Annotated in this window: 109 protein-coding genes, 1 pseudogene and 4 riboswitches (2 of these 114 only partly in view); of the genes and pseudogenes, 85 read left to right on the top strand and 25 right to left on the bottom strand. The window is 38.3% G+C overall.

Features of this window, described 5'->3' with window-relative positions; genetic code table 11:
• Positions 1-419: the 3' portion of a DUF6985 domain-containing protein gene (locus ACFX40_RS04515; RefSeq protein WP_013055615.1), read on the top strand. 67 nt of this gene lie to the left of the window's left edge; the window shows 419 of its 486 coding nt (coding positions 68-486); the start codon falls outside the window, past its left edge; its stop codon occupies positions 417-419.
• Positions 420-460: 41 nt separating this feature from the next.
• Here ACFX40_RS04515 and ACFX40_RS04510 read toward each other — a convergent pair whose 3' ends face one another.
• Positions 461-2011, bottom strand: coding sequence for a solute symporter family protein (locus ACFX40_RS04510; RefSeq protein ID WP_208756051.1), 1551 nt, complete (start codon positions 2009-2011; stop codon positions 461-463).
• 16 nt (positions 2012-2027) lie between these two features.
• Positions 2028-2363 carry a DUF485 domain-containing protein gene (locus ACFX40_RS04505; protein WP_377254454.1) on the bottom strand — a complete coding sequence of 112 codons (336 nt, stop codon included), beginning with the start codon at positions 2361-2363 and terminating at the stop codon, positions 2028-2030.
• A gap of 498 nt (positions 2364-2861) precedes the next feature.
• Between ACFX40_RS04505 and ACFX40_RS04500 the strand changes: the two genes are divergently transcribed.
• From ACFX40_RS04500 to ACFX40_RS04485, 4 genes are all read left to right on the top strand, one after another.
• Complete coding sequence (locus ACFX40_RS04500) at positions 2862-3170, top strand: hypothetical protein (RefSeq protein WP_377254280.1); 309 nt, start codon at positions 2862-2864, stop codon at positions 3168-3170.
• Between the two features lie 216 nt (positions 3171-3386).
• Positions 3387-4142, top strand: a complete 756-nt coding sequence (locus ACFX40_RS04495) for an IclR family transcriptional regulator (protein ID WP_013081930.1) — start codon at positions 3387-3389, stop codon at positions 4140-4142.
• A gap of 32 nt (positions 4143-4174) precedes the next feature.
• Complete coding sequence (locus tag ACFX40_RS04490; protein ID WP_075421316.1) at positions 4175-5002, top strand: aldo/keto reductase; 828 nt, start codon at positions 4175-4177, stop codon at positions 5000-5002.
• 121 nt (positions 5003-5123) lie between these two features.
• Positions 5124-5885: an SDR family oxidoreductase gene (locus ACFX40_RS04485; RefSeq protein WP_377254277.1), complete on the top strand. Its 762-nt coding sequence runs from the start codon at positions 5124-5126 to the stop codon at positions 5883-5885.
• 93 nt (positions 5886-5978) lie between these two features.
• Here the strand turns inward: ACFX40_RS04485 and ACFX40_RS04480 are convergent, their stop codons facing one another.
• The gene (locus ACFX40_RS04480; RefSeq protein WP_102813440.1) at positions 5979-6434 is read right to left on the bottom strand and encodes a MarR family winged helix-turn-helix transcriptional regulator; all 456 of its coding nucleotides are present in this window, start codon (positions 6432-6434) and stop codon (positions 5979-5981) included.
• A 352-nt stretch (positions 6435-6786) separates the two neighbouring features.
• Here ACFX40_RS04480 and ACFX40_RS04475 point away from each other — a divergent pair, with 352 nt between their 5' ends.
• The 17 genes from ACFX40_RS04475 (at position 6787) to ACFX40_RS04395 (ending at position 23368) form a co-directional block, all read left to right on the top strand.
• Positions 6787-7425: a biotin/lipoyl-containing protein gene (locus ACFX40_RS04475; RefSeq protein ID WP_013055624.1), complete on the top strand. Its 639-nt coding sequence runs from the start codon at positions 6787-6789 to the stop codon at positions 7423-7425.
• A 42-nt stretch (positions 7426-7467) separates the two neighbouring features.
• Positions 7468-9093 carry a DHA2 family efflux MFS transporter permease subunit gene (locus tag ACFX40_RS04470; protein ID WP_028407633.1) on the top strand — a complete coding sequence of 542 codons (1626 nt, stop codon included), beginning with the start codon at positions 7468-7470 and terminating at the stop codon, positions 9091-9093.
• A gap of 18 nt (positions 9094-9111) precedes the next feature.
• Complete coding sequence (locus tag ACFX40_RS04465; protein WP_014461382.1) at positions 9112-9642, top strand: NAD(P)H-dependent oxidoreductase; 531 nt, start codon at positions 9112-9114, stop codon at positions 9640-9642.
• Positions 9643-9650: 8 nt separating this feature from the next.
• The gene (locus ACFX40_RS04460; RefSeq protein ID WP_060744913.1) at positions 9651-10073 is read left to right on the top strand and encodes a hypothetical protein; all 423 of its coding nucleotides are present in this window, start codon (positions 9651-9653) and stop codon (positions 10071-10073) included.
• A 163-nt stretch (positions 10074-10236) separates the two neighbouring features.
• Positions 10237-10662: a MarR family winged helix-turn-helix transcriptional regulator gene (locus tag ACFX40_RS04455; RefSeq protein WP_013055628.1), complete on the top strand. Its 426-nt coding sequence runs from the start codon at positions 10237-10239 to the stop codon at positions 10660-10662.
• Between the two features lie 116 nt (positions 10663-10778).
• On the top strand, positions 10779-11768 hold the full coding sequence (locus tag ACFX40_RS04450) for a LacI family DNA-binding transcriptional regulator (RefSeq protein ID WP_208756053.1): 990 nt from the start codon (positions 10779-10781) through the stop codon (positions 11766-11768).
• Positions 11761-12639 carry a ribokinase gene (gene rbsK / locus ACFX40_RS04445; protein WP_028407636.1) on the top strand — a complete coding sequence of 293 codons (879 nt, stop codon included), beginning with the start codon at positions 11761-11763 and terminating at the stop codon, positions 12637-12639. Before ACFX40_RS04450 ends, rbsK begins: the two co-directional genes overlap by 8 nt.
• Positions 12640-13029 (top strand): D-ribose pyranase, encoded by a 390-nt coding sequence (gene rbsD / locus ACFX40_RS04440; RefSeq protein ID WP_013055631.1) that lies wholly within the window; start codon positions 12640-12642, stop codon positions 13027-13029.
• A gap of 14 nt (positions 13030-13043) precedes the next feature.
• A complete protein-coding gene (locus tag ACFX40_RS04435) occupies positions 13044-14525 on the top strand; it encodes a sugar ABC transporter ATP-binding protein (protein ID WP_050689236.1) in 1482 nt (493 codons plus the stop codon).
• A 1-nt stretch (position 14526) separates the two neighbouring features.
• Complete coding sequence (gene rbsC, locus ACFX40_RS04430) at positions 14527-15486, top strand: ribose ABC transporter permease RbsC (RefSeq protein ID WP_025749709.1); 960 nt, start codon at positions 14527-14529, stop codon at positions 15484-15486.
• An 11-nt stretch (positions 15487-15497) separates the two neighbouring features.
• A complete protein-coding gene (gene rbsB / locus ACFX40_RS04425) occupies positions 15498-16418 on the top strand; it encodes a ribose ABC transporter substrate-binding protein RbsB (RefSeq protein ID WP_013055634.1) in 921 nt (306 codons plus the stop codon).
• A gap of 439 nt (positions 16419-16857) precedes the next feature.
• A complete protein-coding gene (locus tag ACFX40_RS04420) occupies positions 16858-18126 on the top strand; it encodes a 3D domain-containing protein (protein WP_025749708.1) in 1269 nt (422 codons plus the stop codon).
• Positions 18127-18539: 413 nt separating this feature from the next.
• The gene (locus tag ACFX40_RS04415) at positions 18540-19151 is read left to right on the top strand and encodes a flavin reductase family protein (protein ID WP_025749707.1); all 612 of its coding nucleotides are present in this window, start codon (positions 18540-18542) and stop codon (positions 19149-19151) included.
• A 351-nt stretch (positions 19152-19502) separates the two neighbouring features.
• Complete coding sequence (locus ACFX40_RS04410) at positions 19503-20780, top strand: ABC transporter substrate-binding protein (protein ID WP_028407641.1); 1278 nt, start codon at positions 19503-19505, stop codon at positions 20778-20780.
• A gap of 72 nt (positions 20781-20852) precedes the next feature.
• Positions 20853-21707, top strand: coding sequence for a carbohydrate ABC transporter permease (locus ACFX40_RS04405; protein WP_014461372.1), 855 nt, complete (start codon positions 20853-20855; stop codon positions 21705-21707).
• Between the two features lie 68 nt (positions 21708-21775).
• Entirely contained in the window at positions 21776-22582 is an 807-nt protein-coding gene (locus ACFX40_RS04400; protein ID WP_013055640.1) for a carbohydrate ABC transporter permease, read from the top strand.
• A 51-nt stretch (positions 22583-22633) separates the two neighbouring features.
• Positions 22634-23368, top strand: a complete 735-nt coding sequence (locus tag ACFX40_RS04395) for a sugar phosphate isomerase/epimerase family protein (protein WP_208756056.1) — start codon at positions 22634-22636, stop codon at positions 23366-23368.
• A gap of 31 nt (positions 23369-23399) precedes the next feature.
• On the opposite strand, the gene ACFX40_RS04390 is transcribed toward ACFX40_RS04395, so the two are convergent.
• Positions 23400-23915, bottom strand: a complete 516-nt coding sequence (locus tag ACFX40_RS04390; protein WP_013055642.1) for a GNAT family protein — start codon at positions 23913-23915, stop codon at positions 23400-23402.
• Between the two features lie 486 nt (positions 23916-24401).
• Between ACFX40_RS04390 and ACFX40_RS04385 the strand changes: the two genes are divergently transcribed.
• From ACFX40_RS04385 to ACFX40_RS04340, 10 genes are all read left to right on the top strand, one after another.
• A complete protein-coding gene (locus ACFX40_RS04385; RefSeq protein WP_377237374.1) occupies positions 24402-26009 on the top strand; it encodes a GGDEF domain-containing response regulator in 1608 nt (535 codons plus the stop codon).
• The gene (locus ACFX40_RS04380; RefSeq protein ID WP_098332429.1) at positions 26010-27059 is read left to right on the top strand and encodes a HEAT repeat domain-containing protein; all 1050 of its coding nucleotides are present in this window, start codon (positions 26010-26012) and stop codon (positions 27057-27059) included.
• Positions 27049-28458: a glycosyltransferase family 2 protein gene (locus ACFX40_RS04375; protein WP_098248600.1), complete on the top strand. Its 1410-nt coding sequence runs from the start codon at positions 27049-27051 to the stop codon at positions 28456-28458. The genes ACFX40_RS04380 and ACFX40_RS04375 overlap by 11 nt, the downstream gene beginning before the upstream one ends.
• Positions 28455-31703, top strand: coding sequence for a hypothetical protein (locus ACFX40_RS04370; RefSeq protein ID WP_377237376.1), 3249 nt, complete (start codon positions 28455-28457; stop codon positions 31701-31703). Before ACFX40_RS04375 ends, ACFX40_RS04370 begins: the two co-directional genes overlap by 4 nt.
• Positions 31704-31705: 2 nt before the next feature.
• Positions 31706-32074, top strand: coding sequence for a response regulator transcription factor (locus ACFX40_RS04365; RefSeq protein ID WP_025749698.1), 369 nt, complete (start codon positions 31706-31708; stop codon positions 32072-32074).
• Positions 32064-34937 carry an ATP-binding protein gene (locus ACFX40_RS04360; protein ID WP_132018464.1) on the top strand — a complete coding sequence of 958 codons (2874 nt, stop codon included), beginning with the start codon at positions 32064-32066 and terminating at the stop codon, positions 34935-34937. Before ACFX40_RS04365 ends, ACFX40_RS04360 begins: the two co-directional genes overlap by 11 nt.
• Positions 34938-35391: 454 nt before the next feature.
• On the top strand, positions 35392-35766 hold the full coding sequence (locus ACFX40_RS04355; protein WP_028407648.1) for a DnaJ family domain-containing protein: 375 nt from the start codon (positions 35392-35394) through the stop codon (positions 35764-35766).
• Positions 35767-35802: 36 nt separating this feature from the next.
• Positions 35803-36609 (top strand): alpha/beta fold hydrolase, encoded by an 807-nt coding sequence (locus ACFX40_RS04350; protein WP_013081956.1) that lies wholly within the window; start codon positions 35803-35805, stop codon positions 36607-36609.
• A 12-nt stretch (positions 36610-36621) separates the two neighbouring features.
• Positions 36622-37209 carry a histidine phosphatase family protein gene (locus ACFX40_RS04345; protein ID WP_028407650.1) on the top strand — a complete coding sequence of 196 codons (588 nt, stop codon included), beginning with the start codon at positions 36622-36624 and terminating at the stop codon, positions 37207-37209.
• A gap of 360 nt (positions 37210-37569) precedes the next feature.
• Positions 37570-38889 (top strand): aspartate aminotransferase family protein, encoded by a 1320-nt coding sequence (locus ACFX40_RS04340; protein WP_028407651.1) that lies wholly within the window; start codon positions 37570-37572, stop codon positions 38887-38889.
• Positions 38890-39058: 169 nt separating this feature from the next.
• A riboswitch (SAM riboswitch) is annotated at positions 39059-39158 on the top strand.
• 243 nt (positions 39159-39401) lie between these two features.
• Here ACFX40_RS04340 and ACFX40_RS04335 read toward each other — a convergent pair.
• Positions 39402-40031 carry a hypothetical protein gene (locus ACFX40_RS04335; protein WP_060746024.1) on the bottom strand — a complete coding sequence of 210 codons (630 nt, stop codon included), beginning with the start codon at positions 40029-40031 and terminating at the stop codon, positions 39402-39404.
• Positions 40032-40084: 53 nt separating this feature from the next.
• Entirely contained in the window at positions 40085-40663 is a 579-nt protein-coding gene (locus ACFX40_RS04330) for a YkoF family thiamine/hydroxymethylpyrimidine-binding protein (protein WP_321191429.1), read from the bottom strand.
• A 511-nt stretch (positions 40664-41174) separates the two neighbouring features.
• Here ACFX40_RS04330 and ACFX40_RS04325 point away from each other — a divergent pair.
• The 3 genes from ACFX40_RS04325 (at position 41175) to ACFX40_RS04315 (ending at position 45455) form a co-directional block, all read left to right on the top strand.
• Positions 41175-42518 carry a 5'-deoxyadenosine deaminase gene (locus ACFX40_RS04325; RefSeq protein ID WP_028407654.1) on the top strand — a complete coding sequence of 448 codons (1344 nt, stop codon included), beginning with the start codon at positions 41175-41177 and terminating at the stop codon, positions 42516-42518.
• Positions 42519-42951: 433 nt separating this feature from the next.
• Positions 42952-44277 carry an NCS2 family permease gene (locus ACFX40_RS04320; RefSeq protein ID WP_377254273.1) on the top strand — a complete coding sequence of 442 codons (1326 nt, stop codon included), beginning with the start codon at positions 42952-42954 and terminating at the stop codon, positions 44275-44277.
• 146 nt (positions 44278-44423) lie between these two features.
• Positions 44424-45455 carry a LacI family DNA-binding transcriptional regulator gene (locus ACFX40_RS04315; protein ID WP_098332423.1) on the top strand — a complete coding sequence of 344 codons (1032 nt, stop codon included), beginning with the start codon at positions 44424-44426 and terminating at the stop codon, positions 45453-45455.
• A gap of 24 nt (positions 45456-45479) precedes the next feature.
• On the opposite strand, the gene ACFX40_RS04310 is transcribed toward ACFX40_RS04315, so the two are convergent.
• Positions 45480-46037, bottom strand: coding sequence for a shikimate kinase (locus tag ACFX40_RS04310; protein ID WP_013055659.1), 558 nt, complete (start codon positions 46035-46037; stop codon positions 45480-45482).
• 547 nt (positions 46038-46584) lie between these two features.
• On the opposite strand from ACFX40_RS04310, the gene ACFX40_RS04305 reads away from it, so the two are divergent.
• From ACFX40_RS04305 to aroD, 3 genes are all read left to right on the top strand, one after another.
• Positions 46585-48015 carry an aldehyde dehydrogenase family protein gene (locus ACFX40_RS04305; RefSeq protein ID WP_098332422.1) on the top strand — a complete coding sequence of 477 codons (1431 nt, stop codon included), beginning with the start codon at positions 46585-46587 and terminating at the stop codon, positions 48013-48015.
• Positions 48016-48066: 51 nt separating this feature from the next.
• Entirely contained in the window at positions 48067-49824 is a 1758-nt protein-coding gene (locus tag ACFX40_RS04300) for a thiamine pyrophosphate-binding protein (RefSeq protein WP_028407658.1), read from the top strand.
• A 66-nt stretch (positions 49825-49890) separates the two neighbouring features.
• Positions 49891-50676 carry a type I 3-dehydroquinate dehydratase gene (gene aroD, locus ACFX40_RS04295; RefSeq protein ID WP_377237382.1) on the top strand — a complete coding sequence of 262 codons (786 nt, stop codon included), beginning with the start codon at positions 49891-49893 and terminating at the stop codon, positions 50674-50676.
• 38 nt (positions 50677-50714) lie between these two features.
• Here aroD and ACFX40_RS04290 read toward each other — a convergent pair whose 3' ends face one another.
• Entirely contained in the window at positions 50715-50891 is a 177-nt protein-coding gene (locus tag ACFX40_RS04290) for a YvzF family protein (protein WP_013081969.1), read from the bottom strand.
• A gap of 199 nt (positions 50892-51090) precedes the next feature.
• Between ACFX40_RS04290 and treP the strand changes: the two genes are divergently transcribed.
• The 7 genes from treP to ACFX40_RS04255 all read left to right on the top strand — a co-directional run bounded on the left by treP (position 51091) and on the right by ACFX40_RS04255 (position 59093).
• On the top strand, positions 51091-52554 hold the full coding sequence (gene treP, locus ACFX40_RS04285) for a PTS system trehalose-specific EIIBC component (RefSeq protein ID WP_028407660.1): 1464 nt from the start codon (positions 51091-51093) through the stop codon (positions 52552-52554).
• 15 nt (positions 52555-52569) lie between these two features.
• Positions 52570-54255 (top strand): alpha,alpha-phosphotrehalase, encoded by a 1686-nt coding sequence (gene treC / locus ACFX40_RS04280; protein WP_098966157.1) that lies wholly within the window; start codon positions 52570-52572, stop codon positions 54253-54255.
• 88 nt (positions 54256-54343) lie between these two features.
• A complete protein-coding gene (treR, locus tag ACFX40_RS04275; protein ID WP_013055666.1) occupies positions 54344-55060 on the top strand; it encodes a trehalose operon repressor in 717 nt (238 codons plus the stop codon).
• Between the two features lie 357 nt (positions 55061-55417).
• Positions 55418-56140 carry a 5-oxoprolinase subunit PxpB gene (gene pxpB, locus ACFX40_RS04270; protein WP_028407662.1) on the top strand — a complete coding sequence of 241 codons (723 nt, stop codon included), beginning with the start codon at positions 55418-55420 and terminating at the stop codon, positions 56138-56140.
• Positions 56130-57128 carry a 5-oxoprolinase subunit C family protein gene (locus ACFX40_RS04265; RefSeq protein WP_208756062.1) on the top strand — a complete coding sequence of 333 codons (999 nt, stop codon included), beginning with the start codon at positions 56130-56132 and terminating at the stop codon, positions 57126-57128. The genes pxpB and ACFX40_RS04265 overlap by 11 nt, the downstream gene beginning before the upstream one ends.
• A gap of 12 nt (positions 57129-57140) precedes the next feature.
• Positions 57141-57896: a LamB/YcsF family protein gene (locus tag ACFX40_RS04260; protein ID WP_195695220.1), complete on the top strand. Its 756-nt coding sequence runs from the start codon at positions 57141-57143 to the stop codon at positions 57894-57896.
• A 9-nt stretch (positions 57897-57905) separates the two neighbouring features.
• Positions 57906-59093, top strand: a complete 1188-nt coding sequence (locus ACFX40_RS04255) for an NRAMP family divalent metal transporter (protein WP_028407665.1) — start codon at positions 57906-57908, stop codon at positions 59091-59093.
• A gap of 42 nt (positions 59094-59135) precedes the next feature.
• Here ACFX40_RS04255 and trhA read toward each other — a convergent pair whose 3' ends face one another.
• The gene (trhA, locus tag ACFX40_RS04250; protein WP_013055671.1) at positions 59136-59786 is read right to left on the bottom strand and encodes a PAQR family membrane homeostasis protein TrhA; all 651 of its coding nucleotides are present in this window, start codon (positions 59784-59786) and stop codon (positions 59136-59138) included.
• A gap of 382 nt (positions 59787-60168) precedes the next feature.
• On the opposite strand from trhA, the gene ACFX40_RS04245 reads away from it, so the two are divergent.
• From ACFX40_RS04245 to ACFX40_RS04230, 4 genes are all read left to right on the top strand, one after another.
• A complete protein-coding gene (locus tag ACFX40_RS04245; RefSeq protein WP_225049547.1) occupies positions 60169-60807 on the top strand; it encodes a DUF1643 domain-containing protein in 639 nt (212 codons plus the stop codon).
• Positions 60808-60908: 101 nt separating this feature from the next.
• Positions 60909-61328: a hypothetical protein gene (locus ACFX40_RS04240; protein WP_028407667.1), complete on the top strand. Its 420-nt coding sequence runs from the start codon at positions 60909-60911 to the stop codon at positions 61326-61328.
• Positions 61329-61792: 464 nt separating this feature from the next.
• A complete protein-coding gene (gene bluB, locus ACFX40_RS04235) occupies positions 61793-62446 on the top strand; it encodes a 5,6-dimethylbenzimidazole synthase (protein WP_013055676.1) in 654 nt (217 codons plus the stop codon).
• 168 nt (positions 62447-62614) lie between these two features.
• Positions 62615-63646 (top strand): AI-2E family transporter, encoded by a 1032-nt coding sequence (locus ACFX40_RS04230; protein ID WP_208756063.1) that lies wholly within the window; start codon positions 62615-62617, stop codon positions 63644-63646.
• On the opposite strand, the gene ACFX40_RS04225 is transcribed toward ACFX40_RS04230, so the two are convergent.
• Positions 63643-64521 (bottom strand): LysR family transcriptional regulator, encoded by an 879-nt coding sequence (locus tag ACFX40_RS04225; RefSeq protein WP_050691266.1) that lies wholly within the window; start codon positions 64519-64521, stop codon positions 63643-63645. The two genes, ACFX40_RS04230 and ACFX40_RS04225, sit on opposite strands and share 4 nt — an antisense overlap.
• Before the next feature lie 161 nt (positions 64522-64682).
• On the opposite strand from ACFX40_RS04225, the gene ACFX40_RS04220 reads away from it, so the two are divergent.
• From ACFX40_RS04220 to ACFX40_RS04185, 8 genes and pseudogenes are all read left to right on the top strand, one after another.
• Positions 64683-65663 (top strand): zinc-binding dehydrogenase, encoded by a 981-nt coding sequence (locus ACFX40_RS04220; protein ID WP_028407670.1) that lies wholly within the window; start codon positions 64683-64685, stop codon positions 65661-65663.
• Between the two features lie 231 nt (positions 65664-65894).
• Positions 65895-66473 carry a DedA family protein gene (locus tag ACFX40_RS04215; protein WP_244299990.1) on the top strand — a complete coding sequence of 193 codons (579 nt, stop codon included), beginning with the start codon at positions 65895-65897 and terminating at the stop codon, positions 66471-66473.
• Positions 66474-66989: 516 nt separating this feature from the next.
• Positions 66990-67886, top strand: a complete 897-nt coding sequence (locus ACFX40_RS04210; protein WP_028407672.1) for a shikimate dehydrogenase — start codon at positions 66990-66992, stop codon at positions 67884-67886.
• Between the two features lie 640 nt (positions 67887-68526).
• Positions 68527-69831 carry an MFS transporter gene (locus ACFX40_RS04205; RefSeq protein ID WP_208756064.1) on the top strand — a complete coding sequence of 435 codons (1305 nt, stop codon included), beginning with the start codon at positions 68527-68529 and terminating at the stop codon, positions 69829-69831.
• A 111-nt stretch (positions 69832-69942) separates the two neighbouring features.
• Positions 69943-71151 (top strand): CaiB/BaiF CoA transferase family protein, encoded by a 1209-nt coding sequence (locus ACFX40_RS04200; RefSeq protein ID WP_098332413.1) that lies wholly within the window; start codon positions 69943-69945, stop codon positions 71149-71151.
• Positions 71151-72107, top strand: a complete 957-nt coding sequence (locus ACFX40_RS04195) for a hydroxymethylglutaryl-CoA lyase (protein ID WP_028407674.1) — start codon at positions 71151-71153, stop codon at positions 72105-72107. The genes ACFX40_RS04200 and ACFX40_RS04195 overlap by 1 nt, the downstream gene beginning before the upstream one ends.
• A 151-nt stretch (positions 72108-72258) precedes the next feature.
• Positions 72259-73721 (top strand): annotated as a pseudogene (locus ACFX40_RS04190) (aldehyde dehydrogenase family protein).
• A gap of 91 nt (positions 73722-73812) precedes the next feature.
• The gene (locus ACFX40_RS04185) at positions 73813-74676 is read left to right on the top strand and encodes a sugar phosphate isomerase/epimerase family protein (RefSeq protein ID WP_028407676.1); all 864 of its coding nucleotides are present in this window, start codon (positions 73813-73815) and stop codon (positions 74674-74676) included.
• Positions 74677-74925: 249 nt separating this feature from the next.
• Here ACFX40_RS04185 and atzF read toward each other — a convergent pair whose 3' ends face one another.
• From atzF to ACFX40_RS04160, 5 genes are all read right to left on the bottom strand, one after another.
• The gene (gene atzF / locus ACFX40_RS04180; protein ID WP_377254270.1) at positions 74926-76680 is read right to left on the bottom strand and encodes an allophanate hydrolase; all 1755 of its coding nucleotides are present in this window, start codon (positions 76678-76680) and stop codon (positions 74926-74928) included.
• A gap of 14 nt (positions 76681-76694) precedes the next feature.
• Positions 76695-80306: an urea carboxylase gene (gene uca, locus ACFX40_RS04175; RefSeq protein WP_377254267.1), complete on the bottom strand. Its 3612-nt coding sequence runs from the start codon at positions 80304-80306 to the stop codon at positions 76695-76697.
• A gap of 16 nt (positions 80307-80322) precedes the next feature.
• Positions 80323-80976: an urea amidolyase associated protein UAAP2 gene (locus ACFX40_RS04170; protein ID WP_060746596.1), complete on the bottom strand. Its 654-nt coding sequence runs from the start codon at positions 80974-80976 to the stop codon at positions 80323-80325.
• A 19-nt stretch (positions 80977-80995) separates the two neighbouring features.
• A complete protein-coding gene (locus tag ACFX40_RS04165) occupies positions 80996-81733 on the bottom strand; it encodes an urea amidolyase associated protein UAAP1 (protein WP_060746595.1) in 738 nt (245 codons plus the stop codon).
• Between the two features lie 47 nt (positions 81734-81780).
• A riboswitch (guanidine-I (ykkC/yxkD leader) is annotated at positions 81781-81885 on the bottom strand.
• A 124-nt stretch (positions 81886-82009) separates the two neighbouring features.
• The gene (locus ACFX40_RS04160; RefSeq protein WP_098525465.1) at positions 82010-83359 is read right to left on the bottom strand and encodes an APC family permease; all 1350 of its coding nucleotides are present in this window, start codon (positions 83357-83359) and stop codon (positions 82010-82012) included.
• Between the two features lie 69 nt (positions 83360-83428).
• Positions 83429-83530: riboswitch (guanidine-I (ykkC/yxkD leader) on the bottom strand.
• 212 nt (positions 83531-83742) lie between these two features.
• Positions 83743-83844, top strand: a riboswitch (purine riboswitch).
• A gap of 507 nt (positions 83845-84351) precedes the next feature.
• Here ACFX40_RS04160 and ACFX40_RS04155 point away from each other — a divergent pair.
• Positions 84352-85680, top strand: coding sequence for an amidohydrolase family protein (locus ACFX40_RS04155; protein ID WP_377254264.1), 1329 nt, complete (start codon positions 84352-84354; stop codon positions 85678-85680).
• A 47-nt stretch (positions 85681-85727) separates the two neighbouring features.
• On the opposite strand, the gene ACFX40_RS04150 is transcribed toward ACFX40_RS04155, so the two are convergent.
• Positions 85728-85925 carry a cold-shock protein gene (locus ACFX40_RS04150; protein ID WP_013055689.1) on the bottom strand — a complete coding sequence of 66 codons (198 nt, stop codon included), beginning with the start codon at positions 85923-85925 and terminating at the stop codon, positions 85728-85730.
• A gap of 422 nt (positions 85926-86347) precedes the next feature.
• Between ACFX40_RS04150 and ACFX40_RS04145 the strand changes: the two genes are divergently transcribed.
• The 9 genes from ACFX40_RS04145 (at position 86348) to ACFX40_RS04105 (ending at position 93275) form a co-directional block, all read left to right on the top strand.
• Positions 86348-86980, top strand: coding sequence for an NAD(P)-dependent oxidoreductase (locus tag ACFX40_RS04145; protein ID WP_028407683.1), 633 nt, complete (start codon positions 86348-86350; stop codon positions 86978-86980).
• 171 nt (positions 86981-87151) lie between these two features.
• Entirely contained in the window at positions 87152-88138 is a 987-nt protein-coding gene (locus ACFX40_RS04140; protein ID WP_028407684.1) for a Gfo/Idh/MocA family protein, read from the top strand.
• Between the two features lie 143 nt (positions 88139-88281).
• Complete coding sequence (locus ACFX40_RS04135; protein ID WP_377254460.1) at positions 88282-88440, top strand: hypothetical protein; 159 nt, start codon at positions 88282-88284, stop codon at positions 88438-88440.
• Between the two features lie 399 nt (positions 88441-88839).
• On the top strand, positions 88840-89382 hold the full coding sequence (locus ACFX40_RS04130) for a peroxiredoxin (protein ID WP_014461319.1): 543 nt from the start codon (positions 88840-88842) through the stop codon (positions 89380-89382).
• Positions 89383-89499: 117 nt separating this feature from the next.
• Complete coding sequence (locus tag ACFX40_RS04125; protein ID WP_013055693.1) at positions 89500-89943, top strand: TlpA family protein disulfide reductase; 444 nt, start codon at positions 89500-89502, stop codon at positions 89941-89943.
• A gap of 442 nt (positions 89944-90385) precedes the next feature.
• The gene (locus tag ACFX40_RS04120; protein ID WP_098332408.1) at positions 90386-90997 is read left to right on the top strand and encodes a sigma-70 family RNA polymerase sigma factor; all 612 of its coding nucleotides are present in this window, start codon (positions 90386-90388) and stop codon (positions 90995-90997) included.
• Positions 90990-91136: a YvrJ family protein gene (locus ACFX40_RS04115; protein WP_013055696.1), complete on the top strand. Its 147-nt coding sequence runs from the start codon at positions 90990-90992 to the stop codon at positions 91134-91136. The genes ACFX40_RS04120 and ACFX40_RS04115 overlap by 8 nt, the downstream gene beginning before the upstream one ends.
• Positions 91137-91140: 4 nt before the next feature.
• Complete coding sequence (locus ACFX40_RS04110) at positions 91141-91368, top strand: helix-turn-helix domain-containing protein (protein ID WP_025749662.1); 228 nt, start codon at positions 91141-91143, stop codon at positions 91366-91368.
• 374 nt (positions 91369-91742) lie between these two features.
• Positions 91743-93275 carry a diguanylate cyclase domain-containing protein gene (locus ACFX40_RS04105; protein WP_244299993.1) on the top strand — a complete coding sequence of 511 codons (1533 nt, stop codon included), beginning with the start codon at positions 91743-91745 and terminating at the stop codon, positions 93273-93275.
• A 28-nt stretch (positions 93276-93303) separates the two neighbouring features.
• Here ACFX40_RS04105 and ACFX40_RS04100 read toward each other — a convergent pair whose 3' ends face one another.
• The 5 genes from ACFX40_RS04100 to ACFX40_RS04080 form a co-directional block, all read right to left on the bottom strand.
• Positions 93304-93477 (bottom strand): twin-arginine translocase TatA/TatE family subunit, encoded by a 174-nt coding sequence (locus ACFX40_RS04100; RefSeq protein WP_013055701.1) that lies wholly within the window; start codon positions 93475-93477, stop codon positions 93304-93306.
• 73 nt (positions 93478-93550) lie between these two features.
• A complete protein-coding gene (locus ACFX40_RS04095; protein WP_028407687.1) occupies positions 93551-93865 on the bottom strand; it encodes a DMT family transporter in 315 nt (104 codons plus the stop codon).
• 1 nt (position 93866) lies between these two features.
• A complete protein-coding gene (gene sugE / locus ACFX40_RS04090) occupies positions 93867-94208 on the bottom strand; it encodes a quaternary ammonium compound efflux SMR transporter SugE (protein ID WP_014461313.1) in 342 nt (113 codons plus the stop codon).
• 42 nt (positions 94209-94250) lie between these two features.
• Positions 94251-94841: a TetR/AcrR family transcriptional regulator gene (locus ACFX40_RS04085; RefSeq protein ID WP_014461312.1), complete on the bottom strand. Its 591-nt coding sequence runs from the start codon at positions 94839-94841 to the stop codon at positions 94251-94253.
• An 84-nt stretch (positions 94842-94925) separates the two neighbouring features.
• Positions 94926-95579, bottom strand: a complete 654-nt coding sequence (locus ACFX40_RS04080) for a hypothetical protein (RefSeq protein ID WP_028407688.1) — start codon at positions 95577-95579, stop codon at positions 94926-94928.
• 908 nt (positions 95580-96487) lie between these two features.
• Between ACFX40_RS04080 and pgsB the strand changes: the two genes are divergently transcribed.
• The 6 genes from pgsB (at position 96488) to ACFX40_RS04050 (ending at position 102874) form a co-directional block, all read left to right on the top strand.
• Complete coding sequence (pgsB, locus tag ACFX40_RS04075) at positions 96488-97669, top strand: poly-gamma-glutamate synthase PgsB (protein ID WP_016763263.1); 1182 nt, start codon at positions 96488-96490, stop codon at positions 97667-97669.
• Between the two features lie 16 nt (positions 97670-97685).
• Entirely contained in the window at positions 97686-98135 is a 450-nt protein-coding gene (gene pgsC / locus ACFX40_RS04070; RefSeq protein WP_013055707.1) for a poly-gamma-glutamate biosynthesis protein PgsC, read from the top strand.
• 40 nt (positions 98136-98175) lie between these two features.
• Positions 98176-99372: a CapA family protein gene (locus tag ACFX40_RS04065; protein WP_013082012.1), complete on the top strand. Its 1197-nt coding sequence runs from the start codon at positions 98176-98178 to the stop codon at positions 99370-99372.
• Between the two features lie 29 nt (positions 99373-99401).
• Entirely contained in the window at positions 99402-100964 is a 1563-nt protein-coding gene (locus tag ACFX40_RS04060) for a gamma-glutamyltransferase family protein (protein WP_098525463.1), read from the top strand.
• Positions 100965-100984: 20 nt separating this feature from the next.
• Positions 100985-101188, top strand: a complete 204-nt coding sequence (locus ACFX40_RS04055) for a CapE family protein (protein ID WP_013082014.1) — start codon at positions 100985-100987, stop codon at positions 101186-101188.
• A 123-nt stretch (positions 101189-101311) separates the two neighbouring features.
• A complete protein-coding gene (locus ACFX40_RS04050) occupies positions 101312-102874 on the top strand; it encodes a gamma-glutamyltransferase family protein (protein WP_377254261.1) in 1563 nt (520 codons plus the stop codon).
• A 26-nt stretch (positions 102875-102900) separates the two neighbouring features.
• Here the strand turns inward: ACFX40_RS04050 and ACFX40_RS04045 are convergent, their stop codons facing one another.
• Positions 102901-103350 (bottom strand): staygreen family protein, encoded by a 450-nt coding sequence (locus ACFX40_RS04045; RefSeq protein WP_136790233.1) that lies wholly within the window; start codon positions 103348-103350, stop codon positions 102901-102903.
• 148 nt (positions 103351-103498) lie between these two features.
• Between ACFX40_RS04045 and ACFX40_RS04040 the strand changes: the two genes are divergently transcribed.
• The 3 genes from ACFX40_RS04040 to ACFX40_RS04030 all read left to right on the top strand — a co-directional run bounded on the left by ACFX40_RS04040 (position 103499) and on the right by ACFX40_RS04030 (position 105122).
• Positions 103499-103666: a hypothetical protein gene (locus ACFX40_RS04040; RefSeq protein ID WP_013055713.1), complete on the top strand. Its 168-nt coding sequence runs from the start codon at positions 103499-103501 to the stop codon at positions 103664-103666.
• A gap of 192 nt (positions 103667-103858) precedes the next feature.
• Positions 103859-104332, top strand: coding sequence for a hypothetical protein (locus ACFX40_RS04035; RefSeq protein ID WP_028407692.1), 474 nt, complete (start codon positions 103859-103861; stop codon positions 104330-104332).
• Between the two features lie 130 nt (positions 104333-104462).
• On the top strand, positions 104463-105122 hold the full coding sequence (locus ACFX40_RS04030) for a haloacid dehalogenase type II (RefSeq protein ID WP_013082018.1): 660 nt from the start codon (positions 104463-104465) through the stop codon (positions 105120-105122).
• 30 nt (positions 105123-105152) lie between these two features.
• Here ACFX40_RS04030 and ACFX40_RS04025 read toward each other — a convergent pair whose 3' ends face one another.
• The 3 genes from ACFX40_RS04025 to ACFX40_RS04015 form a co-directional block, all read right to left on the bottom strand.
• A complete protein-coding gene (locus ACFX40_RS04025) occupies positions 105153-105335 on the bottom strand; it encodes a CsbD family protein (protein ID WP_013082019.1) in 183 nt (60 codons plus the stop codon).
• A 140-nt stretch (positions 105336-105475) separates the two neighbouring features.
• Positions 105476-105970 (bottom strand): NUDIX hydrolase, encoded by a 495-nt coding sequence (locus tag ACFX40_RS04020; RefSeq protein ID WP_098248578.1) that lies wholly within the window; start codon positions 105968-105970, stop codon positions 105476-105478.
• An 88-nt stretch (positions 105971-106058) separates the two neighbouring features.
• Positions 106059-107609 carry a glycoside hydrolase family 10-like protein gene (locus ACFX40_RS04015; RefSeq protein WP_060746584.1) on the bottom strand — a complete coding sequence of 517 codons (1551 nt, stop codon included), beginning with the start codon at positions 107607-107609 and terminating at the stop codon, positions 106059-106061.
• Positions 107610-107824: 215 nt separating this feature from the next.
• Here ACFX40_RS04015 and ACFX40_RS04010 point away from each other — a divergent pair, with 215 nt between their 5' ends.
• From ACFX40_RS04010 to ACFX40_RS03970, 9 genes are all read left to right on the top strand, one after another.
• Complete coding sequence (locus ACFX40_RS04010; RefSeq protein ID WP_060746583.1) at positions 107825-108679, top strand: MurR/RpiR family transcriptional regulator; 855 nt, start codon at positions 107825-107827, stop codon at positions 108677-108679.
• 14 nt (positions 108680-108693) lie between these two features.
• Positions 108694-108999 carry a PTS sugar transporter subunit IIB gene (locus ACFX40_RS04005; RefSeq protein WP_013055720.1) on the top strand — a complete coding sequence of 102 codons (306 nt, stop codon included), beginning with the start codon at positions 108694-108696 and terminating at the stop codon, positions 108997-108999.
• 83 nt (positions 109000-109082) lie between these two features.
• Complete coding sequence (locus ACFX40_RS04000) at positions 109083-110384, top strand: PTS sugar transporter subunit IIC (protein WP_013082024.1); 1302 nt, start codon at positions 109083-109085, stop codon at positions 110382-110384.
• 54 nt (positions 110385-110438) lie between these two features.
• Positions 110439-110705 (top strand): hypothetical protein, encoded by a 267-nt coding sequence (locus ACFX40_RS03995; RefSeq protein WP_060746581.1) that lies wholly within the window; start codon positions 110439-110441, stop codon positions 110703-110705.
• Between the two features lie 16 nt (positions 110706-110721).
• Positions 110722-112038 (top strand): 6-phospho-beta-glucosidase, encoded by a 1317-nt coding sequence (locus ACFX40_RS03990; RefSeq protein ID WP_136790235.1) that lies wholly within the window; start codon positions 110722-110724, stop codon positions 112036-112038.
• Between the two features lies 1 nt (position 112039).
• Entirely contained in the window at positions 112040-113185 is a 1146-nt protein-coding gene (anmK, locus tag ACFX40_RS03985) for an anhydro-N-acetylmuramic acid kinase AnmK (protein WP_060746579.1), read from the top strand.
• 17 nt (positions 113186-113202) lie between these two features.
• A complete protein-coding gene (locus ACFX40_RS03980; RefSeq protein ID WP_136790237.1) occupies positions 113203-113538 on the top strand; it encodes a PTS lactose/cellobiose transporter subunit IIA in 336 nt (111 codons plus the stop codon).
• Positions 113535-114623, top strand: coding sequence for a DUF871 domain-containing protein (locus ACFX40_RS03975; protein ID WP_098525461.1), 1089 nt, complete (start codon positions 113535-113537; stop codon positions 114621-114623). Before ACFX40_RS03980 ends, ACFX40_RS03975 begins: the two co-directional genes overlap by 4 nt.
• Positions 114580-115343 carry the 5' portion of a BadF/BadG/BcrA/BcrD ATPase family protein gene (locus ACFX40_RS03970; RefSeq protein WP_336128321.1) on the top strand. The gene runs 178 nt beyond the window's last position, so the window shows 764 of its 942 coding nt (coding positions 1-764); the start codon lies at positions 114580-114582; its stop codon lies beyond the right edge, outside the window. The genes ACFX40_RS03975 and ACFX40_RS03970 overlap by 44 nt, the downstream gene beginning before the upstream one ends.

Here is a 115343-nt window from a genome sequence, read left to right as displayed (position 1 = left end):
GAGAAAAACAGGTCACTTTCTTTGGACAAAAACAACAGGTGTTGCTGACAATTGATGGAGATAAAGAGAAGCCATTTCAAAAACGACAAGAAGAGGCCTTTCAAGCATTTTGGCTTCAAGGTGAATTATTGTTAAAGAGGACGGAAAAAGCACTTTTTGATTATTATCAGCAGGTGCGAGATGAATACAGAACTCAAGTTGAAAAAGACGTAGTAGACTTATTAGTTCCGAATGTAAAAAAGCGAAAAGACATCGGTTTTTTAGTTGAGTGTATTCAAATCTTTGTTCCTGAAGCACCTCATGATACAAGAGAACTTGGTTTGTTTTTTGAATGTACGTGGGAAGAAGAGCATATGTTAGCTGTAAAGTTTAGAAATGAACAAATTTCCGCTATTGGTTTACAAGAAGATTTATTCTAGTAAAAAGCCTTGAAGCAACCTGCTTCAAGGCTTTTTTGGCATTAATGTTTGACAGGCTCTTCGATTCCCATACCTGTATTTGCTTTTACTAAAATTTCATCAAATTTCTTTCCGTCTGCTTTTTTAGACGAAAGAAGTGTTCCTACAAAAGCAGCTAAGAAGCCTAGAGGAATAGAGATAATACCAGGGTTTGTTAGCGTGATGAGCGGTTCGCCTACAAAGATAGCAGCTCCCGGCTCAGGTGCCCACACGTTTGGACTAATGGCAACTAAAAATAGTGAGCTGAATAGCCCAACCAGCATCCCCGTAACTGCTCCTGCTGTATTGAAGCGTTTCCAAAAAATAGTGAGAAGAATAATTGGCAAGTTAGCGCTCGCTGCTACGGCAAAGGCAAGTGCCACTAAAAATGCCACGTTCATGTTTTGAGCAAATAATGCAAGAATAATAGATAAAATGGATACCCCAATAGAAGCCCATCGTGCAGCCACTACCTGTTCTTTTTCAGTAGCAGCTCCTTTACGCAGAATATGACTATAGAAGTCATGCGCGAATGCTGAAGCTGCTGAGAGCACCAGTCCAGCTACAACAGCTAAAATTGTAGCAAATGCTACAGCTGAAACGAACGCAAAAAGAAAGTCTCCGCCAAGAACTTGAGCGAGCAGAGGAGCCGCCATATTTCCTGCTGCATTTGCTTTGATAATATCATCATATCCTACAAAAGCAGCAGCACCGAATCCTAAAAAGATTGTCATAATGTAAAAAACGCCAATGATCCACGTTGCATAAATAACAGACTTTCTTGCGGTGATGGCATCTTTTACTGTGAAGAAACGAATAAGGATATGAGGCAGGCCTGCTGTACCAAGAACAAGAGCTAAATTCAACGAAATCATGTCCAGCGGATTTTTGAATTTATTTCCTGGATTTAAAAAGCCGTCACCAAGAGGAGTTGCAGTTTTCATCTCGGAAAACATTTTAGCTAAGCTAAAATCAAATTTTGAAAATACGATAATGGAAATAATGAACGTACCAATCATCAGAAGCAAGGCTTTGACAATCTGAACCCAGCTAGTCGCTGTCATTCCTCCAAATACAACGTAAACCGTCATCAAGACGCCGACAATCAAGACAGAGTATACGTAATCTAGACCAAGTAATAAATGAATTAATGCTCCTGCTCCAACAAGCTGCGCAATCATGTAAAAAATGGAAATGGTGATCGTGTTTAACGCAGCAACTCCCCGCACTTTCTTTTCGTTAAAACGAGCTGCTATCATATCTGCCATCGTGTACTTTCCTAAGTTGCGAAGTGGTTCAGCTACAACGTATAACACAACCAGGTAAGCAACTAAAAAGCCGATGCTGTAAAAAAAACCGTCAAACCCAGAAAGCGCTACCATTCCAGCTATGCCTAAAAATGATGCAGCAGACATATAATCTCCGGCAATTGCCATACCGTTTTGCCAGCCGGTTAAACTTCCATCTGCTGTATAAAAGTCACTGGTCGTTTTTGTCCGCTTGGATGCCGCATACGTAATGATTAGCGTAAGACCTACAATGGCTAAAAAAAGTGAAAAAGCTAGTACGTTCATTCATTTAACCCCCTATTTAATTTGCAGCTTCTTTTTTAATCGTGTCAACAAGTTCATCGAATTTCGAGGCTCTTTTTGTGTATAGAATGCATAGGGTCCAGGTCATCACAAACTGTGCAAAAGCAAATACCCACGCCCAGGTCATAGAAGCAAAAGTTGGTTGGTTTAGGACGGTTGTGTAAGCTGTTAAGATAGGCAAGGTAAAATAAAAAGCAAGAAAAAACAGAGAGAGCGGTAAAATAAAATTGCGTTTTTGTTTTAAAAGCTTTTGAAATGAAGCAGACTGTACAATTTCTGTGTAATCAGGAGAGGAAGAAGCATTGTTTACCTTCTTTAAAGAATTTTCATTCATCGCCAAGCAGAATTCCCCCTTTAATAATAAATAGATGAAGCGAAAAGCTTCATATCACTTGAATTATATTATTTTCGGAATAAAAAGTAAATTCTGTCTTTTTGTGAGAATGGTATCTTTGTAGGTTTTTTAATATACTGAAGGTTCGTAATAAATGCATACTGACATAATAAAAAAAGAACAACATTTAATACAAAGGAAAAATCATTCGCAAAAGAAATGTTGAAATTAATCCTTAGTTTCTTATATATATAAGGCTTTTCTTTATTATTTAAACGTTATTTGTTTGTTTGATCTTTTGAAAAAGAAAAGAAGATGATGATAGAATCATAAGCACACAATAATGCTTAGAGAGGAAACAGGTTGAGAAAATAAGCTATTATTTAGAGATGGTTATAAATAGACAAGATATTATGAAAGATTTCTATATGAATGATATTTTTTCTTTATAGTAAACAAATAATGTAACTACTTATATAAAAGAGAAAAGGTGAAAGAATGGCATTTGGAATTAAACGCCCGGAACTAAACGCATGGAAAGCAGCTGTTAAGCGAGGAGAGATCGCGTTTTTAACTCATTATTGGCTTGATGAGCGTTTTCCACATGCAACTACCGTAACAAAAGTAGGTTGCAGTGACTTAAATAAGCTGATTAAGTGGGGAAAAAAGTATGGTATTCCCGCTAAGTATATTGATAATCGATCCAGCTATCCTCATTTCGATTTACTAGGTGAGCGTCAGAAAGAAATTATGAAAAAGGAAAATCAGCTGGAGCAGCTGAAGCGATTTGAAGAAGTTAACGAGTGAAAAGCAAAACTAATTTCAAAAAATGTAAAAAAATTCTATTGTTAAGACTTTTTTTATGTTTAAATAGAAAAAACAGTGGAATAGATTAAGAAGAACAATTACGTTATGTATTCTCTTATATAGGGAAAATAACTTAGTTTAGTTTCCTTATTTGATACGATAAAGAGCTTTGTTTTATAATAAAATTGTTGTTCGGATAAAAGGAGGAAGAAGGGCATGTCCGAGGTTGGAACTTTAAAAAAAGGATTAGATATCTTCTCTTTGCTTTTAAACCGTCCGAATATGACTATTCCAGAAATGATGGAAGCGCTCGGTTTTAATAAGAGTACGATGTATCGTCTTGTGAGCACGCTTGAGCAAAACGGATTTATTGTAAGAAACCCGTCTAATCGCTATACGGTTTCACCGCAACTGGTGCTGGCACTCGTGCAAAATACGATGCATACGAACTATGAAATGAATTGGCTCTCTGTTCCTGCTATGCAGAAGCTGAGTGAAGAGACCAAAGAGACCATTTATGCGGGAATTCTCCATCATAAACAAATGGTTACAACTCAGGTGGTTAACGGGCAATATAGCACTCGTACGCATTCTGAAGTAGGAAATAAAAAGCCGCTTCATGCAAATGCTATTGGAAAGTGTATTCTTGCTTATCAAGAGGACAGCGTACAAAAATCTATTCTTCATGAACTTTCGCTTGAAGCTTATACAGATCGAACGATCACCGAGCTGGACGAGCTTGAAGCTGATTTAGCTTTAAGTAAGGAAAGAGGATATGCTGTCGACGATGAAGAACGGGAGCCGGGCGTTCGCTGTATTGCAGCCCCTATTTTCAGAAAAGGAAAAATAATGGCGGCTATTGCTTTATCAGGTCCATCCTTTCGTATTTCACAAGAGAAAGACGAAGAACATGCTGCACTTGTTAAACAGTGCGCAGAACAAATTTCACAAGCAATTACTCTTTACGAATAATTCAATAGTAAAAAAAGGGGATGAACAGCAACATGGAAAACTTACAGTCAACTACGACCTTAGCAAACGGCGTTAAAATGCCTTGGTTAGGTTTAGGTGTTTATAAAGTAGAAGATGGTCAAGAAGTTGTAGATTCAGTTAAATATGCAATCAAAGCTGGATATAAAAGCATTGATACGGCTAAAATTTATGAAAATGAAGAAGGCGTGGGACAAGCGATCAAAGAATCAGGTGTTTCTCGCGAAGAACTGTTTGTTACATCAAAAGTGTGGAATGCAGATCAAGGATATGACACAACTATTCAAGCGTTTGAAACAAGCTTAAACAAGCTAGGGCTTGAATATTTAGATTTATACTTAATTCACTGGCCAGTTGAAGGCAAGTATAAAGATACGTGGAAAGCACTTGAAAAGCTTTATAAAGACGGGAAAATTCGTGCAATCGGCGTATCGAATTTCCAAGTACATCATTTGGAAGACTTGATTGCAGATGCAGAAGTCAAGCCGATGGTAAACCAAATCGAATTTCATCCACTTTTAACACAAACAGAAGTGCGTGAATACTGCAAAAAACAAGGAATCCAAGTGGAAGCATGGTCACCGCTTGCACAAGGTGAGCTGCTTGATAACGAAGTGTTAACTCAAATTGCTGAAAAGCACGGAAAATCAACTGCTCAAGTTATCTTACGTTGGGACTTGCAAAACGAAGTAGTAACTATTCCTAAGTCAACAAAAGAACATCGTATTATCCAAAATGCAGACGTATTTGATTTTGAATTAAATGCAGATGAAGTTGAAAAAATTAACGCATTAAATCAAAATCATCGCGTAGGTCCTGATCCGGATAACTTTGACTTTTAATTTTAAAGCAAGACTAAAACGTCTTGTAAGATAAATAATAAACAAAGCGCTATTGTCATTCATGCAGTAGCGCTTTGTTTATTAAAAAATAAATGTGATGGTTGAACGAGGAGGAAAAGTAATGAAGATGTCAGGAAACACTATTTTAATTACGGGCGGAGCGTCTGGAATTGGGTTGGCACTTGCAGAACGATTTTTAAATGAAGGAAATGAAGTTATTATTTGTGGAAGAAGGGAGTCAAAGCTGCAAGAAGCAAAAGAAAGATTCCCTTCAGTACATACAAAAGTGTGCGACGTATCAATAGAAGAAAGCAGAGTAGAGCTAGTAAAATGGGCGACTGAAAGATTCCCGAAATTAAATGTTATTGTGAATAATGCAGGCATTCAGCAGCGCGTAAATCTTTTACACATGCACAAAGAGTGGCAGTATTACGAAAAAGAACTAATGAGTAATGTAAGTGCTCCTATTCATTTAACGTCGTTATTGATTCCTCATTTCGTTCAGCAAGAAGGTGCTGCGGTTATTAACGTTACTTCCGGGCTGTCTTTAACACCTGGAGCATGGGTGCCAATCTACAGCGCAACAAAAGCGGCATTAAGGTCGTTTACGATTAGTCTAAGACATCAATTAGAAGAAACAAATACCGAAGTGATAGAAATTCTTCCTCCAGCCGTGAACACGGATTTGGGAGGACCGGGACTTCATACATTTGGAGCACCGCTTGATGACTTTGCCGATTCGATATTTGAAGAATTGAAAAAAGGTAAAATCGAAATTGGCTATGGAGACAGCGCTAAGAGGCTTCATGCTTCCAAAGAAGAAATTGAGAAAGCTACAGCACAGGCTTGGAGTGGATTTTTGAAAAATAATCCTGAATTTTAAAGACAGCAAACAAAAAGCTTCCTAAACTCGTCAATAGTAGCGGGTCATAAAAAGCGTGTGTCCATAAAATAAATGAACACACGTTTTTTAGCATTAACGATCTACAGTTTGTCTAATTCGTTTTTCCATTTTTTCAAGCATGCGGAGGTACTCATCCTGTTCTTCAGGAGTTAGAGCAAAAAGCATGTCTTGCCAAAATAAATTCCGCTGCTCAATTACATAGTTCACTAATGTTTCGCCAGCCTCTGTTAAGGATATCCATACAATTCGGCGGTCTTTTTGGTCACGTACGCGCTTAATGAGTGCATCAGCTTCTAATTGATTTAATAAAATGGTAGTAGCCCCGGAGGTTAGCTTTAGATTTGAAGAAATTTCGGCTACCATACGTTTAGAGCTGACTCCAATGAATTTTAGAATTAAAAATTTCGTAATGGTCAAACTATAGGGCTGCTCACTGATTTTATCTTCCAAGAGCTTTCGCTTGAGTTCAAATAATGAGGTTTTAACTTGGTCAAGTTTTTCTAGTTTATCTATTAACTGCTGATCCATTATAATCACCTTTTCTTTATCATTATAGGTGTTAAACAATTGCTGCTAGTTACCTATTGTGGTTTATGTATATAGGGAGTTTGTTCCAAAAAAAGAAGCTGTTTTTGTGTATAACCCTATGCTTATATATCTAACTTTAAAGTAAAGTAAAGTACTTGTAAAGAAACCAAAACTTTTAAGTTGTATTTCAGTTAAAGATGTAGTAAAGTATTCAGTCGGGAAAACTTTATGAAACATAAATGTTTAGTTTTAAAAATAAATTAAAATCAAAGTTATTTACAACTAAATATCTTTGTGATAAAGTTATCTAGCGTAATACTTAACTGAATGAAATATTAAGGAGGTAAAATAAATGTCAAGAGGGCGTTTAATTTTAATGAACTTTATCGGAATTATTGTAGTATTAGCTTTAATTATTGGTGGGGGATACTATTATATTCAAAAATCTAATTATGTATCCACAGACAATGCAAAAGTGTCCGGCGACCTTTATACAGTAGTAGCGCCAGCAGCAGGTAAAGTAGCAAGCTGGAACGTTGAAGAAGGTAAAGATGTTTCAAAAGATGATGAGGTAGCTAAAATCCAATCAGAAGATGGAGAAAAAACAGTTACAGTACCAGAAGACGGTAAAATCATTAAAACACAGGTAAAAGAAAATCAAATGGTTCAAGCTGGTCAACAAATTGCTAGCGAAGTAGATATGAATAACTTATTCATCATTGCAAACATTAAAGAAGACAAATTAAAAGATATTGAAGCTGGCGATGACGTTGATGTAACAGTTGACGGAGATACTAAAACAACAATCGATGGAAAAGTAGAAGAAATCGGTTATGCAACAAACTCAATTTTCTCATTAATGCCAAGTTCTAATTCAGACGGCAACTATACGAAAGTATCACAAACAGTTCCTGTTAAAATCTCTATTTCTAACTACTCTGAAAACGTACTACCAGGTATGAACGCAGAAGTTAAAATCTCTAAAAACTAAGAACGTACATGATTAAGAAGAGAAGAAAGGAGGAAGGAACTGATGTCAGCAAACACGATACAACCAGAGGAAAGCTCAGTTAAAAAGCATATTCCGCTGCTAGTCGTACTTATGCTTGGATTGTTCTTAGCAATTTTAAACCAAACGCTGCTAAATGTTGCGATCCCGCATCTGATTACAGAGTTTGGCGTTACAGCTAATACGGCACAGTGGTTGCTTACAGGATACATGCTTGTAAATGGTGCACTTATTCCATTATCAGCCTATTTAATTGAACGTTTTGGAGTTCGTCGCTTATTCTTATTTGCAATGGCCTGCTTTACAATAGGGGCACTTGTCTGCGGAATTGCGCCGACTTTCTCGATTATGCTAATCGGACGTCTTGTTCAAGCAGTCGGAGGCGGAGTGCTAGCACCTCTAGTTATGACCATTATCGTATTTATTTTCCCTCCTCATATGCGCGGAAAAGGAATGGGTATCTTTGGTTTAGCCATGATGTTCGCTCCGGCAATTGGACCGACGCTTTCAGGATGGGTTATTCAAAACTATGACTGGCACATTTTATTTACGGGAATGGTGCCACTAGGTGCGCTCGTATTTATTATTGCAGCTTTTAAATTAAAAGATATTAAACCACCTCAAAATGTAAAAGTAGATCTAATTTCTGTGTTTACATCTCTTGCAGGTATGGCTTTACTTCTATACGGCTTCAGTGAAGCTGGAAACGATGGCTGGACGGATTCAGTTGTATTGTCAACGATGATTGGCGGTATTGTCTTATTAATCATCTTTGTCGTGCAGCAGCTTCGACTTAAGAGTCCATTACTTGATGTGAGAGTATTTAAATACAGTATTTTCTCATTATCTAATATCATTAGTATTGCCATTACAATTAGTATGTATGCTGGTATGTTCTTATTGCCAATTTACTTGCAAAACATTCGTGGCTATTCAGCATTTGATTCAGGTTTATTAATCTTGCCCGGTGCACTTGTTATGTTAGTTATGTCACCAATTTCTGGTACGCTGTTTGATAAATTAGGACCGCGTCCACTAGGGATTGTCGGGATGTTGATTACGGTTGTAACAACATTTGAATTTACAAAATTAACGCTTGAAACACCGTTTAGTCATATTGTTATTATTTATATGATCCGTGCATTCGGTATGTCATTATTGATGATGCCAATTATGACGGCTGGTTTAAATCAGCTGCCGGCAAAATTAAGCAGCCATGGTACATCAATGGCGAACACGCTTCGTCAAGTGAGTGGTTCAATCGGTATCAGTTTAATGACTACAATCTTTACAAATCGCACAACATATCATGTGAATGAAATGAGCAGTTCCATGACTACATCCGATCCATTCTTTATGAATAACTTCCAGGCATTTGTGCAAAAAATTGCTCAAACGCTTCACCTTTCTCAAACAGAGGCGCAAAAACAAGCTTTAACAACATTAGCTGGAAAAGTTCAAGCGCAAGCAACTGTGCAAGGAATTAACGACGCGTTTTATTGGACAGTTATTATTGCCATTATTGGATTGATTTTAAGTTTCTTCCTACGTGATGTTCGTAAAGATGCAGTAGTAGAAGTAGAAGAGACAGAAAAAGAAACAACAGACGATATTCGTATGTTACCGGCACCAAAAGATATGAACTCATAAGCAACGGAGGGATAAAGGATGAAAATTTGTATCGTATATGATAGTGAAGGCGGACATACAGAGGCATTAGCAAAAGCGATTGCTTCTGGCGCCGAGCTGTCTGGAGAAGCAACTGTATATGTAAAGCATGTAGAAGAAGCAGATGTACGTGAACTGCCTGAAATGGATGCTATTATTTGGGGCTGCCCAGGGCATTTTGGAACAATCAGTTCAGGGTTAAAAACGTGGATTGATAAATTAGGTTATTTATGGGCAGAAGGTAAATTAATTGATAAAGTAGGTGCGGTGTTCTGTACAACAGCTACAACGCACGGTGGCTTAGAAGCAACGCTTTTAAATTTAATCACACCGATGCTTCATCAAGGAATGGTTATCGCTGGCTTACCAGGTAACATTCCAGAAAATGCGCTGTACGGTACTTATTACGGTGTGGGAATTACTTGTCCAATCGAAGGTGACGAATTATTAACAGAGAACGACCAAGCGCTAGGTAAAGCGTTAGGAGAACGTGTTGTTCAAGTGACTAAACGAATGACACAAGGACAGTAGGTGACAGTATGTTAGGTATTTTACTGATCGTTGTAGCTGTGATTCTGGTTGTACTAATTATTACAATGAATGCTAAAGCATCATCTTCTAAGCGCCAGCGTACAGTTCCACCTAAAAAAGAAGCGGCTGCTTCAAATGCTCCTAAAGAGCCAAAAGTAGAAGAGAAAAAAGTGGCAGAAAAAAAACCTGCAACACCAAAAGAAGCACCAAAAGAAGAGCCAAAAGAGCCACAGGCCAAGACGGAAACGAGAACATCTAGACATAAGAAAGAAAAAGATGTCATGAACGATGATATGTATCGTCAAGTGCTGCAAAAGTTTAGAGAAGGCGAAAAAGACGACACGGTTTTTACAAAAGAAGAACGTGACGTTATGAATGATGACGCTTTTCGTAAGGCTTTAAGATCGTTTAAGAAAAACGATAGTGAATGAGTTTCTTCTATTGTAATAGTACGGAATAAAATAGATAGAAAATAGGTTATAAGTATTCCGCGAAACCAGCCGCTCTCCCCAGGCTAGGTTTTGCTTGGAGTGCAGCAGGGGGCTGACATGTTAACCATCGACTCCCTGATTATAAGAAAGGGGACGTCAAAACATGGAACAGCTCACATTTATTGAAGAGGTCCAGAGAATTTCGATATCCCTTAACAAAAAGGTAATGACAGAGATAAAAGAAAGGTTACTTTCACAAGGGATTACACCTTTTCAATATCATATCTTATTAATTATCGGTAAGTGCAGTCACATTGGAGTAACCAAGCTGGCAGAAGAGATGCGCGTCAAGCCTAGTGCAATTACTCCTGTTATTAATCGTTTAATAGACTTAGAGTTAGTTTCACGCTATCACTCTAAAGAGGATCGCCGCAAAGTAAACATTGAGTTAACAGCTAAAGGTGAACAAGTGATTGAAGAAGCAAATGAAATTGTGCAAAAGATGATTGCTCATTTCTTTTCTTGCTATGAACCGAAAGATCAAGAGCAATTTTTGAAATTATTTAAGAAACTAGACGCTAATATCTAATGAAAGAAAAATCACTTCTTAATGAAGTGATTTTTTTTAATAAAAAGATTGTCAACTTCACTTTTCCATGTTATCATTTGTGTAAACGGTTACATATATGAAGGGAGGGAAATAAAGTGGTAACAATTCGCGATGTAGCAAAAGAAGCAGGCGTGTCCGTTGCTACCGTTTCGCGCGTTTTAAACAGTACAGGATATGTAAAAGAAGACACGCGTGTGCGAGTAATGAATACAATTCAAAAATTAAACTACAGCCCTAACGAGGTAGCCCGTTCGCTTTATACACGTGAATCTCGTTTGATTGGTCTCTTGCTTCCAGACATTACAAACCCTTTTTTCCCTCAGCTTGCACGAGGAATAGAAGATGAAGTACATAGCCATGGATTTCGTTTAATTCTTGGCAATAGTGATGAGCAGTTAGAGAAAGAATTAACTTATCTCCAAACGTTTACGCAAAACCATGTAGTAGGGATGATCACGGCAACAACAAGTCTAGCTCAGAAACTATATGAAGGTCTTACATTTCCCGTCGTGTTTTTAGATAGAAGTTCTGATCAGTATCCATCCGTTTATGCTGATGGTTTTGAAGGTGGAAAACTTGCTGCAGAAGAAATAATCAAAAGAGGAAGTAAAAGAATTACACTTATCAAAGGTCCAGTAAATGTAAAGCCTGCTCAGGAACGTTTTCAAGGCTCTCTGTCTGTTTTGAGTCAGTCTGATGTAGACTTTTACGTATTAAATACAAATTCTCTAGCGTTTGACGATGCGCAGAAATGGGCAAAGGAAATCTTTCAAAAGTACCCTGAAACGGACGGGATTATTGCAAGTAATGACATTGTAGCCACAGCCGTTTTACACGAGGCGTTTCGATTAGAAAAAAGCGTGCCTGATGATCTACAAGTAATTGGTTTTGATGATATTCCGCAAAGCCGCTTTTCGTTTCCAGCGCTGTCTACAATTCGTCAGCCTGCTTATGAAATGGGCAAGCAAGCAGCAGGTCTGTTAATAAAATGCATTAAGAAAGAACCTTTAATTCAAAAGCAAGTACAACTACCCGTTACGTTTATTGAACGAAATACGACACGAAAGGTTGAGGAACATGGCTAAAGTAACTGTGATTGGAAGTTCATCAATGGATTTAGTAGTAACATCAAATATTCGTCCTGGAGCTGGAGAAACAGTATTAGGAGAATCATTCAAAACCGTTCCGGGAGGAAAAGGAGCGAACCAAGCTGTTGCAGCAGCCCGTCTTGGAGCTGATGTGAGTATGATTGGGTGTGTGGGCGAAGATCATTACGGAAAAGCAATCCTGGAGAATTTCAAATCAAACGGTGTATCTGTGGAAAATGTGAAACCGGTTACAGATTCAGATAGCGGAACAGCGCACATTATACTCGCTGAAGGAGATAACAGCATTGTAGTCGTCAAAGGAGCAAACGATTATATTACTCCAGACTACGTGGAAAAAGCAAAAGAAAAAATTAAAGAAGCGGATATCGTACTTATTCAGCAAGAGATTCCAGAAGAAACGGTTGAATATGTTGCTGAGCTTTGTCAGGAACTTAAAGTACCGCTTTTGTTAAATCCGGCGCCTGCAAGACCATTAAAAGCAGAAGTGATTGAACAAGTTTCTTACATCACTCCAAATGAACATGAAGCAGAGCTTTTATTTGAAGGAAAAGAAAAAGAAGAAGTATTAAAACAGTATCCAAATAAATTGTTTATTACAGAAGGAAAACAAGGTGTGCGCTATTTTAACGGCAAGAAAGAAGTATTGGTTCCTTCTTATCAAGTAGAAACGATTGATACAACAGGAGCAGGAGATACATTTAACGCAGCGCTTGCTGTGGCACTTGCCGAAGGAATGGGTTTTGAAAAAGGAATTCAGTTTGCTAATCGCGCAGCTTCGCTATCCGTCACTAAATTTGGTGCACAAGGCGGTATGCCGACTCGCAAAGAAGTGGAGGAGAGTCTGTAAATGAAACGTCACGGAATGATTAACAGTCATATTACGAAAATACTAACAGATCTAGGTCATACAGACACTATTGTCATTGCAGATGCAGGGTTACCTGTTCCGAGTGATGTGCCTAAAATTGATTTATCTTTAAAGCTAGGAGTGCCTAGCTTCGAAGATGTAGTAGTAGCTGTGTTAGAAGATATGGCTACAGAAAAAATAGTGATTGCTTCTGAGATGAAAGAAAGAAATCAAAAGGCTTACGAGTTGATGGAAAAGCAAAACATCTTAGTAGAAGAAGTATCGCATGAACAATTAAAAATGCTGACAAGCAAAGCGAAAGTTGTGATTCGTACAGGAGAAGCAACTCCTTATGCAAACTGTATTTTACAAGCGGGAGTTATTTTTTAAAAGAGGTGAACAGCATGCATATTGCAATGAGAGGGATTCATAAAGCCTTTGGAGCAAACCGTGTACTAAGAGGCGTGGATTTTGAATTACATGAAGGTGAAGTTCACGCACTAATGGGGGAAAATGGAGCGGGGAAATCTACGCTGATGAATATTTTAACCGGCCTTCATAAAAAAGATGAAGGGCAGATTCTGATTGATGGCAAAGAGACGTATTTTCAAAATCCAAAAGAAGCAGAACAAAACGGAATTACCTTTATTCATCAAGAGCTGAACGTTTGGCCTGAAATGACGGTGCTTGAGAACTTATTTATCGGCAAAGAATTAAAAACGCCTTTAGGTTTTTTAAAAACAAAAGAAATGAAAGCGTTAGCAAAGAAGCAGTTTGAAAAATTAGCTGTGACCATTCCTCTTGATCAAGAAGCGGGACTTTGTTCTGTCGGACAGCAGCAAATGATTGAAATAGCCAAAGCGCTGATGACGAATGCAAAAGTCATTATCATGGATGAGCCAACCGCAGCGCTTACTGAGAGAGAAATTCAAAAGTTATTTGACGTAATTAATGCGCTGCGAAAACAAGGTGTATCGATTGTGTATATTTCACATCGTATGGAAGAGATTTTTGCTATTTGTGATTCCATTACGGTCATGCGTGACGGACAGACGGTAGACAAAAAGCCGATTCCAGAAACCAGCTTCGATGACGTGGTTCGCAAAATGGTAGGAAGAGAGCTAACCGATCGATTTCCTGCTAGGACATCTCCTAAAGGAGACGTTGTATTTGAAGCAAAAGGCTTGGAGAGAAAAGGTGTATTTCATGACGTTCATTTTTCAGTGCGATCAGGAGAAATTGTCGGTGTTGCGGGGCTAATGGGAGCTGGCAGAACCGAAATTATGCGCGCTATCTTCGGGCTTGATCCATTAGAAAAAGGCGAAATTATATTAAATGGCAAACGGGTCAGTATCACAAAGCCCGACCAAGCCATTAAATTAGGTCTCGGGTTCATTACAGAAGATCGTAAAACAGAAGGGCTCGTCCTGGATTTTTCTATTCGAGAAAATATTGCGCTTCCAAGTCTATTCAGCTTTTCGCCAAAAGGCTTTATTGAACAAAAAAGCGAGCAGCAATTTGTAGATTTACTTATTAAACGTTTAACGATCAAAACCGAGTCGTCTGAGACGAGTGCGGGTAACTTATCGGGAGGCAATCAGCAAAAAGTAGTGATTGCCAAGTGGATTGGCATTGGACCAAAAGTGCTGATTTTAGATGAACCAACTCGAGGAGTTGACGTCGGGGCAAAGCGTGAAATTTATCAGCTTATGAATGAACTGACAGACAGAGGCGTGGCTATTATCATGGTGTCTTCAGAGCTTCCGGAAGTGCTCGGCATGAGCGATCGCATTTTGGTTGTGCATGAAGGAAAAATAACGGGTGAACTGACAAGTGAAGAAGCAACTCAAGAAAAAATTATGACATTTGCAACAGGAGGTCAGTAAAATGAAAGCAAACACAGCGATAAAAGAAAATCGCGTTGATAACGTGATGCAAAAGCTAGGTCCGTTACTAGGTCTATTTATTCTTATTGTCATTGTATCGATTTTAAATCCAAGCTTTTTAGAACCTTTAAATATTTTAAACTTGCTGCGTCAAGTAGCCATTAATGCCTTAATTGCATTCGGTATGACGTTTGTCATTTTAACAGGCGGAATTGATTTATCGGTTGGCTCTATACTTGCTTTATCAAGTGCGTTAATGGCAGGTATGATTGTGTCAGGTGTAGATCCTATTTTAGCTATTTTAATAGGATGTGTGTTAGGAGCTGTAATGGGTATGATTAACGGCTTGCTTATTACAAAAGGAAAAATGGCGCCGTTTATTGCAACGCTAGCGACGATGACAATTTTTAGAGGGTTAACGCTTGTTTATACAGATGGAAATCCGATTACGGGCTTAGGCGAAAACTATTACTTCCAGTTATTTGGCCGCGGCTATTTTCTAGGTATTCCTGTTCCGGCAATTACGATGGTACTAGCGTTTGCTGTCCTATGGGTGATTTTGCATAAAACGCCGTTTGGCCGCAGAACATATGCAATCGGGGGAAATGAAAAAGCAGCATTTATTTCAGGAATTAAAGTACCAAAAGTTAAGGTTATGATCTACTCACTAGCAGGATTATTGGCAGCGCTATCAGGAGCGATTTTGACTTCTCGTTTGAACTCTGCTCAGCCAACGGCAGGTACGTCTTACGAGTTAGATGCTATCGCTGCAGTAGTACTGGGTGGAACAAGCCTTTCTGGAGGACGTGGACGCATTGTTGGAACGTTAATTGGTGCGCTGATTATCGGAACGTTAAACAACGGTTTGAACTTACTCGGCGTTTCGTCATTTTACCAGATGGTCGTAAAAGGAATTGTTATTTTAATCGCGGTATTAATTGATCGCAAAAAGTCAGCTTAGGAGGGAAAAGCATGAAGAAAATTTGGCTCGTGCTATTATCATTTTCATTATTACTGTTAGGGGCTTGTTCACTTCAGCCTCCTGAGTGGGCGAAACCATCTGAAAGTAAAAATTTAAAAGATATTAAAATTGGTTTATCCGTTTCTACATTAAACAATCCGTTCTTTGTTTCGCTAAAAGAAGGGGTACAAAAAGAAGCAAAAAAACTGGGCATGGAAGTAGTTGTAGTAGATGCTCAAAATGATTCAGCCAAACAAATTAACGATGTAGAAGATTTAATGCAGCAAGGTGTTAACATTCTGCTTATTAACCCAACGGATTCAGCTGCTATTTCAACAGCTGTACAATCGGCTAATAATGTAGGCATTCCAGTTATTACGCTAGATCGTTCAGCAGAAAAAGGAAAAGTAGAAACACTGGTAGCTTCAGATAATGTAAAAGGTGGTCAAATGGCTGCTGATTACATTGTGAAAAAAGTAGGGGAAAAAGCTCAAGTAGCAGAACTTGAAGGCGTGCCGGGAGCTTCAGCAACTCGTGAACGAGGAAAAGGGTTCCACAACGTTGCGGATCAAAAGCTAGATATTACGGCTAAACAGTCGGCTGATTTTGACCGTACAAAAGGCTTAAACGTTATGGAGAATGTTCTTCAAGGAAATCCTGGGATCAAAGCCGTATTTGCTCATAATGATGAAATGGCATTAGGAGCTATTCAAGCGATTAACAGCTCAGGAAAAGATGTGCTAGTAGTAGGGTTTGATGGAAACGACGATGCAATTAAAGCGGTAAAAGAAGGGAAGCTAGGAGCAACTGTAGCTCAGCAGCCTGTTTTAATCGGTAAACTTGCCGTAAAGTCTGCTAAAAATGTTCTTCAAGGCAAAAAGGTAGATAAGCAAATTCCAGTGCCTTTAAAACTAGTAACCTCTGACAAATAATGGTTTTATACATGTGTAGAAAAAAGACGCTCATTTGATTTATGGGCGTCTTTTTATGTATGTAAAGTGTAAAAAAGAAGTGAAAAAGTCACAACTTTATAAATAGTGTAGGAATTATGTAGGTGGAATTTATGTAATAAAAAGTAAAAAACACCGAAAAAAGACGGTAAAACACATAATTTTCTGTGAAAAATTTGTAATATACCTGTAATAATAAGCGTTTATTTCTATTTTTAAAGAGTAATTTTGCCCTGTTTATGACAAAAATATATCTTTTTTAATAAACAGTAAACCTCTCTATCAAGGGATTCTGGTGATGAATTCCCAGAAAGAGATTCTTGGTTATACAGATTATGGGAAACTTTTAACTGTATTGTAACATAAACAGATAGTTTTTTATGGTATAACTATGTCTATGAGGAAAGGGGACTATTACTTTATGAAAATTTTTAAGCGTATGACTCTTGCAGCAGTCACAGGAATTTTCTTCATGACCGGCATCACAGAGACTCACGCCCAATCGAATGAAGAAGCGCTCCAGAGTACTGAAAATAAAATTAAAGAAACAGAAAAGGCTGTTCAACAAAAAGAGAAAGAGAAACAGTCTATCAATTCAGATGTTCAAAACATTCAATCACAATTAAATTCATTACATACAGTAATCTCTAGCAATAAAAAAGAGTTAGCATCGACTGAAAAGCAGATTTCAGAAGCGAACAAAATGATTGAGAAAAAGAAAAAAGAAATTGTTTTGCTTCAGGAAAAAGTGTTAAGTCGTAAAGATATTATTGAAAATCGATTAGTTGCTTTGCAGCAAGACGATAAAACAAGTGTTGTTATTGATACATTAATGAATGCTGATAACTTTGGAGATTTTGTTGCACGTATGGGTGCTGTCACAACGTTATTGTCAGCAGATAATGATATTTTAAAGCAGCATCAAAATGATTTAGATCAAATTGAAAAAGATAAAAAAGAAATTGATAAGCAAGAAAAAGTATTAGAAGCAGCAAAAGGTAGCTTAGCGGCTAAACAAGCTGAATTAGATAAAAACGTTGCCAAACAAACAGCAACGTTAACAACTATGCAAGAAAAGTACAGCACGGTCGTAAATGAAATTGATGCAGCTTCTTCAGAAAAAGCAAACCTTCAGTCTGAATTAACAGGCATTCAAGATAAGATTGCAAAAGAAAAAGAAGCAGCTCAAAAGCAAGCTGAGCAAGTGGCAAAACAGCAGGCAGCTGAAAAGGCTGAGGCTGATGCAGAAGCAAAGCGTCAAGCTGAACTGGCAACGGCTAAAAAAGAAGTAAAAACAGAGCCAAAACAAGAAGTAAAAACAGCTGCTGCTACAGAGAAGAAAGCAGCCGTTTCTTCAGAAGCAAAAGAAACGAAAAAAGAAGAAAGCACACAAAAGCATTCTGGAAAAGAAATGTATGTAGAAGCAACAGCTTATACAGCTAATTGTGCAGGATGTAGCGGCGTAACAGCGACTGGACAAAATGTAAGTTCAGGCACTCATAAAATTATTGCGGTAGATCCATCCGTTATTCCATTAGGTTCAAAAGTATATGTAGAAGGATACGGAGTGGCAACAGCAGGTGATACGGGCGGTGCGATTAAAGGATATCGAATTGATGTATTAGTACCTTCTGAGTCAGCTGCAAAAGCATTCGGACGTCGTACAGTGAAAATCACGGTGTTAAATTAAAGAAAAAGGCTGAAAATATTTTAGTTGCAGGAAAATCCGAACGATGAATCGTTCGGATTTTTTCATTGTTGTAGTGAACGTAGGTTTCATCTAGTTAGTTGCTTCTAGCTGTTGATTGGAGAGGAAGGCGAAGACTCCTGAGGGAAAAACAGAAGTGATGAGACCCCGCAGGCCCGTAATCGACGAGGAGGCTCATCGGTCGCCCGCGGAAAGCGAAGCCTTCTATGGAAATCAACAGTGGTGTCACAAGTGATCGATACCAGCTCATTACTCCCATTTGTTTGTCTTCGGATTAGGTGGATGGAGGTATGTCTCAATCTCTTTTTTGCATATTTGGTGAGCAAGTTGCTAGCTAATCTATACTCTTTTCGTTACCATACAATAAAGTAAATGGAAGAAAAGGAGTGTGTAAAATGAAGATAGTCGATCCAGCGGTACAAAGTGCAAAAGACAATTATCATTTGTTAACAGGGGTCGTCATTCCCCGGCCGATTGCGTTTGTTACAAGTCAAAATGATGACGGTGTAGTGAATGCCGCACCGTTTAGTTTCTTTAATGTAGTTGCGGCAGAGCCTCCGCTGATTGCCGTTTCGGTTTCGAGAAGTGAAGGTCAAATGACGAAAGATACGGCAAAAAATATTAGTGCATCTAAAGAATTTGTAGTTCATCTTGTAGACGAAAACTTAGTGGAACAAGTGAATCAAGCGGCATCTTCTTATCCTTCTTCCGTGAGTGAAGTCGAAGAAACAGGGTTAACACTAGCACCGAGCAAAAAAGTGCAGGTTCCCGGAATTCAAGAAGCCAGCATTCGGATGGAGTGTAAGCTTCACCAAATTGTTCCATTAGGAACGGATGAGGCATACAGCTCAGATTTGTTTATCGGTGAAGTTGTGATGTTTCATATTAGTGAAAAAGTGATAGAAAACGATCGCGTTTCTGCAGAACGTGTGAAGCCAGTCAGCCGACTTGCGGGTTCTAACTATAGTAAATTGGGGCAATTATTTTCCTTAGAACGTCCCAAATAAGCAAGAAAGTGTTACTTATGTAGCAAAAAAATAGTATACATTGGATTTTTTTAAATAAGCGATTGTGTTCTGTTTCAACAACGACAGTACATTCGCTTTTTTTCATGAACGAAAAAGTTAATAGAAACCATAATAACAAAATCAATTTAGAAAAAGGCAAAAATGTAAGGTTTTTGCCTTTTATATTTACCATTGAGGAAAAGGGTATTCATTCATATAATTTAGATTAAGTAAATTGTATACGCTTTCAATATACAGAATTATTTTTCAATAATTCTCTTGAGAAAGAGTCATGAGCGTTTACAAAAAAACTTGCCACACTAGGAGACGAGATTATAGGAGGGGTATTCATTGAAACGTTGGTTTAGTTTAATCAGTTTTGCACTCATTTTAACCCTAGTACTTGCAGGATGCGGAGGAAAGTCCGCTAATGAAACAAGTGGTAGCGGTGGAAAAGAAGTTGTTGCATGGGCTTGGAATATTAACGTACCGGTATTAAAGAAAGCAGCAGCAGAATACCAAAAAGAGAATCCAGGATTTAAATTAAAAGTAGTGGATATGGGACGTGAAGACGTTTATTCAAAATTAACAACAGGATTGCAAGCTGGCGGAAAAGGCCTTCCTGATATTGTATTAGTAGAAGACGATCGTTTCCAAGGATACTTGGATGCATTTCCAAATGCATTTTTAAACCTATCTAAAAAAGGATTTGATAAGCAAGAAGATAAGTTTCCAGAGTTTAAGAAAACTCTTTTATCAAAGGATGGGGACATGTACGGCTTCCCGTTTGATGCAGGTCCAACAGGCGTTTTCTATCGCACAGATTATTTTGAAAAAGCAGGCGTAGATCCAAACAGTATCAAAACATGGGATGATTACATTGCGGCTGGTAAGAAAATTAAAGAAAAAGTTGGCGTTGATTTACTAGGTTTAGATTTTAATAATGACGATGGCTTATTCCGAATGACGCTGACACAGCAAGGTACGTTCTATTTTAATAACAAAGGAAAGTTGAATTTAACTTCTAAAGAAGCGAAAAAAGCAATGGAGTTAAATAAGAAGTTAAAAGAAGCAGGCATTGTTAAAAATACAGTGGGCTGGGATGCTTCAATCAGTGCTTTAGCAGAAGGTAAAGTAGCAAGTTCACCATCTGGTGCTTGGCTATCAGGTTCTATTACGCAGCAGGCTCCAGATTTAAAAGGAAAATGGGGAGTGTTTTTATTACCTTCGTTTGAAGAAGGAGGCAACCGTGCTTCTAACTTAGGCGGAAGCAACTATGTGATTTCAGCAACTAGTCAAAAAGCAGATGAAGCGTACAAATTTATGGAGTATTTCTCAACAACGGATAAAGTTCAAGAAGAAGCGATGAAGGGCGGATTATTCCCATCATTAAATACCGTATATTCTTCAAAATTATTCACTGCACAAGATGAGTACTTTAGCAATCAAACGATTTGGAAAACATTCGCAGATGAAATGAAAGATATTAAGCCGGTTAACTTTACGGGCAATTACTCAGTTGCAAACAGTGAAGCAGTCAAAGCTGTGTCAGAAGTAACAAATGGTAAAGGCGTTAAAGACTCGCTTGAAGCAGCTCAAAAACGCTTAGAAAACCGAATTCAAAAATAATCAAGAAGCATAGAAGGTGATTTTTAGAAAATTGCCTTCTATCTCTTCTTCTTGCGGTACTAGGAGGTCATCATGAAGACAAATAAATCGTTGCCTTACTTATTTATTGCTCCAGCACTTTTGCTGTTTGCGCTGTTTACCATCTACCCTATTTTTTCATCTTTTATTCTAAGCTTTCAGAGCATGGAAGGCGGAAAGTATGTATTTACCGGGTTATCAAACTATACACGATTGCTCGGAGATGATATTTTCTGGAAAGCGCTTGGAAATACCGGCATTATTTTAATCGTTCAAGTGCCCGTAATGATTTTATTAGCACTTGTACTAGCTAACGCGTTAAACAGTCAGCTTTTAAGACTAAAAGGTTTTTTCCGAGTTTCATTTTTCTTGCCTGCAGTAACGTCACTAGTTGCCTATTCTATTTTGTTTTCAATCATTCTTCAAGATGAAGGAATAATGAATACTATTTTAGGTTTTTTTGGTATTGATGCCATTCAGTGGCTGGGAGATCCATTCTGGGCTAAAGTCTCAATCATCGTTGCGATGACTTGGAGATGGACAGGTTATAACATGGTTATTTTTCTAGCAGCTCTTCAAAGTTTATCTCATGAAGTTTACGAAGCAGCTGATTTAGACGGGGCAAACCGAATTCAAAAGTTTTTCCACGTAACGGTTCCACAATTAAAACCCGTTATCTTATTTGCTACTATTTTATCAACAATTGGCACGCTTCAATTGTTTGACGAACCTTTTAACTTAACAAAAGGCGGCCCTGCTGATTCCACGATGACGCTAGGCTTATATATTTATCAAAATGGCTTTAAATACTTTGATTTTGGATATGCTTCAGCTATTGCGTACGTTGTTGTATTATTAGTTGGTATTTTAACGTTCTTCCAATTTAAATTTACGGGTGATAAATCATGAGTGTATTAGAGAGAGTAGAAGCAACTGCAGTAGCTACCGTGCCTAAAGTTAAAAAGAAAAGTAACATCATGCGCAAAATAGGATTATACAGCATGCTTGGGCTGTTCACGATTATTTCTATTTTTCCTTTTTACTGGATGATTATCGGCGCTACGAATGAATCAGGAAAAATGTTTACAAACCCTCCAACGCTGAAGCCTGGCGATCAATTTATGACAAATCTACAAAATTTAAATGCTTCAATTGATTTAGGGCGCGTCTTTTTTAACTCAGTATTTGTTTCAGTCGTGTATGTGATTGTAGCTTTAATGGTCTGCTCCACAGCCGCATATGCGCTGTCTAAATTTGAATTCAAAGGTCGAAACGCAATTTTCACTACGCTTTTATTGTCTATGATGATTCCATATCAAGCAACGCTCATTCCGCTTTTTCAGCTGATGTCGAATTTTAATTTGCTTGATACGTATTTTGCTCTTATTGTTCCGCAGCTGTGCTTTCCGTTTGCTATCTTTTTATTACGTCAGAACTTTTTAGCTTTTCCAACGGAACTTATTGAAGCAGCTCGTTTAGACGGAGCTGGAGAGATGAGAATCTTTTTAACTATTGTGCTTCCTTCTATGAAGCCTGCTATGGCTGCAGCAGCTATTTTCTTATTTATGACACAGTGGAATAACTTTATGTGGCCTCTAGTTGCGACTACATCTAACGAAATGGCTACATTGCCAGTTGCTCTTTCAAGCTTAATTGGGTTATCGATTATTGATTACGGTCAAGTAATGATGGGAGTAACGATTGCAACCATTCCAATCATTGTTTTCTTCCTGGCACTTCAGCGTCATTTTATTTCAGGAATGCTTGGAAGTGCAGTAAAATAAAAGCAGAAGCTCCTATTATAGGAGCTTTCTCAATGAACAGGGGGAGAGAAGATGGAAGAAATACCTGTAGGAGTTCAGCTTTATACGCTGCGTAAAGAAACGAAAAAAGATTTTAAAGGAACGCTTCAAAAAGTAGCTGCTTTAGGATATCAAGGGGTAGAATTTGCAGGGTACGAAGGATATACAGCAAAAGAAGTAAAAGCATGGTTAACGGATTTACAGCTGAAGCCGGCTTCTAGTCATGTGCCGCTTGAACAATTAGAATCTAATTTAGAGCAAGTGATTCACTTTGAACAGCAAGTTGGAAATTCACATATTGTTTGTCCTTATTTAATGCCTGAACGTCAAACGGAAAAAGGGTATTACGAACTTATTGATTCTTTAAATTCTATTTACGTGTATTGTAAAAAAGAAGGTATGTCGTTTAGCTATCATCATCATGATTTTGAGCTGAAGAAATTGTCAACTGGAAAGTCAGCTCTCCAAACAATCTTAGAAGAAACTGAGGTAAACGTAGAGCTGGACATTTATTGGCTGACTAAAGCAGGCGAAGATCCAGTGGAGTGGATGAAGCATTATCAAAATCGTACGCCTTTTATTCATTTAAAAGATATGACAACAGACGGCGAGCAATTTTTTGCTCCTCTTGGTACCGGAGGAGTAGATGTAAAGGCTGTAATGCAAGAAGGACATAGAGCAGGCGTAAAATGGTGGATCGTTGAACAAGATCACTGTATAGAAAGTCCTCTTAGCAGCATTAAAAAAAGCTTAGCATATATCAAATAAAAAACGAACAGACGCTGTCTGTTCGTTTTTTTTATTGATAAGCTGGAGTCCACTCAATTTCTCCGCACTTATTCGTATAATCGATATTCACCTCAAAGTTATGTTTTTCATAAAAATGAATCAATCTTTCGAGATGATCCCAGTCGCGCTCAGCGATATCGCCTTTAATGACATGAACATTTTGATCAACCGCTACTTCTTTTAAATAATTCATACATACAGAGCCATATCCTTTATTAGCAGGCCCTTTAATATCACCGATAAAAATCGTGTGATTATCTTCATATACGCCGTCGATAGCAAAATCCCAAGCCCCTCTATAAGCTTTTGTGCATTCGTTTAGCATAATTTTACATGCGTTTCCGTCATTTTGTGCCGATACAATAACTAACTGATTATCTTCAGGCTGATCGACGCCAATAACTTCATACTTTTTAGCAATTTCTTTTAAATTATCCTGCATGCGAAATAGCTGAAACTCTAAATCATCAAGTGTTTCTTTTAGTTCTTCTGCATTCTGGTTTTTTTCTGTAAGCTGAGTAAACATTTTATACTCCTTTCCGTCTGTTTTCGGTCTAAGTGCGCCTATGACAAAGAGGACACGGTGTATAAAGCGAAACTTTATTTAGCAAAGTATCTACCTTAGTAAAAATATAAAAAGGAAAGAACCTGATTTGATTGATCGTTCATCAAAACGGCTGCTTTCCTTAACATTCACTTTTAAATTTTTCACAACGTGTATAAGGGTAACAAAGACTCATTAATTTTGTCAATAAGGTTGTAGGTCTATTTATAAAGAAGATAACAGGTCATTTTGCTTATTGGGAAGAAAAAATAATGAGTGAAAAAAGAATCATTTTAAAGTAAAATCATTGGAGGAAAAGTATGGTTAAAAAGGAATTGCTTTTCATTTTAAAAAAACATACTTAAAATAAAATTAAGAAAATATTTCATTTACTTACAAAATATTATAGAAAAATGTATGGAGTAATATGGAGTAAGTGTTAACTATATCGAACAAAGGGTGTATAAGATGGATAAATATCAAATTGCATTATTAGCTAATGTCCGCAAGCAGCTGCAAGAGTGGACCGATCAAAATAAAGAAATACCTCATGAAGAGGTGTACCGCTTTTTGCATTCAATTTCTGGAACGGCTGCGACCATTGGACTGCATTATTTAGGAGACCGCTCCCGCGAGTTAATGGAAGCTGTGGAAAAAAATCAGAAAAAAACCTGGGATTACGCGGAGTTAAATGCTTTTTTATTAGATATTATTAAAATTTGTTATCAAGATGAAATTCAATCGGTAGAAGATATAAATAAACCGCTAGAAATCAGTGAAAAAACAGCTAATATTTTACTTGTTGACGACGACCTTTCAATGTTGATGTATTTAAAAGAACAGTTTGAAAAACAAGGCTGGTACGTATTAGCAACTGCCTCTAAAGAAAAAGCTATTACGGCTTTTTACGAATTAAAGCCGGATTGTTTTGTTGTAGATGTCCATATGAAAGACGGTACAGGCTTTGACATTCTTTCATTTTTACGCGATAAAACAAAGCAACTGTTCGTCCCGATTGTCATGATGAGCGTTGATAATCAAAGAGAGACGCGTTTGAAGGCCTTTAAATTAGGGGCCGATGATTTTTTTGTTAAACCTCTCGATATGGAAGAAAGTCTACTTCGAATTGGTCACCATATTGAACGAAAGCAGATGTTTAACTCCTATTTAATGTTTGATGAATTAACAGGAGCCTATAACCGAACGTATTTAAAAGAAATCTACAGTCAGCAGCTATCCAGCTACGACCGCTTAAAAGATCCTTTTTGTTTAGCGATTTTAGATTTAGATTTCTTTAAGAGAATAAATGATGGATATGGACATCTTATGGGAGACCGTGTGCTGCAAGCATTTGTAGAGTATATGAAGCATGAAATTCGTCCAACAGATCACATTTTTAGATATGGAGGCGAAGAATTTATTCTTTTACTGCCAAAAACCAATATAAAAGAGGCAGAAACAGTATTGAATAGACTGTTGGATTTCTTTGTGGAAAAAGTGTTCACACATCAAAGCAATTCGTTTTATTGCAGCTTTTCCGGCGGAGTTGTAGAAGTTCATAACACTGAATGGCCGTTAGAAAAAGCTCTTCATCAAGCTGATGAGGCATTATATATAGCGAAGGAATCAGGACGTCAAAAAATTGTAGCTTCTTCTCAAAGCAAGCTGGTTAAAAAGCGAACGCTTCGTATGGCTATTATTGATGATGATTCTATCATTCGAACGATGCTGAAAGAGCTTTTAAGCAAAATTGATGTAGGAGATCGCTATGAAGTGAAAATAGAAGTGTTTAAAGATGGGATCGAATTTTTTGAGTCTCAATGGATTCATTCTAGCGATCAGTACTTTGTTATTTTAGACGGAATGATGCCTAAAATGGATGGCTTAGAAGTACTGCAAAAATTAAGACATAATAAACGTCACGATCAGTATACGGTTATTATGCTTACATCAAGAAACAGCGAACAAGATATTCAAAGAGCATTAGAACTCGGGGCAGACGATTACATGACAAAGCCATTTAAGTTAATGGAGCTTGAAGCGCGCGTACGTCATTTAATGAAGAAGGTGAAATAAATGGCGATGTCCATTCAAGTGGTGTATGTCTTATTTAGCGGATTGCTATTGCTTTTAGTCTGTTTTCTGAGTTATTTACTTATTCAAAAAGCGCGTTTAAACGCTTTTCGAGCAAAAGTAGAATCCTATAAAGATAGTATAAAAGAATCTCTTTTTATTTATTTATACAGAAAAGATGAAGAGCATCGGGTAGAGCCTAAAAATAAAATAGAGCTGGCGGGTGTAGAGGAACTATTAAGCGGTTTTTCTGCAGCTGTGCAAGGCGATGAAATTTTAAATAACATTACGCTCTATGCGGAGAAGGTTTTTACTCCCAAATATAAAAAAGAGCTGCATCATTCTAGGTGGAGTGTCAGAATGAATGCCCTTTATGCTATTGAAGACTTTGGTCTAACTACGCTAACAGACCAATTAGTAGAAATGTATGAGAAAAAAAATAGTACAGCGGCTGAAAAAAATCAAATTTTAAAGATTTTGGTTAAGCTGAACCGCCCTGAGTTTGTTGTGTACATGACGAACGCTTCTAGACCGCTGTCTGAATTTATGTACCGCTCTTTGTTTGGAACTATGAACAGTGAACAGTTTCAGCAATTTATTAATAAATTTGAAGACCTGCAAGAAGAAATTCAGCTGCCTCTTATCGATATGATCGGTATCAATCATAAGTTAGAGTATATAGATTTCTTAAAAATGCACATGAAAAGTTCATCAGAAGAACTGCGAATTCGTTCGTTGAAATCACTTAATGCTTTATCTTTTCCATTAAGAATAGAGGAGCTCACGAACCATCTTCAGTCAGGTATTTGGCAAGAAAGAATGATGGCTACAAAACTAATAGGTAAAACGAGAGATGAGAAGGGGTTATCAATTCTCGAGCAGTCGCTAAAAGATTCTCATTTTCTTGTGCGTTCGAATGCTGCTCAGTCAATGATGAAAATCCCAACAGGTAAAGAATACTTAGTTCATGTATACAAAACGACTGATGACAAGTTTTCGAAAGATATGGCAGCAGAATGGCTTGAAAAAGGAGGAATTACGGTTGTGGAATAATGTTTGGCATCTTTTATTGTCCATTTGCGGATGGGCTGTATTTGCTTATATGATTTTTGTGCTTTGTTTTTATTTTATGATGTTTATCATCTCTGCTTTTCAACTGCGAAAGCAATATCAATTAAACGATGAAGAACCTTATGAAGATTTGCTTGCGGTTAGCTATACAACGCCGTTATCTATATTAGTTCCCGCTTATAACGAATCTGTCGGGATTATTGGGAGCGTACGTTCGCTGCTTGGAATTGAATATCCGGAATATGAAGTAATCGTAGTAAATGACGGATCTTCAGATGATACGTTAGAAAAGCTTATCGAAGAGTTTTCTCTTGTGAAAATGAATCGAGTTGTGAGAAAGCAAGTAGAGACGAAAGCAGTAAAAGCTGTATATCGTTCTAAATTATACGATTATTTATATGTAGTCGATAAACAAAATGGGGGAAAGTCAGATGCATTAAATGCAGGAATTAATTTATCCAACTATCCTTATTTTTGTTCGATCGATGGCGATTCAGTGTTAGAAAGAGATGCTTTTTTAAAAGTTATGAAGCCAATTATTGATTCAGACGGAGAAGTAATTGCTTCAGGGGGAAGTATTCGAATTGCAAACGGATGTAAAATCGAAAACGGTGCGGTCGTATCGATTGGACTTGATACGCAGCCGCTTGTTGTGATGCAGATTATTGAATATTTACGTGCCTTTCTTATGGGGCGCATTGGTCTCAGTCGCCATAATTTATTACTTATTGTGTCAGGAGCATTTGGCGTATTTTCTAAACGCTGGGTGATTGAAGCTGGCGGGTATTCTCATACAGTCGGCGAAGACATGGAGCTTGTCGTTCGCCTGCACCGGCTGATTAAACAGAAAAAAACCAACAATCAAATTGTTTATATTCCAGATCCCGTATGCTGGACAGAAGCACCCGATGAAATCAAATATTTGCGAAGACAGCGAAACCGCTGGCACCGCGGTTTATTTGATAGTCTTTGGAAGCATAAAGAGATGCTGTTTAATCCGAAATACGGAAGCATCGGAATGATTTCCATGCCTTATTTTGTGTTTATTGAACTAATCGGACCGGTCATGGAAATGTTAGGCTATTTGTTTATTGTTATTTCTCTAGTTGTAGGCGGAATTTATGTAGAATTTGCTTATTTGCTTTTTCTTTTAATGGTTGTATATGGTTCTCTTTATTCAATGGCGGCCGTTTTGCTAGAAGAGTGGAGCCTTCGTAAATATCCAAAAGTATCTGATATTGCTAAGCTGTTTGTTTTTTCGCTGACGGAATCCTTTTGGTATCGCCCTCTAACTGTTATATGGCGCTGTCATGGATTGTTGGATGTTATTCGCAATAAAAAAGGCTGGGGAGACATGCAGCGAAAAGGAGTTTCACAATGAAAAAATGGTTATTAATCGGCGGCATTATTTTGGTTATGGCGATAACGGCTTCTCCATTTCTTATTTGGCAGCTAAAGAAACCAACTGATTTGAATATGCTTGTCATTGATAAAACAGTGCCAGATCAAACGTTTCGAGAGCATCAAGGCTTAATGTGGATGCTGAATCAAGCGAAAGTACGCAAAGACGGGAAGCCTTATGAAATCTCAAAAGATTATGCAGGGTTTTACCCGAAAGGAGATAAAACATACAGCATTAAATCTCTGCCAAAAACAAACTCTGCAGATATGATTTATATCACGGACACGTATGGTGTATACAAAGAAGATTTAGGCGTAAAAGCTAAAAGAGGAGATCGCTCTCAATTGGTGTATGGCGGCATGACTTCTGAAGACGTGAGCTACGTTAAGAAAGCATTGAATGGACGTACAAAAACGCTGATTGGAGAGTTTAATACATTTGGAAGCCCTACTTCCTTAGACGTTCGCAAAGAACTGTATGAATTGTACAATGTGACGTGGTCCGGCTGGATTGGTCGCTATTTTGATGAATTCGGCAGTGAAGAAGTTCCTGCTTGGGTGAAGAGTGCTTATAAAAAGCAGTACAACAAAGAGTGGAGCCTTACAGGAAAAGGCTTATTATTCGTTAATGAATCCAATAAGCTCGTTATTATAACGGAAAAAGAATTAAAAGAAAATCCAGTATGGTTTCAATATACAAAACAAGGAAAGAAAACATCGAATTTACAGGATGAATCTGCTTATCAATATTGGTTTGACGTAATTACACCCCAGCAAAAAAGTGATGTGCAGGCTCAGTTTGTCTTTCACTTGGATTCTGAAGGAAAAAACAAGCTGAAGGAAAATGGTATCCCTTTGTCCATACCAGCAGTCGTTCATCATAACAAAGAGCGATATGATACTTATTACTTTGCAGGAGATTTTGCAGATCAAGGAGAAGTACCTTCCATTTATCAAACTTCTTTTTACCCGGTGTGGAAGAAATGGACAGAGAAAATCGGAAAAGAAGATGAGTCTTCTTTTTACTGGACTGTTTATCTTCCTCTTATGAATAAGATCATCGATCAACAGCAAAATGAATCGCAGCCTGCTTCTGTTACTTTTAATAAAAATATGGAAATCTATGAAGATGCTGACCTTAAAGTAGCAGGGAAAGTAGGAAAAGATTATTTGCAAGTTTATCAAAATGGTAAATGGAAAGATTTGCTTATTAAAGGAGTAAATATGGGCATTAGTAAGCCAGGCCATTTCCCTGGTGAGACTGCTATTTCAAAAGAAGAATATTTGCGCTGGTTTGAAGAAATTGGAAAGATGAATGCCAACTCAATCCGCGTATACACCATTCATCCTCCCGCCTTTTATGAAGCGCTTGCTGAGTATAACCAAAAAGCCGAAGAACCTATTTATCTTTTTCATGGGGTATGGGTGAATGAAGAAGTTTTCTATGATTCCCAAGATGCTTTTGCGAAGGAAAATACAAAAGAATTTGAAGCTGAAATGAAAAGGATTGTAAACGTTATTCACGGAAAGGCAACACTGCCAAAACGGACAGGACATGCAAGCGGAACGTATACAGCAGATGTGTCTCCTTATGTTTTAGGATGGATTATAGGAGTTGAATGGGATCCCACGGTAGCCCTTTCGACAAATGAAAAACATAAAGGCATGAAAGATTTTAAAGGGCAGTACATCTATACCGAAAAAGGCAACCCCTTTGAAATTTGGCTTGCCCAGCTTATGGAAAAAACAATTTCCTATGAGCAGGATAAATATGATTGGCAGCGGCCTATGAGCTTTACGAACTGGGTGACGACGGATTTGCTTACTCATCCATATGAGCCTTCTGAAGACGAAGATAAAGTGTCTGTTAATCCTAATTTAATTCACACAACTAAAAAATTTGAGCCGGGCTTATTTGCCTCTTATCATATTTATCCGTACTATCCTGACTTTTTAAACTATGAACCTCGTTATCTCGCTTATCGAGATCATCGAGGAGAGAAAAATAACTACGCAGGCTATTTGCAAAATATGAAAGAAGTTCATCATATGCCCGTTCTTGTTGCTGAATTTGGCATTCCGGCTTCGCGAGGACTCACCCATAGAAACGTATACGGATGGGATCAAGGTTTTCATACGGAACAAGAACAAGGAAAGATTCTGTCACGCTTATACGAAGATATTGCTGAAGAAAAAATGGCTGGCGGTATGGTCTTTACATGGCAAGATGAATGGTTTAAGCGAACGTGGAATACGATGGAGTACGACAATCCGAACCGCAGGCCATTTTGGACGAATTTGCAAACGGGAGAGCAGCATTTTGGACTGATGAGTTTTGATCCAGGAAAGAAGCTGAAAGTCAAAGTGGACGGTAAATCAGATGATTGGAAAAAGCTGAACAGCAAGTCGGTGTATAAGCCGTCTAAGAAGTTAAAAGCATTGAACATTACAAGTGATGAAGGTTATCTATATCTACACGTGAATGCAAAAGAATTGGAAAATCAAAAGCTTTATTTCTTGTTTAACACGATTAACAATCAGGGACAGTCAAAGATCCCTCAAATCCCTTCCTTAAAAACAAAAGGAATTGATTTTGTAGCAGAATTAAACGGGAAAGAAGACAGTCATTTATGGGTAGACAGCTATTACGATACGTATTATTTTTCATATGCTCATCAGCTTCAAATGATTCCGGCGGTAAAAGGAACCGATACAAAAGACAACGGCATGTTTAACCCAATCATGCTCGCCCTTAACAAAGAGTTAGCGATTGGAGAAGGGGAAAACAAGAGAACCATTCCTTTTGACGCCTATGAAACAGGGAAGCTCAAAGAAGGAAACAGCGATCCTAACTCTTCTTCATTTGATTCGCTAGCAGATTTTAAAGTGAATGAATCAAATGGAATTGCTGAACTTCGCATTCCTTGGGCGCTTTTAAATGTAAAAGACCCTAGTCAAAAAGAAATAATGGGAGATATTTGGTCCAAAAAAGGATTGGAATCCAGCGAGAAAATAAAAGGAATTCAAGTGGGAGTCGTAGCTGTTAATAAGAAGAGCAATGATGTGGAAGATACGTTTCCGACTCAGAAAAAAGGAGAACTTTTATTAAAAGATTTTTACTTATACAAGTGGAAAAATTGGGAGTATCCAACTTTTCACGAACGAATAAAGCCGTCCTACTTCATATTGCAAAAAACGTATGGACGACTACAAGCGGAGGGATAACAATGGCAAAAATTTTATTAGCGGAAGATGAAGAAGTGCTTCGTATGTTAGTGGTAGATACGCTTGAAGATGAAGGACATGATGTGACGGAAGCAGAAAATGGCGAAGAAGCTTTGGAATTTATTAAAGAACGTGATTTTGACTTGATTATTTTGGATTATATGATGCCCGTGTTCACCGGGCTTGAAGTCATTCAGCAGCTGAAAGAAATGAAAGATAAGCGCCATACAAAAGTATTGATGCTTTCAGCTAAGAATCAAGCTGCTGATCAAAGCCGAGTGTTAGAAGCAGGGGCTGCGTATTTTATGTCTAAGCCGTTTAGTCCCCTTTTACTAGCCGAACGTGTCGAGGAAATTTTAGATGAACAATAAACTAAAACGGAAAAGTATCTCAACCCAGTTCATCCTCTTAGCAAGTATCCTTTTACTTGCTTTTGCGGCGGGTTCAACTGTACTTGTTGTACGGCAAAAAGAAATTACAGCTGATTATGCCCAGTACAGGGCACAAGTACGGGAAAAGGCACAGCTGCTATCTACAATTGATAAATCAATGAACAAGGCTTTTTTGCAGGCTCGTGGGTTTATTGCATTTGATTCGGAGGATATGTATAACGAGGCTGCAAGTCAGCAAAAAATTATCGAAGAAAATCTTGATCGACTGTCAGGTCTAGCTGCAGATAGACGTGAACGTACGTTTGTAAATGAAGCGACGGTTATGCTAAACACGTATTTTAATCAAACGCTTCCTTATTTTAAAGATATTTACGACAAAAAAGGTATTGAAGGAGTCCGCTCTAGCCCTGAGCGGAAGGCTGCTTCTAAATCAATAGAACAAATGCAAAAAGAACTTGATGACTACCAAAATGAATTAACTAAAGACTTAAATACACAGTACGATGACACGTCGAGTGACATGCAGAAAAGTCAAACGTTCTTTATTTTATTTTTAGCGTTTACAGTGGTCATTTTATTATTGCTTACACGGGTATTGCTAAATAAGTTTGTAAAGCCACTGAGTCAGCTAGCATATACGGCAAGCGAAATTGCTGCCGGAAAAGAAATGCCTATAACATTTGATGAACATAGAAGAGATGAAATCGGTATGCTATCTCAAGCCTTTTACAAAATGGTATCGACTTTGCAAAATAATGAACAGGAGTTAACGGCTCAAAATGAGGAGCTGATTGCACAGCAAGATGAGTTGCACAGTCAGCAAGATGAACTTCAGCACGCATTAGAATTAACAAAGGAACGAGAAGGAGAGTTAGAACTGCGCAATTTATTTGTGCATGGACTAACAAATTCTCTTCACAAGCAAGAAGTTCTCACGAGTGCTGTCACAAACATGAGCCGGGTGATGAAAGCTGATCACGGTTTTATTATGCTAACCGATGAAAAGACACATGCTTCATTTGGTCTATCTTCAGCAAGTGTTCAACAGATGGTGGCAAATCTTCATAATAATTACGTTGATCATGTGCAAAAGACGAAAAAATGTATGGTAGTAAAAAGAGAGTGTATAGAACATGAGCGCCTATATCATCAGCAAACGTTTTATTTGTATGATGTTATCGTACCGGTGATGTCTTCGCAGGGAGATATGCTAGCCTATATGTTTTACAGCCGCTACGCGGATGAATACACAGAACATGAATTACAGACATTTGAAATACTGGCCAAACAAATCACGATTGCTCTTGAAAAAATTTATATTTACGAAGAGTCCGAGCATGACCGATTGCTATCTCAAGATATTTTAAATTCGATTCAAGAAGGAATGCAGCTTGTAGATACAAGCGGTACGATTCTACAAGTGAATACAAAGATTAGCGAATTGTTTCAATATGAGCATCAAAGCGGGCTTCTTCAGCTTTCTCTCGATCAATGGATAGATGCTCTCTCTCAAAAAGTCGAAAATATACAGCAGCTGAGACAATACGTTGAAGACATTTGTAAGGGAGAGCAAGTAGAAAAGTCTTTTGTTTATTACCTGCACACGGATGGTAAGCGAAAAGTTATAAAAGTTTATAGCGAATACGTGTATCGAAACCGTCAGATGTTTGGCATATTGTTCGTTCATCGTGATATTACGAAAGAATTTGAAGTTGATCAGATGAAGTCGGAATTTGTAAGCACTGTGAGTCATGAGCTGCGCACACCGCTAGCAAGCGTATTAGGGTTCACTGAGCTTATGCTAAACAAAACATTAAAAGAAGAAAGACAGAAGAAGTATTTAACTACTATTTATCAGGAAGCACAGCGGTTAACGTCTTTAATCAACGATTTTCTGGACGTCCAAAGGATGGAAGCGGGGAAACAAACCTACGATAAAAAGTATCAAGACGTTCTGCCGCTTATTAAGCAGGTGATTGAGGTCCAGAAAATACAAACAAGTAAGCATGAATTTGATATGATTTCTGATCAAGAGCATTTTACAGTAATGGGAGATAAAGATAAGCTGCTGCAATTGTTTAATAATGTAATTAGCAATGCAGTGAAATATTCGCCCGATGGAGGGAACGTTACAGTTAAAGTGTATCAAAAGGAACACGCTGTTTATATTGATATTCAAGATGAAGGAATTGGTATACCAAGTGAAGCGATAGGTCAATTGTTTACCAAATTCTACAGAGTAGATAATTCCGATATGCGCAAAATTGGCGGAACGGGTCTAGGATTAGCAATTGTAAAAGAAATTGTAAAAGCTCATGGCGGAGACATTACTGTACAATCGGAATGGAAAAAAGGAACAACATTCACGGTTGTTCTGCCTCTTCTATATGAAGTTCAGTACGATGAAGAGATGATAAATACAAATGATAACCGTAAAAGCGTAGTGATTGTAGAAGATGATAAAAGTTTAGCGACGCTTTTACAGGTAGAATTAAAAGAAAGCGGTTTTCATGTTCGGTATTTTAACAACGGAGAAGACGCATTAAACTCTATTCATCAGCAAAAGCCTGAAGTGGTTGTTCTAGATATTATGCTAGGGGAAAATAAGTTAGACGGATGGGATGTTTTAAGACACCTCAAAGAAAATACAGAGACAGAAAAAATCCCTATCTTAATCTCATCTGCTTTAGACGAAAGAAGCAAAGGGTTAGAGCTTGGAGTGTGTGAGTTTCTGATTAAACCTTATCAGCCTAGTAAATTATCCAAAACGATTCTCCAGCTGCTCTTAAAAAAACAAGAGCATGAAGGAGAAATTATGATTCCATCAGATAAAGAAGAGTAGAAATTTGGTGAGGCTTCGTTATATTTACGGAGCCTCATTAAACGAAAAGAAAATTAGTAAAGTAATAAAAAAATGTTGAAAACGCTATCAAATTGTGGTTTTATAGTAAGTAGGCATAACATGATGACCTTAGAATTATCTTTTTCCACCTCCTTACATGCGTAAGGAGGCTTTTTTGTATAAATATAGTAAGATAAGATAACAAAATCTTATGCAGAATCGTTTATTGAATTTCAGCTAGTTAAGAAACTGCTCAAGAAAGTTTGATAATGAAAGGAGTGAAGCTCTGGAAATCATTTCACAAAGGGAGGATAGTCTATCCCAGAAGTGAAGGTAGTTCAATTTTTATAATCATAGTATAATAAAAAATACGGTTATAAAAGCTGTGTTTTTTATACATCTTTTATATAGAAGGTAAGATTGAATTTTATATTTGCTTAAAGGAGGTCTTTCCTTGGATATTGCGTATATAATTGCTGAAGAAAGAATTAGACAAGCAATAAAAGACGGTGACTTTGATAAGCTGCCTGGGGAAGGCAAACCATTAAAGTTAGAAGATTTGTCACACATACCTGAAGAACTGCGCCAAGCGTATAGGATATTAAAAAATGCAAACATGATAACGGATGAACAAGAGCTGAAACGAGATATGGCTACAATAGAAGAATTGATTTCTATATGCACGGATGCTAATGAAGAACAAAGGCTAACAGAGATGCTTACGGAAAAGCGTTTGCGCTTTGAGCAGCTCGTTGGCAAGAAAAAGATGACAAGTTCTGCAGCTTACAGGACGTATCAGAATAAAATTTACTCCAAATTTTTTTATTAATGAGTGTAGTGGACCAGACGATCGGAGGGTGAGAACTTGCGGCTGTTAATTTTATTGATCAGTATCATACTATTTATTTCGCTTTGTTTTTATATTTTTGCCCCACAAATAAAACGAGGTGCCCAATCGAAAAATGTGCCGGTTTTATTTATTCATGGCTATTTAGGCAGTCAAAAAAGCTTAGGGAAAATGATTAAACGATTTGAACAAAACGGATGGGGAACTAAAGTAGGTTACTGCGTTGTTCAAAAAGATGGAGCTATTCAGTGGAAGCATATTATGAAAGCAAAAGAGGGAAAACTTCCGCTTATTCATATCGTTTTTAAAAAGCCAGATGCCAGTATTGCACAGCAGCAAAAATGGATTGAAGCTATTATGCAAGATGTACGTGATACATATAAAGCATCTTCTGTTGATTTAGTTGGACATAGTATGGGAGGAGTAACAGCAGCAGCTGTTAGTTTGTCTAATCCTCAATATATTCAAAAGTTAGTTACGTTAGGGTCGCCAATTCAAGGATTAGATTATCAGGAATTAATGGAAATGTACCCTCATGCACGCAATCATATTGAATCTATGGGTGCTCGTGATTTAGCTTTTCACTCTATAGCATTAAACAAGCTGTACGAAAGTCGTCAAGATTTCTCAAAAGAAATCGACGTTTTTTCAGGAGCAGGAGATGTGGGAGATAAGACAGATGGAGTGGTAACAGTAGAAAGTGCGTACGGACTGCAAGAGTTCACCGAACACATTCATCTCCAAACATTTCATGAAGCACATTCGGATTTACATGAAAGCTCAGAGGTTGATAAAGCTGTCTATCAATTTTTAAAACGGGATTAAAGGGGGATTACGATGCTTTACTTAATTAGACACGGCCAAACAGATTGGAATAAAAACAAACTTATTCAAGGGCATGCTGATATTCCGCTCAACGAAGCGGGAAAGCAACAAGCTAAACGCGTAGCGGAACGTTTTCGAGATATCCATATTGATGTAATCTATACAAGCGATTTGCTTCGTGCGCAGGAGACGGCTAGGGAAATTGCAGCAGCTGCTAAAGTAGAGAAAATCGAAGTTTGTGAGCAGCTGCGTGAGCGCTCTTTTGGAGAACTAGAATCAAAGAACGTAGAAGTTCTGCATGAGCTTGTGCCAAATTATGCGACAAATTGGGGAGAAGAGCCTTTATATAATATCGAAACACTCGAAGCGGCTCAAGAACGGATGGTTCGGCGGTTAACGGAAATTATGAAGAAGTCTATCGGAAAGAAAGTAGCAGTTGTTAGTCACGGAGCGGCAATTAATACATTCATTCATCATGTAACAAGCGGAGAACAAGGAACAGGGACTACTATTTTACAAAATACATCGATTACAACTTTTGCTTATGAAAGTGGAAAATGGCGTCTTGAAACGATCAATGATGCCAAACATCTTGAATAAATATACTTAAAGAGACTGTGGCAGTAGTATTTTAGTTGAGGGAAAATCCGAACGATTAATCGTTCGGATTTTTTTATGGTGATGGTGAACGTAGGTTTCATATATGTGGGTACTTCTAGCTGTTGATTGAAGGACAAGATGAAGACTCCTGCGGGAAAAGCGGAAGGGATGAGACCCCGCATATTAATTTTATATATAAATATTTATACAATTGATTTTAATAAAAATGCATAGTAAAATAAGTTTTATTACTATTCTATTAAAGCGTTTAGTATAACTGAATTTCCTAATATTGTTTAATAAGTAACTATATTTCGGAATAAGATTAATTGATTTGTATAATTTCAAGGAGGATGTAGTATGTCAAAAGATTGGAGTCACTTATTTGAAAGAATGCCTGAATTGCTAGCACCGACGATGGCTAAAGACCATCCAAATCTGCCCGTTGTGAAAGAAGAAGGATGCTATTATTATGGATTGGATGGTAAAGAATATCTCGATTTTACTTCCGGAATCGCTACGACAAATGTAGGACACAGACATCCGAAAGTAGTAAAAGCAATCAAAGACGGAGCAGATCAATTATTGCACGGTCCTTCAGGTGTTATTATGTACGAATCGATATTAAAGTTAGCCGATGAGTTAGGAAAAGTAACGCCGGGCAATTTAGACTGCTTTTTCTTTGGAAATAGTGGCACCGAAGCAATTGAAGGAGCCTTGAAATTAGCGAGACATGTCACAAAGCGTCCGTATGTTATTTCTTTTTTAGGGTGTTTTCATGGCCGCTCGATGGGAGCTTTAAGTGTTACAACCTCGAAAAGCAAATATAGACAATTTCAGCAGCCTTCGGGACTGACGTATCAGATTCCATATGCCAATCCAAAAGAGTGCCCTGCGGAGCTAGACAGCGATGTGTACTTTACTGAAAAGCTTGAAAAAGATTTTGAAATACTCTTTAAGCACCAAGTCACGCCTGAAGAAGTGGCGGCCGTTATTTTGGAACCAGTATTAGGAGAAGGCGGCTATATTATTCCTCCGAAAAGTTGGATGAAGAAATTAAGAGAGATTTGTGATCGTCACGGAATATTACTTATTTTCGATGAAGTGCAAACAGGGTTTGGCCGTACGGGCGAATGGTTTGCTGGACAAACGTTTGATGTCGTACCAGATATTATGGCTATAGCAAAAGGAATTGCTTCTGGAATTCCGCTTAGTGCAACGGTAGCTTCTCAAGAATTAATGAAGCAGTGGCCCCTTGGCACACATAGTACAACATTTGGAGGAAATCCTATTGGATGTTCAGCAGCCCTTGCAACTCTTGAGGTGATGAAAGAAGAACAACTGCTGGATAACACAAGAAAAATGGGCGCTTATGCGTTAGAAAAGCTGTATCTTTTAAAGGACAAACATTCAGTTATTGGGGATATCCGTGGTTTAGGACTTATGATTGGAATCGAAATTGTTAATCCGGATACGGGAGAAGGCGATGGAGACGCCTTATTTGAGATTCTGGACTTAGCTTTAGAAAAAGGCGTGTTATTTTATTTTTGCGGAAATGCAAGTGAAGTTATTCGCATGGTACCTCCGCTTACTGTAACGAAAGAACAGATAGATGCCGGCATTCGTATGCTAGATGAGGCTATTACTTCTTTTGAGAAAAAGTCAGTTGTAAAAGCGTAATAAAAAAATATAAAAAATTTATCTATTTGTAACCTAGTTGTCATAGTAATGGTAGCGATATCATAGTTTTAGAGGGAAAACAATTTTCTGAAAAGTAGTTGACATCTGTTTGTGCAGCATGTAACATAATATTTATCTTATCAACAATTATCAACAAAATTCGACAAACTTCTTATCAAGAGAGGTGGAGGGATAGGCCCTTTGAAACCTCGGCAACGGACTTTATAGAACCGTGCTAACTCCCACAAGCAGTGCTTGAAAGATAAGAAGAGACCAGGCTTACTAAAAATTGTGATCCCAACCTCTTCTTACAGGCACTTAGACACTGTAAGTGGAGGTTTTAATTTTATGACAAGAAGATGACATTTAGATAAAAAACAGCAGGTGAAATTACCTGCTGTTTTTATATGCTGTAAAATGATAAATAACCTACCAGAATTCCTAGTAAAAGTACTCCAATTGTAATACCAATAATCCACCACATCATTTTTTTCATTATTTATTCCTCTTTGTCAATTAACTATAGCTGTTGATCCGCCTGAAGCGCCGGAAGCTGTACCATAAACAGTTTGTCTTTTAATTCCGGCATTTTTAGCTGCAATTTTCCACTGCCAGTCAATTTGCCCGTACGCTCGATTATTTTGCACCCAAGATTTTGAACTCTTTTTTGAAATAGACACAAGGGGGTTTACATTTTTCGTGACGACGCCTCGTACACTTTTGACTGAAGTCACCGATGAGTTTTTCGTGTAATAGTCTACATACACCGTTAGTTTTGTTGTTGTAAATCCAGCCGCTTTATAAGAAGCCGTATAAGCTGCTGTTTTGAATAAAGGTGAAGCCGTTCTTGCTCCGTATGCTGCTGTGCTTGCAGCTTCGACCGTGCCGCTAGTCTCTTCAATATCCATTTTTAACGGAGATGAATCCTTTAGTGATTGTACAACTTTTTGTTTTTGCTGACGCGACAGTTTTGAAAATTCATACAGTGAACTTTTATCACTTTGCGCTTTCAAGAACTGCGTGTAAGAAGCAACCGTTAAATGTGCAGGGTTTTCACTAGCCATAACAGAGTTTGGCACGATTAATAGACATAATAATGAACTTATCAGGAAAAAAGAAAAAAACGTTCTATTTGTAGCCATATTTATATAAATCCTTTCTAGCATTCTATCTTTATAAACAGATAAGAAGTAATTTATCGTTTTGAAGAAGGACTGTGTGCTGACATATTAACTGTCATCACGACACGAGCTTGCTGTACAGATTTCATAAAACATTCGTATAGAGAAGCGAACACTTTGTCCACATCTCCTTCTAAACCTGTTGCAAAAGGCACGGTTTCGGCAAATACTCCCTGTTGTTTAACTGCGCCAATTCCGCTTTTGATGATGTCTACATAATGCGGCGTATCTAATGGATACAAAGAAAATTGAGTGGATACAGGAAACGAAGCACAAAGCTGTTGATTTGAAGACACGTTTTCTTTTGGTTTTATTTTTCTTTCTTCGAAATATTCTTCGTGCTGCCCTGTTGAAAACGTGGCATTCAGCACAATATGCTTTCCTGACTTTCCAGCACTTTTATAAACGGCTTGCACAACTTCAAATACGTCTTTGGCAGTTCCTTCAATAAACGTACTCACACGGTCCGTTTTTCGCTGAACTTTAGACATATCCACTTCGTTTAGTGCACCTAAAATAATATCGATGAAGTTATCACTCATAACGGAAAGCGTAAAACGACAGCCAACATTTATTTTTTCCAAGTTAATCACCCCTAAAATATAGATTTGTAGTTTTTTAATCATACAAATCATAAAATAACTTTTCTGTTTTGTATAGAAACAGAAGATAGATTCTTTATTTTTAGGAAATATTACATAGAAAAAACAAAAATAAATTGCATAACATGAAAAATAAGGGTGTTAAGAAAAGTCACATAATGAAAAAGAATAAAAAAACAATGTTAGAACTTCTGACAAAAAGCTGGTATATAGACTGAAAACACCATATTATAAATACAAGATCACATTATTCTCCTGCGATTTCGTATAACCTCTTGAAAAAGGGACTTGGGATTTTATCATAAATCCAACCTCCTAGCTGTATAATCAGCTAGGAATTTTTTTTACCCAAACTCTCTATCGCGCATGAGGTTACCTACACTTATTCAACTCAGAGCATACATCATATATATAAGATCAGTGTAAGAAAGATTGCTTGAAGATGTTAGTGTTCGGCTTGAGCTAGAAATAGATAGATGTTACGAAAGAGGGGAAAGAAGGTATGACGCACACATTAATTAAAAATGCAGAGATTATTACGATGAATGAGAAGAATGATATTATTTACGGTGACCTTTATATTGTTGGAAATCGTATTGCAGCCATCGGGAAAAACCTGCATCCGGAAAAGGTAGATAAAGTCATTGACGCAGCAAATAAAACGATTGTGCCGGGCTTTATACATACTCATATTCATTTATGTCAAACGCTTTTTAGAGGGCAAGCAGATGATTTAGAGCTGTTAGACTGGCTAAAGAAGAAAATATGGCCGCTTGAAGCTTCACATGATGAAGAATCTATCTATTATTCAGCCCTGTTAGGCATCGGCGAACTCATTCAAAGCGGGACTACAACAATTGTAGATATGGAAACTGTTCATCATACGGACTCTGCTTTTCAAGCTATATCTCAAAGTGGAATCCGAGCCCTTGCAGGAAAAGTAATGATGGATAAAAAAGGCGATGATCTGCCAAAAGCTCTGCAGGAGACAACGGCTGACTCGATCAAAGAAAGTGTAGAGCTGCTTGAAAAATGGCATAATTCAAATAACGGTCGTATTCGATACGCATTCTCCCCAAGATTTGTGCTGTCGTGTACGGAAGATTTGCTGCGTGAAGTGAGCCATTTATCAGCTGCATATAATGTTCATGTACATACTCATGCTTCTGAGAATCAAGAAGAAATTCGCATCGTAGAAGCTGAAACGGGTATGAGAAATATCATGTACTTAGATCATTTAGGATTAGCCAATGAACGCCTTATTTTAGCGCACTGTGTGTGGCTAAATGATCAAGAAAAGCAAATTATTAAGAATCAAGGAGTAAAAGTTAGTCATTGCCCAGGCTCAAACTTAAAACTTGCATCGGGAATCGCAGATGTGCCCGGTTTATTAGAGCAAGGTGTATTTTTAAGTCTTGGCGCTGACGGTGCTCCTTGTAATAATAATTTGGATATGTTCAACGAAATGAGGCTGGCCGCTACGATTCATAAACCCTCGCACGGACCAACGGCCATGAATGCAAAGCACGTGCTAGAAATGGCTACAATCGGCGGAGCGAAAGCAGTCGGGCTTGAAAAAGAAATTGGAAGTTTAGAGGTCGGGAAAAAAGCGGATCTTGCTATTTTAAATTTAAATCAGCTTCATACTTTTCCATCTTACGGCGTAGACCCTATTTCCAGAGTTGTGTATTCAGCAACGCGAGGAGATGTAGAATTAACGATGGTTGATGGAGAAATTGTGATGGAAAATCGCGTGTTAAAAACAATTGACCAAGGAATTGTATTGAAAGAAGCAAATCATTCGATTGATCGTCTTTTAAAAAGAATCCCGCTTTTGATTTCATAAGATGTAAAACAAAGAAGAGGCTGGAATAAAAGTATTTTAACAAAAGTAAAACTCGAATTATTAATCGGAGTTATTGATTAATAATTCGAGTTTTTTTGTTGTCAAGGTGAACGTAGGTTTCATCTGTTTATTTGTCTTGAGAATGGATTTATTTAGTTATGTCTTAATCTCTTTTTTGTATAAATGAGTAAAAAGAGTACTCTTGCAACAGACTAAAAAGATAAGAGAAATAAATTTTCAAAATTCCAAACTAACGGAAGATAAAAATTTTTATAATGATAGCGTTTTCTGCCTTTGCATATCTACAAATTAAGACTATAATAGGACAAAAGATTTTACTTTGCAACGTAAAATCCTCCTAAATCGTGTCTTTTTTAGGACATTTGAATAGGTAGGATTTTTTATTTTTTTTAGAAGTAGGGAGGCGCGCGTGTTGGAGCGTAACGGAATATTAGAGCGCTTGTTTAAACTATCAGAGCGCAACACAACACCAAAACAAGAAATACTAGCAGGACTTACAACTTTTATGACGGTCAGTTATATGGTAATTGTCAATCCCATTATCATGTCTGACGCGGGTATCCCCCGAGAAGCGGCTCTTGCAGCTACCATTTATGCCATTGTATTTAGTACGTTACTGATGGCCCTATGGGCAAATTTCCCGATTGTAACCGGTCCAGGGATGGGTTTAAATGCGTTTTTTACGTATTCAGTAGTATTAGGACAAGGATTGTCATGGCAAACGGCACTTGGAGCAGTTTTTATATCCGGGGTCTTATTTTTTGTTTTAACGGTAACAGGAATACGCGGAAAGATTATTGATGCCATTCCGAACGTATTAAAGTCTTCCATAGCAGTTGGAATTGGTCTTTTTGTTGCGTTTATCGGTTTGAAAAACGCTGGATTAGTTGTGGCAAACGAGTCTACTTTTGTAGGGCTTGGAAATGTCATGGATAAAGGTCCCTTACTGGCTATTTTTGGGCTGATATTAGCAGCTGTACTGATGGCTAAAAATGTAAAAGGTGCTCTCATTATAAGTATTTTTGCTACGACTATATTAGCGATGATTGTAGGAGTACAAGCAGTTCCTCATTCCTTGAAAGACGTCTTTTCAGCTACGCCGCCAAGCGTTGGAGAAACATTTTTTCAAATGGATTTAAAGGGTGCAGTTGCCTACGGCATTTTTTCAGTTGTATTTTCTTTCACCATCGTAGAATTATTTGATACACTAGCGACATTGATTGGATTATCTAAAAAAGCCAACTTGGTAGATAAAAACGGTAAAATTCCAGGTTTAAATCGCGCGCTTGCAGCGGATTCAATCGGTACAATGGCGAGTGCTGTTTTTGGAAGCACTGCGTTAAATACGTATATTGAAAATGCAACAGGTATTGCAGAAGGAGGGCGTACCGGCTTAAAGGCATTAACGGTTGCCATCTTATTTATATTTACCTTGTTTTTTGCACCGCTCATTCAATTTATCCCAAGCGTTGCTACTGCTCCAGCACTCATTATTATTGGTTCGCTTATGCTAAGTGACATTCGAAACGTTAACTTCGACGACTTTACCGAAGTTGTTCCCGCTTTCTTAACAATTGTCATGATGCCGTTAACCTACAGCATTGCAGAAGGTTTAGCATTCGGCTTCATTTCATACACAGCGATTAAACTGTTTACAGGACGCCGTCGCGAAATTCATTGGATGATGTATGTGATTACCATTGCCTTTTTTATCAATTTTTATATGAGTTCGCATTAGGAAGAAAAGACGTAGCCCCACGCTGCGTCTTTTTTTGTTACTGATTCCTTGTCAGAGAACATCGTGAAAGGATGAAGCTTTTCTTTTATTTTAGATAATTGTAAAATAATTATAAAAGGTGCGTTATAAAGGGTTGGTGGAATAAATTGAAACAAAGTAAACGCAAACGTGTAACCTTACAACAAGTGGCAGAACACGCGGGAGTATCTCGAGCTACCGCTTCGCTTATTGTGCGAAATAGTCCGAGTGTTTCTGAAAAAACAAGGGAAAAAGTTCTAGCTTCGATGAAAGAGTTAGGATATGTATATGACCGTATTGCAGCAAATTTAAGATCTCAAACTTCATCAACAATCGGAGTTATTATTACGGATATATCTAATACGTTTTTTACAGAATTGTTAATTGGAGTACATGAGGAGCTCGAGAAAGACGGATATACGGTGTTTTTAGGTACGACGTTTGATTCGGATAATCGACAGGATCAGCTGCTTTCTACGATGCTAGAGCATCGGGTAGGAGGCATTATTTTATGTCCTGTTGCGGGTACATCGGAAGACACGATAAAAAAAATTCAGCATTTAGATGTTCCTTCAGTACTAGCAGTAAGGGAATTGCCTGAAGTGGAGTCAGATTATGTAGGGGTAGATTATAGCTTAGGCGTTCAAAAAGCGGTTCAACACTTACTTGAACAGGGACACAAAAGAATCGCATTTTTAGGAGGAACAACCGGTTCTACAACGTGGAAAGAAAGAATGGAAGGTTACCGCTCGGCGCTAAAGAACGCAGGAATTTCTATTGATGAAGAGCTTGTTATTCCGAGCGGTCCGACAAGAAGCGGCGGTGTAGAAGCTGCACGTCAAGTGCTGGACATTTCTGAGCCTCCAACAGCAGTTTTTTGTTTTAGCGACTTAGTTGCATTTGGTGTTATGCAAGGTTTAAAAGAGAAAGGGATTGTTCCGGGAGAAGATATAGCGGTAGTGGGATTTGATAATGTCATGGAATCGTCCGTATGTCACCCTACTTTAACAACCGTCTCTTCTTTTGCAAGACAAATAGGAAAAGATGCTGCACGGTGTCTTCATAACCAAATTGTTGATAAAAAAGAACATCATCATCGCATTATTTTAACGCCTCAGTTAGTTGTTCGAGAATCGTCATCAAAAAAAAGAAGCAGTTAATGAACTGCTTCTTTTTTTGGTGAATTATTTAGACGGTTCGTAAATATCCCAAGCCATTTTCAAGGAATCAACAATATAATTTGCTACTTCTTCAATATCCAAATTGTCAGTTTCTACTTTGGAGTGGTGGTTGGAATAAATTGCTTGTCGCGTATAAAATAATTCTTCAATATCCTCGAGACTTCTTCCTTGTAAAACAGGGCGACTGTCAATAATGAGGCTGATACGCTCTTTCCATGAATCCCATGAAAGGTCTAAAAAGAATACAATACAATTTGATAAGCATATTTTTTGAATTTCTTCTTGAAGAAATGCGCCTCCGCCAACGGATATAATTTTTAAACGCTGTTGAGATAACTGGCTAATTACTTCTTTTTCTTTATTTCGGAAAAACTCTTCACCAAACTCTTTAAAGATTTGTGATGTAGGCATTTGAAACATTTTTTCGATTTCTTGGTCTATATCGACAAAATCTCTGTATAATTTCTTAGCGACTAGTTCGCCGATTGTTGTTTTACCTACGCCCATAAAGCCAATAAATACAATGCTTTTTTCTCTAAGAGACATCTCGCTGTAAGTCATTTTTCAAAGCCTCTTTCTGTTTTTAACAATAAAAAACTTATTATTTTGTATTTTAGTTATTAGAATTATAATACAAATTTTACTGTTTGTAAAAACAGTGAAAGGTATATTATGTCCTAAGAAGCAAGTATTAGCTCACGTTTATAGAATTTTTGTTAGTCAACAGATGGTGATACGCTGTAACCAAAATAAATAAGCAATAGTTAAGCTCGATCACAATCATAAATCTTCGTCATATTGACAGTACTGCTATCTTATACACTCCTATAGTGTATGTAAGAAAAAAGAGGAAGTGATTGTGAGACTACGTAAGCGAGTATAGGCAACCTGAACTCAGTATCAATAAATATTTTTAGAAAATTCTTTAATTTTCTATTGCTAGATTAAAATTTCTGTTGTAGGATTATGATAACGTTTACAAAACGAATTATTACTTTAAATCAATAGGATTTATAAAAAACTTTATTAAATTTTAGATCGATCTAAAAATAAAATTAGATCGATCTAAAAGAAGTAGTCAGGTCAATTTTTAAAAGGAGAGATCACAATGAGCTTTAGACGAGCAAGACCTTATGTAAATAAAGAATGGCTTGAAGGTAAACGATCAGCAGTAAGTATTAAAAGTCCGTATTCCCAGGAAGTAATTGGTGAGCAAATTATAGCAACGTCAGAAGATGTTGAACGAGCGCTATCAGCCGCTTATGAAGCTAAAAAAGCAATTGCGAGTCTGTCTTCTTATGAAAGGGCCAAAATTTTAAAAGAAGCAGCACGGCTTTTGGAAAAGCAAAAAGAAAAGTTTGCTTCTCTCATCTCAAATGAGTTAGGAAAACCGCTGAAGAATACGTTGGATGAAGTATCTCGATCTGTAGAAACATTAGAGCACTCTGCGGAAGAAGCAAAAAGGCTTATCGGCGAAACGATACCAGGAGATGCTTCCGAACGAGGGGGAAAAGCGATAGCTTCCACATTCCGTGTGCCTGTCGGGGTTGTTGCCGCTATTACTCCTTTTAATGCACCTTTGAATTTAGTATGCCACAAAATTGGACCAGCTTTTGCTGCTGGCAACAGTGTTATTTTAAAACCAGCTCCGCAAACAACCTTAGTTGCTACAGAGTTTATAGCTCTATTATTAGAAGCTGGAATGCCTGAATGCGCTATTAATATGGTTTTAGGGGGAGTAGAAACAGGACAGCAAATCGTAAAAGATGACCGTGTAAATATAATTTCTTTTACCGGTGGAACAGTGGCAAGCAGAAATATATGTGAACTGGCTGGAATGAAAAAAGTGCTTCTAGAATTAGGAGGAAATGCTTCAACGATTGTTCATGAAGATGCCGACATTAAGAAAGCTGCTGAAATGTGTGGGAGAACAGGGTTTAGCAACTCTGGTCAAAGCTGTATTTCAGTTCAGCGTATTTATGTACATGGCTCAGTTGTTTCTGAATTTACAGAGCTTCTGAAGAATGAGGTAACGTCTTTAAAAGTTGGTGATCCTCTGCTGCCGCAGACGGATGTTGGATGTTTAGTAGATGAAAAAGCAGCAAACCGAGTTTTGGCTTGGATTGAAGAAGCAGTCGATCTAGGTGCAAAGCTGATATGCGGCGGCAAAAAGACAGGGGCTTCTATAGAACCTACTGTTCTATTAAATCCTCCTAAACAAAGCAAAGTAGTGTGTCAAGAAGTGTTTGGACCTGTGGTGAGCATCATTCCTTATCAAGATATTGAAGAAGCTATTCGGGAAACAAACGATTCATCATTCGGTTTGCAAGCAGGGCTGTTTACAAATCAAATGGATTTAGCTTACCGTGTTGCTGAATCTTTAGAAGTAGGAGGAGTTGTGATTAATGGGACCTCTAATTTTCGACTCGACCATTGGCCGTACGGTGGGATAAAAGACAGCGGCGTTGGTAGAGAAGGACCTCGATTTGCGATTGAAGATATGACAGAAACAAAAATGATTGTCCTGCAGCTATCGTAGCTGAGTTTATTACCTGAAAAAATATATAGTGAATTTAAAGGAGGATATACAATGGAAAAATTAATATCACATCAGTTAGTAAATTATCTTGAGGAACGAGGCATCGAGCATATTTTTGGTTTGTGTGGTCATACAAACATAGCGGTACTAACAGCCTTAGAAGAAAGCGAAATTAAATTTATCAACGTTCGACACGAACAAATTGCAGCGCATGCAGCTGATGGCTATGCACGTGTGACGAAAAAAGCAGCAGTAGTATTAAGTCACTTAGGTCCTGGGTTAACAAACGCTGCTACAGGTGTAGCCAACGCAGCGTTAGATTCAATTCCAATGGTTGTCATCGCTGGTGATGTTCCTACTCATTATTATGGAAAGCATCCGCATCAAGAGGTAAATTTACATGCTGATGCTTCGCAATATGAAATTTATCGTCCGTTCGTTAAGCGTGCATGGAGAGTTGACCGTCCGGATTTATTTCCAGAAATATTAGAGAAAGCATTTTTACTAGCGGAAAGTGGAAATCCTGGCCCCGTATTAGTATCTGTACCTATGGATATCTTTTCAAAAAAGATCGATGTTTCTTTATTTGATCGATTGCATCGCCAAACGAAATCTTTGCAAAAACCTTCTATCGATGATGAAACGGCAAAGAGTATTGTACAAAAATTAATTAAAGCCAAAAATCCAGTGTTATATGTAGGCGGAGGCATCCTATTAGCAGACGCAGCAAATGAATTAAAAGAGCTTGTGGATCACTTGAACATTCCGGTAGCCCACTCCTTAATGGGCAAAGGAGCACTTCCAGATGATCATGACTTGACTCTAGGGATGACTGGTTTTTGGGGCACGAAGTTTATTAATGAAAAGTGTCGGACTGCTGATTATATTTTAGCATTAGGAACAAGATTTGCAGAAGCAGATTCTAGCTCCTGGGAGCCGGAATATACGTTTGATTTTTCAAAAACAAAATTGATTCATATTGATATTGATCCTAGCGAGATAGGGCGTAATTATCCTGCCGAAATTGGTGCAGTAGCGGATTTAAAACAAGCCCTTAAAGTCTTAAATCGCGTAGCTAAACAGCTTATTCCGGAAGGAGTAAAAAATGAAGCATTAATCAAAGAGATTGCTTCTTATCGTGAAGAGTTTAAAGCTAGCAATGAAGAATATATTCACGACAATTCATTCCCAATGCAGCCGCAGCGAATTTTAAATGAAGTTCGTGAAGTCCTGCCGAAAGATGCCTATATTACTACTGATGTAGGGTGGAATAAGAATGGGGTAGGACAGCAGTTTCCAATCTATGAACCTGGAAGTATATTAACTCCAGGAGGTTTTGCCACAATGGGCTTTGGAGCGCCGGCAGCTTTAGGAGCAAAGGTAGCTCAGCCTGATAAAGTAGTTGTTTCTCTAGTAGGAGACGGAGGTTTCGGCCAGAATCCAGCTGTGCTTGCTACGGCAGCCGAAGAGAATATTCCGGTGGTTTGGATCATTATGAACAACTTTGCGTTTGGTACGATCGCGGGACTGCAAAAAGCACATTTTGGAACCACTCTAGGCACGGTATTTGAAAAAGATGGAGAGGTATATTCTCCTGACTTTGCAAGTATCGCTAAAGCTTATGGAGTAGAAGGTATAAAAATTCAATCAGCCGAAGAGTTTAAACCGGCACTTCAAAGAGCTGTTGCTTCTAATAAACCAGTTGTAATTGATGTAGCGATGTTAAACAATCCTGTACCAACGTCAGGACATTGGAACATCATGGATATTTACTCACCGGATAAGAAAGTACACCATGTATCTGTTTAACAAGTATGGAACAAATGCTGAAATGAAAACGGAATCATTTAACTTTGATAAAAAGGAGCTGTTCCTATGTTAGAACGAGGAGAAGGAGCTCATTCTCCGGCTATTTGTACGCCTTTAGTGGGCAAAGATCGCAAAGAGCTTTTAACGGAGCTAGCGGAAATTCTATTAAAAAAACCGGATATAATTGAATGGCGCTTAGATTTTTACGAAGAAATTGAAGATATAAACAGCGTCCTTTCTGCAGCTAAAGATATATATGAAAATAGCGAGCGCACGCCTATTTTGCTTACTGTACGTTCTCAAAAAGAAGGGGGACAGCCTATTTCCTTATCAGAAAAGGAAGTAGTAGCGATACTTGCAGAGGTATGTAAGCATCCATATGTAGCAATTATTGATTTTGAAGTATCAAATCAGCCAGAGCATATCCGCTATTTACGTGAAGTTTCCAAGGAAAATAATAAGAAACTTGTGCTTTCTTATCATAATTTTTCTTTTACGCCTCCTAAAACGGAAATTTTTAAAAGCTTATTTTTAGCTGAATTTTACGGAGCAGATGCAGCGAAAGCAGCTGTCATGCCTCAGAACAATCAAGATGTTTTAACTTTATTGGAAGCTACAAGAGAGGCTGAAAAAGAGCTCACCATTCCTCTCATTACCATGTCGATGGGAGGGTTAGGAGCTATTAGCCGGATCGTCGGGTGGATGTACGGATCTTCTGTTACTTTCGCTGTAGGGAAAAGCAGCTCAGCTCCTGGGCAAGTTCCAATTGATGAATTACGAAAAATAATTCAGTTAACAAAAAAAGTTACGGGTCCTGAGAGCCATTATTCCCATCAAATTGTTTCGATATAAAATAAAAAGCACAAGAGCATAGCATGCTCTTGTGCTTTTTATTTATCCTTTAAATGCATGGAAAGATACACCCGAGTATCTTTTTTGCGCTCGTACTTTGGATTAGCGCTTCGCGTATATTCTTTTGACTGATGTTCTATATGGTAGTTTTGTTCAAACTGTTTGATCGCTTCATTAATTTCTTCTTGTTTTCCCATTAATCTTACTTGCAGCATTGTAACGTCTCCTTCCATATACTTTGCTTTTTGACTATATCATGAAATGAAAAAGAAGTAATTTTATTTTTGTTGACGAACCTGTATATACAGGTTAGAATAAAAATATAAAACTTGTATATACAGGTTTGCGGTGAGATTTATATGGGGGATAGGAAATACAGGAGTAAAATGAAAACGGAAACAAGGGGGAAAAGACATGAATCGAGAATCTGTGGAGCGCATTGTAGAAGCCGTTGGCGGAAAAGAAAATATCTCTGCTGCAACGCATTGTGTAACGCGTCTTCGACTTGTTTTAAAAGATGAAGGTAAAGTCAATCAACGTATGCTAGATGAGCACGAATTGGTAAAAGGATCTTTTTCTACAAACGGCCAGTTTCAAGTTGTTATTGGTCAAGGCACGGTTGATAAAGTATATAAAGAAATGGTGGCGCTTACAGGGATAGGTGAACTGTCAAAAGAGGAAGTGAAAAACGAAGCGGCTAAAAACTTAAATCCGCTGCAGCGCGCAATAAAAACATTAGCTGACATTTTTATTCCCATTTTACCGGCCATCGTAACCGCGGGTTTATTAATGGGAATCAATAATGTATTAACAGGAGCCGGAATTTTTTACGATGATAAATCAATCGTAGATGTTCATACACAGTGGAAAGACTTCGCGAGCATGATTAATTTAATTGCCAATACGGCTTTTGCCTTTTTGCCGGCTCTTATTGGATGGTCAGCTGTTACGCGTTTTGGAGGAAGTCCTTTATTTGGAATTGTCCTTGGGCTCATGCTGGTCCATCCTGATTTGCTAAATGCCTGGTCTTATGGAGAAGCATTAAAAAAAGGAAGTATCGATACGTGGAATTTATTTGGTCTGCACGTTGAGAAAGTTGGCTATCAAGGGCAGGTTTTACCTGTGCTAGCTGCTTCGTTTGTACTGGCAAAAATCGAATTGTTTTTACGAAAACGAATACCGGATGGTTTTCAGCTTTTAATTGTAGCGCCTGTAGCTCTTTTAGTAACAGGGTTTCTCGCTTTTATTGTGATTGGTCCAATTACATTTGCAATAGGAAATGTTATTACAGGTGCAGTTGTATGGCTTTTTAAAACGGCTCCATTTATTGGAGGGCTTGTATACGGAGGCTTATATGCTCCTCTTGTTATTACGGGCATGCACCATACATTTTTAGCTGTAGATTTACAGCTGATTGGAAGCGTGGGAAGTACGTTCTTGTGGCCAATGGTAGCATTATCTAATATTGCACAAGGCTCTGCGGCTTTTGCGATAATGATTCTTTCAAAAAATGATGAGAAATTAAAAGGACTGTCTTTAACGTCAGGGATTTCAGCGTGGCTTGGCATTACGGAACCTGCAATGTTTGGTGTGAATTTACGCTTTAGATTTGCTTTTATTTCTGCAGTGATTGGTTCAGCTATTGCAGGTGTCGTCATATCCGTGGCGGGAGTGAAAGCAGCATCGGTGGGAATTGGGGGTATCCCTGCTCCGTTATCAATTGTTCCACAGAGCTGGCCAGCTTTTATTATTGGAATGGTAATCGTAATTGTGGTGCCGTTTCTTTTAACGTTAACGCTTGGAAAGCTTCAGAAAAAATCAACCGTTACATCAACTGTCGCGGCTACAGAATCGTTTCAACATAATCCAAAGAATTAAATGGTGGTGTTAAAAATGCAAGAACCTTGGTGGAAAAAATCGGTTGTCTATCAAATTTATCCTAAAAGCTTTTACGATACGACTGGCAACGGCGTGGGTGATATAGCTGGTATTATTGAAAAGCTAGATTATTTGAAAAAGCTTGGCGTAGACGTTGTATGGCTAACGCCAATTTATAAATCGCCGCAGCGGGATAATGGATATGATATAAGTGATTATTTTGTTATTCAAGAAGAATACGGAACAATGGAGGACTTCGATCGTTTAATAACAGAAGCGCATAAGCGGGATCTTAAAATCATCATGGATATTGTCGTTAATCATACGTCAACTGAACATGAATGGTTTCAAGAAGCTAAAAAATCGAAAGATAACCCGTACAGAGATTTTTATATTTGGAAAGATCAAAAAGAAGATGGAAGTGCTCCGACGAATTGGGTTTCAAAATTTGGAGGTTCGGCGTGGGAGCATGATAAGCTGACAGAACAATCGTATCTGCATTTGTTTGATGTCACGCAAGCGGATTTGAACTGGGAAAATGAGCGTGTGCGCCGCAGCGTGTACGATATGATGACGTTTTGGTTTGAAAAAGGAGTAGATGGATTTCGTCTGGACGTTATTAACTTAATTTCAAAAGATCAGCGCTTTTTAGATGATGATGGTTCTATCGCGCCAGGAGATGGACGGAAATTTTATACCGACGGTCCTCGCGTTCACGAATATATGCGAGAAATGAATCAAGAAGTTTTTTCAAAATACGATAGCATGACCGTTGGAGAAATGTCGTCGACAACTGTTGACCACTGTATTCAATATTCTCATCCGGACCGGGGCGAGCTTAGCATGACGTTTAATTTTCATCATTTGAAAGTCGATTACCCAAACGGAGAAAAGTGGGCGCTAGCAGATTTTGATTTCATTAAATTAAAAGAGATTCTATCAACTTGGCAAACGGAGATGAATAAAGGAGGGGGATGGAATGCACTATTTTGGTGCAACCATGATCAGCCTCGCGTTGTTTCCCGCTATGGAAACGATGAACTCTATCATAATAAATCTGCCAAAATGCTCGCTGCAACGATTCATCTGATGCAGGGAACACCTTATATTTATCAAGGGGAAGAAATAGGTATGACAAACCCGAAGTTTTCTTCTATTGATGAATATAGAGATGTGGAGTCATTAAATGTGTATGAGATAAAACGTGCACAGGGAATGGACGAAAATGAAATTTTGGAGATTTTAAAACATAAATCAAGAGATAATTCCCGTACACCGGTGCAATGGAGCGATGAGCATAATGCAGGTTTTACAAAAGGAAAGCCGTGGATTAATCCAGCCGATAACTATCGTGAAATTAATGTAGAAAAAGCGTTAGATGATGAAGATTCAATTTTTTATTTTTATCAAAAGCTTATTGCACTGCGCAAGCAGTATGAGATTATCACCTATGGAAACTATGAATTGATTCTTGGAGAAGACGAGCAGATTTTTGCTTATATCCGAAATGGAGCAGATGAAAAGCTGCTCGTGATAAACAATTTCTACGGGAGTGAAACAATTTTTCAACTGCCAGAAAATCTAACTTTTGAAGGATATCATAGTGAAATATTGCTGTCTAACTACGAAGATTCATCAAAGGAATTAAAGCGAGTCTTGCTTCGGCCGTATGAATCGATCGTGTATCATTTAAAAAAATAGAGAAAAAAGTACAAAGAACGATGGGTGACAATCTATCGTTCTTTTTATACAATTGGGTATATATAGAAAGTAAAATAGGTGATGGCAATTGAAAGAAAATAAATTTATCAGCATTTACGAACAGTTAGTCGATAAAATTAAACGTGGTGACTGGCGTCCTAATACAAAACTTCCTTCTGAAAATGAGCTTGTTGAACAGTATCAAACGTCTCGTGAAACGATACGGAAAGCGTTAAATTTACTTTCACAAAATGGGTACATTCAAAAAATGAAAGGAAAAGGCTCATTTGTATTGGACGTATCACGCTTTGATTTTCCAGTATCAGGACTTGTTAGCTTTAAAGAAGTAGCGGAAAAGCTAGGACATACATCGACTACTATTGTAAAAGAGTTTGAATTAGTCAAGGCCGATCAAGATCTGTGCACACAGCTTGGGGCGACGAAAAAAGATCTCATATGGAAAGTAGTTCGAGCGCGTGAAATCGATGGAGAAAAAATTATTTTAGATAAAGATTTTTTTCATAAAAAGTATGTTCCTCACCTCACAAAAGATATATGCAAAGGCTCTATTTATGAATACTTAGAAAAAGATCTTGGGCTGAAAATCAGCTTTGCCAAAAAAGAAATTTCCGTTGACGAGCTGACGGACGAAGATAAGTGTTACTTAGATTTAAAAGACTATGAACATATTGTGGTAGTAAGAAACTATGTGTATTTAGAAGATGCAAGCCTTTTTCAATATACGGAATCACGTCATCGTCTTGATAAGTTTCGTTTTGTAGATTTCGCTCGCAGAGGTATATAATGGTTTACTGCCCATGAGTTTTTCCTTTTTGTACATGTTTACAAAAAAACTGCTTTGGTATAAAAAACAAAGCAGTTTTTTTATGGGGAAAATTGAAAAAGCGTGATCCTTTTGACGATAAAATTTTAAAAAGGTTGAATTTTTCTTTGGAGTTTGTTTTAGTAGAACATAAGATTATTTTATATTTATATAATGTTATCCATACAGGATAGGGATTTATTGTTCTTTTTTTTATTAGATATATAAGAAATTGTTATTCAAAAACAATAATTTCATTAGTAATTCTAATGGATGTATCTAATTACAGCATTAAAGGGAGCTGCTCAAACAATACTAAGTAAAAAAGGAGGAGACGGAATGAGCCACGATTATCGACTTTATCCTCTTGGTGACAGCGGCATTGTCGTTTCATTTGGAGACGAAATTAATTTCGGCATACATAAACGTATTCAGCAATTTACTGAGGTGCTAGAGCAATCATTATGTAAGGGGATGATTGAATATGTGCCGGCTTTTACAACAGTTACAATCTATTATGACCCTTGGATAATGAGTGAAAAAGGAAGAAGAAATCCTTACACAGCAATATCTACATATATTGAAGAGCTGCTTTTCCGCCAGGAAGAAAAATCTGAAGCGGTCGCTAGACAAATTGAAATTCCGGTGTGCTACGGAGGAAAGTACGGCCCGGACTTAGAGAGGGTAGCTGCTTTTCATTCATTAACGCCTGATGAAGTTATCTCCATTCATACAAATGGAGAATATTTGGTGTATATGCTAGGCTTTGCTCCTGGTTTTCCTTACTTGGGTGGGATGAGCGAAGAAATTGCGACTCCAAGAAAAGAATCACCGAGAAACAGCATCCCAAAAGGGTCAGTTGGCATCGCAGGAATGCAAACCGGCGTGTACCCAATTGAGACACCTGGAGGATGGCAGTTGATTGGGCGTACTCCTCTTACACTATTTAACCCCAAAAAAGATTCGCCAAGCTTGCTTCAAGCAGGTGATCGTGTCCGATTTGTTTCTATCTCTGAAACGGAATATGAAGCCCAAAAGGAGGTGGACGAAGATGAGTATTAAAGTGATACGTCCCGGTTTATTAACAACGATTCAAGATACCGGCAGACATGGATATCAAAAGGACGGCATGATTGTCAGCGGAGCAATGGACAAAGTTGCTTTAAGGATTGCCAACTTATTAGTAGGAAATCAAGAAAATCAGCCGGTTATTGAAATTACGTTAATGGGACCAAAAATTGAATTTCAGCAAGATGCTTTGATTGCCCTGACGGGAGGGGATTTATCGCCAACTGTTAATGATGAAGCCGTAAAGATGTGGCGGCCTTTATATGTGAAAAAAGGGAGCGTGCTACAGTTTGGTGTTCCGACTTTAGGGTGCCGTTCTTATTTATCGGTTTCCGGTGCTTTTAATGTTCCTGCAGTTATGGGAAGTACATCTACTTCACTTCGCGCTCGGATAGGCGGGCTGCACGGTAGAGCACTACAGTCAGGGGACGAAGTATTAAGCCGCCCTCCTACAGAAACGGGGGAAGCAATTATAAAGAAACTGATGAAAAAGCAAACGGACCGCTCTTTTCAGCAGGCTTTTTGGACGATTCATCCTAAACTTCTTCCTTCATACGAGACGTCTATTATCCGCACGATGAAAGGTGCGGAATTTGATTGGTTTACAAAAGAAAGTCAACAACATTTCTTTAATCAAGAATTTGACGTTACCCCTCAATCTGACCGCATGGGCTATAGGCTAAAAGGGAAGAAATTAGTCCTTGGTCAAGAAAAAGAGCTGCTCTCTAGCGCTGTGACGTTCGGTACGATTCAAGTACCAAAAGAAGGACAGCCCATTGTTTTATTAGCAGATCATCAAACGACAGGAGGATATCCTAGAATCGGACAGGTAGCAACTGCAGATTTTTCAGCGCTGGCGCAAATTTCTCCAGGAAAAAAGGTTTTTTTTCAAGCAATTTCACTGGATGAAGCGCAGCATTTATATATGGAGCAGGAAAAGAAAATAAATCATATTAAAAGAGCACTTCGAATGAAAATATAAGGAGAGAAGAAGATGGCTACCGTTGATTTGAACTGTGACTTAGGGGAGAGCTTTGGGAACTATAGATTAGGAAATGATAAAGAAATTTTACGCTATGTAACGTCTGCAAACATTGCTTGTGGCTTTCATGCCGGAGATCCTTCGGTTATGAGAGAAACAGTAAAGCTGGCTTTGAGTGAAAATGTGGCGATTGGCGCGCACCCCGGATTGCAAGATTTAGCTGGATTTGGACGTAGATATATGAAAATTACGCCTCGAGAAGCTTATGATTTAATGGTGTATCAAATGGGGGCTCTTTCAGCTTTTATACGTGCAGAAGGAGGGACCCTTCATCATGTGAAACCTCATGGCGCTTTATATAATATGGCTGCAGGGGATCGAGACATAGCTAAAGCTATTGCTGAAGCTGTTTATAATGTTAGTCAGGAAGCTATTCTATATGGTTTGGCTGGAAGTGAATTGATTAAGGCTGGAAACGAAATGGGCCTGTGTACGTCTCAGGAAGTATTTGCAGATCGAACCTATCAACAGAACGGCATGCTGACGCCGAGAAACGTTGAAAACGCCGTGATTCAAGATGAAGAAGCGGCTATTTCTCAAGTAATTAAAATGGTCAAAGAAAAGAAAGTATTCACTGTGCAAAATGAAGAGATTCCCATTCAAGCAGATACCGTTTGTATTCATGGAGACGGTGCACATGCTGTTGAATTTGCCAAAGCTATTTGTGACAAGCTAAAAGAAGAACAAATCATTATTCAACCACAATGAGGTGACATCATGAAAAAAGAACGCAACTGGAGCGTGCTGCTCGGAGCAGCATTTTTAATGGCTACTTCAGCAGTGGGGCCAGGTTTTTTAACTCAAACAACGGTCTTTACACAAGCTCTCGCCGCAAGTTTTGGTTTTGTCATTTTACTGTCGATTTTATTAGACATTGGCGTTCAGCTAAACGTATGGCGTATTATTGCCGTTTCAGAAAAAAGAGCACAGGATATCGCTAACAATGTTTTGCCAGGCCTCGGCTTATTTATTGCTATTTTAATTGTAATTGGAGGCTTAGCATTTAATATTGGAAACGTAGGAGGAGCCGGTCTTGGCTTCAATGCGCTATTTGGTATTTCTCCTAAAGCGGGTGCAGTCATTACAGCCATCATTTCTATCGCAATTTTTTTAGTCAAAGAAGCCGGAAAATTAATGGATCGATTTGCTCAATTAATGGGCGGAATATTAATTATTTTAATGGTGTATGTGGCTATTTCGTCCGCTCCCCCAGTAGGAGAAGCAGTCTCCAAATCATTTTGGCCGGAGCACATTGATGTAATGGCGATTGTTACTCTTGTAGGAGGAACGGTAGGAGGATATATTACATTTGCAGGAGGTCACCGTTTATTAGATGCAGGAATTAAAGGAAAAGCCGCGATTCCTGAAGTAACAAGAGGAGCAGTATCTGGTATTACGATTGCTTCGATCATTCGAATTTTTCTATTTTTAGCGACATTAGGTGTGTTGAGTCAAGGGTTAAAACTGAATCCTGACAATCCACCAGCCTCTGTTTTTCAGTTAGCCGCAGGGGATATTGGCTATAAATTATTCGGCGTCGTCATGGCAGCAGCGGCTATCACTTCAGTTATTGGTTCAGCATATACATCGGTTTCCTTTATTAAATCCTTCAGCAAACGGATTGAGAAATATGAAAACTGGATTATCATTGCATTTATTACGATTTCAACCCTGGTTTTCTTGACGATTGGCCAGCCGGTCACTCTGCTTATTTTAGCTGGAGCATTAAACGGGTTAATCTTACCTATTACACTCGGAACAATGCTTATAGCGGCGTATAAAAAGAAGATAGTAGGCGATTACAAGCATCCGACTTGGCTTACCGTTTTTGGCGGTTTTGTGGTCGTTATTATGGCTGTGCTAGGAGTCTATACGCTTGTGACTCAAATGGCCAAACTGTGGTAAGGAATTCTATAACCAATTAAAAAAGGGCCTTCTGGCCCTTTTTTAATTGGTTATAGGCAATACATATAAAATGATTGCTAAAAAGTGGAGTACGGTTCCGCCAAGAACAAACATATGCCAAATCATATGATGAAAACGAAATCCTCGCCATACGTAAAAAACGGCCCCGATTGTATACAACACGCCTCCAACTACGAGAAGGACAATTCCTTGATGGGCAATGTTTTGAGTTAACGAATCCCAAGCAAACACAATCATCCATCCCATAAATACGTAAAGAATAGTGGAAATAAAAAGGAATTTCTTCACAAAAAAAGCTTTGAATACAATTCCTGCAAGAGCGATGCCCCATACAATTCCAAAAAGTGTCCAGCCGGTGGTTCCCTTTACTGCGATAAATAAAAATGGAGTGTACGTACCGGCAATAAACAAATAAATAGAAGAGTGGTCAAATATCTCAAAAAGATCTTTTACCTTACCTTCCGGAAAACTATGGACAAGCGTAGAGGAGACATAGAGAAGCAGCATGGTTACTCCGTAAATAGTAAAACTGATAACATGCCAAGGCGTTCCTTCTAACGAAGAAAGTACGATTAAAAGCGTTAATCCAACAATGCTGAGTACGGCTCCAACGCCGTGTGTAATCGCATTTGCAATTTCTTCTCCTCTTGTAAATGTGTGTGTAGTAGCCATTTACAAAATCCTTTCTTTACACAAATTTATCTTCTATTTTCTCAGAGGATCAGGTTTGAATATACCTGCTGAGAAAAAATCCGTAACTGTCAAAAACATGAGTGAAAAGGTCATTGGTTATTTCTTTATTATAGACCATTCTTTTGATTTTATCTATTTTGACTGGAGGTCCGAAAAGAGGAAAGATGTATATGTGAATGTTCACTAGCTGTAAAAAACATGTATAGAAGAAAAAATGGCTTTTTGAAAAAATGGCAGAAAAGTTGTCATGAAGGCATGATTTTGAAATACATATAAAATAAAACTTTTAACAGTCAAGGTTACGATTACTGCTTAGCTCATTTGCAATAGATAAGTAACAAGATTGTAAGAAGGCAGGGGGATGGAAGCAGTGAAAAAAGAAGTTATTTTTGATGAAACAGGCACATACAAATATTCTCTATTATGCAAATGGAGTGAAGTAAACGAACGTAAACTTACGTTTATCTTGTCATTCCCAGAAAATACGTATGAATACAGCGACGATACAGCTGTATCCAAATGCATAGAACTGGCGCAAAAGTGGGGATTTGGAGTCTTAGAAATCGTTTATTTATTCAGCTATCAAACGGACCATGTTTCGTTTTTACGCATGCTTTCAAAAGAAGAAGCTGTTGGAACAAGAACAGGTGAATATATTCAAAAAGCAGTGGAAGATGCTGAACTGGTTGTGGTAGCTTGGGGTGATCATGGAAGCATTTATAACCGGCAAGAGGAAGTAGAACGCTTTTTGAAACACAAGCCGGTATACTGTTTTGGAAAAACGAAGCAGCAATTTCCTCGCCATATTTTATCCGTCGTGCACCGCACAGAATTACAAAAATACGAAATGCCGGCTAATCGTGAAGAGTCGGAAGAAGTTTCTTCATTTATTGAAGACATAGATCAAAGTTTTGGTGGAGAGGAGTATTCTCCAATTAAACAACTAACAGAAGAAGAACCGCTTATGTTTATTGAAGATATTGCCAGTATGTATCGGTAAAAAGAAGAAGCGAGGTTTATATTCCTCGCTTTTTCGTTAGTATAAAACACCAAGTTTTGTCATATGGTTGTATCAAGAAGCGTGTGTGAAGGGGGAACTTTATGAAGTTGAATGAAGTGTTGCACCGCATCACAACTATTTATAATGAGTTAGAAGAAGAGTGCTTTCAATATATAGGGGCTGTGATCAACGAAAATGCAGAGCTGGATATTTCTCGTCTAGAAGAATTAAGTACGCTGTTAAACTTTGTATATGAATGCTCACAGGATGTATTAGTAGGTTCTATTTTAACAAAATTGGATTATGGACAACCCATTTATCAATTTGCTATGTTAAAGCCTATTTCCCTTGAAGGAAATGAAGATAAGTTAGATATTTTATATGAAGAAAAGGTAAAAGTAGAAAGGGCTATTCTAGATGTGTATACAGCTCAGCGAAAGAAGTTATTGACTGAAGCAGCTGAAGACTTAAAAGAACTTCACTACGAGCTGCAGACATACGTGTATGCTTGCAACATATAAGTGAATCTGTTGAAATGGCAAGGCATATATACAAATAAAAGGGAACATGTTAGGATAAATAAAAAGAACTCCTAATCAAAGAGTTCTTTTTATTGTAAAATATATGATTTTTAACTAGTAAAGCATAAAGACGGTGGTAATGGCAGTTACCCTTTTCTTTGTGCTTTTTTTATCCGATTGTGTTGATGATGCTGCTTACTGCGTTAAAAAAGTTCATAAGTACCTCGTTTAGCATGCAATATGCCCCCTCTCTTACTCAATATGTACAATCAAATTATCCAATTGTGTTAATGATGCTGCTTACTGCGTTAAATAAGTTCATTAAAACGTCGTTGAACATGTTTGCAACCTCCTTTATGATAGATTCATATAGTAATACGAGAAAACATAAAGTTTGGATCACATTTTTTTAATGTTTTTTTAGAAAAATAGTTAAAAAAAGAGTTTAATGGAGGTTGAAGAAGATGAATTCGTTTACAAACGACGAAAAGCAAGCAGTATACAAAGCGATTTATGGAAGAAGAGATGTACGAACATTTTTGTCTGATGAGATTCCGAATGAAACGGTTTATAACATTCTACAGGCTGCTCACAGCGGACCTTCCGTCGGGTTTATGCAGCCTTGGAATTTTATATTAGTATCTGATACAGAAGTGAAAAATAAACTTGCCTGGGCAGCAGATAAAGAGAGAAGAGCACTGGCTATTCATTATGAAGGTGAAAAGAAAGAAGATTTTTTAGAGCTCAAGATTCAAGGATTAAAAGAAGCGCCGTTAACTATTTGCGTAACGTGTGATCCAACAAGAGGGGGCTCTCATGTTCTCGGAAGAAACTCAATTCCAGAAACCGATATGATGTCAACTGCGTGTGCGATTCAAAATATGTGGCTTGCTTCATATGCAGAAGGACTGGCAATGGGGTGGGTAAGTTTTTATAAGAAAAATGATGTACGTGACATTTTACATATTCCTCCTCATATTGATCCTGTAGCGCTTATGTCAATTGGCTATACAGATAAATATCCTGAGAAACCAATCTTAGAACAAGCTAACTGGGAAAAAAGAAGGGATTTAGACAAGCTAATTTATCATAATGTATGGGAAAATGAAAAAGAATAGCGGAGAGAAAATAAAGACATACTAAAAAGCGCCGAAATATAGTAAAATTTGAATATTAAATGATACACTATATATAGCGAAAGCGGATATGAGCGTCTAGCGTATCCGTTTTATTTATATGTATACAAATGACTTGGGAAAAAGAGAGATAGGAGAATTGAAGGTTTCATGAATATTGCAAGAAGTTGGCTTCACAACAAACTTACTATTCGCATCATTACGCTTATTATCATTACAGTTTTACTTGTCAGCATTAGAAGTATGCTTCAGCTGCTGTTATTTACGTTTATTTTCACCTTTTTAATTGGTCGTCTTCAACAAACGTTAAGAAGAAAGCTTCCGCTTAATTCAACGCTTATACTCATCGTCATCTATATCACACTGATTGGGGCGCTCGGTATTGTAGGATATGTATATATCCCGGTTATTATGACGCAAGTTACTGAGCTTGTACAGAAGCTGATGTATTTTTACAAACACCCCCCTGATAATACATTCGTCACCTATATTATCGATAATCTAAAGAGATTCAAATCACCAGAAAATATTCAGCAGAATATTGATTTAGTATACAGCTATTTATCTAATATTGGAAAAGTAAGTGCACAAGTTTTCTTAGCACTCTTGTTAAGCCTATTCTTTTTACTTGAAAAGTCGCGGATTCATCGATTATTTGTCCAACTGGAACAATCTAGGCTGGGCTGGTTTTTCAAAGAAGCTGGCTATTTGGGGAGAAAATTTGTTAATTCCTTCGGCAAGGTAATAGAAGTTCAGTTTATTATCGCTTTTGTGAACAGCATTTTGTCCGTTATTGCGCTGTGGGTGTTAGGGTTTCCTAATTTGCTTGCACTTGGCGTTATGGTCTTTCTACTAGGGCTAGTGCCGGTTCTTGGGGTATTTGTTTCACTCATTCCACTTTGTACAATCGCTTACAGTTTAGGAGGCGGTGTAAAAGTACTATCTGTGTTAATTATGGTGGTAGTACTTCACGCACTTGAAAGCTATGTATTAAATCCAAAGCTCATGTCATCTAAAACAAACTTGCCAACGTTCATTACGTTTATCATTTTAGTGTTTGGTGAACACTTCTTGGGCGTATGGGGGCTAATTCTTGGTATTCCTATTTTTATTTTCTTTTTAGATTTAGTAGGCGTAGATTCAGCACAGCAACTGTCAAAAAAAGAAACCTCCGCAGACTAGTCTGCAGAGGTTTCTTTTTTTAAGCAGCGTATCGTTTTTTGAATAGTAGGATGATCGCGATGCTTAAGTTTATAAGCAAGAAAGATCTGATTTTTTACTGCTAAATGTTCAAGTTCGATTTTTACTTTTTTTTCTCGAAGCGCTTCTTGAATTAAATAGCGGGGGAGCAGGCTGATTCCCATGTGATGCTGAATGGCTTTTAACACCGTTTGAAGATTTGGAATCACGTGATGAGGCTGAATTTCAGGTCGTTTTTTAAAATGCTGCCGCCAAAAACGTCTAATAATAGGAAGTTCAAGACCATAGCTAATCCACCGCTGGTTGTATAAAAACTCTTCTACGTCTTTACTAGGTGTCATTTCAAAAGAAGGAGGGACGGTTAAGACAAACTCTTCTTCTTCAATGACCGTATATTCAATTCCAGGTATTTGCAATCTTTGGGTTGTAATCGCAATATCAATTTCGTCGCTTTGTATCTTTTCAAGCAAAACAGAAGCAATACCAAACTGGCTGTAGCAGCGGATGCCTGCATCTTTTATTCTTTCTAAAGCTTGTTCGGTAAAATACTCTACGGGAGAACCAATTTTTACGACCGGCAGCGCGTCGGGAGATGAAGCGGTCATTTTTAATTCAATTGAAGCAGCTTCTAGACTTTCAATTAACGGGACAATACGCGTGTACAGTTCTTTACCTTTTTCTGTTGGAATCATTTTTCTCGGTGCACGGATAAATAAACCTTCCCCTATTTCAGCTTCTAAAGCAGCTAAGTGCTGACTCATGGCCGGCTGCGTTAAGATCCTCGCTCTGGCTGCTTCAGAAACGGATCGGTATTTGTAAATGCTAATAAAGCTGCGATACCATTCAAAATCAATCATTTATGCTATCCTTTCTTATAAATTTATTTATGGATATCTATTTATTTTCTAATTTGTATTATAGACAAGCTCTCTTTAAAATAAAAATAGTAAGCAAATCATTTTTAGATAAAATAATAAAAGCAACGCTAGGCAAATGATTTAAAAAGGAGAGTTAGACTGTGAAAGCATTATTATTGCAAGATAAAAATAAATGGACAGAAATGAAAGTAGAAGAAATAGAAAAACCTCTTCCAAATAAAGGGGAAGTAGTAGTTGAAGTTCACGCAGTGGGACTTAATCCCGTAGATTATAAAACGGCTACTAATGGAAATCCTTATTGGACATATCCTCACATTCTAGGTTTAGATGTAGCTGGGACAATTGATGAAGTTGGAGAAGGAGTAGTTGACTGGAAAAAAGGAGACCGCGTTGTCTATCACGGGGACTTTATGAAAAAAGGCGGATATGCTGAATATGCGGTTACAACTGCTCATTCAATTTCGCGCATTCCTGATGCTGTTACATTTGAAGAAGCTGCTGCTTTGCCTACGGCAGGTTACACAGCGTATGAAGCACTATTTCGTAAACTTCCAATGAACCATATTCAAACAATCTTAATTCATGGAGGAGCTGGAGGCGTAGGAGGCTTTGGCGTGCAGCTTGCTAAAAACGCTGGAAAAACCGTTTTCTCAACAGCTTCAGCACATAATCATGAGTATGTGAAGTCGTTAGGAGCTGATTATGTAATTGATTATCGCGAGGAAAACGTCGCGGAAAAAGTATTGGAGCTGACAAATGGCCGCGGCGTAGATGCTGTGCTTGACACGGTGAGCGCAAAGAACGCAACGGATTCTTTAGATATGATTGCCTATAGAGGACATTTAGCACATATTGCTGGTGCACCTGATTATACAAAAGTAAAGCCTTTTACAAAGGTGATTTCTTATCATGAAGTAGCTTTAAATGCTGCACACCACATTGATGACATGATTGCGCAAGCGGATTTAGCAAAAATGGGCGATGAGCTTTTAGCATTAGTAGCAGAGAAGAAAGTAGCTCCGATGATTGAGCGCATCATCTCGTTAAAAGAAGTGCCAAGTGCATTAGAAGAGCTTTCAAAACGCCATGTGAAAGGGAAAATCATTGCTAAAGTTAAATAATAGCAGAAAAAAACTCTTTTATTATAACTAATAAAAGAGTTTTTTTCTGCTATTTTCTTTTTTTGCGTTACTTCACTTATGAACTGCATATGATAGAAGATAATCGAATATAGCAAACGGGTGCGTATGAGCTTTTTTTACTAGTAAAATTGCTTTGAAATCGTGAAATTTTGAATAGTTTGAGTTATGATGAAAGAACGTGAAATTTGTATGATTGAAAGGAGAAAAAAGGTGCAAGGGTTTATTGATTTTGTACAAAATTTAGGCATAGTGGGCATCTTTATTGCTACAGCAATCGAAGCTGCGGCAATTCCTTTTCCGTGTACGTTATCGATTTTGCTTATTGGCTCGGTGCTGCAGCTCTCAATATGGAAAATCCTTATTGTTTCAGCTGTTAATACCGTTATTTATATTGCATTCAACTATATTCCGTTCGTTATGGGATACAGGTTTGAATCTATTACCAAGCGCTGGTTTGGTGAAAAAAATATAAAACGTGCCCAAAAATGGTTTCATAAATATGGAAAATGGAGTATTACGATTTCCCGTCCCATCAGTATCGCAAACTATATAACCTATTTGGCAGGTCTTAGTAAAATCAAATCTAGGGACTTTGTTTTATACAGCACCTTAGGCATTTTTCCGTGGTTTGTTTTTTTGCTCTATGTAGGAGGACTTGGAGATATTGAAAAAATCCAAAAATATTTGCATGATGTTGATCGTTTAATATTTGTTACTCTTATAATCGGAGTGATAGTTGGTGCAGGCTGGTGGATGAAAAAAAGAAGAGAAAGCCACGCTCAAGAATAAAGCTATAATAATGGTTATAGCTTTATTTTAATATAAAGAAATTCTTTAAATAAAAAGATTTTTCTGAAAAATAACAAAAAAACATTTTTCCTTTTAAAAAAATGTGATACTATGATACTTAAGGTCGCTAAGAGTTGTCTTGGTTCACCCAGTGTTTACTGCAGTTATTTAATAAAAGAAGACTAGGTATAGGTAAAAGCTTTGTTTCTAGCAATGTTGAGAAATGCTGCCTTGTGAAGGGAGGTAAGAGGTACAGTACGTGTCAAACGTATGTTATTAAAACCGTAAATATGTAAGCGATTTCTTGTTTTTGCATGTGAGTAAAGAAGCTTTGGTTTTGAATGCGGCTTGTTACAGGTCGGTTGAATAGGGAGTATAGCCAAAAATTAGATCGATCTAATTATCTGTATGATATGAATGTGAAATGTGTTTGATCGTAAATGAAAATAAGTTTAAAAAGTACAGGTTAGGTACCACAAGTATTTCTGAAATTTTAATAAAACAGGAGGTAAAATCATGAAAAGCGTAGGGCGTATTAATGGCCAAACTCAGCTCATCGGCCTTTTAGCAACTCCAATTGGACATTCATTGTCACCATCCATGCATAATATGGCCTTTAAAAAACTGGGATTAAATTATGCTTATTTAGCTTTTGAGGTAGGAAATGACTCGTTAGAAGATGCGATTAAAGGGCTGAGAGCGTTAAATGTTAAAGGTTTTAATGTATCCATGCCAAATAAAACAAAAATTCTCCCGTTTCTTGATGAATTAGCAGACAGCGCTAAATTTTCAGGAGCTGTCAATACGGTCGTAAACGATAATGGCGTACTAGTTGGGCATAGCACAGACGGTATGGGCTACATTCGAAATTTAAAAGAGCACGGCGTGGATATTACAGGGAAAAAAATGACGTTGATCGGTTCGGGTGGAGCAGCGACGCCTATTGCTATTCAAGCGGCTTTAGAAGGACTTGAAGAATTAACAATTTTTGCTCGTCACGATGAATTTTATTCAAAAGCTGTAGAAAACGTAAAAATTATTAATGAAGAGATGAAACATGTTTCATGTAAAGCGAAGCTGTATTCTCTTGAGGATACAGACAGGTTAAGAGAAGAAATTAAAACGAGCGATATTTTGACAAATGGAACAGGAGTGGGAATGAAACCGTTAGAAGAATTCAGCATTATTGAAGATATATCAATGCTGCGCCCTGATTTAATTGTAACAGATGTCGTGTATATGCCTATGAGATCAAAACTGTTAGAACAAGCTGAATCAATTGGATGTCACACCATTAACGGAATAGGAATGATGATCTGGCAAGGGGCCATGGCGTTTGAATTGTGGACAGGAAAAGAGATGCCTGTGGAGTATATTAAGGAACAAATGTTTGAACCGAGCTTACAATATTGAAAACTCATATCTTCAAACCTTACTAGAAACTTGTACGAATGAAGTGTCTGTATTTTCTATTTCTTTAACGCAATAAGAGAAATGTTTGTAAAATTAATACAGTTATTTCTTGAATTTATTATATCAAAAAAGTGTGTATCTTAATTTTCTAAAAATTAAAAATATATATTGCGCAGGCAAATGTAATTCAGTATACTAAAACTCAAGTTTGAATTGATTTTATATTAGGCTGGGTCAAAAGCAGACGCTTAACAAAAAAAGGCAGGTGTTACCATGAGAAATTAAAAAAGCAGACGTTGATCATCATGTTCGGATATTTGAGTAGATCATAAAATATACAGCACCATTCCGCAATATGTGAAGAGATTCCCGTTGGAATTAGATCGTTCTAATAAAAATTTATTGGATCGTTCTAATTAGAACTTTCTATTAATCTTTTTAATTCCACTAATAAAATGTTTTTACGAAAGGATAAAAAAATAAGTAAATAGCTAGAGGATTAGGTTTTCAGCATTGCCATCTTTCAACTTTAGTTCAGACAGACTTTATGTAAGCAAACAATTATAAATGGGATCTGAGCAAAGAAATATTCCGTAAAAATGAAAGCGCATACTTAAAATCTTATGAGTGAGGGAAAAGAATGAAAAAACATCGTTGGTCGATTGTATTCTTGATTGCGGTTGGTGTAATTGTAAACTATTTTGATCGAATTAATATGTCCATTGCTATGCCGTTGTTACAAAAAGAATTTAACTTGACAGCAGGTCAGATGGGGATTTTTCTATCAGCATTTGCATGGTCTTACGCTTTACTTCAACTTCCTATAGGGCCTTTGCTAGATAAAATAGGCGTAAAATGGGTAACGCGTGTAGCGACCGTGATATGGACAGTAGCTTGTCTTTTAACTGCAGTAGCAAATGGATGGGGGTTAATTATTTTATCTCGCGTGCTGTTAGGAGTTGGAGAAGCACCATTCTTTCCATCCGCTGCCAAAGCAGTTAGCCATTGGGTTCCGCGTCAGGAACGCGGAAAAGCTATCGCAGCTTATGATTCTCAATCCAAACTTTCCAACGCCATCGGGGCGCCTATATTAGCACTAATTGTAACAGAGTGGGGCTGGCGAGGCGGTTTCTTAGCAACTGCTATTCTTAGTTTCATATATGCTATTGTTTATTGGATCTGGTATCGTGAACCTCATGAAGATGAGCGTTTGACGAAAGAAGAATATGCCTACATTGTTCAAGGCGGTTCTCAAAGTTCAGAAGAAGTTAAAGGCAGTGCAATGGAGAACATCCGATATTTGCTAACTAAAAGAAAAGTCTGGGCAGTATTCATTGGGTTTGCGGCATACGGCTATTCATGGTTTTTGTTCTTGACTTGGCTTCCTGGATATTTAGCAACAGAAATGAACATGTCTATTTTAAAATCAGGCTGGTACTCGGCTATACCTTGGATTGTAGGTACTATTACTGAAATAGTAATAGGGGGCTGGCTTGTTGATCGTCTTATTAACAAAGGGTATAACCGGACGCGTGTCAGCAAGTTTTTTCTAGTAATAGGTATGGTATTTGGTTTGTCAATTATTGGGGCAGCATTTACTCACAGTGCGAACGTAGCTGTATTTTGGATTTCAACAGCACTTGGAGGTCTTGTTGTCACATCTGCTGTTGCCTACAGCATTCCTACATTTATTGCACCAAAAGGAACGGTAGGAACATTAACGGGACTTTTAACATTCGGGAATAACTCGATGGCTATTGTTGCACCTATTACGACTGGGTTTATTGTTCAGGCCACGGGTTCATTTATGTATGCTTTCCTTTTAGCAGCTGCTTTTTTAGTGATTGGAATTTTAAGCTATACGTTCTTATTAACAGATTTAGACCCGATTGAAAGCAAAGAGTCTATCCTATTAGAAGAAAAAGAGTTAACTTTAGAAAAATAAATAATCTTACTATTCCGACTATTGGTATTCGTTTTTAACATATCAAAGGAAATCTACCAATTAATTATATTAGTTAACCATACAAACAGTTATTACCGGAGGGGATTCAACGTGTTAATCAAAAATTATGGACCTTTAACAGGAGTTCAAATACTAGATATTTCTACTATGATTGCTGCTCCCTTTGGAGCTACTTTACTAGCGGACTTGGGGGCGGAAGTAACCAAAATTGAACTTCCGGGAAAAGGAGATACGCTTCGGACTGTAGGGCCTTGGAAAGGAACTGAACCCTTAAGGTGGCCCGGACTTGCTCGCAATAAAAAGTCCGTTACGCTGGACATTCGATCAGAAGAAGGAGCAGAAATTTTCAAAAAGCTAATTAGTGGCGTAGACATTTTAATTGAAAATTTTCGCCCCGGTACACTGGAAAAATGGAACTTAGGATATGAAGAGCTTAAAAAAGTTAACCCTAAGTTAGTAATGGTGCGCGTATCAGGTTATGGACAAACAGGTCCTTATCGAGAAAAAGCTGGATTCGGTACACCTGGGACAGCATTTAGCGGACATACTTATTTACAAGGATATTCAGATCGTCCACCCGTCAGTCCTTCTTACTCTTTACTAGATTATGTAACGGGCATATATACTGCGTTCGCTTGTGTAAGCGCTATCTATCATAGAGATGTACACGAACAGCCGGAAGGTCAAGTAGTAGAAATGGGATTATATGAATCTATTTTTCGAATGATGGAATTTTTAATCGCTGAATATGATCAAAACGGAAAAGTAAGAGAGAGAAGCCCTGGACTTGCAGGTCACTCAAGCCCTGCAGGCACATATGAAACAAAAGACGGAAAGTTTGTTGTATTAGTATGCAGTACAGACTCTACCTTTGATCGTCTTGCAGAGGCAATGGAAAGAAAAGATATGTTAAAGGATCCGCGATACTATACAAACGTAGAGCGTCTAAAGCATGATCATGAAGTTCAGGAAATTGTGTCAAATTGGATTAAGTCCTTCACTCAAGACGAGCTGCAGGCAAAGTTAGATTCATTTGGTGTGCCGGTTAGTCCTATTTACAGCATTGAAGATATATTTAATGATCCTCAGTATAGAGAACGAGAAAACATTGTAGAAGTAGAGCACCCCCGCCTAGGAAAAATTAAGGTTCCGGGAGTAGTGCCAAAGTTTTCACATACACCAGGAGCAATTCGTCATCGTGCCCCTGAATTGGGAGAACATAATGAAGAAATTCTAGGCGGAAAACTGGGGTTATCAAGTGAAGACTTAGCGGTGTTAAAAGAAAAGGGGGTTATTTAATGAATACTATTCAAAAAATAGAATTACCGGAAAAAGTTATAATCTGTGAAGTGGCCCCAAGGGATGGGTTTCAAGCTGAACACGAGTGGATTCCTACAGAAGAAAAAATATCTATTATTCGTCAGCTAGCCAAGACAGGCATTCAATCAATGGAAATTACATCTTTTGTACACCCAAGAGCGATTCCTCAGTTAAAGGATGCCGAGCAGGTCGTAGAAAGTGTTCAAGATTTAACAAATATCAAATTTCGCGCGTTAGTGCCGAATGTAAAAGGTGCACAGAGAGCCATTGACGCCGGAGTGAAAAAGTTAAAGCTTATGCTTTCAGCTACAGATTCTCACAGCTTATCTAACGCAAATTGTTCTGTAGAAGAAGCCCAAAAAGGTTTTTATCCTATTATCGAATTAGCGGAAAAGCATAACGTTAAAGTAGGAGGCTCAATTTCGGTAGCGTTTGGATGTCCTTATGAAGGAAAAGTTGCTATAGAACGCATTTCTTCTATTGTAGAACGATACAGAATGATGGGTGTCGAAGAAATTTCTTTAGCGGATACAACGGGGATGGCAAACCCTCAGCAAGTGTATCGTATGCTAGGGTTTCTTAAACGAAATTATCCCGGCATTATTTTCTCCATGCATTTGCACAATACGAGAGGAATGGCATTTTCTAATGTAGTGGCTGCTTTGCAGCAGGGTGTTATTCATTTTGATAGTTCTATTATCGGTTTAGGAGGGTGTCCCTACGCTCCAGGCGCCACTGGTAATATAGCTACAGAAGATCTGGTTCATGGATTAAGTGAAATGGGAATCCATACAGGCATTGATCTTAACAAGCTTATTGAAGCAGCAAAAGAGGTGAAGCAAGTAATTGGTCATGACGGTGGAAGCTATATGCTGCAAGCAGGTCCTTGCTCAGAACTTCATGCCAAGCCAAAGGTTCAAGAGAAATTAGTATAACTAAGCCGCGAACATGATAGCCTTTTAGGAGGTGATGGGAGCGTTTAAATTAAAATAAATTAGATCGATCTATTTTTCTCTCATGTAAAAACGTTCAGGCCTTGTTTTATATAAAAATTTGTTTAATAAAAATGAAAAGTTGGTGCTAAACATGATAGAAACTATTGAAAAAAAATCACAGCCTTATATTAACGGTGGATGGATTATTGAAGATCGAGAAGTTGCTTTAATAAAAAACCCCTATTCTGGAGAAGTCATAGGTGAGCAGCTATTAGCGAATGAAGAAGATGTTGAAAAAGCATTAGCATCAGCCTATGAAGCAAAAAAACATGTCGCCGCCCTTTCTTCTTACCAGCGTTCTAAAATTTTAAAGAAAGCGGCTCTATTACTAGAACAAGAGAAAGAAAAATTTGCTCGACTTATTTCTTTAGAATTAGGAAAGCCTTTGAAAAATACGCTGGACGAAGTGGCCCGTTCAATCGAAACATTGGAACTGTCAGGGGAAGAAGCAAAAAGATTGATTGGCGAAACATTGCCTGGCGACGTTTCAGAACGAGGCGCACAAGCTATTGCATCTACTTTCCGAGTGCCCGTTGGTGTTGTAGCGGCTATCACACCGTTTAACGCCCCTTTAAATCTTGTATGCCATAAAATTGGGCCGGCTTTTGCTGCTGGGAATAGCGTGATTTTAAAGCCGTCTTCGCAAACAACTTTGATTGCAACAGAGCTCTTAAAGTTGCTGCTGCAGGCAGGATTTCCTAAAGATGCTGTAAATATGGTGCTTGGTCGAAGACAAGTTGCACAGCAAATTGTAAAAGATGATCGCGTGAACATTATTTCATTTACAGGTGGAACGGTAGCTAGTAAAAACATTTGTGAGCTAGCTGGAATGAAAAAAGTATTGCTAGAGCTAGGAGGAAATGCTGCAACGATCGTCCATAACGACGCAGATTTAAACCGTGCTGCGGCTATGTGTGCTAAAACCGGATTTAGCAATTCCGGGCAGAGCTGTATCTCTGTTCAGAGAATTTATGTACATCAATCTGTGGTCTCTGAGTTTACCAATCTTTTAAAAGAAGAGGTACTGAAACTTAAAATCGGAGATCCCTCATTGCCTGATACGGATGTGGGATGTGTAGTAGATGTCCATGCAGCTGAGCGAGTGACGAGCTGGATTGATGAGGCTGTACAGTCGGGGGCACAAGTGATATGCGGAGGAGAGCGCCGCGGAGCTACGGTGGAACCTACCGTTCTACTAAATCCTTCTAAAGAAAGTAAAGTTATTTGTGAAGAAGTATTTGGCCCTATTATTAGTATTGTGCTATTAGTATTGTGCCGTACAATACGATTGAAGAAGCTATTGAAGAGACAAATGATTCTGCTTTTGGTCTTCAAGCAGGGATTTTTACGAACAAAATGGATTTAGCTTATAAAGTAGCTCATTCTCTTGAAATGGGCGGTGTAGTTATTAATGGAACATCTAACTTTAGATTAGATCATTGGCCATATGGCGGAGTGAAAAACAGCGGTATTGGCAGAGAAGGTCCACGTTACGCCGTTGAAGAAATGACTGAAACGAAGATGATTGTATTAAGACTGCCTACAGAGAATTAAAATCGAATCAATATGCAGGACGTTTATAAGGATAGATCGTCATTTTAATTAGATCGATCTAATTTGTTTGAATAAAGGAGGAATTTATAAAATGTCTAATCAATTTTCTCTTGCGTATCTTACTGTTCTTGGATGTTCGCCGCCTGAAATGACGTATATGGCTGCGAAGGCAGGATATGATTTTGTTAGTTTAAGGCCAATTTACATGGGATTGCCTGGAGAGCCTAACTATGCGTTAGCTGAAAATAAGCAGCTGATGCGAGAAACAAAATCTGCTATGTCAGAAACAGGAGTGAAGCTTCTTGATATAGAGTTAGCGCGTATCTATGAGGGAGTTGATCCAAAACGTTACTTACCTGCAATGGAAGCAGCTGCTGAACTTGGAGGGCGTCACGTCCTTAGCAGCATTTGGACGGACGATCGCAATTTTGGTATCGAATGCTTTGCTGAACTCTGTGATCTAGCTAAGCCTTTTGGGTTAACCATTGAATTAGAATTTGTTCCTATTGCGAGCGTATACAACCTTAAAGGCGCAATGGATGTTCTTCATACGGCTAATCGTGAAAATGCAGGTCTTATGATTGATATCCACCATTTTCATCGATCAGGAGATAAGGTGGAAGATTTGGACGACGTGCCTCGTGAGTGGTTTCGCTATCTTCATCTTTGCAATGCTTCTGCGGAAATTCCAAGTTCAAAGGAGGAGATGACTCGAGTTCTTAGGGAAGAACGATTGTATTTAAATGAAGAAGGTATTGATGTTGCAAGTATTATTAATCGTATCCCGCAGGTTCCTTATTCCATAGAGTTGCCAAATGTAAAACGTGCTAGCGAACTAGGATATGAAGAGTTTGCGCGCCAATGTTTACAAACTGCTAAACAATACTTAGATAAATATCCTCGCAAGAAGTATGTTTCTCATCAAGATCAGCTGCGTTTTCATTCTACACGATAGGTGCTTTGGAGAGTATTGTGCAGCTTGCCTTTTAGGTTTATTTAATTAAAGTACCCCCACTTAGCAAGCTTAAAGTGGGGGTATTCTCTGTTAAAACGGTAAACGTAAGAATTAAGAATAAATATAAAAGTGCCACATCATACATTCACTTTGTCATAATTAATGCTAAGTTCTTATTTTTATATACATTGAAGGTTTGATGAAAAAGAGCTGTTGAGAATGTACTCAACAGCTTAGTAAATAATCGATTTATGAGTAAGTTGAGAGAGCCCGCCAGCTTCTATAAGACGTAATATCCTCCGCATCTTCTGTCGCATGAGCTTCACAAAGAAAACCCGCTACTTCACTGCCGTCTTCAAGAGTGATTTTGCCTAGTCCGAGAGGAGAAGGGATAGAATCGGCAAAAGAGCCGAGTAGTGATAAAGGCATTTCCCAAAGTTCAACTTCAATTTTTTCTCCTTGTTGATGTGTTCGCAACAGCCCCGGTTTTGCTGGAGAAGTAGGCAGTTTAAAAAGCTGGTAATAAGGAGCGGTTCGGTCTTTTCGTACGAATGAAGCTCCGTGTTCACGCATTTGAGATTCAAGTGGAAACCCGCGCATATGCAAACCGCAAACAGCTACTAATGTTGTATCTTTTTTTGAATCAACGGTTCGTTCCCCATTTAAAAACAATTCGCTGAGTCCGCAAATGAATTGTTCGCCGTCAAATGTAGAGAAAAATGAAATGCCAAACGGTAAATCAAGATCCGCATCTTGAGATGGAAGAGAGACAGCACACAAGTCGAGTAAGTTACAATGATTTGTAAAACGCCCCATGTCACTGTTTGTTTCAATTGGATTTTCTCTTACTTGTTCCCGCGTCCACGTTCCGCCTGCTGTCGGCATAACAAGAACAGCATTTTTAAGCTGATGATATGCTTTATGTTTAAAGGATTGAAGCTTATGTGAAGCTTGAAATAAAGCAGCAGCATCATATTCTGATTTAGCTCCTGAACGAAGCACTTGCTCGGTTACAGGAAAGGCTGTTTCTTCATGAGAAGTGATAAATTCTCCTAAGTCAGCCCAGCGCTCTGCTACGTAAGGGCCGTCATATAATAAAGCAGCTGCTTCACTTAAATACGAGCCGTCCATGTATTCGATAGGAATAGATAAATCTTCAATCTTTTTCACAGCTTGTTTCCATGTTTTTTCGTACTGCTCAGCAAACGGCCCGTAAAACGAAAGCGGTTCTTTTACCATATAAATTTTTTCAGGAAGGGCCGAAGAAGCCCGAACAACAGAGCGTGACCATGGGTCTCGATCGTCTACTCCTCTAATAATGGAATCTACGAGCAGTACGTCACTCCATTCATGAGCAAAAGCAGTGACGCAGTCTAAGCTTTTACATGCCGGAACTACACCTGCAGATGGCCAAGCTCCAAGGGAAGGTTTGTAGCCGATTAGGCGATTTAAACCAGCTGGAACCCGCCCTGAACCTGCTGTATCGGTGCCTAAAGAAAAAGCAGCATGCCCCCGAGCTACGGATACAGCTGATCCTGAGCTCGATCCGCCGCTAATGAGCTCTGGCTTTAACGCATTCTGCGTTTCGCCATACGGGCTTCGTGTCCCGACCAGTCCTGTAGCAAATTGGTCCAGGTTGGTCTTTCCAAGAGGAATAGCACCTGCATCGATAAGGCGTTGCACAACCGTAGCATGTTCAGAAGGGGTATACGTATATTCTTTACATCCGGCTGTCGTCGGTACATGTGCTACATCGATATTATCTTTAACGGCGAATGGAATTCCCCACAAAGGTAACGCTTCAGGGCCTAGCGTAGCTAAGCGATCTAGATAAGGTTTTAACTCACCGAGTGTGGGAGGGGTAATCCAAATATTCATGTCTTTGTCAGCTTCTACCCGCGCAAGAATTTGATGTACTACATCTTCTGGAGTTAATTCTTTTTTGATATACATATCACGTAACCATTGAACCGAAAATGTTTTAGGCAAGCTCACTGTTTTCATTGTATCCACCGTCCTTAATGAGTAATTGGAGCAAAAGCTTTTATACCGGCAATCAGCTGTCCAGCTTGTACTTCATCGCCGGGTTTCACATGAATAGAACTGATATATCCATCCATAGGTGCTAGCTGCGGAAACTCCATTTTCATGCTTTCTTCGATAATTAACGTATCGCCTTTTTCAACTTTTTGTCCTTCTTCTACAAGAACTTTCCATACGCTTCCCGGCATTGTACAGCGCGCAGCTTCCGTACCTTCAGGCAGTTCTTGTTCCATAATTTCAGTTGTTTCGTGTTCAGAGACGTACTCGGCTAAACCAAGTGCTTTCCAATTTTCTCGTTCTGTTTGAAAAGCAGCCTGCTGGGTATGACGAAAAGCAGCCGTGCTTTTTTCAATAGATGAAAGAAAATTTAAATATTCTCCAAGTTTAAACGTTGTCTCCGTAATATCTGCTTCAAATCTCCCACGAAGGAAATCTTCGCGCAGTTTTAAAAGCTCGTCTGCTTCTACTGGGTAAAATTGAATTTGATCAAAGAAACGAAGAAGCCACGGTTTTCCTGCTTCAAAACTTTCCGTTTGACGAAGTCGGTTCCACATTTGAATCGTGCGTCCCACAAATTGATAGCCGCCAGGACCTTCCATTCCGTATACGCACATATACGCACCGCCAATACCAACTGCATTTTCAGGCGTCCATGTACGGGCGGGATTATATTTCGTTGTAACTAAGCGGTGACGAGGGTCTAAAGGCGTAGCAACAGGTGCGCCTAAATATACATCTCCAAGCCCCATTACAAGATAATTAGCGTCAAATACAACTCGTTTAACATCTTCAAGGTGGTTCAGACCGTTTACTCGGCGAATAAACTCTAGATTGCTTGGACACCATGGTGCATCTGGACGAACGTTTTGCTGATAGCGTTCAATAGCTAATTGAGTCGCAGGATCATCCCATGAAAGTGGAAGTTTTACAATACGAGACGGAACTTCCATTTCTTCAAGAGGAGGAAGCGCGCGATCAATAGTTGAAATGTGCTGACAAAGTTCAAGAATAGACATTTTTGTTGCATCAATATGAATTTGAAGAGAACGGATACCAGGCGTTAAATCTAGAACCGGTAAATCCTCACGCTTTTGGATAGCTTCCATTAAAGCATGTACTTGGAAGCGAAGCAGAAGATCAAGCTCCATTTCTCCGTATTCCACAAGTATATTCGCATCGCCTGAGCAGCGGACGGAAAATGGGAAGCGTCTATTTTCCGTTTCGTTAATCAGCAGCGGATAATCGCTTTTAAGCGGCTGTGCTACTGGATTTGTAAGTGCAGGAAGTGATGCAGGTGTTCCGATATGCTGTAAAAAGTCTTCCTGAGTACACTTGAGTTTTTCAGCTTGTTCAAGGTCAATTAATTTAAACGAAATTTTATCTCCGGGATGAAGCTGTCCTATTTTCCAAAACTCTGCTGAAGCGGTGGTAACCGGGCAAACAAAGCCTCCAAGACTCGGACCGTCTGGGCCAAGTAAAATAGGCATATCTCCCGTTAAGTCTAAGGTGCCGATGGCATATGCGTTATCATGAATATTTGATGGATGCAAACCGGCTTCTCCTCCATCTTCACGGGTCCAAAAAGGAGCGGGACCTATTAACCTAACGCCTGTTCTAGAGCTGTTAAAATGAACTTCCCACTTTGTATCTGTTAGCTGCTGTAAGTACTCTGGCTGTAAAAATTCCTCTGTACAATGAGGTCCTGGAATTACTCCGATTGTCCATTCTTTAGCCATGGCTGGCTGATAGGAAAGAGCAAGTTCATTTTCAACGTGAGCGTGTTCAGAGACACGGAGTACATCTCCCGTACGAAGTGCTCTTCCGCCGTGTCCTCCGAAACTTCCTAGTGTAAAAGTAGAAGAACTGCCTAATATTTTAGGCATATCAAGTCCGCCGCCAATCAGTAAATACGTACGCATTCCTTCGGTTGCTTCACTAAATGAAAGAATTTGTCCCGGCTTTGCTCTAATGGTCTTATACATAGGAATTTCAGCGCCGTCTAATGTAGCATGCATGTTGGCACCCGTAATGCAAAAAGATACATTGTCTCTAAATTTATAAGAGCCGCCTCGGAGAGTCATTTCAATCCCTGGTGCATCTGGGGAGTTTCCGAGAAGTTTGTTTCCTATGCGAAAAGCAAAAGGATCCATTGGACCGCACGGAGGAACCCCTACGTTCCAGTGCCCGGTGCGCCCCGGGTAATCTTGAACAGTGGACTGAACGCCTCCGTCTAATACTTCGAGTGCTTGTTCGCTTGGGTTATATGAGTTAAGCATTTGAGTATACACGTCGCCTGTTTTGCACGCTTTTTCTTCTAACAGTCCCTGCAAGTATTGAAGATTAGTAGTAACGCCGTATAATCTTGTCTCTTTTAAAGCAACGCTCAATTTTAGAAGAGCTTCTTCTCGTGTTTTTCCATGAACGATAATTTTAGCGAGCATAGGATCATAAAGTGATGTTACAGTAATACCGTCCCGTACCCACGTTTCAACCCGAGCATTTTTAGAGAAAATTGCTTGGTCAATTTGCCCGCCGCTGGGACGAAAATCATTTAAGCAATCTTCTGCATAAATACGAGCTTGGATACTGTGACCTGAAGGCACAGGAAGCAAAGAAGGAAGATTTACTAGCTCATCGCATGCTTCTTTAAGCATCCATTCTACTAAATCAACGTTTAACACTTCTTCTGTAACGCCGTGCTCTACTTGAAGACGAGTATTTACTTCTAAAAAATAAAATTTCTCTGCTTCAGCGTCATAAAGAAACTCTACCGTTCCTGCGCTTCGATATCCGACTTCTTTAGCTAGTCGTGTAGCTGCTTGCAGCATATTTTCCCGTATATATGAAGGGAAGTTTGGAGCTGGGCTTTCTTCAATTACTTTTTGATTTCTTCGTTGAATAGAGCAGTCGCGTTCTCCTAAAGCCACTACTTCTCCAAAAGAATTACCGAAGATTTGAACTTCCACATGGCGAGCTTTTTGAATGTATTTCTCTAAAAAAACACCGTTGTTTTTAAAGTTTGTTTGTGCTAAATGGCAAACTGAGTCAAAAGCTGCTTGAAGAGCTTTTTCATCTTGGCAAACACGCATTCCAATTCCGCCGCCGCCAGCTGTACTTTTTAACATAACGGGATAGCCAATCTCTTCAGCAGCACGTACAGCTTCTGATACATCTGTAATAAGAGGTGTACCGGGAAGCAAAGGCACGTCGGCTTTTTGCGCAATTTCCCGAGCTGAATGTTTTAATCCGAATATTTCCATTTGTTGGGGTGTAGGACCAATAAATACGATTCCTTCAGCCTGACAGCGACGAGCAAATTCCGCGTTTTCACTTAAAAAACCGTAGCCTGGATGAATAGCTTCCGCGCCTGTTTTCTTTGCAATATCTAGAATAAGGTCTTCGTTTAAATAACTTTCTTTGACTGGGCCGCTGCCAATTAAAATGGCTTCATCTGCTTCATCAACGTGCAGGCTGTCTTGATCAGCTTCTGTATAAACAGCGACAGATTTCACTCCTAAATGTCGTAATGTTCGCTCAATTCTAACGGCAATTGCTCCTCGGTTCGCAATTAATACTTTTGTAAACATAGATGAACACTCCTTTTTATAATGAATCCCAAATAACTAAGCGAATAGGGGTAGGGTTATAATCGTTGCACGGATTGTTAAGCTGAGGGCAGTTGCTGATCAATACAAGTGTAGGATTGATAGCTTCCATTTCTACATAGTATCCAGGTGCAGATACCCCGTCATTAAACGTTAATCCGCCGCTTGGCGTCACAGGTACATTCATAAAAAAGTTTACGTTTGGTGCTAAATCTCTTTTGGTGTAGCGGCTATCATATTTTGATAGCTGAAGCATAAATGTATCTCGGCAGTTATGCATCGGAAGCGTGTTATGTGCATAGCGTACGGTGTTGCTTTGTGCCGAACAAGCTCCGCCTAAGGTATCGTGGCGTCCGCACGTGTCAGCAACAATTTTGACTAGTTCTTTGCCAGATTGAGAAAGCAGCACTGTGCCGGTAGATAAATAAATATTTCCTTGATTAGCAATCGTAGATACTGCACTGTAATGATCTTCTAGGTTTTCAGCATCAAAGAATAAAGTATCCGCTGCTTGATTGCCTTCTACATCTATTATTCTAAGCGTTTGGCCGGGTTTAAGCTCGTGCATCCAGCCGTCCCCAGCCAGTACCGTTTCATCATAAATTGCGTTCTCTATTTTTCTGTTGCTTTCCACTCGATTAAATACAGCCATTATAAAGCCTCCTTTATTTTTAAATCGTTGATAGTGTTTTATTTCCAAGCAATAGATCATAAGACCATGTGTTTTCAAACGCTCGTTTATTTTCAGGTCTAAAATTTAAACAGTAGTCGTCTGAGCTTACAGGAGCTGCTTCATCTACGGTTATTTCAATCGGAACAGAAGGGTACGTTCCGCTCGGGTCTAGAGGGTTAGGTGTATTAGACAGTAAAAAAAGCAAATCCATTTCTGTTCTAAGCGTAATAAAATCTCCTTTTTTACAATGAGAAGAAACAAAATTCATATTGCCTTTTTCGTCGCAGTATATTTTTGAAAATAAGTTAAGGTTAGGGACTAAATCCCGTGTTGTTAAACCGTTGCGCAAAAGCTCCATTGAAAAATTTTCTTCGCCATTTCTTCGCCATTCGTTTCGAGATTCTTGATAAGTAGATGCGCCGTATTTTTGATGAGTTAAGCTGCGCGTAGTGTAGCCTGAAATGGTATCATGCCAGCCGGTGGTGTCAGCAGTAATGCTTGCAAATGCTCTGCCGTTGTCACTCATCAGAACGTGTCCTTTTGTTAAGTGAGCAGTGTGCTGAGCTTTTAAGGTATCGGGCATGTTATATCGTTCTGTTAAATCATAAGCGTTGTATAATAGTAGGGAGACATTTGCACCGGATTCTTGTGCGGTAAACGTCACCGATTTTCCTCTTCCAATTCGGCCTGACCATTTTCCACCAGCCGGGATTGTTTGCTTCCATATAGAACTCATAAAATAACCTCCTTAGAATAAAAAAAAGATAAAAGCCTGGGAGAGTAGTCTCCCAGGCTTTTATCCTTCCGTGTTATACAGCGTAGCGCTATATCGCTCTCTCTCGGACCAGTCTTTAACATATGTTAAACGGAACCCTAGACAGCTTTTTTGTTCTTAACGGCTGTAAGAACCTTTATCCATTTGTGGCTTTCGATTAACCGTAGTATAGTACGAGTGAAAATGAGTTGACAAGCAGTTTGTTAGAATACCTGACATAAGAACTGATTTTTCAGTTTATTTTTCAGGGACCGTCACTTTTGAATGATCTCTCTTTACAAAAGGAGCGGACAGTCGAGATTTTACAAATAAATAGAGAAATCCAACAGTAAGCCAGGCGACACCAATCAAAAGAGTGTCTTTGTTTAACAGTGTGAGCAGCCATCCGATAAATGCTGCTCCGATCAAAGGGAAGATTAAATAGAGTATTGTTTCAGTAAACGACCGTTTCTTTAACTTAATATAAAAATGGGCAATGACTGATACATTAACAAATGTAAAGGCGGTTAAGGCACCGAAACTGACAAAAGTGACGGCTGTGTTTAAATCAATGAACATTCCCAAAAACGAAAAAGCGGTAACAAGCAAGATATTCACCACGGGCGTTTTAAACGTTGGATGAATATATGAAAATACCTTTTGAGGCAGTACGGATTCACGGCCTAAAGCATATAAAAAGCGAGTAACGCTTGTGACTGAAGAAACTCCTTGAGTAAAGGTTGCAATAATTAATACCGTAATAAATAGACTGCTTAAAAGATTTCCGCCCACTAATTTTACAAGGGTGTAGGCTGCATTATCAGGGTTAGTAAACGTGAATCCCGGATAGGCAATCTGTGTAAAATACGAGATAGCGATGTACATAACAGCTGCGATACAAACAATAAGAAAAATGGCTGTTGGAATTGTCTTTTCCGGTTGAATCGTTTCTTCCGCCATTGTTGTAACTGCATCAAATCCTAAAAAGCAAAAGCAAATGAGCGCAGCTCCAGAAAAAATAGTCGTAAATGGTATATCTGAAGCCAAAAAAGGATGAAGTGAAAAAAGAGTAGAAGAACTAGCTTGACCTGTTGCAATATCTTTGATGATAAATAAACAAAACAAACTTATAAAGAGAATCTGAACTACAACGGAGATGCCGCTTATACGAGCTACAGATTTAATACCAACAATATTGACTAAAGCTAAGATAATGTTCATGACAATGACCCATACGTATACAGGAATAGAAGGAAATTCCGTATGCATAAAAATACCAAATGTTAAAATAGCGATAATAGGGGAGAAAATATAGTCTAAAAGAAGTGCCCAGCCTACTAAAAAGCCAAGGCGAGGATGTATAGCTTTTTTCGTATACGTATAAGCAGATCCCGCTATCGGATATGCTTTTACCATTCGGCTATAGCTATATGCGGTAAAAAAGATAGCTAAAAAAGCGATTAAATAAGCAAGGACCATTTGCCCTCCAGCCGCATCGTAGGCTACTCCGTAAACCGTAAAGAAAATCATCGGAGTCATCCAGGCAAGACCCAAAAACACAATTTGATATACCTTTAGCGATTTACTTAACGCTGGTTGGTTGTTCATATAAATCCCTTCTTTCCTCTATTTTTATTTTATAGTAGTAAAAAAGAAAAGCCTGGGAGAATGATGTCATTCTCCCAGGCTTTTATCCCTCCGTGTATACGGACCGTTCCGTACGCTCTCTCTCGGACCAGTCTTTAACATGTGTTAAACGGAACCCTAGATCGCTTTTTTGTCTTCAACAGAGTGAAGACCTTTATAGGTAATGTAAGTAGTTCGAAGTATAAGCAGGATTATAAGAAGATGCAACTACTGTGTTAGATAGTTTAACAAACTTTTTTAAAAAGTAAACTTTTGTAAAAGGCGAACTATATATAATTTTATTGAAAAGATTATTCGTTTATAGTTGACTTACAGAAAGACCTGTAGTATATTTGTAGACAAGAAAAAGCTAAATACGGTTCACTCATATATGTTTGAGAATATGGCTCAGACGTTTCTACCTTATCACCGTAAATGATAGGACTATGAGTAAAAAGTGAATCTAGGTTCCCATTTTTACGTTAGTAGAAAGTTTGGCCCAAGCGATTCACATATTCATTTTTGAAAAGAAGTGGATATGACACCGAAGGGATAAAAGCCCAGGCGGGTAGGTTTTTGCTCATTGTATTTGAGAGACCTGCCTTTGTTTGGGCTTTTTCTTATGTGTCTATTTACAGTATGAGCGAGTGATGGAAATTTCTTGTTTGTATCTGCATTGCTTTCTGGGGAGAACAGCGATGCAAAGCATGAAATCACTCACTGAAGCTTTATCTGTAAGCCCTCATTTAACCATGGGAAGTACATTCTATCTATTTTCTAGCATTTTTTCTTTGATGAGCAGCGTGGGGACGCTGCTCCTTTTTTTTTGTTCTTGCTTTTTTCTCTGTAAATAAAGGTCTCTAAAGAGAAGGTGATTTGCGAAATTTGGCGAATTAATGCTTTAAACAATAAATGATAGAGAAGATAAAGCGGTCTATGAAAAATGAAGAAGTTGAAAAATTGAGGAGGGAATTATGTTGCTTCACTTAATTAATGTTCGTTTGCCAATTATGCACGACCACGCTCTTTTTGAAGTGAAAATTTCAAATGGAATGTATACTTCTATCGTTTTACAAAACGGTTATCTTGAAGGTGACGAGTTTTTTCCGCTGCACGCGGCCGTGTTAGGAAAAGAAACGTCACTTGATGCACAGGGTCGTGTGCTATTACCAGGATTTGTAGATATGCATATGCATTTAGACAAAGCTCATTCGCTTCCTCAAGTGCCCAATATATCTGGAACTCTTCAAGAAGCCATTAAAAATTACAGCAGCAGCCTGCCGGCATTTCCAGAAGAAGAAATTAAGCAGCGAATGTTAAAAACTGCTTTGCAGGCATTAGCTAACGGTACGACTACGATTCGAACGCATATTGATTTTGACTGCAGTATGGAAGAAGATAGTTTATTTCGAAGTTTACAAGCGGCTGTCGAAGTGAGAGATGAATTAAGCCCGTATATGGACGTGCAGGTTGTTCCGCTATTCTCTAACCTAGACATTGATGATATGCATAAGATGAATAAAATTGAACGAGCATTGGACCTTGAAATTGATGCAATTGGAGGCTGTCCTCATTTAGCTAGAAATCCAGAAAAAGAGATTGATGCTCTATTTTCGCTGGCTCAAGCCTATAATAAACCTCTTGACTTACATGTGGATGAAAGCGATGATCCGTCTGTTGATACAATAATTAACATTGCTCATAGAACAATTGAATTAGATATGGAAGGAAAAGTGGTAGTGGGGCATCTTTGCTCGCTTGCAGGAATGACTGATGCAAAAGTGAAAGAAATCTTAAACCTTTTGAAACAGGCGAAGATTGGAGCTGTCACATTACCTGCTTCTAATTTATATTTACAGGGAAGAGAAGATAAAGGAATTGTAAGACGAGGCGTAACGCGTATTCGCGACATACAAAAAGCAGCGGTTCCAATTGCTACTGCATCTGATAACGTGAACGACCCTTTTCATCCGTTTGGAAAAGCAGACTTGCTGCAAGTAGGGTTACTAACTGCCTACGCTGCACATATGGGAAGTCCGGATGACCAGAGGCAGTTGCTCCGAATGATTACAAGTATACCAGCCCGGCTGATTGGAAAAGAAAAGTATGGAGTGGAAGAAGGAAACGAAGCAAACTTTGTTCTATTGAATGTCCAGTCTGTACAGGAAATATGGACTGAACTTCCCGAAACTCGCTTTGTTTTCAACAAGCATCGCTGGCTTAGCGTAAAAGAGACGCATCAGCGGCTCGCTGATACGAATTTGACTAACCTTTGGCAGGAAAATCAAATTTTAATTGGTTAAATAGACATAAAAAGAAGCTGTCACATTAGTGACAGCTTCTTAATCAATTACTTTTGAACGTTAGCAGCTTGTGGTCCACGAGCTCCATCTTCGATTTCAAATGTAACTTCTTGACCTTCTTCAAGTGATTTGAAACCTTCGCCTTGGATAGCTGAGAAGTGTACGAATACGTCGTCTTGTCCTTCTACTTCGATGAATCCAAAACCTTTTTCTGCATTAAACCATTTTACTTTACCTTGTACCATTGTAGTACCTCCTGTGTGGAAAATCCACGAATATATTACTATCTCTGCTCAATTTCAATAAGAATCACTTTAAAGAAAGTCTTTCTATTTGTTAACACCGAACAAGAAATAATATACCTATTATAACACTTTTTTATAAAAAAGAAACCTTTTTTCATAAAAAAGTACTCTGAGATAAAAATAAGTTGAAAATATGGATATATTTTGAAATGGTAAATGAACTATTATTTTGTGGCTTTTTAGCAATCGCTAAAATCTTTTATCACGTAAAAAAATAAATAGCGAGGTTGACAAATTGAGTGATGTGTAACTATAATGGTTACAATGAGCTGAGAAGAATTAGCAGTGCTATAAAAAGCTCAATTTTTTTGTGTTATATGTAACTGTAATGGTTACAACTAAAATAAAAGGAGAGAATAAAAATGAAAATTGGTGTTATTGGAGCAACAGGTAAAGCAGGTCAATTAATTATGGAAGAAGCAAAACAGAGAGGACATGAAGTAACAGCCGTTGTTCGAAATGCTTCTAAACTAAAAAATCAAACAAACGTAATGGAAAAAGATATTTTTGCCATTACTTCAAAAGACATTGAACAGTTCGATGCTGTGGTAGATGCATTTAATGCACCTCCTGGAAGCGAACAGCTCCACGTTGAGTCTATACAATCACTTATTAAAGTATTTCAAGGTATTCAAACGCGACTCGCAGTAGTGGGCGGAGCGGGAAGTTTATTTGTAGATGCAGAAAAAACAACGCCTTTAATGAGCACAGAAGGTTTTCCAGCAGCTTATTATCCAACGGCTTCAAACATGGGTAAAGGTTTAAAAGAACTTGAAAAATCGACTATAAATTGGACTTATTTAAGCCCAGCAGCCTTTTTTGATGCAGAAGGTGCTCGCACGGGAGCCTATCAATTAGGAAAAGATCATGTGATCACAAATAGTCAAAATGAAAGCTATATTAGCTATGCTGATTATGCGATTGCTTTAATAGATGAATTAGAGAATAAAAACCATGTGAATGAACGTTTTGCTGTAGTGGGTGAGAAAGCATAAGCTTACGTTTGAGTCATATAAAAAACAGCTTACATTTGTTGTGAGCTGTTTTTTATATAAAACAAAATAGATATAAAGCACTTGGAAATGGTATAGATTTTTTATTATTTCTTCGTTTTTCTTTTTAAAGACGATACAATACAATATAGATGATAAAAAGGAGATGAAAAGATGATTCGTTTTGGCGTAATAGGAACAAACTGGATAACAGATCGACTGTTAGAATCAGCTCAGTATGTAGACGACTTTCAGCTTGCAGCTGTTTATTCTCGAACGATTGAAAAAGCAGAAGAATTTGCAGATAAATATGATATTCCTCATATATTTACTGATTTAGAGGAAATGGCAGTGAGTGCTGAAATTGATGCAGTGTATATTGCTACTCCAAATGCTTATCATGCGGAACAAGCTATCTTATTTTTGAAAAATAACAAGCATGTACTGTGTGAAAAGCCGCTCGCAGCCAATGCAGCAGAAGTAACTCGCATGATTCAAACAGCCAAAAATCACAAGGTATTACTAATGGAAGCGATGAAATCAACCCTTCTTCCTAACTTCAAAGTGATTCAAGAGAACTTACATAAAATTGGTCCAATTCGGAAATACGTTGCATCTTACTGTCAGTATTCTTCTCGTTATGATAAATACAAAGAAGGTATCGTGCTTAATGCCTTTAAGCCAGAGCTTGCCAACGGTTCACTGATGGATTTAGGTGTATATTGTCTTTATCCTCTGATTACGTTGTTTGGAGGACCTCATAAAATAAAGGCAACTGCGTTTATGCTAGAATCTGGAGTAGATGGAGAAGGATCAGTTGCTTTAGAGTACGAAGATCGAGACGCGGTCATCATGTATTCCAAAATTACAAATTCGCATTTGCCAAGTGAAATTCAAGGAGAAAAAGGCAGTATGGTTATTGACAAAATACATACCGCTGAAAAAGTAGAAATTCGATACAATGACGGACAGGTAGAAGAGTTAACGGTGGATCAGCCTTATCCTGCTATGTACTATGAAATAAATGAATTCGTAGAGCTGTTAAAGCAAGGAAAGATGGAATCGAACACAAATTCTTATGAGAATTCATATTTAACAATGCACGTGATGGATAAAGTGCGAGAGCAAATCGGTCTTGTATATCCAAATGATAATAAATAAATAACAGAACAGAGGCTGGGCAAAAGTAGTTTAGTTGAAGAAAGATCCGCACGAGTTTGATTCTTGATGGAGAATCAAACTCGTGCGGATTTTTTCATTGATAGGGTGAACGTAGATTTCATGTATGAAGCTGCTTCTAGCTGGTGATTGGAGGGCAAGGTGAAGACTCCTGCAGGAAAAGCGCAAGCGACGAGGATGCTCATCGGCCGGCCGCGGAAAACGAAGTCTTGCACGGAAATCAACAGCGGTGTAACCATTCATCCATACTAGATCATTTTCTAATTTGTTCGTCTCTAAATTAGATTGAGATAGTTATGTCTCATTCTCTTTTATTGTGGTTATAAAGAGCATAATTGAGATTCGAAATCTTGCCGCAGCACATTTTAAAAGCAAATATGTTGAAACAAGGGAAGTTTTTTAGTATCTTCTATCTTTATTCATCCCTGCATATATAGGATTAATCAAAGGAAAGAATAAAAAGAGTAGAAAATATTCGATAATTAATCCTAGATTAAAATGATTATAAAAAAGTATTGACTATAATAATAGCTCGTGTATAATAAAGAATGTAATCAATAGTCATTACTAGTTTATAATGATACTAATAATCGTTATCAAATAGGAGGAGTCATTGATTGCATTAAAAATAATACATACAAGCATAAGCTTGTGAAATACATTGCACAAGGAGAGATTTTGACATGGCAGAACGTATGGTAGGAAAACAAGCACCACGCTTCGAAATGGAAGCTGTACTTGCAAATAAGGAATTTGGAAAAGTAAGTTTAGAAGAAAATATGAAAAACGGTAAATGGACAGTATTGTTCTTCTATCCAATGGACTTTACATTCGTATGTCCAACAGAAATTACAGCTCTATCAGATCACTACGAAGAGTTTGAAGATCTAGATGCTGAAGTTGTAGGTGTTTCTACAGATACAATTCATACTCACTTAGCTTGGATTAACACAGATCGTAAAGATAATGGACTTGGAGATTTGAATTATCCATTAGCTGCAGATCCAACTCACGCAGTAGCACGTGATTACGGCGTGTTAATTGAAGAAGAAGGCGTAGCGCTTCGCGGATTATTTATTATTAATCCAGAAGGTGAATTGCAATACGCAGTTGTAAACCATAACAACATCGGCCGCAGCGTAGAAGAAACATTACGTGTGCTTCAAGCCCTTCAAACTGGCGGACTTTGCCCAGCTAACTGGAAACCAGGTCAAAAAACACTTTAATAAATAGCGGTGGAGTAGAGGAGAAATTCCTCTACTGCTGCCATTAAAATAGAAAAGATAGTTTTCTAACTATAAAAGACAGAATATTCTGTTTATATTGATGAGGAGGATTTTAAAATGAAATTACGTGAACAAATGCCTGAATTAACTGGAGCAACATCTTGGATTAACGACGAAGTAACAAAGGAAGACTTAGTAGGTGATAAAGCAACGCTTATCCACTTTTGGTCAGTAAGCTGCCATTTATGTAAAGAAGCAATGCCTGAAGTTAATGATCTTCGTGATGAGTATGATGATCAATTGAATGTTGTAGCGGTTCATATGCCTCGTTCGGAAGATGACTTAGATATGGGTGTCATTGAGGCAATGGCAATGGGACACGATATTACTCAGCCAATTTACGTAGACAGTGAGCATAAGTTAACAGACGCTTTTGAAAATAAATATGTACCAGCATATTATGTATTTGATAAAGAAGGTCAGCTTCGTCATTTCCAAGCGGGTGGAAATGGAATGCCAATGCTTCGCAAACGTATTAACCGCGTCTTAGGCGAAGAATAATCTCTACATGAAGAAGAAGTAAAAAGGCCCCGGATAAAAATATTTTAACTGAAATTAAAAACGAACCACTGATCAACATGTTTGATTAGCGGTTCGTTTTTTTTGCTATGCTGAACGTAGATTTCATCTGTTTCGTTCCTTCTAGCAGTTGATTGGAGGGCAAGGCGAAGTCTTGCACGGAAATCAACGGCGGTGTCACAAGCGGATCAGCTCATGTCTCCTATTTGTGCGTCTTTAAATTGGATTCATTTCGTTATCTCTCAATCTCTTTTTTTATTTTTTACTAAGTCTTTTCAATCATTAATAAGCCTTTCATCATATTGACATAAAAAACCTAATATAGTTAAATTTAGATAAGAACAAATGTTCGTTTTTGGTGTTGTTATTTTACTCTTTTCTCCCTTTTTAATAAGTATAGGAAAAAAAGGAGGAGATTTGCACAATGACTCAGCTCTATTCGCAGCAAGAAAAGCGGCACGACAAAGAATGTACCTTTCATACATTTCTTACAAACCACAGCGCAACTCTTCAGACTCATATAATGAATACATTTTTGACACCAGAACGCTATGAGCGATTACAAAAAGCGGTTGTTAAACATGATACAAAAGAACAAAGACTTCTAAACAAAGAATTTCATCAGTTTTATAGCGAAGTTAGATTGCTTCATTATGTTAACAAGCTTTGCAGACATTATTCCAGAGATGTTATGCGTGTAAAAGAAAAAGAGCGTTCTTATATTCCTCTTCGCCTGCAGCAGCCGGCTGCGCTAGATGGAAATCGAACAGTGGAAGATATGCTAGGAGTACAGGACAGGGCTGTATGGGAGCATGAATTTTTAGGAAATCAACTCGAAAATCGTATTCTTCATCATGCATTTCGCCAATTAACGGCCAAGCAGCAGTATATGCTGCACTTGATTATTGTCGAACGCTGGACTCATAAAGAAATCGCTGCTTATTTTTCTATTTCTCAGCAAGCGGTTTCTAATCATTATCAACGTGCGCTAAGCAAGTTGAAAAAAATTATGAAGGTGAGTGATAGATATGTTTGATCCTCAGTGGCTTCAACTTGTTGGAAACGTAGGATTTCCCGCTGTCCTTTCTTTTTATTTATTACTGCGTGTAGAAAACAATATAAAGCGACTTGAAGAAAAAGTGGAAGAACTAACAACTGACTTAAGAAAGAAGTGAAGAAATGGAAACTCTATATGAGCTTGTAAATAAAGTGAAAGCTGGAGATGAAGAGGCGTCAAGGCGTCTATTAAAAAAGCTGGAACCAAAACTAAATAAAGCTGTCCAAAGCTTTTCACTGCATGAGAGAGAAGACGTAAAGCAAGATTTAAAGATTAAAATTCTTTCCGCTGTTAAGACGTTTGATTTTTCCAAAACGCCAGGACTTTGGGAATTTTTACGCCAAAAATAAAAAAGAGCGCTCGTTGTATCGACGCTCTTTTTTTATTTTTGTTGCAGTTCGACTACGTACCTTACAGTAAAAAATACAAAAAATAGAAAATGGATAAATATTTTAAAAAAGGTAAAAGGTGATGTGTAAGAATAGAGTTTAGTAGTATACTAACAAGTAGAATTTCTTGTGTAAAAGGAAGATAATCACTCTTTATATAGAAAGGATTGTCGGCGACGAATAGAGGATAGAAGAGTTTTATTTAATGAAGGAAGAAATCGTGCTGTTCGATAAATCAAACAGTACGATTTATAAAAAAGCGGCAGTAAAAAATATGTAAGGTAAGAAGCCTATTGTTTTTTGTTTTAGCTTTTTGGAAAGAGGTGAAGAATAAAGTGAGTCAACTTCTCTTTAATATCACGTTAATTATTTCTTTCATGTTTGCTGCGAGTATAGTTCGAGAGCAAATCATTTATAGAATAGAAGGAATAAAACGGTACAAAATGTATCGTTTAATTTATTACGGATGTTCTTACGGACTATTAGGCAGCATTTTAATGGTATATACAATTAAAATAGATTCTACTATTATTCTTGACCTTCGCTTTTTAGCAGTGACAATTGTTTGTCTTTATGCAGGAATAGTACCGGCTATCATTGCGGCTTGTATTATAGGGGTAATGCGTCTGCTTTTGTTTGGAATTACGGCAAGCGGAATAATAGGCGCTGCTGCAATTATCGTAATGGCTTTACTGTCTGGGTGGGCGGTTCGCTTACCTTATCGTCCATTTATTCGTTTTCAATTAATGAATTCTATCAGCTTGCTTTGCGTATTTTTCTCACTGTCCTTTCTTTTTAAAGATATCAAGCACGCTGCTACAATTATCGTCTATTTACTGCCTGCTTCTTTTATAGGTGGGTGTTTAGTGTATCTGGTAGGCAGATATATATATGTATCTCGAGTAACGACAAGTCAGCATAAAAAACTGTCTAAAATGTTCTCGGTTATGGTTCAAAATGCAAAGACAGGCACCATGATTGAAACGCCAGAGCGCGAAGTAGCCGTTATTAATCAAACTTTTTGTGACATGTTTGATATACCCGGACCTCCTCATCAATACGTTGGATTGAAAAGTAATCAGCTGTTTTTATCTCACGCTCCTATGTTGAAAGATCCTGCTAGGTTTTTAAAAACGGTAGAAAGCACCGTTTATTCAAAAGAGTCAATAGTAGATGAAGAAATTACGTTTATTAACGGTAAAATTTATGCGCGTGACTACATTCCAATCTATGAAGGTCATGTGTATATTGGCCACTATTGGGAATATCGAGATATTACGGAGAAAAAGAAGGCTGAGTGTGATCTTCGCAAAGCCAATAAAAAGCTTGAAATGCTGTCCATGAAAGATGGCTTAACGGGTCTGAACAACCGCCGATCTCTTGATAAACAGCTGGAAATTGAGTGGGAATACGCACAGAAAGAAAAAGAACCGCTTTCTTTTCTCTTATTTGATATTGATTATTTTAAAGCGTATAACGATACCTATGGCCATATTCAAGGAGACGAATGCTTAAAAGAAGTAGCGAATATTGCTAAAAGCGTTGTCTTTGAAGAATCGGCTTTTGTCGCAAGATACGGAGGCGAAGAGTTTGGTATATTGCTTCCTCGAGCTAATCAATATGAAGCGATAAAAATGGCAGAAGCTATTAGACAGCAAGTGGAGCACCGTGGAATTATCCATCAAGCTTCTGACGTGTTTAAGTGTATCACAATCAGTGTTGGAATAATGACAGTCGTTCCATCCGAAAACATACCGCCGATTTCAATTGTCCATGGAGCAGATCAGGCTTTATATGAGGCAAAGCGTACGGGTCGAAATCGAATTTCAGTATATTCTCACCACAAAGAAGCTGACTCAAACGTTTGAGTCAGCTTTTAAAAGAGATATAAGCCTCTTATTTAGGAGGGGCTTTTTCTTTTTCGTCTTCTTCCATAATTCCTTTTGTAGCGTTTTTAAACTCTTTTAACGTTTTTCCGGCAGCTTTCCCTAATTCCGGAAGTTTCTTCGGGCCAAAAAGCAATAGAGCGACAAATACAATTAAGGCAATTTCTCCAAACCCAAGGTTCATTGTCATCGTCTCCTATTTTTTGAAAGTGTTTACAAGTTTAGTATAGCATGAAAAGAAAGGAAGTAGTACACCATTATCCAGTGATTTTAAGGCCGATTACACCTGCTACAATACAAAAAATAAATAAAATTCGACGCATATCTTTTGCTTCATGAAAGAAAAGCATGCCAAGAAGTACGCTTCCGGCAGCTCCTACCCCCGTCCATATGCCGTAAGCTGTTCCAATAGGTATCTCCTTTAATGCTAAGGAGAGAAGATAAAAGCTTCCTGCACCAAAAAGGATAAATCCAATGGAAGGAACCAGCCGCTTAAACCCATCAGAAAGTTTTAAAAAAATCACAAATCCCACTTCGCAAAAACCAGCAGCTATTAATGCAATCCAAGCCATGTTAAGATTCCTCTCTTTCTGTTTCTTCAGTAGAAATTAACTTTAAACCAACGATTCCAAAGATCATTAATCCTAAAAATAAAATCTTTCCAATATTTGCTCCTTCGTCTAAAACGGTCATTCCAAGTATCGCTGTGCCAGCAGCTCCTATACCAGTAAATACTGCATAAGCTGTTCCGACAGCAATTTTTTTTAAGGCATTTGAAAAGAAATAAAAGCTGATGACAATTGTGACGATCGTAATGATTGTTGGAGTTAATTCGGTAAATCCATGTGAATATTTTAAGCCGATTGCCCATACAATTTCGAGCAAACCAGCGATAATAAGGTAAATCCAAGCCATTTTAATTCCTCCTTGCATAATAATAAGCCCTTTTTACAGGGCCTATTTAGCACGTATGCCTTCCCAAAATATCGTCCAAGCATCGTGGATTTTTTGGTCATAATACTCTGGTTCATAATAAAAGCGCTGAATGAACAGTCCGTCGGTTAAACAATAAAAGCTATTGATATACAAATCAATCGGACGTTCAATTATTTCGCCTTCAGCCATTCCCTGTGTAAAAATAGCATGCAGAATTTGATCAGACAATCGTTCGCTTCTTAAAAAAATAGCTTTTACTTCCGACTGTAAATGTTCAGGTGGAAATAAAATAAGACGACGGTACATCTGACCAAAAGAATCTTTTTCAATCATCGTGCAGAAATCTACAACAAAGCAGTGAAGCTGTTCTTTAGCAGACTTTGTTTTATGCTGTTCGTATATAACAGATAACTTTGTTAAAAATAAATTCATTAAATCATGCACGGTTAGTAAAAATAAGTCGTCTTTGTTCTTAAAATGAGCGTACAGGGAAGGTTTTTTTATGCCTACTTTTGATGAGATATCAGCAAGCGATGTTTCTGTATAGCCTTTTTCTCCAAAGAGCTCCATTGCTGCAGCTCTAATTTTTTCTACAGTTGATAATTCACTCAAGAAAAGCTCCTCCTCAATCTAACTAACGGTCGTTAGGTAAAAGATATCAAATATAAAAAAAAGAAGCAAGGGAATCGCTTCTTTTTAATGTATTTTCACTAAATGACGCTGAGTTAAAAATAAAGAGAAGATAAAAATAAGCTCAAACGTATTTGTTACGGCTGTGCTTGGTATAGGAATTGACACGGCACTTCCTACAATCATCACGGCTACTCCAATCATCATACTGCTCCATCGCGTCTTGCGAAATAAGGAAATTCCAACAAAAAGCAAAATAATCGCCACAATGAGAACCATAAGAGGGGGACCGGATGATCCCACTAATGTATAGCGAACAATGCCATATTCGCGTACAACTTCCATGCGCTGACTAATCGTCTCGATTATTTCATAGCTAATTAAGGCAAACGTAGTTAGCAAAAAAAGAATGCCGGCAACAGGTTTTTTAGCCCATGTAATCGTCGAATATTTTGCTACGCCATACGCAAAGAGCACCAGAGTAGGGGTAAATAAAGCGTGAAACCAAAATCGAAGCATGCTGAGTGAACGTAAAGTATCGCCTTCACCAATAAATGAACCAATCCCAATCATTACATTATCGTAAATTAGTCCAGCTATTACTAAAGGAAGAAAAAGCATGTAAAACGGCGAAGTGTTTTTTCGTACTACATATATGCTAAAGAAAAACAGGACAATATAGCAAAAAGAAAATAGAAAATAAAGGATTGTATCAACCATTGTTTTCCTCCTTTTGATGATACTTCTTCTTTTTATGATAACATCATATGCCAAAAAAGTGAGAAATCATGCATTTTTCTAGGCAATCTTAACGGACGAAAGATGCCTTTATCGGTAGAAAGATTCAGAAAATATTGAAATAAAAATAGGAAAAGAGGCCATAGTCAAGAGATTTAGATTTACTGAATTGATTATTAAATAAAGGAAATCTATAAAATAACAACAAAAGAACTAGGAGTATATGGAGTCTAAATGCTTATATAATTAGAAAAAAATATTTAATGTCCTTTCTATTTAAGTAAGTTAAATGTAAGCATAAAATGATAAAAAAATGTATTTTTCTTACTTTTATATCTAACTATCATCCTTACAAGTACGGTTGTTAGACAAATTCAATTGGTATATCCATAAAAAGGAATTAATGGGATAAAATATTTTTTATCCCACCTTTATATTACAAAACGTTTTCTAAAGTTAAGAAATTTTTAATTACGTAATATTTCCGTGTGTTAATTGTAAGAGTGATGTATAAAATATTCCTGTTGTTATGGTAAAAAAAGGTATCGATGGGATTTTTCTAGGTAAATAAACTTTAGACCTATTCTGTAAATTTTAAATAAAACGATGAGTTTTTAATTCTGTAAATAGACAATCGGAATTGTAAGAATATATAACATTTGAGCTATTGACCACTAATGAGCGCAGATGATAGTTTTAGAGCTGTTGAAATTGGTACTCGAGTCCATTTTTCAAAGCAGGTGTTTTAGCAGCATGCTAGCGCTGTTAATTGATTAGCTCCCATACATATATAAAGGGAGTGAAACTATGAAATCGTATATCTATCATTATGAATCAAAAGCATTCATAACGTATCCAACAGGAGAAGTTTGGAAGGAGAAGAATGAAACATGATCTTAATTATCCTATGCTGCCTATTTTTAGTAGGGTATGGCGTTTGGGAGTATCGCAGACATTTACGCAAGCTGCATTCAATTCCTGTACGAGTGAATGTTAATGGTATTCGCGGAAAATCCACCGTTACACGATTGATTACAGGTATTGTAAAAGAAGCAGGTTACAAAACAGTAGGGAAAACGACAGGAACACAAGCGCGTATGATCTACTGGCATACAAGTGAAGAAGAACCAATTATTCGTCGTAAAGAAGGTCCGAACATTGGAGAACAGCGACGAGTGGTAAATGAAGTTGCCGATATTGGCGCGGAAGCTCTTATTTGTGAATGTATGGCTGTACAGCCCGATTATCAAATCACATTCCAAAATCAGCTGATTCAAGCCAAGGTAGGCGTTATTGTAAACGTACTAGAAGATCACATGGATGTAATGGGTCCAACTCTAGATGAAGTTGCTCAAGCGTTCACTGCTACTATTCCTTATGATGGCCACCTTGTTACAATTGAAGGTCCATATTTGGAATACTATAAAAAAATAGCCGCAGAGCGCAACACAAAAGTTATTGTAGCTGACAATGATAAAGTATCTGAAGCGTATTTACGTGAATTTGATTATATGGTTTTCCCTGATAATGCTTCCATCGGTTTAGCAGTAGCAGAAGCACTTGGTATCGATGCTGAAACAGCGATGAGAGGAATGTTAAATGCTCAGCCTGACCCAGGAGCTATGAGAATTACAACGTTTGGCGATGAAAAAAATCCAGCATTTTTAGTAAATGGATTTGCTGCCAACGATGCTTCTTCCACGCTTCGTATCTGGGAACGTGTAGATTCAATGAACTATAGCGAAAAGCTTCCTATTGTCATTATGAACTGCCGTCCGGACCGTGTAGATCGCACGGAGCAATTTGCTGAAGATGTAATGCCATACATTGAAGCGGACGTAATGATTGCAATTGGTCAGACGACCTCACCAATCGCTGCAGCATATCAAAGAGGCGAATTGCCAACAAAAGAATTCTGGGATATGGAAGGCGCTTCTACAGAAGAAATTTTAGAGCGCATGAAGCCTTATTTAAAAGATCGTATCGTATACGGTGTCGGAAATATCCACGGTTCAGCCGAGCCGCTTGTTGAAGCTATTATTGAAATGAAAAAGATGAGAAAAGCAGTTTAATCTAGGAGGCCATTTCATGTTCGGATCAGATTTATATATTGCCCTTGTGTTAGGGGTTACACTAAGCTTAATTTTTACAGAAAAAACGGGCGTATTGCCAGCCGGTCTTATCGTACCGGGGTATTTAGCGCTTGTATTTGATCAGCCAATTACCATTTTAATGATTTTCTTAATTAGTATTTTAACGTATGTTATTGTCGTGTACGGAATCTCAAAAGTAGTTATTTTATATGGACGTCGCAAATTTACAGCGATGTTAATTACGGGTATTGTGATTAAAGTTGCATTTGATTATTTCTTCCCGATCTTGCCGTTTGAAGTGTTTGAATTACGCGGAATTGGTATCATTGTACCGGGCTTAATTGCAAATACAATGCAAAAGCAAGGTCTTCCTTTAACAGTTGGAACAACGGTTTTATTAAGTGGTGTAACATTTGGAATTATGCAAGTTTATTATTTATTTTAATACACAAACAAACCGCAGCTGGTAAAGGAAGGTGAAAGCGTTGAAAGAGAAAAAATTAAACTTTCAAGAAAAAGTATTGATGTTTATAAAGAAAACAAAGCCTACAACGGGCAAGCAAGCTCTTATCTTAACGCCAATTTTAATCGTAATTTTAGCTCTTTCAGGATGGATGGAGCGTTCGGATGCTCTTGAAAACCCTGAGACGGCTAATCCAGAGGCCAATAATGATTTAACGATGACTATGGTCGGAGACATTATGATGGGTCGCCATGTAAGAGAAGTAACTGAACGCTACGGAGAAGATTTTGTATTCCGCAACGTGGAGCCGTTCTTTAAAAATTCGGATTACGTAAGCGGGAACTACGAAACACCGATTTTAACAAATGACGTAGATTCATATAAAGCAATGGAAAAAGGTATTCATTTATATAGTAAGCCTGCTGATCTAGCGACTGTTAAAAATGCAGGTTTCGATGTATTAAACTTAGCGAACAACCATTCAATGGACTACAGTGCAAAAGGGTTAGAAGATACGATCTCTACTTTTGAAGCAAACAAATTAGATTTTGTTGGTGCTGGCCGTAACTCTGAAGAAGCAAAACATATTTCTTATAAAGATGCTGACGGTATCCGCATTGCAACCGTAGGGTTTACGGATGTACATTCAGACGGAATGTCCGCTGGAAAAAACAACCCAGGTATTTTAAAAGCAGATCCGGATCTTATTTTCAGCACGATTCAGCAAGCGAAAGCAAATGCTGATTTAGTTGTAGTAAATGCCCACTGGGGTGAAGAATACGATGCACAGCCAAGTCCTCGTCAAGAAGGACTAGCAAAAGCGATGGTAGACGCTGGTGCGGACATTATCATTGGTCACCATCCGCACGTTCTACAGTCATATGACGTATATAAAGGTTCGGTTATTTTCTATAGCTTAGGAAACTTTATTTTTGACCAGGGGTGGTCAAGTACAAAAAATACAGCGATGGTTCAGTATCATTTAAACAAGCAGGGCCAAGCTAAAATTGATGTTATTCCAATGGTTATTAAAGCAGGTACACCAACTCCAACAGATAACCCTTGGCGCATGAAGCGTATTTATAACGATTTAAACAAGTTTTCTTCAAACCCTGAACTGTTAGAAAAAGAACGAAACAAGTTTGAATTAAACTTAGATCATTCTCGCATTATAAAACATGCAGAGGAGCGCAAAAAGAACGAAGCGCAAGCTAACTAATAGCCCGTCATACACAGAGGAGGTAAAAGATGATAAATAAACGTAATACGATTATTGTTTCCATTGTCATCTTTTCACTCATAGTAGGTGTATGTGTTTATCAATTTATGTTTCCAAAACAAGAATATGCAGTAAGTACTTCAGATCCTCGCGCCACAAAAGTAGGTATGGAAATTCTTAAACAAGGCGGTACAGCAGTTGATGCAGCTATTGCCATTTCCTACACGCTTGGTGTTGTGGAACCGTACGGATCAGGACTTGGGGGAGGCGGCGGAATGCTGATTAATCCAGCAGATGCCTCTCCAACATTTATTGACTACCGAGAAATTGCACCTAAGAATGATAAAGAAGATGAGATTGGCGTACCAGGGTTCGTTGCTGGTATGGATTATATTCAGCACCACTACGGATCTATGTCGATGAGCAAACTAATCGACCCGGCCATTAACTATGCTGAGAATGGGTATAAAGTGGACAAAGATTTGCACGATAGGCTGGTTTCATACAAAGGTAATGTGAATGAAGATGAAATTCCTAGCTTTTATCCAGATAAGGACGCCATTAACACAGGTGAAATTGTCAAACAGCATGAATTAGCGAACACCCTGCAAAAGATTAAGGAAGAAGGGCCAAATGCTTTTTATAGAGGGAAGATTGCAGACGATATTACAGAAGAAACAAAAGTAAGTCACAAAGACTTGCGAAAGTATGCGCCTGTTGAACGCAAACCTCTATCAACGAATTATAAAGGTCATCAAATTATTTCAGCACCTCCGCCTTTTGCTGGTGCTACGCTTATTCAAATGTTAAAAATGACGGATCAAGAAGATATTTGGAAACTGAAGGAATCGCATCCTAGTCTTTATTATCATTTTCTTGGTCAAATTTCAAAAGTAGCTTATCAAGACCGCTTGAAAAAAATTGCTGATCCGGCTTTTATAAAAGAAACGCCAAATGATTGGATCGACGATCATTACGTGCATTTACTTCGTAATAAATTAAATAATACTGAAACAGATCATACCAAAGTAAGCGACGTCGAAGAACATGAAAGTACCACTCATTTTGTTGTCATGGACGGTGAAGGAACCGTTGTATCAACAACGAATACGCTGAGTAATTTCTTCGGCAGCGGTGAATATGTAGATGGATTCTTTTTAAATAATACGCTCAATACGTTTGGGGAAGGAATTAATAAGCGTCAACCTGGTAAGCGTCCAAGAACATTTACAGCTCCTACCATTATTCGTGAAGGTGATGAATGGGTAATGTCCATTGGCACACCGGGAGGAAATCGCATTCCTCAAGTGTTAACGCAAGTAATTGGGGATTATTTTGAAGACAAAGATTCCATTAAAAACGCAGTAGAAAACAAGCGTGTCATTTTTGATTCTCATAAGTTTTATTCAGAAGCTAAGCTTAAACAGTCAACGAAAGATGGTTTAAAAACGTACGGCTATGATTTAAAAAACAATGATAACGCGATGTTTTACGGAGGCGTTCAAGCACTTGTGAAAGACTTAAAGAAAAACAAAATTCAAGGTGACGCTGATCCGCGCCGCCACGGTTTATGGGAAAAAAGTACAGACTAACTTAATTGGAGGAATAGAAAATGATCGCAAAACGAATCGTAGGGATTGTAGGACCAATTGCTATTGTAGCAGGAGTAGTAGCAGGACTTGGAGCTTTAAAACATCCGGCTACTCTTTCAACAGATGAACAGCAAAAAATTGAAAATAACGTAAAAATGATTGAACAAACAAAATCAGCTGCTACAGATGCAGTAAATGACGCTGCGGCAGCTGCTGGAAAATAAATCTTATGTAGTAACAAAAAGGCATCGTCCTAGACGATGTCTTTTTTGTGTGCAATGTAATGTATGGATAAAAATGAAAGCGCTTCACAAAATATACATATGAGTAAAAATGGAGGGTAATATGTGAATAAAAAATTACTGTTGTTTAATATTATTGCTTTTTTATTATTAATTAGCGTTATAGCCGCTTTTTTTATGACTCAATCAAGTACAGACCTGAGTCCTAAAAAGCTGCTTAAAAAAAATAATGATCATTCTTATGGTGTGAGTTCATCTAATTCTCTTGCAGCAAATGTAGGGATGGACGTCTTAAAAGAAGGCGGGAATGCAGTAGATGCGGCCATTGCAATTTCGTATGCCCTTAACGTAGTAGAACCTTTTGGATCTGGAATTGGCGGAGGTGGAGGTATGCTGATTGCCAAAAAAGATCAGCCTGCTACTTTTATCGATTACCGGGAAACCGCTCCAACTTCTATGAGTGGTAAAAACGGCGTGCCGGGATTTGTCGCTGGTATGGAATATATTCAGCAGAAGTATGGTACAAAATCAATGAGTGATTTGATTCAGCCGGCTGTTGAATACGCTGAAAAAGGGTTTAAAGTAGACTCTCTTTTATCGTCTCGATTGTATTACTCTAGAGGAAGGATGGATGTAGACGATCTATCCGCTTTTTATCCAAAGGGAGAAGCAATCGAAGAAGGAGAAACACTGTCACAGCCCGTGTTAGCTAAAACGCTAATCAAAATTCAGCGAGAAGGTGCGTCTGCATTTTATAAAGGAGATGTGGCACAAGATCTTGCTGATGCAACGCCTATTTCTAAAAAAGACCTATCTTCCTATCAAGTGACAGAAATCAAGCCTGTCGTTTCAACTTACAATGGAAGTGAAGTGATTTCAGCGCCTCCGCCTTTTTCCGGAATTACACTGATTCAAATGTTAAAAATGGCAGAGAAAGAAAATCTTGAAACAATGCCTGATAAAGAATATTACGAAAAGATGAACAGAATTAAAAAGGCAGCTTACTCCGACCGGTTAAAACAAATTGGAGATCCAGACTTTCATAATCAAAACTCAAGTGAATTAGTCAGTGATGATTATATAACAAACTTGGTCAATCACCCGACACGTTCTTCAGGTGAAGGCGATGAAGAACACGAAAGTACAACACATTTTGTGGTTATTGATTCAGAAGGAACCGTCGTATCTACAACTAATACGTTGAGTAACTTCTTTGGTACAGGCGAACAAGTTGACGGTTTTTTTCTTAATAACAACGCTGATACGTTTGGAAGCAAAGAACCGAATAATCGCGAGCCGGGAAAAAGAGCAAGAACTTTTACGGCTCCAACTATTATAAGAGAAAAAGGCGAGTGGGCGATGGGAATAGGTTCTCCGGGCGGAACGCGGATTCCTCAAATTTTAACTCAGGTACTTTCTAAAAACCTTGCAGGAAATGAATCGCTTCAAAAAGCTGTAAACGAACCGCGCTTTATTTTTGATGATTCGACTATTTATGTAGAGCCCGATTTAAATACCAAAAATATTCCTTCTGCGTTTCGAATAGAAACAAAGGAAAGCGACGTCTTTTATGGAGGTATTCAAGCGTTAACCATTAATTTTCAAGATAAACAAATGGAAGGAGCCGGAGACCCTAGAAGAAATGGAGTTTGGAAAACAGGAGATTAACGAAGTAAAGATCCCTTCTCATATGCTTAGGCATAGTGAGAAGGCGTTTGAAAATATCGAATGGAATGAAAATCTTTGTCGCTGGAATGAAAATGTACGTAAATGGGGGAACGATCTAAATCAGGGTGAGCGTTGAAAAACGTGGCATCACCGTAGCGCAATGCTTTTAGCAAGTAAGGCATTTCCTGTTTGAAAATAGCGTACCGTATGGCTTGAACGGACTTTTCCGTTTGTTCATTGCCAATAAATACGTATACATACAGCGTATCAACACCGTCTTTGTGGAGCCATTCGGCAAAAAGCTCATTTCGCTGCTCATTTAATTGATCAACAGCAAACTTTTCATCGATCCAAAGAAATAAATCGTCTGTTTGTTCAGAATGTGTGAGCGTATAGCGTCGCCCAATAAAAGGAAAGGTGGGCGTGCTTCCTTGGCGGTATGTGACGCTAAATTGCTGAGGATTAAAAGCAGACAAACGGCATCTTCCTTTCACGCTTTTAAGTAGTTTATGCATAAAAAAGAGAAATTTCACACATTCGTCAAGAATTTTAAGCTGTTTTTCTTACATGCATACTTATGAAAAAGTTGTTACACTGAAGAAAAGAAATAGTGGGTGATAAAAGATGGAGCCGCTGTATATTGTCTTATCCATTTTTTTAGCAGCGATGCTATCGTATGATATTGCTAAATTTGTTCGAGGGGACCGGCCAGATTGGAAAGAGGGTCTCGTGACGGGCCTTGTGTTCGTGGGCTTTTTAGCAGCCATGCAAATGGCTTTTCACATTGTATAGCGCCGAAAGAGGCTGGGACAAACGTAGTTTAGTTGAAGGAAGATCCGAACGATAAATCGTTCGGATCTTTTATGTTTATGTCTCAATCCCTTTTTTAAAGATATGCCGGATAAGTTTAGTCCGGCAAGACTAAAAAGCTTGGATATCGAATAAGCTGTTGTATACTGCATTTTTGATAAAGGGGCTTTTTACTTGTATCGAAAAAAAACACTGCTTTTGAAGCAAAGTTTAGGAGTAGCTGTGTTTCTTTCTGTTATTGCGCTGGGAGTTTGGATGTTTCAATTTACATTCTTTTCTCCGAGTCATCAAGCCAAATCTGCCGTAAAAGAATTTTATACGCTAGAACAGGAAGGGAACTTTTCGGAATCATGGGATCTTTTTCATTCATCCATGAAGAAGAAGTGGACAAAAGGTGCATACATACAAGATCGAGCACACGTATTTCTCAATCATTTCGGCGTAGACACTTTTACTTATTCCATTGAAGATGTTGAAAAAAGAAAGAGCTGGAAGATGGAAAATGATCGTAAAGCGTTTTCTGTTGTTTACGAAATGACCGTTATCCAAACGTATAAAGGGAAATATGGAAACTTTGATTTAGTGCAGAAAGTGTATGCTGTTCGTGAAAAAGGAAAATGGAAAGTCGTGTGGGATTATAAACAGTAGGAGAACCTGCTGTTTTTTTTATTTTCATAAGAAGTGAGCATACCTCAGCTGTTAATATGCCTCTTTTTTAACAGAAAAAACGTTATGTTTTTTTGCGAGTGGGTAAAATGAAAGAAGGAGGCGAACACAGATGAAATTTAAAACGATTTTATTTGATGCATATGGAACACTGTTTGATGTACATACCGTTATTGAAACGTGTGATAAGCTGTATCCGGAGCGGGGAGAAAGCATTAGCCATTTATGGCGTTTGAAGCAAATTGAATATGCCATGCAATACCAGCTGATGGGACGGTACGTTGACTTTTATACATTAACAAATCAATCCCTGAAATATGCAGCAGAAGCAAATGATATTGATTTAACGGAACACGAAGAAAAAATGCTGATGAGTGCCTACATGAAGCTGAATGTCTACGATGAAGTCAAAGAGGTGCTCGCCTATTTAAAAGAAAAAGGGTATCGTCTGGCTATTTTTACGAATGGCCCTAAGCACATGATTGATCCGCTTGTTTCTTATCACAATATGAATCATTTATTTGAAGACGTTATTTCCGTAGACGAAATCAAACAGTACAAGCCTACGATGGCAAGCTATCACTATGCAAAAAATAAAATGAACGCAAAAAGAGAAGAAGTATTATTTTTGTCATCGAATACATGGGATATTGCCGGTGCTAAAAACTACGGGTTCGCAACGGCTTGGGTCAACCGAAAAGGAAATGTAGCTGAACATAAAGAATTGCAGCCAAACGTAATCATTAAAAGCTTAAATCAGCTTATTAAATAAAAAAAGAACGAGCATTAAGCTCGTCCTTTTTTATTTATTGCTAAATGTATCTTTTGTTTCGCCTACTGCTTTTTGAGCATTTCCTTTTGTTTTCTCAGCTTTTCCTTCACGCTGAAGGTCGCGGTTATTCGTTGCATTTCCTACTTGATCTTTTACTTCACCTTTAGCTTTTGATACATTTCCTTTAACTTTATCTCCTAAACCTTTACTCATTTTAATCTTCCTTTCTATTAGTAATTAAGTAGTGTTACTTGTCTGTTCCACCATTAGAAAGAAATTAAACATATTTTCTGATTTCAACTTAAACAGAAGCTAAGCGTACGATATTCAGGAGTAATTTATAGGCACTATTATTATTGTTCGGAGGTTTTAAGCTCCCAATCATCATAAATCTGAGATTCATAAGGCCATGATAATAAGCTTAAAGATTCCACTGCTTTTAGAACAAGAGGCGAAGCATTATCGATGTTGAGTTCCTGCGGTGCAATCCATAATGCTTCCAAAGAATCCTGTCCTTCAAACTGTACGGGGTGGGAAAGAAGCTCACCGCCGGCAATGTCTACGTAATAGAATACAGCGATGTGATGCACGTGGGTAAATTCTTTCCACTTACAAGGATACTGAAAATCTGTTGTACCCGCTTGAGAAACAATATTAATCTCAAAGCCTGTTTCTTCCACAAATTCTCTTTTCATCGCTGCCGTTAATGTTTCACCGTGCTCTAGCTGTCCGCCTGGCAAATCAAAACGATGAATATACGGACCTCTGTTTTTTCGAATAACAAGCAGCTTGTTATCTCGCATACAAATTCCATATACGCCAAAGGCGCGATCATAGTTTGGTTCCATTTTTTTCACTACTTTCTATAACAGAATGGCTTGATAAGGCATCATTTGATTTCTTTATCCTACCATACATTTTGCTATAGAACCTTTTTTAATGAGATGCTTTTACAGTAAGCGTGCGGGAAACAGCACTTTCGTTATGCAAACGGTCAACAGAGGTTACAACATATGTGTATGTTTGATTTTCAAGTGCATTTTGATCTACAAACAATTGTGTTTCTCCCGTTTTTCGAACCGTTGTCAGCAGATTTTCTGCGCTGTTAATGTCGCCTTTTTTATTGCCTTGAAAGCGATAAATGGCATAATAAGCGGAGTCATTCTGCTGGTGATCTCGAATTTCAAATGCTGCTTCTTTTGTATGAGGACCCGCGTTTTTTAATTTTGGTGCTTTTGGGGCCGTATTATCAAGCCAAGGCATTGCTGGAATAAGCGCAGGGTGTTTATAAATATCGTTTTGCAGCTTGTCTTTTATTCCTAGCGGGTTTCGGTTTAAATCTTTCAGGCTAAAATGCATGCTTCCCTGTACTTCTGGAAACTGGTGATTTAGAGCAATTTGCCTTGGATACTCATCGGGATCAGACCAAGCTTCCACCGCGTTGTTATTAATTTTGTAAGCAGCTTGTCCAATATAAAGGTGGACTGGCTTTCCGCGCACTTCATCTCTCCACCAGTTGAGCAGCGTATCGTAAGCAGCGGGTTCAAATCCGATATTCCAATAAATTTGCGGAGTGATGTAATCAATGTATCCATTTTGAATCCACGTACGCGTATCGGCATACAAATCATCGTAGTTTGTTTGTCCAGCAGTCGTCTCAGAGCCAGTTGGATCATTAGCAATGTTTCGCCATACGCCGAACGGACTGATGCCAAATTTCACGTACGATTTTGTTTTTTTAATAGATTTATTTAAATCTCGAACAAGCTGATTAACATTGTCACGCCGCCAGTCTTCAATATTGGAAAACGTTTGAGCACCGTAGGCTTCATATGTTTTTTGATCTGGGAACGTTTGACCTGCAATTTTGTAAGGATAAAAATAGTCGTCCATATGAACAGCATCAATATCATAGTTTCTTACGACTTCGAGCACTTCTTCAATAATAAAGTTTTTTACTTCTGGAATACCTGGGTTGTAGTAGAGTTGTTTTCCGTAGGAGACGACCCAATCAGGATGTTGTTTGGCAGGATGATTATCGGCTAGTTTGTTTAAATCAGTATGATTCATTGTAATGCGGTAAGGGTTAAACCATGCGTGGAATTCTAAGTTGCGCTTGTGTGCTTCGTCTACCATAAAGGCTAGAGGATCATAGCCGGGATCTTTTCCTTGTGTACCGGTTAAATATTCTGACCACGGGCCATATTTTGACGGATAAAAGGAATCGGCGGTCGGTTTAATTTGAACGACAACAGCATTCATCCCCATCTTTTTTACTTCGTCTAGCAAATAGGTAAACTCTTTTTTCTGCTGTTCAATCGGAAGACCAGGCTGAGAAGGCCAATCAATGTTGTATACGCTTGCAATCCAGGCAGCTCGGAGCTCCCGCTTTTGATACGTAGTAGGTACGTCGGCTTTAGCAGGCAATGTGCTCGAACAAAACAGCAGCAAAAACAAGATGCCTCCAACCCATTTTTTAATATGCATGTTCGTTCCTCCTTCTTTTTTGGTTGAGATAAAATTTCTTTCATAATATAGCATGCAGTCGTTATATTCACAATAGATTTTGATGAAATATTCTGAAAAATAAAATAAAGTTTTAAAAATATCAGAAAAATATTGAAATTAAACTTCAGAAAAAATATAATAATGGTAATTTAAAGAATATTTTAGAAATACGTTACTTAACGATGGAGGAATTCATGCGCCAATTTTCCGTACTTACTTTAATCGATGCACAAATGAATCATTACAGTCCAGCTGAAGGAAGAGTAGCTGATTACGTGTTAGAAAATCCTACCACCACGTTGAACTTAACGACCAAACAGCTAGCTAAGCAGTGTCAGTGCAGCGAAGCTACGATTATTCGCTTTTGTCAGCGTGTAGGCATTAATAGTTTTAAAGAATTAAAGATTGAATTAGCCAAAGATGCTCATAAGGTGAATACCGAACAGCTGCCGAATCTTCCAGTTAATTTTGAAGACGAAACGGATGCTGTGCTTGAAAAAGTCATAAGCAAAAGTATGAGCGCACTGATGAATACAAGCCGGCTAGTGAGCACTTCGGCAATTGATGCAGCCGCGGAAGCTATTCATGGAGCGAAACGAGTGTTTTTATACGGAGCAGGAGGATCATCTGTAGTTGCGCTAGATGCTCAGTATAAACTGCTTCGAATCGATATTTCGGCTCTGTTTTCATTAGATAGTCATGTTCAAATGGTGATGGCTACGAATATGACAAAAGCTGATGTGCTGTTTGTGGTATCCACTTCGGGTCAAACAAAAGAAGTGGTAGAGCTGATGCAAATAGCCAAAGACAAAGGAGCAGCCGTCATTTTGCTAACGCAGCACGGATCATCGCCAGCTTCTAGATTAGCTGATATTCTGCTGACTATTTCGGTAGAAGAACAGCATATTCGAATTGGAACGATGAGCGCTCGTATTGCTCAGTTAGCCATTGTAGATGCGATGTTTATACGGTTATGTATTCAAAAAGGCAATCAAGTGTTTGAACGCATAATCGATACACATAATGTAATTCAAAAAATAAAGAGGTAGGGGGAAACGAGAAAATGAAGGTATTGTTTGTATGTTCTGGAGGAATGTCAAGTGCGATTGTGGTAAAAGCATTAAAAACGGAAGCGCAAAAGCACGGAACGGATATGGAAGTGCTGGCAATTGGAACAAATGAAGTGGCAGAGGAAATTCAAAAGGGCTGGGACGTTGTAATGGTTGCACCGCAGATTCGTCATCGGTTTAACGCAGTGAAAGCGGAAGCGGATAAAGCTTCTGTTCCGTGCGGGCCCATTCCGCCGCAGGCTTATACGCCGCTTGGAGGTCCAACGCTTTTTAAAACGGTTCAACAGCTCGTTAGCTAAGAAAAGCAGGTGTATTCCTGCTTTTTAAATAGATAAGGGGTTTCGTTTACACAAGGGGAGAAATATAGAGGGGGAAAGGGTATATGAGCAAATTTGTGTCGTTTTTAGAGAACAATTTATCGGGACCTATGGCCAGGTTATCAGAACAGCGGCATCTTCAAGCCATTCGCGATGGTGTTATTTCCGCTTTGCCGTTTATCATTATCGGAAGTTTTTTCTTGATTCTAGCGTTTCCGCCTGTGCCGCAAGATAGCACAATTGCGAAATGGGCAGCTGATAACAGCGCCAACATTTTAATACCATATCGAGTAACGATGTTTATTATGTCTTTATATATAGCCTTTGGGATAGGATACAACTTGTCTAAAAGCTATAATCTCGATCCGCTGTCAGGAGCGCAAATTGCAGTAGCTGCACTGTTACTTACGGTGACTCCAAAGCTGATTGAAGAAGAAGGGTTTATGCTTCCAATGACAAACCTTGGAGGTCACGGTTTATTTGTAACGATGATTGTATCGATTTTATCAGTCGAGATTCTCAGGTTTTGTAAAGCAAAAAATGTCACCATAAAAATGCCGGAACAAGTGCCGCCTTCGGTATCAAGGTCTTTTGAAGCACTAATTCCGGTTGCGATTGTGGTTGTACTTATGACGATTATTACCATTGTTTTAGGTATCGATCTTCACCATTTAGTTGATAAACTAGTTGCTCCGCTTGTGGAAGCTGGAGATAGTTTAGCAGGAGTGTTAATCCCGGTTTTCTTAATTACGTTTTTCTGGTCATTTGGAATTCACGGCGTCTCTGTTGTTGGGACAGTGGCACGGCCTGTATGGGAAGTATATTTAGCCAAAAATGCTGAAGCGGTAGCAGACGGAGCTTCCACACTTCCGTATATTGCACCTGAAACGTTCTTTCAGTGGTTTGTTTGGATCGGAGGATCTGGAGCGACGCTGGGTCTTGCCTTAGCGATGCTGTTTTTCTCAAAATCTAAATATTCGAAAGCGCTTTCTAGGACATCTTTTATTCCAGCGGTTTTTAATATTAACGAACCAATTATTTTCGGTTTGCCAATTGTCTTAAATCCTATTTTAATTATTCCATTTATCATTATCCCGATTATTACAACGATCATTTCATACGCAGCAACGGCGACAGGTCTTATTACGCCAACCTACGTAATGGTTCCATGGACGCTCCCGGCGCCGATCGGAGCTTATCTATCAACCGGAGGAGACTGGCGGGCGGTTGTGCTAGTCGTTATTAATATTGCTATTTCTGTCGTCATTTATCTTCCGTTCTTTAAAATGTACGACCGAAAGATGGTCGAAATGGAAAAAAGCGATGAAGCAACGGTTGCACCATCTGATAGTTCAGTTCAAATGTAAAGAAAGAGAAGCCAACTTGTTTGGCTTCTATCTCTTTAGTAGGAGTGAGGGTCAATGTTTGTTCGGTTTCGATATAAAACTGTGTTTTTATTTCTGCTAACCATGGTTCTTTGCAACGTTATTTTTACACCTCTGCTGCAGTATGCCGGTTTATCAGCGCAGCATAGTTTATTTGCCATTACAAGCCTATCAGCAGCGCTGCTTACAACATTTATTTCCATTCGGCTTTCAACCGCAGTTTTATCTAAAACCGCCGTTTGTATACGCTTTGTTTTGCTTGGAATAGGGTGCACAGCCGTTACATATTTAGCCGTTTTTTAACAAGGAGGGGCAAAAAATGAAAGTAGTGACAATAGGGGGAGGATCAAGCTACACACCGGAATTGGTCGAAGGGTTTATTAAACGATATGATGAGCTTCCAATTCGAGAGCTATGGCTTGTAGATGTTGAAGAAGGAAAAGAGAAACTTGAAATTGTAGGAGCACTTGCGAGAAGAATGGTCAAAAAAGCAGGTGTTGATATGAAAATTCATTTAACGCTTGATCGACAAAAAGCGTTGATAAATGCTGATTTTGTAACGACACAGCTTAGAGTAGGTCAGCTTGATGCGCGTATTCAAGATGAACGCATCCCTCTTAAATACGGAATGATTGGTCAAGAGACAAACGGGGCGGGAGGATTATTTAAGGGCTTGCGAACAATCCCGGTTTTGTTGAAAATTGCCGAGGAAATAAACGAAATTTGTCCAAACGCCTGGCTGATTAATTTTACAAATCCTGCTGGTATGGTAACGGAAGCGCTGCTTCGCTACGGAAAGCATTCTAAAGTAGTAGGAGTTTGTAACCTGCCTGTACATATGACAAATTCAATCGCGAGCCTGCTTCAAATAGAAAAAAAAGATGTTCACATTGAATTTGCAGGGTTAAATCACTTGGTATATGGACTGCATGTGTATGCAAAAGGAAAGGAAGTAACAAAAGAAGTCATTCAGCGATTAAGTGATCCAAAGTCTCAAGTAACAATGAGAAACATAGCTCCTATTCCGTGGCAACCGGACTTTTTGGAAGCTCTTAGCGTGATTTTATGTCCTTATCACCGCTACTACTACAAAACAAAAGAAATATTAGCAGAAGAGCTTCTGGCCTTTCAATCAGGTACTACGCGTGCTGAAGTGGTCAAAGTATTAGAAGCCGAGCTTTTTGAACTCTATAAAAATCCAAATCTAGAAATGAAGCCTCCGCAGCTGGAAAAACGAGGAGGCGCTTATTACAGCGATGCCGCATGCAATTTAATTTCATCCATTTATAACGATAAAGGCGATATTCAAACATTAAATGTAGAAAACAAGGGAGCTATTTCCTCACTCCCAAACGAATCTGCGGTTGAAGTAAACTGTGTAGTAACAAAGCAAGGGCCAGTACCGCTCGCTGTCGGTGAACTTCCGGTAGAAGTGAATGGACTTGTGCAGCAAATTAAATCGTTTGAACGAGTAGGGGCAGAAGCTGCGGTTACAGGATCTTATGAAAAAGCACTTGTTGCCATGACCATTAATCCGCTTGTTCCAAGTGACGAGCTGGCTAAGTCGGTCTTAGATGAATTGCTTCAAGCTCATCGCAAGTATTTACCTGCTTTTTTTAAGGAAGTGAACGCGTAGTATGTATGCTGTTGGACTTATGTCAGGAACGTCACTCGACGGAGTTGATGCAGCTCTCGTTCAAATTGAAGGAAGCGGCTATGAAAGTAAAGTTAAGCTTCTTCATTTCATTACCGTGCCGTTTTCACCTCAGTTAAAAAAGGAAATTGAGCAGGCGCTTTCTTTTGAATATTCAAATGTACAGCTGATCTGCAGCTTAAATTTTAAACTTGGCTATGCATTTGCAGATGCAGTGAAAAAAGTGTGCCAAGAAGCCGGCTTTTCTCTTGAACAAATAGATGTTATTGGATCGCATGGGCAAACCATTTACCATCAGCCTTATGCTTCGGGAAGTACAGCGATGTCTACACTCCAAATTGGAGAGCCGGCTGTTATTGCCTATGAAACCAAAACGAAGGTAGTAGCAAACTTCAGAGTGATGGACATGGCAGCGGGCGGGCAAGGTGCTCCGTTAGTTCCTCACACGGAACGGATTTTGTACAGCCACGATGACCGTACAAGGCTGCTTCAAAACATTGGAGGTATTGGAAATGTAACGTTGATTCCGCCAAAAAAATCTCCTATACCCGTAGTAGCTTTTGATACGGGGCCGGGAAACATGATGATCGATGAAGCGTGTCAGCAGCTTTTTCATGTTTCATTTGATGAAAATGGGCGTTTAGCAGCTGAAGGAAAGATTATTTCAGAGCTTTTAGAAGACTGTATGAATCATGATTACATGAAGCTTTCTCCTCCTAAATCGACGGGAAGAGAGCTGTTCGGTACACAGTACACAAGGAGACTGCTAGAGAAATATAGCAAACATAAAAAAGAAGATCTGCTAGCCACGATTACTATGTTCACAGCATCATCCATTGTACATCACTATGAAACATTTATTTTTCCTGCCTATTCTATTGACGAAGTGATTATTGGAGGAGGCGGAAGTTATAATAATACGCTGATGAATATGATTAAAACGCAGCTCGGGAAGCGCTGCAGCGTGTATACACAAGAAGAAATTGGAATGTCTTCAGAAGCAAAAGAAGCCGTAGCTTTTGCGGTGCTCGCAAATGAAACACTTTCAGGTTATCCAAGCAATGTACCAAGTGCAACCGGCGCCTTGTCTCCTGTAATATTAGGAAACATTACGCCTGCACCACTATAAAAAAGGGGATGGAAGAAATGACAGAAGCAGCAAATATGGAAAATGAAATTTTTGAACTTATTGCATATGGAGGAAATGCCAGATCACTTGCATATGAAGCGTTAGAAGCAGCTGAAGACTATGATTTTAATAAAGCTGACGAACTTTTAAAAAAGTCTCAAGAAGAGCTCAGTCATGCTCATAAAACGCAAACTGCGCTTATTCAACGTGAATTGAACGGAAAAACAATTGAAAAGTCCCTGCTTTTAATTCACGCACAAGATCATTTAATGACGGCTATTTCAGAGCAAAAATTAATTGAGCATATGATTAAGCTTATTAAAAAATTTAAAAAAGAAGGCGAGAATCAATGAAAAAGCTAGGTATTGCGATTTATCCTGAACATTCGACTGCCGAAAAAGATAAAGCGTATATAGCACTTGCGCATCAATACGGATTTACCCGCATTTTTACATGCTTGCTTTCTGTTGAAGGCGATCAGAAAAAAGTAATGGCAAATTTTAAAGAAACCATTGAGTTTGCCAATGAGCTAGAGATGGAAGTAGTAGTGGACATCGCTCCTCGCGTATTTGGAGCGCTTGGCATTTCTTATGATGACTTATCTTTTTTTCACGAATTAGGGGCTTATGCTATTCGTCTTGATTTAGGGTATACGGGAAATGAAGAGTCCATTATGACTTTTAATCCATACGGCTTAAAAATTGAAATTAATATGAGCAATGCGACGAAGTATGTGGATAATATTTTAAGTTACCGACCGAATCGAAAGCAGCTGCTCGGGTCGCACAACTTCTATCCTCATCGATATGCGGGATTGTCGTATGATCACTTTTTGAAGTGTTCAGCATTGTTTAAAGAACATAACCTTGAAACAGCAGCCTTTATTAATTCACCAAGCGCTACTTTTGGACCGTGGCCTGTTACTGAAGGACTTTGTACGCTTGAAATGCATCGCACCCTTCCGATCGACGTGCAGGCTAAGCATCTTTTTAAAACGGGATTAATTGATTGTGCCATTATTGCGAATGCGTATGCATCAGAAGAAGAGATGAAGGCGCTGCGTGATGTTGTTCAGCAAGAGCGCTTTACTTTTAACGTGACCCTGTATGATACGATTACCGAGCTTGAGAAAAAAATTGTGCTGGAAGAGTTTCATTTTTACCGCGGAGACGTATCTGATTATTTAATTCGCTCTACACAAAGCCGAGTAAAATATAAAAAAGAAGAGTTTAAGCCTACGCATACTCCTTCCATTCGAAGAGGCGATATTTTAATAGAAAATGAGCTCTATGGACAGTACAAAGGAGAGCTGCAAATTGCGCTGTTAGACATGGAGAACTCAGGTAAAACAAACGTAGTAGGACGCATTGCAGAAGAGGAAATTTTTTTACTAAATGAACTGCAGCCATGGGACAAATTTGCTTTTTGTGAGCGGTGATAAAATGGACTATATTATTGGTATCGACGGCGGGGGAACAAAAACAGAAGGCGTTGCATATAGCTTAGACGGTCAAGAGCTCGCTGCTTCAAAAAGCGGCTATGGAAATTTGCTCATTAATTACAACACGGCTATTACTCATATTGATGAATGTATTACGGCGTGCAAAACTGCGCTTGCCGGTCATACATGTAAAGGCATTTCACTAGGGCTTGCTGGAAGTAAAGCATTATCTAAAGAAGAAATAAAAAGATATTTTTATGATCGTTATCAGGTAGAAGTAGGTTTATATGATGACGCCATGATTGCACATGAAGCACTACTGCATGGAAAAGACGGGATTTTAACCATTGCAGGAACTGGAGCCGTCAGTATTGGAAAAAAAGACGGAGTGTACGAATACGGAGGAGGGTGGGGACACCTTCTTGGAGATGAAGGGAGCGGATATTGGATTAGTCTTCAAGCACTGATATTGCTGACGAAAGAGCATGATCAAAGCCTTCCTTACAGCAGCCTTAGTCAGACAATCTTGCAACATGTAAAAGCAGATACCATACACGATATAAAAAAGTTTGTCTATTCATCTCCTAAATCAGAGGTTGCTTCACTCACTCCGCTTGTTGTAAATCAAGCGAGAAATCATAAACAAGAAGCAAGTGACATTCTTCAACAGGCTGGAAAGAACCTTGCAAACATGACTCTTCATTTATATAAGAAACA

The organism is Priestia sp. YIM B13552 (assembly GCF_042787775.1).
Lineage (GTDB): Bacteria > Bacillota > Bacilli > Bacillales > Bacillaceae_H > Priestia > Priestia megaterium_E.
The sequence above is the reverse complement of the archived record's forward strand: the minus strand, read 5'-3'. Positions and strand labels throughout refer to the sequence as shown.

Coding starts and splice junctions, on each gene's coding strand:
- ACFX40_RS04510 (WP_208756051.1), bottom strand. CDS start 2,011: ATGAACGTACTAGCTTTTTCACTTTTTTTAGCCATTGTAGGTCTTACG.
- ACFX40_RS04505 (WP_377254454.1), bottom strand. CDS start 2,363: ATGAATGAAAATTCTTTAAAGAAGGTAAACAATGCTTCTTCCTCTCCT.
- ACFX40_RS04500 (WP_377254280.1), top strand. CDS start 2,862: ATGGCATTTGGAATTAAACGCCCGGAACTAAACGCATGGAAAGCAGCT.
- ACFX40_RS04495 (WP_013081930.1), top strand. CDS start 3,387: ATGTCCGAGGTTGGAACTTTAAAAAAAGGATTAGATATCTTCTCTTTG.
- ACFX40_RS04490 (WP_075421316.1), top strand. CDS start 4,175: ATGGAAAACTTACAGTCAACTACGACCTTAGCAAACGGCGTTAAAATG.
- ACFX40_RS04485 (WP_377254277.1), top strand. CDS start 5,124: ATGAAGATGTCAGGAAACACTATTTTAATTACGGGCGGAGCGTCTGGA.
- ACFX40_RS04480 (WP_102813440.1), bottom strand. CDS start 6,434: ATGGATCAGCAGTTAATAGATAAACTAGAAAAACTTGACCAAGTTAAA.
- ACFX40_RS04475 (WP_013055624.1), top strand. CDS start 6,787: ATGTCAAGAGGGCGTTTAATTTTAATGAACTTTATCGGAATTATTGTA.
- ACFX40_RS04470 (WP_028407633.1), top strand. CDS start 7,468: ATGTCAGCAAACACGATACAACCAGAGGAAAGCTCAGTTAAAAAGCAT.
- ACFX40_RS04465 (WP_014461382.1), top strand. CDS start 9,112: ATGAAAATTTGTATCGTATATGATAGTGAAGGCGGACATACAGAGGCA.
- ACFX40_RS04460 (WP_060744913.1), top strand. CDS start 9,651: ATGTTAGGTATTTTACTGATCGTTGTAGCTGTGATTCTGGTTGTACTA.
- ACFX40_RS04455 (WP_013055628.1), top strand. CDS start 10,237: ATGGAACAGCTCACATTTATTGAAGAGGTCCAGAGAATTTCGATATCC.
- rbsK (WP_028407636.1), top strand. CDS start 11,761: ATGGCTAAAGTAACTGTGATTGGAAGTTCATCAATGGATTTAGTAGTA.
- rbsD (WP_013055631.1), top strand. CDS start 12,640: ATGAAACGTCACGGAATGATTAACAGTCATATTACGAAAATACTAACA.
- ACFX40_RS04435 (WP_050689236.1), top strand. CDS start 13,044: ATGCATATTGCAATGAGAGGGATTCATAAAGCCTTTGGAGCAAACCGT.
- rbsC (WP_025749709.1), top strand. CDS start 14,527: ATGAAAGCAAACACAGCGATAAAAGAAAATCGCGTTGATAACGTGATG.
- rbsB (WP_013055634.1), top strand. CDS start 15,498: ATGAAGAAAATTTGGCTCGTGCTATTATCATTTTCATTATTACTGTTA.
- ACFX40_RS04420 (WP_025749708.1), top strand. CDS start 16,858: ATGAAAATTTTTAAGCGTATGACTCTTGCAGCAGTCACAGGAATTTTC.
- ACFX40_RS04415 (WP_025749707.1), top strand. CDS start 18,540: ATGAAGATAGTCGATCCAGCGGTACAAAGTGCAAAAGACAATTATCAT.
- ACFX40_RS04405 (WP_014461372.1), top strand. CDS start 20,853: ATGAAGACAAATAAATCGTTGCCTTACTTATTTATTGCTCCAGCACTT.
- ACFX40_RS04400 (WP_013055640.1), top strand. CDS start 21,776: ATGCGCAAAATAGGATTATACAGCATGCTTGGGCTGTTCACGATTATT.
- ACFX40_RS04395 (WP_208756056.1), top strand. CDS start 22,634: ATGGAAGAAATACCTGTAGGAGTTCAGCTTTATACGCTGCGTAAAGAA.
- ACFX40_RS04390 (WP_013055642.1), bottom strand. CDS start 23,915: ATGTTTACTCAGCTTACAGAAAAAAACCAGAATGCAGAAGAACTAAAA.
- ACFX40_RS04385 (WP_377237374.1), top strand. CDS start 24,402: ATGGATAAATATCAAATTGCATTATTAGCTAATGTCCGCAAGCAGCTG.
- ACFX40_RS04380 (WP_098332429.1), top strand. CDS start 26,010: ATGGCGATGTCCATTCAAGTGGTGTATGTCTTATTTAGCGGATTGCTA.
- ACFX40_RS04370 (WP_377237376.1), top strand. CDS start 28,455: ATGAAAAAATGGTTATTAATCGGCGGCATTATTTTGGTTATGGCGATA.
- ACFX40_RS04365 (WP_025749698.1), top strand. CDS start 31,706: ATGGCAAAAATTTTATTAGCGGAAGATGAAGAAGTGCTTCGTATGTTA.
- ACFX40_RS04360 (WP_132018464.1), top strand. CDS start 32,064: ATGAACAATAAACTAAAACGGAAAAGTATCTCAACCCAGTTCATCCTC.
- ACFX40_RS04345 (WP_028407650.1), top strand. CDS start 36,622: ATGCTTTACTTAATTAGACACGGCCAAACAGATTGGAATAAAAACAAA.
- ACFX40_RS04340 (WP_028407651.1), top strand. CDS start 37,570: ATGTCAAAAGATTGGAGTCACTTATTTGAAAGAATGCCTGAATTGCTA.
- ACFX40_RS04335 (WP_060746024.1), bottom strand. CDS start 40,031: ATGGCTACAAATAGAACGTTTTTTTCTTTTTTCCTGATAAGTTCATTA.
- ACFX40_RS04325 (WP_028407654.1), top strand. CDS start 41,175: ATGACGCACACATTAATTAAAAATGCAGAGATTATTACGATGAATGAG.
- ACFX40_RS04310 (WP_013055659.1), bottom strand. CDS start 46,037: ATGACTTACAGCGAGATGTCTCTTAGAGAAAAAAGCATTGTATTTATT.
- ACFX40_RS04305 (WP_098332422.1), top strand. CDS start 46,585: ATGAGCTTTAGACGAGCAAGACCTTATGTAAATAAAGAATGGCTTGAA.
- ACFX40_RS04300 (WP_028407658.1), top strand. CDS start 48,067: ATGGAAAAATTAATATCACATCAGTTAGTAAATTATCTTGAGGAACGA.
- aroD (WP_377237382.1), top strand. CDS start 49,891: ATGTTAGAACGAGGAGAAGGAGCTCATTCTCCGGCTATTTGTACGCCT.
- ACFX40_RS04290 (WP_013081969.1), bottom strand. CDS start 50,891: ATGCTGCAAGTAAGATTAATGGGAAAACAAGAAGAAATTAATGAAGCG.
- treP (WP_028407660.1), top strand. CDS start 51,091: ATGAATCGAGAATCTGTGGAGCGCATTGTAGAAGCCGTTGGCGGAAAA.
- treC (WP_098966157.1), top strand. CDS start 52,570: ATGCAAGAACCTTGGTGGAAAAAATCGGTTGTCTATCAAATTTATCCT.
- pxpB (WP_028407662.1), top strand. CDS start 55,418: ATGAGCCACGATTATCGACTTTATCCTCTTGGTGACAGCGGCATTGTC.
- ACFX40_RS04265 (WP_208756062.1), top strand. CDS start 56,130: ATGAGTATTAAAGTGATACGTCCCGGTTTATTAACAACGATTCAAGAT.
- ACFX40_RS04260 (WP_195695220.1), top strand. CDS start 57,141: ATGGCTACCGTTGATTTGAACTGTGACTTAGGGGAGAGCTTTGGGAAC.
- ACFX40_RS04255 (WP_028407665.1), top strand. CDS start 57,906: ATGAAAAAAGAACGCAACTGGAGCGTGCTGCTCGGAGCAGCATTTTTA.
- trhA (WP_013055671.1), bottom strand. CDS start 59,786: ATGGCTACTACACACACATTTACAAGAGGAGAAGAAATTGCAAATGCG.
- ACFX40_RS04245 (WP_225049547.1), top strand. CDS start 60,169: ATGGAAGCAGTGAAAAAAGAAGTTATTTTTGATGAAACAGGCACATAC.
- ACFX40_RS04240 (WP_028407667.1), top strand. CDS start 60,909: ATGAAGTTGAATGAAGTGTTGCACCGCATCACAACTATTTATAATGAG.
- bluB (WP_013055676.1), top strand. CDS start 61,793: ATGAATTCGTTTACAAACGACGAAAAGCAAGCAGTATACAAAGCGATT.
- ACFX40_RS04230 (WP_208756063.1), top strand. CDS start 62,615: ATGAATATTGCAAGAAGTTGGCTTCACAACAAACTTACTATTCGCATC.
- ACFX40_RS04225 (WP_050691266.1), bottom strand. CDS start 64,521: ATGATTGATTTTGAATGGTATCGCAGCTTTATTAGCATTTACAAATAC.
- ACFX40_RS04210 (WP_028407672.1), top strand. CDS start 66,990: ATGAAAAGCGTAGGGCGTATTAATGGCCAAACTCAGCTCATCGGCCTT.
- ACFX40_RS04205 (WP_208756064.1), top strand. CDS start 68,527: ATGAAAAAACATCGTTGGTCGATTGTATTCTTGATTGCGGTTGGTGTA.
- ACFX40_RS04195 (WP_028407674.1), top strand. CDS start 71,151: ATGAATACTATTCAAAAAATAGAATTACCGGAAAAAGTTATAATCTGT.
- ACFX40_RS04185 (WP_028407676.1), top strand. CDS start 73,813: ATGTCTAATCAATTTTCTCTTGCGTATCTTACTGTTCTTGGATGTTCG.
- atzF (WP_377254270.1), bottom strand. CDS start 76,680: ATGAAAACAGTGAGCTTGCCTAAAACATTTTCGGTTCAATGGTTACGT.
- uca (WP_377254267.1), bottom strand. CDS start 80,306: ATGTTTACAAAAGTATTAATTGCGAACCGAGGAGCAATTGCCGTTAGA.
- ACFX40_RS04170 (WP_060746596.1), bottom strand. CDS start 80,976: ATGGCTGTATTTAATCGAGTGGAAAGCAACAGAAAAATAGAGAACGCA.
- ACFX40_RS04165 (WP_060746595.1), bottom strand. CDS start 81,733: ATGAGTTCTATATGGAAGCAAACAATCCCGGCTGGTGGAAAATGGTCA.
- ACFX40_RS04160 (WP_098525465.1), bottom strand. CDS start 83,359: ATGAACAACCAACCAGCGTTAAGTAAATCGCTAAAGGTATATCAAATT.
- ACFX40_RS04155 (WP_377254264.1), top strand. CDS start 84,352: ATGTTGCTTCACTTAATTAATGTTCGTTTGCCAATTATGCACGACCAC.
- ACFX40_RS04150 (WP_013055689.1), bottom strand. CDS start 85,925: ATGGTACAAGGTAAAGTAAAATGGTTTAATGCAGAAAAAGGTTTTGGA.
- ACFX40_RS04145 (WP_028407683.1), top strand. CDS start 86,348: ATGAAAATTGGTGTTATTGGAGCAACAGGTAAAGCAGGTCAATTAATT.
- ACFX40_RS04140 (WP_028407684.1), top strand. CDS start 87,152: ATGATTCGTTTTGGCGTAATAGGAACAAACTGGATAACAGATCGACTG.
- ACFX40_RS04130 (WP_014461319.1), top strand. CDS start 88,840: ATGGCAGAACGTATGGTAGGAAAACAAGCACCACGCTTCGAAATGGAA.
- ACFX40_RS04125 (WP_013055693.1), top strand. CDS start 89,500: ATGAAATTACGTGAACAAATGCCTGAATTAACTGGAGCAACATCTTGG.
- ACFX40_RS04120 (WP_098332408.1), top strand. CDS start 90,386: ATGACTCAGCTCTATTCGCAGCAAGAAAAGCGGCACGACAAAGAATGT.
- ACFX40_RS04115 (WP_013055696.1), top strand. CDS start 90,990: ATGTTTGATCCTCAGTGGCTTCAACTTGTTGGAAACGTAGGATTTCCC.
- ACFX40_RS04110 (WP_025749662.1), top strand. CDS start 91,141: ATGGAAACTCTATATGAGCTTGTAAATAAAGTGAAAGCTGGAGATGAA.
- ACFX40_RS04100 (WP_013055701.1), bottom strand. CDS start 93,477: ATGAACCTTGGGTTTGGAGAAATTGCCTTAATTGTATTTGTCGCTCTA.
- ACFX40_RS04095 (WP_028407687.1), bottom strand. CDS start 93,865: ATGGCTTGGATTGCATTAATAGCTGCTGGTTTTTGCGAAGTGGGATTT.
- sugE (WP_014461313.1), bottom strand. CDS start 94,208: ATGGCTTGGATTTACCTTATTATCGCTGGTTTGCTCGAAATTGTATGG.
- ACFX40_RS04080 (WP_028407688.1), bottom strand. CDS start 95,579: ATGGTTGATACAATCCTTTATTTTCTATTTTCTTTTTGCTATATTGTC.
- pgsB (WP_016763263.1), top strand. CDS start 96,488: ATGATCTTAATTATCCTATGCTGCCTATTTTTAGTAGGGTATGGCGTT.
- pgsC (WP_013055707.1), top strand. CDS start 97,686: ATGTTCGGATCAGATTTATATATTGCCCTTGTGTTAGGGGTTACACTA.
- ACFX40_RS04060 (WP_098525463.1), top strand. CDS start 99,402: ATGATAAATAAACGTAATACGATTATTGTTTCCATTGTCATCTTTTCA.
- ACFX40_RS04055 (WP_013082014.1), top strand. CDS start 100,985: ATGATCGCAAAACGAATCGTAGGGATTGTAGGACCAATTGCTATTGTA.
- ACFX40_RS04040 (WP_013055713.1), top strand. CDS start 103,499: ATGGAGCCGCTGTATATTGTCTTATCCATTTTTTTAGCAGCGATGCTA.
- ACFX40_RS04030 (WP_013082018.1), top strand. CDS start 104,463: ATGAAATTTAAAACGATTTTATTTGATGCATATGGAACACTGTTTGAT.
- ACFX40_RS04025 (WP_013082019.1), bottom strand. CDS start 105,335: ATGAGTAAAGGTTTAGGAGATAAAGTTAAAGGAAATGTATCAAAAGCT.
- ACFX40_RS04020 (WP_098248578.1), bottom strand. CDS start 105,970: ATGGAACCAAACTATGATCGCGCCTTTGGCGTATATGGAATTTGTATG.
- ACFX40_RS04015 (WP_060746584.1), bottom strand. CDS start 107,609: ATGCATATTAAAAAATGGGTTGGAGGCATCTTGTTTTTGCTGCTGTTT.
- ACFX40_RS04010 (WP_060746583.1), top strand. CDS start 107,825: ATGCGCCAATTTTCCGTACTTACTTTAATCGATGCACAAATGAATCAT.
- ACFX40_RS04005 (WP_013055720.1), top strand. CDS start 108,694: ATGAAGGTATTGTTTGTATGTTCTGGAGGAATGTCAAGTGCGATTGTG.
- ACFX40_RS04000 (WP_013082024.1), top strand. CDS start 109,083: ATGAGCAAATTTGTGTCGTTTTTAGAGAACAATTTATCGGGACCTATG.
- ACFX40_RS03995 (WP_060746581.1), top strand. CDS start 110,439: ATGTTTGTTCGGTTTCGATATAAAACTGTGTTTTTATTTCTGCTAACC.
- ACFX40_RS03990 (WP_136790235.1), top strand. CDS start 110,722: ATGAAAGTAGTGACAATAGGGGGAGGATCAAGCTACACACCGGAATTG.
- anmK (WP_060746579.1), top strand. CDS start 112,040: ATGTATGCTGTTGGACTTATGTCAGGAACGTCACTCGACGGAGTTGAT.
- ACFX40_RS03980 (WP_136790237.1), top strand. CDS start 113,203: ATGACAGAAGCAGCAAATATGGAAAATGAAATTTTTGAACTTATTGCA.
- ACFX40_RS03975 (WP_098525461.1), top strand. CDS start 113,535: ATGAAAAAGCTAGGTATTGCGATTTATCCTGAACATTCGACTGCCGAA.